This window comes from Delftia sp. DS1230 (assembly GCF_040112715.1).
GTDB lineage: Bacteria > Pseudomonadota > Gammaproteobacteria > Burkholderiales > Burkholderiaceae_C > Comamonas > Comamonas tsuruhatensis.
Window position 1 is genome coordinate 5803041 of the sequence record NZ_CP157763.1, and the last position, 108753, is coordinate 5911793.

The following is a 108753-nucleotide window of genomic DNA, read 5'->3' on the forward strand; positions in this document are numbered from 1 at the left end:
GCAGCTGCACTTCGCTGTGGGTGACCGTGGCCTCGATCTGCACCGTATCGCCTTCGCGCGCATTGCGCAGCGCGGTGATGCGGGTCTCGTCCTCATAGCGCAGCGGCAGGTGCAGCGCCAGGTCGATGTCGCGCACCAGGCCCATTTTCTGCAGCGCCTTCTGCGCGGGACTGGCGGCAGACCTGGCGGCGGGCTGTGCAGGCGAGGCGGCCTTGTCGCCCGAAGTGGCCGAGGCCTTGCCGGCCTTCCTGGCGCCGCCCTTGCCTGCGCCAGCCTTTGCCTTGCCGGCACGCGCGGCCTTGCCACCAGGGGCGTCGCGCCCCAGGTCGGGAAAGGCAGAGGAGACGTTCAGGGGCATGGGCTTTCCTGTTTCAGAACATGCGCGTTGGCTGGCAGCATAGTGTATGAATATACAGGTGTAGGCAACACGCCACGTTCATGCCGGCCGGCCCTGCCCAAAGCACCCTTGACGCCCCGGGTCTCTGGGGAAGCCGCTACCATGCACGCTGACGTTACGTAGTGTTACCCCGCCACCGAATGCCATGTTGAAGCGTATCAATGTCCAGCATGTCACTCTGGGCATGTTCCTGCACGAGTTCTGCGGCTCCTGGATGGAGCATCCCTTTTGGCGAACCCGTTTCCTGCTTCGCTCCGAGGCCGATCTCCAGCGTCTGCGCGCCACCTCCATCCAGGAGGTCTGGATCGATGTGCGCAAAGGCCTGGACGTGGGCGTGCAGGTGCCCTGCCTGCGCTTCGACCCGCAGGACGAGCTTCGCCACCAGATCCCCGACAACGCCCGCCCTGCGTCCGAGCAGAGCACGGCCCCCATCTCCACCGCCACCGAGCTGCGCCGCGCGGCCCAGACCTGCGCCCAGGCCAGGCAATTGCTGAGCCGCCTGTTCAGCGATGCGCGGCTGGGCCGGCCCGTGGACGCCTCGGCCGCCGGACAGCTGGTGGACGATGTGACGGCCTCCGTGGCACGCAATCCCCATGCGCTGATCGGTCTGGCCCGCCTGAAGACCGCCGACGACTACACCTACATGCACAGTCTGGCCGTGTGCGCGCTGATGGTGGCCCTGGCCAAGCGCATGGGCCTGGACGACCACAGCCTGCGCAAGGCCGGCATGGCCGGCCTCATGCACGATCTGGGCAAGACCGCCATTCCGGTGACCGTGCTCAACAAGCCCGGCCCGCTGGACGACGCCGAATGGGCGCTGATGCGCGCCCATCCACGCCACGGCGAGCAGCTGCTGCGCCCGCTGGGCCTGGACGACGAGGTCATCGATGCCTGCCTGCACCACCATGAAAAGGTGGACGGCAGCGGCTACCCCGACGGGCTGCAGCAGGGCGACATCGGCCTGCTGGCGCGCATGACGGCGATCTGCGACGTCTACGATGCCATCACCTCGGACCGGCCCTACAAGAAGGGCTGGCCGCCTTCGGAGGCGCTGCGTCGCATGGCCGAGTGGAGTCCGCGCCATTTCGACAAGCGGCTGTTCGAGCAGTTCGTGCAGACCGTGGGCATCTACCCGCTGGGCTCGCTGGTGCGCCTGCATTCGCAGCGTCTGGCGGTGGTGGTCGATGCCTCGCCGGCCAGCCTGCTGGCGCCGCGCGTCAAGGTCTTCTATTCGCTGCGCCAGTCCTGCCGCATCACGCCGGAGATCGAGGACCTGTCCGAAAGCCAGGGCAACGACCGCATCATCGCGCGCGAAGACCCTGCGGACTGGGACTTCCCCGATCTGGAATCGCTGTGGCTGGAGTTCGAGCGCCAGCCTCAGGCCGCCATGGCCAGGTGATCGCCGGCAATTCCGGGGATGACCCCAGGGTTTGCGACAATTGCCAGCTTCCGTTCAACGAACTTGGAACGGGCCATGTCCGGCCCTCAAGCACTGCATGTCCTCCCTGTCCCGTGTGTTCTCGCTCAGCGATTTCGACTTCGAGCTTCCCGAGAAGCTGATTGCCCAGCATCCTGCCGCCCAGCGCAGTGCCTCGCGCCTGCTCGACGGCCGCGACGATGCCAACCCGCCCGCCGACCGCATCTTCCACGAGCTGCCCGATCTGCTGCAGCCCGGCGACCTGCTGGTGTTCAACGACACGCGCGTGATCAAGGCGCGCATCTTCGGCGAGAAGGCCAGCGGCGGCCGGCTGGAGCTGCTGGTCGAGCGCGTGCTCGAAGGCAACGACGTCGTGGCCCACATGCGCGTCAGCAAGAAGCCCCTGCCCGGCTCGCGCATCCACCTGTGCGGCGGCAAGAACGGTGGCGGCTTCGACGCCGTGCTGCGTGGCCGCTGGCCCGACGAGAACGGCCCGCTGTTCCACCTGAGCTTTGAAGGCCCGCGCGGCGAGACGCCCCATGAGCTGATGGAGCGCTTCGGCCATCTGCCGCTGCCGCCCTACATCGAGCGCCACCAGGAAACCGGCAACGACCCCGATGCCGCCGAAGACAGCGAGCGCTACCAGACCGTCTTCGCGGCCCGCCCCGGCGCCGTGGCCGCGCCCACGGCCGCACTGCACTTCGACGACGCCGTGCTGGCCCGCCTGGCCGAGCGCGGCATCGAACGCGCCAGCGTCACGCTGCACGTGGGCGCCGGCACCTTCCAGCCCGTGAAGACCGAGAACCTGGCCGACCACCAGATGCACAGCGAGTGGTACGAAATCCCGCTGGCCACCCTGGCCGCGCTGGAACGCTGCCGCCAGCGCGGCGGCCGCATCATCGCCGTGGGCACGACCACGGTGCGCACGCTGGAGTCCTGGGCCCAGACGGGCAACTTCTCAGGCGATACGCGCATCTTCATCACACCGGGCTTCGAGTACCAGGTGGTCGATCTGCTGATCACCAACTTCCACCTGCCCAAGAGCACGCTGATGATGCTGGTCAGCGCCTTCGCCGGCTACGAGCAGGTGATGGCGCTGTACCGCCATGCGATCGCGCAGGAGTACCGCTTCTTCAGCTATGGCGACTCCATGCTGTTGAAGAAGAAAAGCACCCCCTGAGCGGCCGGCTTAGGCCCTTGCTTGGTGTCCCTCGCCTCAGGCCGCGCCAAGCCCGAAACGCCGCATGTTCAGCCAAAGTAATGGCAGAGCCTGCGGCCCTTGACCTCGTGCACGCTGACGGGGATGCCGTAGAGGCTGCTGAGGACCTCGTCCTGCACGACCTCGGCCGGCGTGCCCGCCACGGCCAGGCGGCCGTCCTTGAGCGCGATGATGTGGTCGGCGTAGCAGGAGGCGAAGTTGATGTCGTGCAGCACCATGACCACGGTCTTGCCGCGTTCGGTGACGGCGCGGCGCAGCAGGCCCATCATGCTGACGGCATGGGCCATGTCCAGGTTGTTCAGCGGCTCGTCCAGCAGGATGAAAGGCGTGTCCTGGCACAGCACCATGGCGATGTAGGCGCGCTGGCGCTGGCCGCCTGACAACTCGTCGAGAAAGCGCTCGGCCAGCGGCGTGAGCTGCAGGTACTCCAGCGCCTCGTCCACATGGCGCACATCCTCGGGGCCCAGCCGGCCCTTGCTGTGCGGAAAGCGGCCGAAGCCCACCAGGTCGCGCACCGTCAGGCGCAGCGTGCTCTGGTTGTCCTGGCGCAGGATGGCCATGATGCGCGCCAGCGCCTCGGTGGGCGTGGTGGCCACGTCGCGGCCAGCCACCAACACCTGGCCTTCCGTGATCGGCATGAGGCGGCTGACCAGGGACAGCAGCGTGGATTTGCCGGCCCCGTTGGGGCCGATGATGGCCGTCAGCGCCCGCTCGGGCACGTTGAAGTTGAGCTCCTGCAGCACGGTCGTGCCGCCATGGCGCTTGAGCAGATCACGCACCTCGATCATTGGGTCCCCTTGCGCATGAGCAGCACGATGAAGACGATTCCACCCAGGAACTCCACCACGATGCTCAGCACGGTATTGAATTGAAAAAGCTGCTCCAGCAGCACCTGGCCGCCCATGAGCAGCACGCAGCCCCAGAGCACGGCCGCAGGCAGCACCCAGGCATGGCGGCGCGTGCCCATGGCGTGATACGCCATGTTGCTGACCAGCAGACCGAAGAAGATGACAGGCCCGACCAGGGCCGTGGACACGGCCACCATGCAGGCCACCACGGCCAGCAGCCGCAGCACGCGGCCATCGTAGTCCAGGCCCAGGCCGATGGCGGCATCGCGCCCCAGCGAGATCACGTCCAGCACGTGGCGCTGGCGCCAGATCCAGGCGCTGCCCAGCGCGATCAGCAGCAGCGACGGCACCAGCAGCTGCAGGTTCACCGCGTTGAAGTTGGCGAACATGCGGTCCTGCAGCGCCGTGAACTCATTGGGATCGAGCACGCGCATGGCCAGCCCGGCCAGGCTGCGAAAGAAGATGCCGCCCACCATGCCCACCAGCAGCATCAGGTGCAGGCTGCTGGCATGGCCCACGAACAGCCAGCGCATCAGCAGCACGCTGAAGCCCACCATCAGCACGATGTTGAGCGCATAGCGCCCGACCTCGCCCATGGCGGACACGCCTGCCGCGCCCAGCATCAGCACCATGGACGCCTGCACGAACAGGTACAGCGCATCCAGCCCCATCACCGAAGGCGTGAGGATGGTGTTGTGCGACACGGTCTGGAACACCACGGTGGACAGGCCGATGGCACAGGCCACCAGCGCCATGGTCAGCACCTTGGCGCCCCGGTGCTCCAGCACGAAGGCCCAGTCGGTCCTGACGCCCACGGTCATGAAGGCCAGCAGGCACAGCAGCGCCAGCCCTCCCAGCAGCGCCAGGCGTCGGCCCCGGCCCCAACTGCGCGCAGCCGGATCGGCGCAAGCAACGGATTGCGGCAGGCTGCTCATGCACGGTCCTTGCGGCGGCGCAGGATGAGCGCCAGGAACAAGGCACTGCCCAGCACGCCCAGCACGGTGCCCACGGGGATTTCATAGGGCGCGATCAGCATGCGCCCGACCAGATCGCACAGCAGGGTCAGGCCCGCGCCGATCAGCGCCACCCACAGCACGCTGCGGCGGACGTTGTCACCCAGGACCAGGCGCACCACGTTGGGCACGATCAGTCCCACAAAGGGAAGGCTGCCGGCCGTGACCACCACGGCCGAAGTGGCCACGGCCACCACCACCAGCCCCTGCCAGACCAGGCGCCGGTAGTTCAGGCCCAGGTTGGTGGCAAAGCTCTCGCCCAGGCCGGCGACGGTGAAGCGGTCGGCCGCCAGGCAGGCCAGGGCGGTGACACCCAGCGACAGCCACAGCAACTCGTAGCGGCCCTGGACCACCAGCGAGAAATCGCCGTTGGACCAGGACTTGAGCGCCTGCATCATGTCGAACTGCAGCGCCAGAAAGCTGGCGGCTGCCTCCAGCACGCCGGCCAGCACCAGGCCGACCAGGGGCACCATCCACGACGAGCGCAGCCGGATGCGCGAGAGCACGGCCAGGAACAGCGCCGTGCCCAGCAGTGCCGCCACGGCCGAAATTCCCATCTTGGCCATCACCGGCCAGTGCGGCACCCAGAGGAACGCAGCCAGCATGCCCAGGCTGGCCGACTCCACCGTGCCCACGGTGGAAGGCTCCACGAAATGGTTGCGCGCCAGCATCTGCATGAGCAGTCCGCAGACCGCCATGGATGCGCCGGCCAGCACCAGGGCCAGGGTGCGCGGCACGCGGCTGTAGACCAGCACCTGGCTGGCCAGGTCGTCCTCGCTGCGCGACCACAGCACGCTCCAGTGCATGTCGCCCGCGCCCACCATCAGGCTGGCCAGCGACAGCGCCAGCAGCAGGCCCAGCGCGAAAAGCCAGGCAAGGGCCTGGCGAGAGGGGCGTGACATGGGCACGGCGTGCGCGGTGGCGACAGGCGGGCTCAACGCTTTGGCGTCATGTGCGGGCAAAGGCATCCGACAGCTGCTGGATATTGGCCTTCAGCGCGCCCGGCCCGGCGTTGGACAGGGTGTACCAGTTGGCTGCGTTCAGATAGACCACCTGCTTGCCGCGCCAGGCCTTGGTGGCGCGCACCAGCGGGTTGTCCAGCAGTTGCTGGGCGGTCTTGCCATCCTGGCCGATGGCCACGTCGCGGTCGATGACGAACAGCCAGTCGGGATTGGTCTTGAGCAGGAACTCGAAGGAGACCACCTGCCCATGGCGCGCCACCGTCAGGTTGTCGATGGCCGGCTTCACGCCGAACACATCGTGCAGCATGCCGAAGCGCGAGCCCGGACCGTAGGCGCTGAGCTTGCCGCCCGAGGTCAGCAGCACCAGCCCCTTGCCCGCGTTCTGCGCCTTGCCATGCAGCGCGGCGATGGCCTGCTCCACGGCCCGGACCTCGGCCTCGGCCTTGTCCTGCAGGCCGTAGACGGCGCCCAGCGTGCGGATGTTGCGGTAGATATCGGCCATCTGGTGCTCGTCGCTGACGCTCAGGTCCAGCACGGGGGCGAAGCGCGACAGCTCCTTGTACTTGGCCTCGGAGCGGCCGCCCACGATGATGAGGTCGGGCGACAGCGCCTTGACGGCCTCGTAGTCGGGCTCGAACAGGCTGCCGATGCGTGCGTATTTCGCATCGGCATAGCGGGCCAGCAGCGGCGGCATCTTGAACTCGGGCACGCCACGCACCTCGCCGCCCAGCGCCTGCAGCGTGTCCAGCGCCGCCAGCTCGAACACCAGCACGCGCACGGGCTTGAAGGGCACCTGGATCTCGCCCTTGGCGTGCGGCACGGTCACGGTCTTGCCGACCGCTGCCGTCTGCGCATGGGCCATGGACAGTGCCAGAGGCAGCGTGACCAGCATGCCCGCGCCCTGGCCCATCGTCGCCAGGATGTGGCGCCGGGAATGATTTGCATTCAATGTGTTCATTCTTTCAATGATTGCTGTATCGCCAGGAAGTTCAAACATTGGCCTTGGCGGCCTCAGGGAAGTGCGGGCGTGCTGTCCGGCATGCGCTCGCAGGCCGGCAGGCCCTGGGCAAAGCGCCCGGGGTTGAGCAGGGCCACCAGGCCGCAGGCCAGCGATCCCTGCCATTGCAGGTAGTCATGGCTGGTTTCATGCTCGGCCTGCGTGACCTCGTAGCCCTTGGCGCGCAGCACGTCGGCCAGGTGGCGGTTGGTTTCCAGGATGCCGTCCTGCCCGCCGCGTGCACGCTCGTAGCGGCCTGCATCCAGATAGAAACGCACGGGCTGGCGCGGCTCCTGGGCATAGCGGCGCTGCACCCAGCCCGGCACCTCGCCGGCCGGCGACCACCAGAACGATCCCGACATGCTCAGCACGTTGCCGAACCAGCGCGCATTGACCAGGCCCGCATAGGCAGAGGCCAGGCCGCCGAAGCTGGAGCCGCCAATCACCGTGCGCGCCGCAGGCTGGCCCAGGCCCTGCTCCTCCACCCAGGGCATCAGCTCCTCATCCAGAAAGCGCGCGAAGGCGGTGTTGGGCGGCAATTCCCTGCCGCGTGCCTGCGGGCTGGCGTTGTCCACCAGCACCACGGCCGTGGGCGGGATCAGGCCATCGGCCATGAGGTTGTCGATGAGGGTGGGCGTGGACACCTGCTTTGCATAGGCATTGCCGTCGAAAAGCACCAGCAGCGCCTCGGGCGCCTGGCTGCCCGCCGGGCGGTAGGTCCAGACATCGCGGCTGTTGCCCAGCACGCGGCTGGACAGGCGGTGCTGCACCAGCGCCCCCTGGGCCACGCCCGCGCGCGGCACCACCCAGGGCTGGGGCGGCGCCTTGGGCAGCTCCAGCACGGAGGCGCCCTGGAAGACATCGATGAAGCCGCCCTCGGGCGGCTGCGGGAAGGTCTTGGGATTGAGCGGATCGCGCTGCGCCGTGGCCAGCAGGGCGCGGCGCTGCTCCATGGCCGAGCCTTCGATCAGCGGCACATCGGGCGCCAGCCGGTAGCTGAGCCTGGCGTTGTCCGCCATGCGGAAGCTGGCCCACCAGACATCGCTGCCGGGCAGATGCTGCAGCGGATCATGGTTGCCGGCCGGGCTGCCGAACAGGCGCACGCCCTGCATGCCCGCACGCGGCTGGCCGCGCCATAGGAAGGTGACCAGGGAGTGCCCCTCGGACAGGGGCTCGACCATGGGTGTTCCTTCCTCCTGCACGCGCCGCCAGAAGGCGTCGGCAGCCACACCAGCCCCCGCGCCGCGCTGGATTGCCTGCGCCAGAGCCCTCAGCCGCGGGCTTTGCAGTGCCGGAGGCTCGGAGGTGGCCGAGGCCTTGTTGCCGGCAGGCGCCAGGCTGGAGGTCAGCCGCAGCGCGAAGCGCCCCGCTTCTTGCGCCTCACCGCCGGAACGGGGGTCAGCCAGGGCCACACGCCTGGCCACCAGCCGCTGCCGTCCGGCTCCCTCCGTGACCCACATCAGCGACTGCGCGCCGCCATCGGCCCGCGCCAAGCGACGCAGGTGCCGGCCCTGGACATCCTCCAGGTCCAGGGCCACGCCCTGCCCCTCGAATTCACCCTGGACCACATGGCCGGCGGGCAGATCGACGCGCCAGGACTCGCGCCCACCGGCAGCCAGGACCCCTGTGGCCGCCTGGCCCGGCGCCAGCGTGCCCGGCCGTGCGGCCAGGGCCTGCCGCGATGCGGCTGCCGTCATGTCTTCACCGGCATGGACGGCTGCGCCCAGCAGGCACAGCAGCGAGGCGGCCACGCACAGGCCTTGTCGTGCAGCTTGCGCCATGGCGTCAGAAGTCCACCGTGGCCGAGACACGCACCGTGCGCGGGCCGCCCGTGGTGGCGAAGTTGTCATTGAAACTGCCGGCCCAGTAGGACTTGTCGAACAGGTTCTCCACCGTGGCGCGGAAGGTGACGGGTTTGGCCGCGATGCGGGTGGCATAGCGCGCGCCCACGTCCACGCGGGTCCAGCTGGGCATCTTCAGCGTGTTGGCCGAATTCACCCATTGCGCGCCCGTGTGGATCAGGCGGCCGGTGAGCGTGGCGCCCGGCAGCGCGGGCACATCCCACTCGCCGCCCAGGTTGGCCGTCCAGCGCGGCACGCCGTAGACGCCGTAGCCGTCGCGCGCGCCGCCCTGGGTCTTGCTCTGGATGGCCTGCGTATAGGCCAGGCCGCCCAGCACGCGCGTGCCGCGCAACGGCTCGCCGAACACATTCCACTCCAGGCCCCGGTTGCGCTGCTCGCCATCCATCAGCAGGCGGTTGGTCGCGGTCTCCACCACGGACGAAGGCCGCTCGATCTGAAACAGCGAGACCGTCTGCGTGAAATCACCCGTGCGCCACTTGGCGCCGATCTCGAACTGCTTGGTCTTGTAGGGCGCGAACACTTCGCCGGCATTGGCGTAGGTGGCGCCGACGATGGAGCCCGCGCTCAGGCCCTGCACATGGTTGGCGTACAGCGAGACCGTATCGCCCCAGGGCTTGACCACCAGGCCCAGCGCGGGCGAGATGGCATGTTCGTCATAGCGCGCCATCTTCTGGTTCACGCGCTGCAGGCGCGCGCCCACGGTGAGCTGTACGGTGTCGCCACCCCAGCTCAGCGTGTCGGCCAGGGCCAGGCTGCTGAGCACGTCGTCGCGCTCCTGCTTGATGGCGCCGTAGGGGCCGGCCAGCGTGATGGGCGCAGGGTCGTAGATGTTGGTGATGTAGCTGGCGCTGGTGGCCACGGCCGCGCGGCCGCCCTTCTGGTTCATCCAGTTCACGGAGGCGACCAGCAGATGGTTCACGCTGCCCGTGCGCAGGCGCCCGCGCACGCCGAACTCGGCCGCCATGCTGTCGGTGTAGCCGTACTGGTTGTAGGTCTGGCCCACGGCCGAGCCGTCGCCCTGGGCGCGCAGCACCACGCGCGTGCCGTTGAGCATGCCGTCATAGGAATGCTTGCCGCTGCCCACCGAGCCGAACAGCGTCCAGTCCGCCCCCAGGTCCACCGAGCCGCGCAGCATCAGCGCATCGCTTTGCTGCTGGGCACGTATGCCCGGGAAGAGATTGGTCTTGGCGTCGGGCGCTGCAATCACCTGCTTGAGGTTCTGCATGCTGACCATCATCGGGCTGCCGTCACGGATGGTGGAGCGGTAGCTGTAGGCATCCAGGCCCAGCGTGAAACCGTCGCCCTGGTAGTCGAGCGCCAGTGCGCCCAGGCCATGGCGGCGGTTCTGGCCGTCGATCTCGGTATCGCCGCCCGAGGTGCTGCCGTTGATGCGTATGCCCAGGCGGCGTTCCGGGCCGAAGCGGCGCGACACATCTGCCTGCAGGCCCAGCTGCGAGGAGCTGCTGAGCATGGTGGTCACGCGCGTGAGGTCCCGGGCCAGCGGACGCTTGGTCACCAGGTTGATGGTGCCGCCCACGGCGCCGCCCGGCGTCATGCCGCTCAGCAGTCCACCCGGGCCCTTGAGCACTTCCACACGCTCGATCATCTCGGTGGGCACATGGCCATCGGGCGCCAGGCCGTACAGGCCGTTGAAGCCCAGTTCCGAGGCATTCACACCCAGGCCGCGGATGGTGAAGTTCTCGTAGGCGTGGCCGGTGTTGGTGGTGAAGCGCACGGAGGGGTCGTTTTCCAGCACCGACATCAGCGTGGTCGCGTGCTGGTCGACAATGCCTTCGGCCGTGTAGGAGGTGATGTTGAACGGCGTATCCATCACATCGCGCTGGCCCAGCACGCCCAGGCCCGCGCCCTTGGCCACCTGGCCGCCCGGCGCCACGGTGGGCAGTGCCTGGGGATCGGTGGTGCTGCGCACCGTGATCTCGCCCAGTTCGGCGTCGGCCGCCCAGGAGGCGGCGGGCAAAGCGGCAGCGGCAACCATGGCGCAGACACGGGCGATGGTGCCCAGGCCGTGGAACGGTGAAACGGGGGCGAAGGGGCTGACAGCGCCTGCGCGCGGCAGGCCGGTGCGGGAACGAGAGGACATCCGGGAGGGCTTTCAAGGCGGAAGAAAATGCGCCGCATCCAGGCCCGCAGCCCGTCGGGACACAGGCCGGATACGGCATCTGCCCGAATTATAGAAAATGAGAATTATTCTTATTTGAGAAAACAACGACAACGCACCGCGCGCAAACATGGGCGCACGGTCCGCAAACAATCCCGGGGAAAACAGTGGGGCCCAGGCAACAGGCCGCCGGCAACAGGCAGCCGGACGCCACGACGGCGCAGACCGCTAGAAGGTGTCGCCGCGTTCCATGGCGCGGCGGTGGCGCTGCACGAATTCCTGGTAGGTGTCGATGCCGCGCAGCTGCAAGATGGCATTGCGCACGGCCGCCTCCACCAGCACGGCGATGTTGCGGCCCGCCACCACCTGGATCACCACCTTGCGCACGGGCACGCCGAGCACGTCCTGCGTCAGCGGCTCGGCTGGCAGCCGCTCGTATTCGCGCTCCATGGTTTCCTTGCGCACCAGGTGCACGATGAGCTTGAGACGCATCTTGCGGCGCACGGCCGTCTCGCCAAAGATGGCGCGGATATCGAGCAGGCCGATGCCGCGCACCTCCAGCAGGTTCTGCAGCAGCTCGGGGCACTTGCCTTCGATCGTGGTCTGGTTGATGCGGTACAGGTCCACGGCATCGTCGGCCACCAGGCCGTTGCCGCGCGTCACCAGCTCCAGCCCCAGCTCGCTCTTGCCCAGGCCCGACTCGCCCGTGATCAGCACGCCCATGCCCAGGATGTCCATGAACACGCCATGCATGGTCGTGCGGTCGGCGAAATGCTTGGCCAGGTAGGCACGCAGCACATCGATCACGAAGGCCGACTGCTCGCGCGTGGCGAACATGGGAATGTGGGCACGCTCGCACATGGACAGCAGCGCCTCGGGCGCCGTCTGGCCATCGGCCAGCACCAGCACGGGCGGCTCCAGCGTGACGATGCGTGCCACGCGGCGCTGGCAGTCCTGCGGCGTGGCGTTGGTCAGATAGGCGATCTCACGCTCGCCCAGCACCTGCAGCCGGTAGGGATGGATGTAGTTCAGGTAGCCGACGAGATCGGCGCCCGAGCGCGCCGAGCGCACGGCCATCTCGTCGAAGCGGCGCTCCGAGGCCCCCAGGCCCGCCACCCACTCCCAGCGCAGGCTGGAGCGGAACTCCTCGAAAAGGACGTCGGCGCTGATGGCACTGGGTCTCATGGCAAGGCCCGTGAAAAGGGGAAGAGAAAGTCTAGACCAGCGGAGCGGCGGAAGACTGCCAGCCGGCAATCATTCCATGCAGCCGGGCCGCATCGCCGCAGGACTTCAGCCGCTCGCGCAGCTGGCTGTCGCTGAGCAGTTCGGCGATTTCAGAAAGGATTTCCAGATGCTTTTGCGTCGCCGCTTCGGGCACCAGCAAAAAGATCAGCAGGCCCACGGGCTGCTCATCGGGCGCATCGAAGCCAATGGGATGGTCCAGCTGGAACACGGCTGCCATCGGAGCGGTCAGCCCCTTGATGCGACCGTGGGGAATGGCCACGCCATGGCCCAGCCCCGTCGAGCCCAGGCGTTCACGCGCGAAGAGGCTGTCGGTGATGAGTGCGCGGGACAGGCCATGCAGGCTCTCGAATAGCAGACCTGCTTCTTCGAAAGCGCGCTTTTTGCTGGTGACGTCGACGCTCACGAGCACTTGAGCGGCGGGCAGGATGGAGGCAAGACGGTTCATGGTTCGGGAAACAATTATGCACCGCAGTGCCGGAAACCGTGGGGAAACCCTGACCCCCATCAAAAACCGCCCCGAAGGGCGGTGGTCGTGCGTGGCACATCAGCCACAAAAACGCAGGTATTGTAAGCGCCCGCACAGGGCCGGCGCCTTACCTGTCACCCGACTGACGCCAGGGTCAGTCCAGCATCATCGAGCCGCTTGGCCGTGCCGTAGCGGCTGCCCTGCTGGCGGGTCTTGTAGCGCACCACGAGGCGGTCCAGCTTGTCAGCCAGCGCGTCGACGGCGGCATAAAGGTCGAAGTGAGAGGTTTCGACAAAGAGATCCTGGCCCTTGACGCGCAGCGTGCAACCGGCACGTTGGCGCTTTTCCTTCTCCTTCTGGTTATGAACGGTCAGCAAGACCTTGACATCCACCACCTGGTCAAAGTGTCGAAGAATGCGTTCGAGCTTGGCCATGACGTAACTGCGCAGCGAGGGAGTGACCTCCAGGTGATGCCCACTAATCGTCAGATTCATATCTAAACACTCCTTGCTCTGGATGGAAACAGCCCGGTCCACCGGGGGACGATCCGCCGGGACAGGTGCTTGCAGGCCGGAATGCGCATTCGTTTGCTTGCGAATCCACTATGCGCCCGGGTCGGGTCAAAAGCAACGCCGCAAGCCGATAGCGCAGGACGGTGCAGGGCCTTGGAGGCGGGTTTTGCGCGCCATGCGATTGGGCGCACAATCGGCGGGTTTGCCAGGCTGCGCCCCTGGGGTGGGGGTGGCCACAGGCCGTCCGTCACCGTGAGGCGCCGTTGGGTAGAATCGCGCTCCTGCGCGTGCCGCTTGCAGCCCTCCGGCCCCTGCAGCCTCTTTGCCAGATTGCCCCTTGCCTCACATGACCACCCAGTCCCGTCCCTCCGCCCTGCACACTTCCAACATTGCCTCGCTGCCGCTGCTCGCGCGCGGCAAGGTGCGCGACAACTATGCCGTGGGCGATGACCGCATCCTGATGGTGGCCTCGGACCGCCTCTCGGCCTTTGACGTGATCATGGGCGAGCCCATCCCCGGCAAGGGCGAGCTGCTGACGCAGATGGCGCTGTTCTGGTTCGACAAGCTCGGCCACATCTGCCCCAACCACCTGACCGGCGAAGCGCCCGAATCCGTGGTCACGCCCGCCGAAGTGCCCCAGGTCACGGGCCGTTCCATGCTGGTCAAGCGCCTCAAGCCCGTGCTGATCGAGGCCGTGGTGCGCGGCTACCTGGCCGGCAGCGGCTGGAAGGAATACCAGGAATCGCGCTCGGTCTGCGGCGTTCCCCTGCCCGAAGGCCTGACCAACGCCGCCAAGCTGCCCGAGCCCATCTACACGCCGGCCGCCAAGGCCGAGATGGGCGACCATGACGAGAACATCACCTACGAGCGCACGGTGGAGATGGTCGGCGAGAAGCTGGCCTCCCAGATCCGCGATACAGCCATCCGCATCTACAAGGAAGCCGCCGCCATCGCCCTCGAAAAGGGCATGATCATTGCCGACACCAAGTTCGAATTCGGCCTGGACGAAAACGGCGAACTGGTGCTGATGGACGAGGTGCTCACGCCCGACAGCTCGCGCTACTGGCCCGTGGAAGGCTATGCCCAGGCGCTGGCCAAGGGCGAGAACCCGCCCAGCTACGACAAGCAGTTCGTGCGCGACTGGCTGGAGCAGGCCCAGGTCAACGGCAAGCCCTGGGACAAGAGCGCCCCGGCGCCCCGCCTGCCCCAGGAGGTGACCGAGAAGACGGCCGCCAAGTACCGCGAAGCGCTGCAGCGCCTGACGGCCTGAGCTGCAGCCTGCCTGTCCCCGCAAAAGAGAGCTTCGGCTCTCTTTTTCATTGCGCGGGCCCGTTTCTGCAGCCGGTCACGTTGGCGTCACCGACACTGCCACAATGCTCGTTCCCTCTGACTTTTTTCGAAGGAGCAAGCACATGGCCGGCAAGAAGATTCTGATGATCTGCGGAGACTACTGCGAGGACTACGAAACCATGGTCCCGTTCCAGGCCCTGCAGGCCGTGGGACACACGGTGCACGCGGTCTGCCCCGACAAGAAGGCGGGGGACCACATCAAGACGGCCATCCATGATTTCGAGGGCGCCCAGACCTACAGCGAAAAGCCCGGCCACAACTTCACGCTCAACGCCAGCTTCGCCGACATCAAGCCCGAGCAGTACGACGCCCTGGTGATCCCCGGCGGACGCGGCCCCGAATACCTGCGCAACTACGATGCTGTGCGCGCCGCCGTGCGCCACTTCTTCGACAACAACAAGCCCGTGGCCGCCGTCTGCCATGGCGCCCAGCTGCTGGCCGGCGCCGGCGTGCTCAAGGGGCGCACCTGCTCGGCCTACCCGGCCTGCCGTGCCGAGGTCGAACTGGCCGGCGGCACCTACGCCGACATCGGCGTGGACCAGGCGCACACCGAAGGCAACCTGGTCAGCGCCCCCGCCTGGCCGGCCCATCCGGCCTGGATCGCACAGTTCCTGTCCCTGCTGGGCACGCGCATCAGCCACGGCTGAGCACGCAGCCGCCGTTGGCGCCGGGCGGATCAGCCGCCCCAGCGCACCAGCACGATGCCGCCGAACACCAGGGCCGAGGCCAGCATGCGCACGCGGCCCGGGCGCTCGCGCATCAGCCAGGCGGCAATCCAGCCTGCAAACAGCACGCTGCTTTCACGCAGTGCAGACACCAGCCCCATGGGCGCCTGCGACAGCGCCCAGGTCGCCATCCAGCTGGCGCTCAGCTGCATGGCGGCGGCCAGGGCGCACAGGCGCCAGGTGCGTGCATCGGCGCGCAGCACGGAAGGACCGCGCCGCCAGGCAACGATCAGCACCGTGGCCAGGCCATCGCCCAGCGTGAGCAGGGCCGCATAGAGCAGCGCGGAACCGGATGCGCGCGCACCCAGCCCGTCGATGACCGTGTAGCAGGCAATCATGGCGCCCGTGGCCAGCGCATAGCCGCTGCCGCCATAACCGCTGGCCGCACCGCTGCGCAACGACAGCGCCAGCACGCCCAGCGACAGGCACAGCACGCCGGCCAGCCCGGTCGCGCCCGGCCACTCACCGGCCAGCAGCGCCGCGCCCAGCGTCACGAACAGCGGCGCACTGCCGCGTGCCACCGGGTAGACCACGCCGAACTCGCCATGCTGGTAGGCGCGCGGCAGCACGAAGTGGTAGACGGTGTGCACGGCCACCGAGGCCGCCAGCCACCACCACACCGATGCATCCCACAGCGCCGCCGCACGCCAGTCCAGCCAGGGCAGCACCAGCAGCGACCACAGGCTGGCCAGCCCCGTGGTCAGCGCCATGGCGACCATCTTGTCGCCGCCCAGCTTGATGGCGCTGTTCCATCCCGCATTCATCAGCGCGGCCCCCAGGGCCGCGGCCAGCACCGCGTTGCTCAATTCCATTCCATGGCCTCGCTCCTGATACGGGACGGGATGATGGATTCGCACCCAGATTAGATAAAGTCGAATCTTCGGAACCTTATCTTCAGGAAACCTGATGCGACGCCTGAACCTCGACCAGCTCCAGACCCTGGTGGCCGTGGCCGACCTGGGTACCCTGGCCGCCGCGGCCCAGGCCCTGCACCTGTCGCCGCCTGCCGTCAGCCTGCACATCCAGGAGCTGGAAGCGCGCCTGGACACACCGCTGCTGGTGCGCGGCAAGCGCCAGGCGCAGCTGACGCCCGCAGGCGCTTTGCTGGCCGAAGGCGGACGCCGCCTGCTGGCCGATAGCGAGGCCCTGCTGCGCCAGGTGCGCAAGCGTGCCGAGGGCTTTGGCGCCAGCGTGCGCATAGGCGCCTCGGCCGGCGTCAGCCCCCTGCTTTTGCCCGAACTGCTGCAATGGCTGGCCGAGCACGCGCCCGGCGTGGAACTGCGCCTGGAAGTCGCGAGTTCCGCCCAGGCCATGCAGCGCCTGGCGACTGGCCACCTGGACCTGGCCCTGGTCGGGCTGCCCCAGCCCGTGCCTTCAGGCCTGGAAATGCGGGCCTGGCGCAACGACCCCATGGAGCTGTTCGCGCCGCCGCAGATGCCGCTGCCCGACCAGATCACGCCCGAATGGCTCAACGCCCAGCCCTGGATAGGCTTTGCCGCCGGCACCCAGATGCACCGCCTGCTGTCGCAATGGTTTGCACAGGCCGGCCTGCTGCCCCAGCCGCGCATGGAGATGAGTTATCCCGAAGGCATACGCGCCCTGGTCGCCGCAGGCCACGGTCCCACCGTCCTGCCACGCGAGGAGCCCATGGACGCCGTCAGCCGCACCCTTCAGCAGCGCGGGCTGAGTCCCGCCCTGACACGCCCGCTGGGCCTGGCCTGCCGCAGCGCCTCGCAGCAAGACCCGGCCGTGCAGGCCGTGGTGCGCGGGTTGATGCGATTTGCCGACACTCTTTGATCGCGGCAGCCCAGCCCTCGAAATCCCATAGTCGGGGCCTATGACATCGGACAAAATGCCTCCCCACATCATTGAGAGGGAGTGCAATGCTAGTTGGAATCGATCTGGGCACCACCAATAGCCTGATCAGCATTTATCGCGATGGCAAGACCGAACTCATACCCAATTCGCTGGGCCATTTCCTGACTCCGTCGGCCATCAGCATTTCGGACGATGGTGCCATTCTGGTGGGCCTGGCGGCCCGGGAACGTGTTACCACGCATCCCCAACAATCGGCCATGGCGTTCAAACGCTGGATGGGCACGGACCACACGGTTGTGCTGGGGCCCAAGCGTCTGCGCGCCGAGGAGTTGAGCGCGCTGGTCATTGGCGCACTGGTGGCGGATGCGCAAGCCTATCTGGGCGAACCCGTGACCGAGGCAGTCATTACCGTGCCGGCCTATTTCAACGATGTGCAGCGCAAAGCCACGCAGGCGGCTGGCCAATTGGCAGGTATCAAGGTGGAACGGCTGCTCAACGAGCCCACGGCAGCCGGCCTCGCCTATGGCCTGCAGGAAAGGCCGGATCACTCGACCTTTCTGGTGTTCGATCTGGGCGGCGGCACCTTTGACGTTTCCGTGCTCGAGTACTTCGAAGGCGTGGTGGAAGTGCGCGCCAGCGCCGGGGACACGCGCCTGGGCGGCGAGGACTTCGCGCAGGTATTGGTGGATTGGTTCATTGAGCAGACGCCTGCCCTGCGCAGCGTTCCGCGGGAGACCCTGTCTTCGGACGGGGGGCTCTGGCATGCCGCTGAACAGGCCAAACGCGACCTCAGCGAGAGCGAGTCGACTGAAATGCGGTTTACCTACCAGGAGACGCCGCATGCATTGACGCTCAGCCGTGCCGACTATGAAAACCGCTGCGCAGACCTGCTGCAGCGACTGCGCAGGCCGCTGGAACGCGCCATGCTAGATGCGCAATTGGACATCGCCAATCTGGACGAAGTGGTACTGGTCGGGGGCGCCAGCCGCATGCCCATGGTCCGCCAGTTGGTCACGCGCCTGTTCGGCCGACTGCCGCTGCGCACCATCCATCCCGATGAAACGATTGCGCACGGCGCAGCCATTCAGGCCGGCCTCAAATCACGCAATGCCGCACTCAGCGAAATCGTGTTGACCGATGTGATGCCTTACTCGCTGGGAGTCGTGAGTTCGGAAAATATCGATGGACGGCATTACAGCGACCGCTTTTCCCCATCATCGAACGCAATACGCCGGTGCCGGTATCGCGTGCCCAGACCTACAGCACCGTTCAGGATGGACAGACGCGCATCGTCATCGACGTGCGCCAGGGCGAGTCACCCATTGGCACAGAGAACCTGAAACTCGGCGATCTGGAGGTCGAGATACCGGCGAAGGGACGCGGCGAGATCAGCATCAATATCCGCTTCACCTATGACGTCAATGGTCTGCTCGAAGTGGAAGGGCATATTCCGGCAACCGGCCAGACCACCAGCACGCTGATCAAGCGCAGCGATCATGTCCTGAGCGACGAGCAGATCCAGGAGGCCCTGCTCAAGCTGCGCGCACTCAAGATCCATCCGCGCGACAAACAGGAAAACGCTTATCTGGTCGCCCGGGCCAAGCGGCTGTACGAAGACAGGCTGGGCCCTGCGCGACAGGACATAGGTCACGCGCTGGCGCGTTTCGAAGCCATTCTCGACAGCCAGGACGAGCAGCAGATCCGCCAGTGGCGCGGCGAGTTCAGGAAGTACCTGGACAGCATCGACAAGGGCTTCGTGCTATGAGCTTCTGGCAAGTACTGGGCATTGAAGCCACGACCGACCTGCCGGCCATCAAGAAGGCCTACGCATCCAGGCTCAAGCACACGCGGCCCGATGACGATGCGGCCGCCTATCAATCACTGCGCGAGGCCTATGACCTGGCCCTGCAGCACGCCAGGCGACCGGCCACGGGCGATACGCAGATGCCGAGCATGGCTGCAGTTGAGCAGGTATCCAGTGCCAGGTCTGCGCAGCAGGAACAAGAGCCTGCACCGCTGTCGGAGCCGGTCCCGGGCCCCGGGACTCAACCTCTGCTCGGCAACACGGACGCAGCAGAACCCCAGGCACAGGAAGCCGCCTTCATCCCGCCCAGGGATCTGGCGCACGAAACGCTCAACTACCTCAAACAGGCAGGGCCTGATGCACTGCTGAACGGCTGGCCCAATCTGCGGCGGGAGCTGGACAAGCTGCCCCTGTCACAGCGTCCTGACGCCTGCAACTGGTTTGCGCAGTTGGTGATCGAGGTGCCCGAGCTTCCGCCGGCATTTGCGCGCGCCCTGTCGGAGTATTTCGCCTGGGAGACGGATTTCCGCGCCTGGCAATGGATGGGGCATGCCCGCGCCACCGCCTTGCGGGAGCAACTGGACCAACTGGAATCCCGTTTCTACCCCGATCCTGCCTTCAGGCAGTACTACGGCCAAATCGCGCTGTTCGGGCAACTGGTGCAGCAGCTTGCAAAGTGGCGCATCTACCTGCTGGCGATGCTCGCCCCCAGCCGGCTTGCCCGCCTGTGGAACGAACTCAGCCCGGGGCAGCGCTATGCGCTCGGCGTCCCGAAGCCGCCGCTGCATTCACTTGCCGACCACGCCATGGAAATGGGCTGCGCCTTCCGGACTGCCCTGGTGGTCTTTCTCTCGTCCGTGCTGATGTCCTGGAGCGAATATGCCCATGAGCCCTGGTGGGTCCGACTCATGGCGGTGCTCCTCATCGGGTATGGCACGTTCGTGATGGCCGGCTACGCCTACCGCGGGGTGCTGCACGTCAAGCACGCCCAGCACGCGGCACTGTGGAAGGGGCGACTCAGCCGCAACAGGATGCTGGCGATGGTCTGGACTGCCGTGGCGCTCATGGTGACGGCGACGGCCATTTTCGGCATATGGGAGGCCCGCATGTGGCCCGTGCTCTTCACCTCGGTGGACAGCACGCCGCTGCTCTTCGTGGCCGTGATGCTGGTGCTGGTTGCCTACTGGCTGGCGCTGCTGCCCGCCAGCCCGGCTGGCAAGGCCTTGCCGCCTCTGCTGCTGTGGTGCGCCCTGGCCGTGCAGGCCCTGCCATGGTTCAAGGGCACGCCCTGGACCGGAGCCCTGGTCGGCGCAACCTGGTTTCTGGTCTGTGCCATCGCGTACACGCTGCACGGTGACCGCATGGAGCAGGCATGGCATGGATTCAGGCAGTCGGTCGTTCTGCGCAAGCAGCAGCGGCGCAGTTCGAGCCTGCAGGAAATACTCGTACTCTCGCTGGCATTGCTGCGCCGCACAATCGCACTGCCCTACCGGCTGATGGTGCTGGGCTCGGAACAATCCCCCCATTTCTTGGCTGCTGTACTTTGCATGTCGATGGTGGCCATCGTCCCCGAATATCGTGCGTGGCAGATCCCTCTGACGGCCTGTGCCATGGCCGCTGTATCCCTGTTCAGCAGTCTCTGCTTCGACAACGCAGCGACCGCCCTGATACCCGACCAGCCGAAGTCCGCCTGGCGCGGCTGCCTCGGCTTGGCGATGCTGGGCCTGTGGCTGATCTGGGCCGGGATGTACTGGCGCGATCCCGCTGCGATCCACGCACTCCTTGGCGGTGCGCCGCACAAGGAGGCCGCGGGGTCACCTTTCCTGGACGCCATCGTCTTTTATCTGGTGCCGCTGCTGCCCGTGTTTCTCAACCAGGGCTGGTTCCAGTTCCAGAGGATCAAGCCTGCGAACACCTGAATCGCAGGCTCAGGCGGGCAGCAGCCCGTCTCCTGCCAGCCCAGCCTCCTGCAGCACCCACGCACGCAGGGCCTCGATGGCCGGCTGGCCCTGGCTGCGCCGGGGGTAGAGCAGGTGGTAGGCATAGGCCGGGCCCAGGCCCACGGCGATGTCGAACAGGCGCACCAGGCGGCCACGGGCCAGGTCTTCGGCCACCAGGTCCTGCTCGACCAGGCCCACGGCGCCGCCGTCCAGCACGGCCTGCACGACATGGCTGGAGTCGGTGAAGGCGATGCAGCGGCCTGCGTCCAGGCCCTCCACGCCGGCCGCCGCCATCCACATCGGCCAGTTCGGCCAGACCTGGCCGTCCACCATGCAGTCCACGTGGCACAGCGTGTGGCCCAGCAGGTCGGCGGGGCTGGCCAGCGGCGGGCCGGACTGCAGCAGGGCCGGGCTGCAGACGGGGATGACCCTGGCGTCGAACAGGCGCACCGCCAGGGTGTGCGGATCACGGCCGGTGCCGAAGCGGATGGCGGCGTCGATGTCATCGGCGTCGAAGTCGCGCACCTCGTCGCTGATGTCAAAGCTCAGTTCGATCTGCGGATGCGCGGCGCGAAAGCGCGGCAGCCGGGGCAGCAGCCACTGCGTGGCAAAGCGCGCGCCCAGCGACAGGCGCAGCCGCGTCTCGCCCCGGGCCAGCTGGCGCGCCCGGCCGGTGGCGCGCCGCAGCAGGCCCAGCGCCTCGGCCGTGGCCTCCAGCAGCACGCTGCCTGCGGGCGTGAGCTGCATGCTGCGGCTGTTGCGCGTGAAGAGGACGAGGCCCAGTTGCTCCTCCATCTCCTTGATCTGGTGGCTGACCGCCGCCGGGGTCAGCCCCAGTTCGTCGGCCGCACGCGTGAAGTTCAGGTGGCGCCCTGCGGCCTCGAAGCTGCGCAGGGCGCGTGTGCCCGGTGGAAGCTGGCGCATGGATCTTCAAATCTTTCTTGATGGAGCATCGAATACTACTTGCTTCCTCTTTTGGAACCGCCATCGAACAATCAAGAAAACTTGTTGATGGATGAATCCATGGAAACCGCCTCTTTCTTCACCAGCCTTATCGATGGGCAGCCCGTTACGGCGGCCGAACTCGCCGCCCTGGCCTTTGCAGGCCATGCCCATTTCACGGCCATGCAGGTGCGCGGCGGCAGGCTGCGCGGGCTGGACCTGCATCTGCAGCGCTTGCGCCAGGCCTCGCTGGAGCTGTACGGCCAGGCCTTGTCCGATGACCATGTCCAGGCACAGCTGAGGGCGGCGCTTGCCGGTGGTCCGCAGGATGTGTCGCTGACCGCCACGGTGTACTCGCCTGCCGGTGAATTCACGGCCGCCGATGCGCGGCCGCGCATGCTGGTGCGGACCTCGGCACCCGCCTCGGGCCCTGCCGGGCCCTTGAGCCTGGCGCTGTTCGAGCATGAACGCATGCTGCCCCACCTCAAGCATGTGGGCGAGATGGCGAAGACGCATCTGCTGCGTCGCGCCGTAGCCCAGGGCTTTGACGATGCCGCCTTTGCCGATCGCCACGGCCGTATTGGCGAGGCCACCATCTGGAACCTGGCCTTCTGGGATGGAGATGCCGTGGTCTGGCCACGCGCCCAGGTGCTGCCGGGCACGACCGAGTCCATGCTGCGCCGCCAGCTGCAGCGCATGGGCGTGGCGCAGCGCGAGGCCGTTCTGACCCTGGCCGACCTGCCCGACATGGCCGGCGCCGTGGTGATGAATTCATGGTCCCCCGGCATTGCGGTCAGGCGCCTGGCGGATGTGCATCTGCCGGATGCGCCCGGCTTCGTGCAGTTGCTGCACCGCGCGCATGCGGCCGAGGAGCCGGTTGCACCCTGAGCCCTCGCCATGAAAAAAGGGAGCCGCAAGGCTCCCCGTCTCTTCACCGGCGTGCGGCCGGACTCAGTTCAGCGCCATGCTGAGCTTGCGGCGGTAGCCGTTGACCAGCTGCGTGGCCTCGTCCTGCTCGGCCGCGCCCTTGCCCAGCAGCTCGATGCCGCCGCTGCTCTTGCCGGGGATGGCGTCCTGCTTCTTGGGCTTCGGGGGTGTGAGCAGTTCCAGGATGCCCACATAGAGCTTGCGCGCGGCCTGGCCGTTCCATTCCTTGTCGCGCATGATGATTTCCAGCAGCTCGTCCATGCTGGCTGCCCACTGGCCTTCGGCGGCCAGGGCCTGGGCCTTGCCGAAGCGGGTGTCGAAGTCGCGCTTGTTCTGTGCGATGACGGCATCGAACTGGGCAAACTCCCAGTTGCCGCGATCGTCGTTGTGCACGAAGAGCATGCACTGCAGCCATTGGTTGAGCGCCTCAAAGCGCGTGGGCTGGGGAATGCGCTTGAGCGGCTCGGTCAGCAGGGCGCCGGCCTCTTCGTAGCCGCCCGTGGCGATCAGAAGGCGCACGTAGTCGAAGCGCGCATCGTCGTTGGCTGGGTCGGCGGCCAGCGCATCGGCCAGCTTTTGCAGGGCGGCCTGCGTGTCGCCGGCTTCCAGCAGCTGGTGGGCCTCGTCGGCTTCGGCCTCGGCCGCCAGCTCGCCTTCGGAGGGCAGGTGCTTGTCCAGGAACTCGCGCAGCTTGCCTTCGGGCTGGGCGCCCATGAAGCCGTCCACGGGCCGGCCGCCCATCATCAGGATGCAGGTCGGGATGGAGCGGATGCCGAACATGCCGGCCAGCTGCTGCTCCTGGTCGGAATCGATCTTGACCAGCTTGAAGCGGCCTTCGTAGGCCACTTCCAGCTTTTCCAGGATGGGGCCCAGCGTCTTGCACGGGCCGCACCAGGGCGCCCAGAAGTCGACGAGCACCGGCACCTGCATGGAGGCGGCGACGACTTCGGCTTCGAAATTCTCAATGGTGACATCAATCATGTGATCAGACCCTGTGGCAAGGCGCGCGGCCAGGGCGCGCGAACTGTGGCGGTTCGGAGTTCGGCGGCCGGATGCCTCCGATGCGGACCGTGTGATTCTCCAGCAATTCCATGGCGTGGGCGCCATGGACGGCAACCACCCCAGTTGGGAGCCGGCTGCGTGCATTTCAAGCCGCCCGACCGGGGACGAGGCGCGGCAGCGCTGGGCTATATTGGCGCGCTGAGCCGCCATTGCGGCCTGCCATCAACACAATGAGGGAGGGCTCGCCTTGATCAAGGTTTCGCAGCTGGTGTTCGAGTACCCGGGCCACCGCGCGCTGGACGGCGTCAGCGTCCATATCGCCGCAGGCACCGTCACGGCCCTGGTAGGGCCCAACGGCGCCGGAAAATCCACGCTGATGCGCTGCATCGCCGGGCTGGACCAGCCGCTGTCGGGCCAGGTAGAGGTGCATGGCATTGCCGTGCAGGAGCAGCCCCGCGAAGTGCACCGGCACCTGGGCTATCTGTCGGATTTCTTCGGCCTCTATGACCGCCTGAGCGTGCGGCGCTGCCTGCAGTACGCAGCCCTGTCCATGGGCGTGCCCCCGTCCGAGGCGCCGCAGCGCGTGGCGCACGTGGCCGGGCAGCTGGGCCTGGCCGACCTGCTGGAGCGCCTGCCCACCGAGCTGTCTCGCGGCCAGCGCCAGCGCGTGGCCATCGGCCAGGCCATCGTCCACCAGCCGCGCGTGCTGCTGCTGGACGAGCCGGCCAGCGGCCTGGATCCCGAGGCACGCGCCAGCCTGTCCCGGCTGATGCGTGCGCTGCAGGCCCAGGGCATGACCCTGATCGTCTCCAGCCACATCCTCAGCGAGCTGGACGAGTACTGTACCCACATCCTGAGCCTGCGCGGCGGCCGCGTGGAAAGCCACGAGGCCCTGCACGGCGGCATCAAGGCACCTGCCGCCGGCGGCGATGCGCCGCTGGCACTGTACGCACTGGAGCTGGCGCCGCCCCCGGGTGCCTCGGCCGGGTCGCTGGCACGGCAGCTGCATCTGGTCCTTCCCGACACCCCTGTGCCGCCGCCCGATGACCAGGGCCTGGTGCATCTGCAGCTGTGGCTGCCCACCCTGCCGCGCGAGCGCGCCGATCTGCTGGCCCGCCTGGTCGGTACCGGCCTGCCCGTGGCCAGCCTGGCCCCGGTGCGCGAGCGCCTGCAGGACCGCTATGCGCGCGGCCTGCAGAACGCAGCAACCCCCACCCCTGCGGAACAGCCATGACGCACAACCCCGAATTCCAGCGCCAGCTCTGGCTCAACTGGCGGCCGTCCCAGCTGGGCTGGAGCCTGCTGCTCACCGCCTTGCTGCTGGCCACGCCAATGGCCCTGGTCCAGCCCGACCGCCGCCTGCACACGCTGCTGATCGCCGCCCTGGTCGGCATGTGGATCGCCGCGGCCGGCCTGGGCAGCGTGCTGGCCGGACGCGGCCTCAACGAGGAAGCGCGCCAGCACACCTGGGACTGGCAGCGCCTGTCAGCCCTCACGCCCTGGCAGATGGCCTGGGGCAAGCTGCTGGGCGCCCCGCTGCCGGCCTGGCTGTACATGCTGTGGTGCGCGCTGGCCGTGCTGGCCACCTCGGCAGGCCAGCCGGGCGGGCTGGCCTGGGGCGTGCACGCCGTGCTGCAGGCCGCGCTGTGGGGCCTGGCCCTGCAGGCCTGGAGCATGCACTCCGTGCTCATGGGCTGGGGTCCGAAGGAGCAGCCTGCGCGCCGCATCCGCTTCGTGCTGGTGCCGCTGCTGTTCGTGATGGTGCTGCCCGGCCCCATCCTGGGCCGGTTGACCGAGCAGCTGGGCCGCGAGGAAGGCCGCCCTGTGCTGTGGTGGTCCTTACCGCTGCACGGGCGCGGCGCCATCTACCTGTTCGGCGCCATCGCGCTGGGGCTGGGCCTGCTGGCCCTGTGGCGGCTGCTGTGCACGCGGCTGGATGTGCGCACCCTGCCCTGGGCCTGGCCGCTGGGCCTGTGCGTGGCGGGCCTGGCCTTTGGCGGCATGCACCTCGATGCAATGCAGTTGCAGGGCCCCGGCCCGGCCTCTTTCTTCGCTTGGACCACCGGGCTGGCGCTGGCGGGCACGGCCTATGTCTGCCTGCACGGCATGGACGAGGGCCTGCGCAGCTGGCGACAGGTGCAGTGGTGCGTGTTGCAGGGGCGCTGGCGTGGCGCGCTCGAGGCCCTGCCGCTGTGGCCTGTGAGCTGGCTGCTGGCCGTGCTGGCCTGTGCGCTGTGGCTGCTGTGGCCCGCAGGCGGCCAGCCCATCCTGCCCGGCACAGCCCAGTTGGCGGCACTGGCAACGGCGCAGTTGCTGCGTGATGCCGCGCTGGCCACGGGCTTTTCCATGCTGGCCGGGCGCATCAAGTCGCCGCTGGCCGCGTTCGCCGTCACCTGGCTGCTGGTCAACATCGTGCTGCCGCTGCTGGCCTTTGGCCTGGCCGGGGCCGATGCCGCCATGCTAGCCCAGCCGCTGGCAGCCGGCCTGACCAAGCCCGTCACCAGCGGCATGTGGCTGTCGCTGGCCGTGCAGGTGGCGATGGCCCTGGCCTGGCTGGCCCATGTGTTTCGCCAGCGTGTGCTGGGTTTTGCGCGCGAGCAGCACACGGCTGTGCGGTGATTTGCAGGGGGATGCGGGCCGATCCGGACTAAAAAAGTAAAATCGCGGGTTCCACTAGGCCGGGCCGCAGGCGCCCTCACGACATGAACTCCATCCAGATCGGTGTGGTCATGGGCTCCAGCAGCGACTGGGAGACCATGCAGCACGCAGTTGCCATTCTTCAGCAATTTGGCATCGCCCATGAAGCCCAGGTCGTCTCGGCCCACCGCATGCCCGACGACATGTTCGCCTATGCCGAGGCCGCCGCCGGCCGGGGCCTGAAGGCCATCATCGCGGGCGCCGGCGGCGCCGCACACCTGCCCGGCATGATCGCCGCCAAGACCGTGGTGCCCGTGCTCGGCGTGCCGGTGGCCAGCCGCCACCTGCAGGGCGTGGACTCGCTGCACTCCATCGTGCAGATGCCCAAGGGCGTGCCCGTGGCCACCTTTGCCATCGGCGCGGCCGGCGCGGCCAATGCGGCCCTGTTCGCCGTGGCCCTGCTGGCCAATGAGGACCCGGCCCTGCGGGCGAAGCTCGAAGCCTTCCGCGCCGAGCAGACCGCCGCCGCGCGTGCCATGACGCTTCCCTCGGTGGCCGCATGAGCGCCGCTGAAGTGATCCTGCCCGGCGCGACCCTGGGCGTTCTGGGCGGCGGCCAGCTCGGCCGCATGTTCGTGCAGTCGGCCCAGGCCATGGGCTATTTCACGGCCGTACTCGACGCCGACCCGACCAGCCCCGCGGGCCTGGTCAGCCACCACCACATACGCACCGCCTACGAGGACCCGCAGGGCCTGGCCGAACTGGCGCGCCTGGCGGCCGCCGTCACCACCGAATTCGAGAACGTGCCCGCCGCGGCGCTGAACCTGCTGGCCGCCCAGCGGCCGGTCTCGCCGGCCGGCTCCTCCGTGGCCATTGCCCAGGACCGCGCCCAGGAGAAGGCCCACTTCGTGCGCTGCGGCGTGCCCTGCGCGCCCTACGCGGTGATCGAGACGCCCGCCCAGTTGGCCGCCGTGCACGCCAGCCTGCTGCCCGGCATCCTCAAGACCGCGCGCATGGGCTACGACGGCAAGGGCCAGGTGCGCGTGAAGAACGCCGCCGAGCTGGCCACCGCCTGGGAGCAACTGGGCCGCGTGGCCTGCGTGCTGGAAAAAATGCTGCCGCTGGCCCATGAATGCTCGGTCATCGTGGCGCGCGGCCGTGACGGCTCCATGGTCAACCTGCCCGTGCAGCGCAACCTGCACCGCGAGGGCATCCTCTCCGTCACCGAGGTCTACGAAGGCAACCTGCCACAGGCCCAGGTCGAGCAGGCGCTGGCCGCCGCACGTTCCGTGGCCGACGGCCTGGACTACGTGGGCGTGCTCTGCGTCGAATTCTTCGTGCTGCAGGACGGCATGCTCGTGGTCAACGAGATCGCGCCGCGCCCGCACAACAGCGGCCACTACAGCCAGAACGCCTGCGATGTCTCGCAGTTCGAGCTGCAGGTGCGCTGCATGGCCGGCCTGCCGCTGACGCAGCCGCGCCAGCACAGCCCGTCCATCATGCTGAACCTGCTGGGCGACCTGTGGTTCAAGGACGGCGAACAGGCCAAGGCGCCGGCCTGGGACCAGGTCCTGGCCCTGCCCGGCTGCCACCTGCACCTGTACGGCAAGCACGACGCCAAGCGCGGCCGCAAGATGGGCCACCTGAACGTCACCGGCCCCACGCCCGAGGCCGTGCGCTCCACCGCCCTGCAGGCCGCTGCCATCCTGGGTATAGAGCCGTTCTGAAGGCCCGCGCGATGATTCTTGATGGAACGCTGGCGGCCTCTGTCCAGGCCGCCGCACAGGCGCTGCAGCGCGGCGAACTGCTGGGCCTGCCCACGGAAACCGTCTACGGCCTCGCGGCCGACGCCGACAACGACGCGGCCGTCGCGCAGATCTTCACCGCCAAAGGCAGGCCGCCCAACCATCCGCTCATCGTGCATGTGGCCGACAGCGGCGCCATCACGCGCTACGCACGCGAAGTGCCGCTGTTCGCGCAGCAGTTGATCGACGCCTTCTGGCCCGGCCCGCTGACCCTCATCCTGCCGCGCCTGCCCCAAGCCGCCCGGGCCTCGACCGGCGGCCAGGACAGCGTGGGCCTGCGCTGCCCCTCCCATCCCGTCGCCCATGCCGTGCTGGCCGCCTGCCAGCAGCTGCAGCCGCCCGTCTGGGGCGTGTCGGCGCCCAGCGCCAACAAGTTCGGCCGCGTCAGCCCCACCACGGCGGCCCATGTGGCCGGCGAGTTCGGCGACACGCTGCTGGTGCTGGACGGCGGCGCCTGCGAAGTGGGGATTGAATCGACCATCGTGGACTGCACGCGCGGCGTGCCCGTGCTGCTGCGCCCCGGCGCCATCACGCGCGACGATATCGAGCGCGCCTGCGGCCAGCGCCCCCTGTCCAAGGACGAGCTGCTGGAGAACACGCCACGCGCCTCCGGCACCCTGCTGGCCCACTACGCGCCCAACGCCAAGGTCCGGCTCATGGATGCAAGGCAGCTGCAGGCCGGGCTGGACGTGCTGGGCGCCGACGCCCGGAACCTGGCCGTCTACCACCGCGCACCGCTGCGCACCGCCTCGCGCGCCGTCACGCTGCGCGCCATGCCCGCCGACGCCGCCGCCACCGCGCGCGAGCTGTTCGGCGCCCTGCGCGACTTCGACGAGATCGGCGCCCAGCTAATCTGGATCGAGACCCCGCCCGACACGCCGGACTGGGAAGGCGTGCGCGACCGGCTGCTGCGCGCGGCGGCGGCCGGCTGACACCCACACCCTCTTCTAAGGCTTGCGGGACGGCTCGTACGCCAGCTCCATCCGGTAGGCCAGCGCCAGGAACAGCGACTGCGCCAGGGTCAGCGTGCTGGTCAGGGAGCGAAAGCCGAAGGTGGCTGCGTCCTGGGCCAGCAGGGTGACGGTGGCGCGGGATGCCAGGGGGCTGAGCTGGCTGTCGGTCAGCGCCAGCAGGCGCGCGCCGCGTGCCAGGGCCGCGTCCACCACCTCCAGCGTTTCGGGCGCATAGGGCTCGAAGGAGACGGCCAGCATCACGTCGCCGGGCGACAGCGCGCGCAGCTCGCCCTTTTGCATGGCGCCCAGGCCGTGCAGCCAGTGCACGGGCTTTTCGGTGTGCTGCAGCGCATAGGCCAGGTAGGCGCCCACGGGGAAGGCCCGGCGCGAGGCGGCCAGCCACAGTGAGGGGGCATCCAGCATGAGGTCCACCGCCGCCTCGAACTGCTCCGGCGGCAGGCCGCGCTGCAGGGCCTGCAGGCTTTCGATGCTGCCTTCGATGACCTCGTGCGCCAGGCGCGCGCCGCTGCGCGGTTCGTTGCCCGAGGCGATCAGGCCCCGGATGCGGTCCTGGTAGTCATGCTGGGCCGAGAGCTGGCGCGCCGCATCGGCGCGGAACAGCGCCTGCAGTTCCGAGTAGCCCGAGAACCCGAAATGCTTGGCAAAGCGCACCACGGCAGAAGGCTGCACACCGCACTGTTCGGCCGTGGCCTGGATTCCGTCGAAGGCCAGGCGGTCGCCCTGCATCTCCACATGCCGGCCTATGGCCTTGAGCTGGCGGCTCAGCGCCTCGAAGCCCTGGCGCAGCACGTCCAGGAAGGCAGCGCGGTCGGCGTAGGGGCCACAGGCCGCAGTGGCGCCCGCATCGGCTGATATTTTTCTATTTTTCATATTTGTGGAAAATATTTTCTATTTCGATCTATGATCGCACGAACGCAACGATTATGGGGAGGCCCGCACGCCCCGGGCCCCTCGCAACGCACGGGCCTATGACCATGAGCATGCTGAACTTTCCCTCCGACCGTCCGCTGGACGTGGCCTGCCTGGGCCGTCTGGCCGTGGACCTTTACGCGCAGCAGATAGGCTGCAGCCTGGAGGAGGCCGGCAGCTTTGCCAAGTACCTGGGCGGCTCCTCCGGCAACATGGCTTTCGGCACGGCGCGCCTGGGGCTGCGCTCGGCCATGATTTCGCGCGTGGGCAATGAGCACAACGGCCGCTTCCTGGTCGAGACGCTGCAGCGCGAGGGCTGCGACACCAGCCAGGTGCAGGTCGATGCCCGGCGCCTGACCGGCATGGTGCTGCTGGGCATCAAGGACCAGGAGACCTTCCCCCTGCTGTTCGCCCGCGAGGACTGCGCCGACATGGCGCTGGACGCCGCAGCCATCAGCGAGGAATTCCTGGCCCGCTGCCGCTGCCTGGCCATCACGGGCACCCACCTGAGCGCGCCCGGCGTGCTGGCAGCCAGCCGCAGGGCGCTGGAGATCGCGGGCCGCCACGGACTGGTGCGCGTGCTGGACATCGACTACCGGCCCGTGCTGTGGGGCCTGACCGGACGGGGCGACGGCGAGACACGCTATGTCGCCAGCGCCGAGGTCAGCCGCAGGCTGCAGGCCGAGCTGGGCCCGTTCGAACTCATCATCGGCACCGAGGAGGAATGGCTGATCGCCGGTGGCGTGGAGGGTGACCTGATCGCCAGCCTGCGCCGCGTGCGCGCGTGCAGCCGCGCCGTCTTCGTGGTCAAGCGCGGGCCGCTGGGCTGCTCGCTGATCGAGGGCGAGGTGCCCGATGCGATCGCCGATGCGCCCACGGTGCCGGGCGAACGCGTGGAAGTGCTCAATGTGCTGGGCGCGGGCGATGCCTTTGCCTCCGGCCTTCTGTCGGGGCTGCTGCGCGGCAAGAGCCTGGAGGCATCTGCGGCGATTGCCAACGCCTGCGGCGCCATCGTGGTCTCGCGCCATGGCTGCGCACCGGCCATGCCCACGCAGGCCGAGCTGGCGCACTGGTTCTCGGGCCACCGCCATCCGCGTCCCGACCAGGACCCCGAGCTGTCCCACCTGCACCGCGTCAGCCGCGCGCGGCCGCAGTGGCCCGCGCTGTGCGTGCTGGCCTATGACCACCGCAGCCAGTTCGACGATCTGGCGCGCGAGGCCGGCGCAGCGCCCGCGCGGCTGCGCCCGCTCAAGCGGCTGATCAACGAGGTGGTCGCCCAGGTCGAGCGCGACCCGGGCAATGCGGGCCGCATGGGCGTGCTGATCGACGGCCGGCACGACCTGGGCGAGGCCGCGCTGCACGACGCCACGGGACGCGGCTGGTGGATAGGCCGGCCCATCGAGCGGCCGGGCTCGCGCCCGCTGCGCTTCGACGGCACGGACTCGCTGGCTTCCGAGCTGCTGCACTGGCCGCAAAGCCATACCGTCAAATGCCTGGTCTTCTACCACCCCGACGACACGCCCGCACTGCGCGCCGAGCAGGATGCCTGGCTGCAGCAGGTCTGGACCGCCACGCGCGCCAGCGGCCATGAGCTGCTGCTGGAAGTGATCCCGCCAAAGGACACGCTGGCGCCCGACGACCGGGGCGAGGCCGTGCTGCGCGCCATACGCCATTTCTACGACCTGGGCCTCAGGCCCGAATGGTGGAAGGTCGGCATCATGGCGCGCGAGAACTGGGAGGCGCTGGACGCCCTGGTAAACGAACGCGATCCCTGGTGCCGGGGCGCCGTGATCCTGGGCCTGTCCCAGCCCGTGGAGCAACTGGTGCAGGGCTTTGCCCAGGCGCGGGCGCCCGTGGTCAAGGGTTTCATGATCGGCCGCAGCGTCTGGGCCGGCCCGGCCCTGCAGTGGCTGCGCAACGAGCTGGACGATGCCGGCCTGCGCGATGCCGTCGCCGCCAACTTCCGTGCGCTGATCGCCGGCTGGGATGCCAGCCGCGTGGAAACCTCCCAGGACATCACCGAAGGAGCTGCAGCATGAGCCTGCTCGTCAAGGCCGCGCCCGGCCGCATCGTCACCGACATCACGCCGGCCAGTGCGGGCTGGAAGCACATCCACTTCAAGGCCCTGAGGCTGCAGGCAGGCGAGCAGGAGGAGTTGTCCACGGGACCGCTTGAATACTGCATCACCGTGCTCACCGGCCAGGTGGATGTGCAGGTCGGCAGCCAGGCGTTCAGCGCCCTGGGCAGCCGCGCCAGCGTGTTCGAGGAGAGTGCGCCCACGGCCGTGTACGTGCCGCCCGGCCAAAGCCTGCGCATCACGGCGCGCAGCCCAGCCGACGTTGCCTTGAGCGCCGCACCCGCCACGGGCCGCCACGCCACGCGCGTGATCGCGCCCGAAAGCATGCGCCGCAGCGTGCGAGGCCAGGGCAGCAACACGCGCCATGTCTGCGACATCCTGCCCGAGACCGAGGCGGCCGAGTCCCTGCTGGTGGTCGAGGTCATCACGCCGGCGGGCAACTCGTCCAGCTACCCGCCGCACAAGCACGACAGCGCCGACCCCGCCGCGCCGGACGCCGAGACCGTGCTGGAGGAAACCTACTTCCACCTGCTCAACCCCAGCCAGGGCTTTGCCTTCCAGCGCGTCTACACCGATGACCGCAGCATCGACGAAGCCATGGCGGTGGAGCATCGCGACACCGTGATGGTGCCGCGCGGCTACCACCCCTGCGTGGCCCCGCACGGCTACGACCTCTACTACCTCAACACCATGGCCGGGCCCGAGCGGCGCTGGGCCTTCCGCAACGACCCCGCGCATGAATGGATGCTGCGGCCGCGCTGACGCACGGCGCAACAGACACCCATAAAAACCACCGGAGACAAAAAATGCTGTTCAACCCAATGGTCCTGCACCGCCAGGCCTGGCTTTCCTGCGCCCTGCTGACGCTGGGCATGGGCACCGCCCAGGCGCAATCCACCCCAGCCCCCTCCTCCCAGGGTGCGCCAGCCTGGCCCACCCAGCCCGTCAAATGGGTGGTGCCCTATGCACCGGGCGGCACCACCGACGTGATCGCGCGCCAGCTGGCCGTGCAGATGGGCAAGGACCTGGGCCAGCCCGTGGTCGTGGACAACCGTCCCGGCGCGGCCAGCATCATCGGCGCCACGCTGATCGCACGCGCCCCGGCCGATGGCTACACGCTGGGCACGGCCGACTCGGGCACGCTGGCCTTCAACCCCGCCATGTATGCGCGCCTGAGCTATGACGCGGGCAAGGACTTCAGCTACATCGGCGGCCTGGGCCGCATGCCGCTGGTGCTGGCCGTGCATCCGTCCTTCCCCGCGAAGAACGTGCAGGAATTCCTGGCCATGGCGCGCAAGGAGCCGGGCGGCATCTCCTCGGCCTCGTCGGGGCCGGGCTCGCCGCTGCACGTGGCGCTGGAGCTGTTCAAGCAGCGCACGGGCACCCAGATCCTGCACGTGGCCTACAAGGGCTCGGCCCCGGCGCTGCAGGACCTCATGGCCGGCCAGATCCAGTCCATGTTCGTGGACCTGCCGCCCAGCATCTCGGCCATCCGCGCGGGCAAGCTGCGCGTGCTGGCCGTGGCCACGCCCCAGCGCCTGCCCATCCTGCCCGACGTACCCACCATGGCCGAGGCCGGCGTGCCCGGTTTCGAAGCCTATGCCTGGCAGGGTTTCGTCGGCCCCGCCCACCTGAGCCCTGCACTCACCGAGCGCCTGAACAGGAGCCTGGCCACAGCCCTGCGCCACCCCGAGACGCGTGCCAAGCTCGAAGAGATCGGCATACAGCCCATGGAGATGACGCCGCAGCAGTTCGCAGGCTTCGTGCGCTCGGAACAGGCGCTGTGGAGCGGCGTGATCAAGGCGGCCCAGATCAAAATGGATTGAAGCGCAGCAGCGACAAAAGACACTTAGAACAGATTCCGGAGACAACATGACCACCGCATCCCGCCGCCATTTCATCCACTCACTCGGTGCCCTGGCCGCAGCGCCCGTCCTGCCCGCCATGGCACAAGCGCCTGCCGGCGCCTGGCCCCAGCGCCCCATCGAACTCATCGTGCCCTTCGCTGCAGGCGGCGGCACCGACGTGCTGGCACGCGCGCTGGCCGAGGTGGCGCGCAAGCACCTGCCGCAGGACCTGATCGTGCTCAACCGCGCAGGCGCCAGCGGCGCCGTGGGCTGGACCGAGCTGGCCAATGCCCGGCCGGACGGCTACAAGATCGGCATCATCACCGTCGAGCTGACCATGATCCCGCACATGGGGCTGACCAAGATCAGCTCCGACGCCCTGCTGCCCGTGGCCCGCCTGAATGCCGACCCCGCCACCATCGCCGTGCGTGCCGACTCGCCCTATCGCAGCATCGAGGAACTGATCGCCGCCGCGCGCAAGGACGAGGCAGCGGTGCGCATCGGCAATGCCGGCCCGGGCTCGCTGGGCCACCTGGCCGCCGCCGCGCTGCAGGACAAGGCGGGCGTGAAGTTCAACCACGCGCCCTACCGCGGCGCCAACCCCGCCGTGCTCGACCTGCTGGGCGGCCACATCGAGGCCGTGGCCGTCACGCCCGTGGAGGTGGCCACCTATGTGGCGGCCGGCAAGATCCGCCCGCTGGCCATCATGGCCGAGCAGCGCATACAGGCCGGCTGGGAAGCCGTTCCCACGCTCAAGGAGCGCGGCATCGACCTGCTCATCGGCGGCTGGCGCGGTCTGGCCGTGCCCCGCAACACGCCCGACGCCGTGGTCCAGACCCTGCGCAAGGCCATGGCCCAGACCCTCAAGGACCCCGTCCTGCGGGAAACCATGGCCAAGCAGAACATGGGCGAGGGCTACCTGGACCAGCCCGAATTCAAGGCCGTGATCGACCGCGACAACGCGGTGTTCAAGCAGTTGGTGGACAAGCTGGGGATCAAGGCCTGAGGGCTCGCCCTCAGCGGATGAACCCCGCCGCAAACGACTCCCGCAGAAAGTCCACGAACACCGCCACCGCGCGCGGGACGTGGCTGGCGTAGGGGCGGATGGCGAACAGCTGTTCGCCGAAGGCGTCGACGGGCCGCCAGCCGGGCAGGACTTCGCTCAGGTGGCCGGAGGCCAGGCCCGATTGCGCGCTGAAGTCCGGAACCAGGGCGATGCCCAGGCCGGCCAGTGCCGCGTCGCGCAGGATTTCGCTGTTGTTGGCGGCAAAGCCGCCGGTCACGGGAACGACGACGCGCACGCCGTCCACGCTGGCGTCGCGGGGAACGAAGCTCCAGGCCGGGGCACCCTGGGTGCGCGGATAGTGCAGGCAGTGGTGCGCGGCCAGGTCCTGCGGCGTGGACGGGGTGCCGTGCGCGGCCAGGTAGTCCGCGCTGGCCACGAGCAGCGAGCGCGTGGGCGCCAGCGCCCAGGCCACATGGGTTTCGGGCGGCGCCGTGACGTGGCGTATGGCCAGATCAAACCCTTCCAGCGCCAGCGAGCGTATCTGGTCCGACAGGTCCAGCTCCAGCCGGATCTGCGGATGTGCGCGCAGGAAGGCCGGCAGGCGCGGCATGAGTTGCTGGCGCGAAAAGGCCAGCGGCGCCGTCACGCGCAGCAGGCCGCGCGGTGCGGCAGCCAGGTCGCGCACGCCGGAGAAGCTGTGGGCAATGTGCTCGAAGGCGCCGCGCGTGTCGTCCACCAGGCGCTGGCCCGCTTCGGTCAGGCGCACGCTGCGCGTGGTGCGGGTGACCAGGGCGATGCCGGCCGCGCGCTCCAGCTCTGCCACGCGCTGGCTCATGGCCGCCTTGCTCACGCCCAAACGCGCGGCGGCCGAGGTGAAGCTGCCCTGCTGCTCCAGTACGACCAGCCAGTGCAGGTGGCTCCACAAGGCCTCGGCCTTGGCATCGGGTTTTTCATTTGCCATGCATGGATTGTTCAGCAAATTGAACAATCAATTCAAGCGCAGCGCCTAGGCAGGCAGAAAGCGCACTTCTAGACTGCCTGGCATGAACACCGCAAACACCTCCTTCGCTTCCATCGTCCACTACGTCAACGGCCAGCGCACGGCAGGTGCCAGCGACCGCGGGCAAGACGTGACCAACCCGGCCACCGGCCAGGTCACGGGCCGCGTGGCCCTGGCCTCGCGCGCCGATGTCGATGCCGCCGTGGCGGCGGCCAAGGCGGCCTTCCCGAAGTGGGCCGATACGCCGCCCATCCGCCGTGCACGCGTGCTGCTGCGCTTCCTGGAGTTGCTCAACCAGCACAAGGACGAGCTGGCCCATGCGATCACGGCCGAGCACGGCAAGGTCTTCACCGATGCGCAGGGCGAAGTCAGCCGCGGCATCGACATCGTGGAATTCGCCTGCGGCATTCCGCAGCTGCTCAAGGGCGATTTCACCGACCAGGTCTCCACCGGCATCGACAACTGGACGCTGCGCCAGCCCCTGGGCGTGGTCACGGGCATCACGCCCTTCAATTTCCCGGTGATGGTGCCGATGTGGATGTTCCCGGTGGCCATTGCGGCGGGAAATACCTTCGTGCTCAAGCCCAGCCCCATCGATCCCACGCCGTCGCTGCTGATCGCCGACCTGCTCAAGCAGGCGGGCTTGCCTGACGGCGTGTTCAACGTGGTGCAGGGCGACAAGGAGGCGGTGGACGCGCTGATCGAGCATCCCGACGTGAAGGCCGTGAGCTTCGTGGGCTCCACGCCCATTGCCAACTACATCTACGAGACGGGCGCGCGCCACGGCAAGCGCGTGCAGGCCCTGGGCGGCGCCAAGAACCACATGGTGGTCATGCCCGATGCCGATATCGAGCAGGCCGTGGACGCGCTGATCGGCGCCGGCTACGGCTCGGCCGGCGAGCGCTGCATGGCCATCAGCGTGGCCGTGCTCGTGGGCGACGTGGCCGACCAGCTGCTGCCGCGCCTGATCGAGCGCACCAAGGCGCTGAAGGTGCTGGACGGCGAGGACCTGGCCGCGGAAATGGGCCCCATCGTGACCCGCGCCGCGCACGAGCGCATCAGCGGCTACATCGACCTGGGCGTCAAGGAAGGCGCGCAGTTGCTGGTCGATGGTCGGGGCTTCGACGGCAAGGCGGCCGGCGCCGCCACGGGCACCGACACCTCGGGCGGCTTCTGGCTGGGCGGCACGCTGTTCGACCATGTCACGCCCGACATGCGCATCTACAAGGAAGAGATCTTCGGCCCCGTGCTGGCCGTGGTGCGCGCCAAGGACTTCGCCGAGGCTGTGCAGCTGGTCAACGACCATGAGTTCGGCAACGGCGTGGCCTGCTTCACGCGCGACGGCAATGTGGCGCGCGAGTTCGGCCGCCGCATCGAGGTCGGCATGGTCGGCATCAACGTGCCGATTCCCGTTCCCATGGCCTGGCACGGCTTCGGCGGCTGGAAGCGCAGCCTGTTCGGCGACATGCACGCCTATGGCGAGGAAGGCGTGCGCTTCTATACACGCCAAAAGAGCATCATGCAGCGCTGGCCCGAGAGCACGCCCAAGGGTGCGGAATTCGTGATGCCCACGGCCAAGTAGGCGCAGTCCCCCTCCATGAAAAAACCAGCCCGCGGGCTGGTTTTTCTTTGGGGACTGCGACCTGTCAGAAGCGGTATCCGATGCCGATGGCGTAGACGTTCGGATTGAGCTTGAGCGACACGCTCTGGCCCGAGGACAGGTGCGCCGTGGTCTTCAGGAAGCTCTTGTAGTAGGCCACGTCCAGGAACCAGCGCTCGTTGAAGTTGTAGACGAAGCCGATCTGGGGCGTCAGGCCCCATTTGCTGTCCACCGAGGCCGTGGTCGGGTTGGCCAGCGTGCCGCCGGTCAGGCCGTTGAGGGAGGCCGTGGTGCGCTCGCCGAAGAACTTGGCATAGGTCACGCCCAGGCCCAGGTAGGGGCGGAAGGCGGAGTTGGCCTCGCCGAAGCGGTACTGCGCGAACACGGTGGCGGGCAGCACCTTGGTGCGGCCCAGCTTGCCCGTGCCGGAGATGGCGCCATTGCCCACGAAGTCATGCTTGAACGGCAGGCCCATGGGCACGTCGATGGCCCAGTTGTTGGTGACCATGTAGGTCACGCCGCCCGTGAGCTGGCTGTTGGCCTTCACGTCCACGCGGGTGTCGGGGAAGCTGGGTGTGCTCAGCCAGCCGCTGCTGGTCTGGGGATCGATGCGCGTGGCGCCCAGGCGCACGCTCCAGGTGCCGGCGGACTGGGCGGTGGCGGCCATGCAGGCCGTGGCCATGGCCACGGCGGCGGTGATGCGCAGGAATGTCTTCATGGATGTGTCTCCTCGTGCTGCATGACTGCGATCACAGCCAGCCGGCACGGGCCAGGGTGCGGGAGGCCAGCTGGCTCATCTGCTGATGGCCATAGGGCGTGGGGTGGAAGCTGTCGGCAAAGGCATAGCTCTTCCACCAGTTGGCGCTGGTCTCGCCCACGGGAATGGAGGCGGACAGCGCGGCCTCGGTGCAGGTCGGGAAGCTGTAGGTGGGCAGGCCGTCGGCGCCCACGCCGGTGGCAGGGCAGGCCGCCTTTTTCACGTTGGTGTAGGCGTACTGGGCGGGGTCGGCCATCTGCTGGCGGAACTCGCTGTAGAAATCGATGATGGCCACGCGGCTCTCGCCCGCGAAGCCGGTGGCAACCTGCTGGTTGAAGGCCTTGACCCAGCCGTCGAACACGGTCTCCAGCTGGGCGGCGGCGGCCGAGCCCTGCTGCTGGGCCACCGATTGCAGTACCAGCTGGAAGCGCGGCGTCAGCGTGATGGCCGGCACGTTGAGGATGGCCACGCGCGTGGCGCCCTTGCCCAGCACATTCGCCTGGATGGTGGACACATAGCCCTTGGCCAGGTTCTGCATGTACAGGCCGCCGGCCTGGGCCATGCCGGCCTGGCCCTGCTGCAGCAGCGCACCCAGCGTGGCCGCGTCGATCTTGGTGGACAGCAGCGCCTTGAAGTTGGCGCCCTGGTCCCTGGAAGCGGCCAGGAAGGCGCCGATCACGTCGGCCGCGTCATTGGCGCCGCCGTCGATCACGGCCAGGTCATCGGCCGTGAAGCCCGCCGCGCCGGCCAGCAGGATCTGCTGCGTGATGGAGATGGGCGCCGTGGGCGCGCTGGTGTAGTTGATGCGGCCGCCGCCCACGGCGTAGTTGTTGCACGAGGTGTTGGGCGTGAAGGCCGTGCCGTTGAAGCGCGGGCACAGGGAGATGTTGTACAGGCCCGCCACGCGCTCGGCCCAGACCTGGTTGGAGCCGGCGCCTGTCAGCGTGGCGTTCTGCACGGTGAACTTGTAGCCGAAGGTGCCGCTGTCGGAGAGGCTGTCGCCCATCACCTTGACGGAGGTGATCTTGGCACGGGGGGTGGTGTCGGCGCCGCTGCCGCCACCGCAAGCGGCCAGCAGGCCGGCCGTGGCCAGGGAGGCCGCGAGGATTCGATAACGATTTGCCAAGGTGTGATCTCCGTGAAGTGTTGTGAATAGCACGACCGTGCTTTTTTTGGTGATTGCCATCGTAGCGACAGTCGCACCTTGGCGACACCGGGCAAGTACCGATAGGAATCGCGGGCCGACCGGGCATTTCGCACGCGGGCGAATAGACGATAAATACCGGTCTGGCGCCCGCAGGCAGGACAAGGCCCTTGCCGGGCAGGAGGCGGAAACACAACGGAAAGGGCCTGCAAAAGCAGGCCCTGGAACAGGAGCGCAGGCGGCGTATCAGCGGTCGTGCGCCGTCCAGTCCACCAGCGCATCCCAGGCCGCGCGCGCGGCGGCCGCATTGGCGTGGTTGGCCATGGCCACCAGCACGTATCGGCGGCCGCTGGCACCATCCACATAGCCGGCCAGGGCCGAGGCATCGCGCAGCGTGCCGGTCTTCAGGTGTGCCATGCCCTGGACGCGGCTGAGGCTGCGGCGCAGCGTGCCATCGACGCCGACGATGGGCATGGAGGCCACGAACTCCGGCATCACGGGCGAGGCCCAGGCCTGCTGCAGCATGCGGCCCAGGCCGGAGGCCGTGATGCGCGCCTCGCGGCTCAGGCCCGCGCCGTTGTCGGCCACGGGCTGCTCGGCCGCACCCCAGCGCGCCTGCCACCACTGGCCCAGCGCCTGGCGCGAGGCCTCGAAGCTGGCCACGCCGGTGCGCTGCATGCCCATGGTCAGGAACACCTGCTGGGCCATGACGTTGTTGCTGTATTTGTTGATGTCCCGCACCACCTCGGCCAGCGAAGGCGATTCGCTCTGGAAGGCCAGCTGCAGGCCGGCCGGCACGCGGCCGTCGCGCACGGTGCCCGTGAGCTTGCCGCCCAGCTCGCGCCACATGCCCTCGATGGCGCGCGCCGCGAAGGCCTCGGGCTGGGCCGGCGCCAGCGACCAGCTCTTGTCGCCGCAGCTGGCCGGGAACGTGCCGGCAAAGGCGATGCGCAACGGGTCGGCCATGTCCAGTTGCAGCCGGGCGCGCCAGTCGCCGCACTCGCTGCCTGCCGGTGCCAGCGGCACGGTTTCCTGTTGCTGGACTCCGGCCAGCGGCGGATCGTATTGCAGCCGCGCCACGCCCGCCGCGGCGTCGGGCACAAAGCCGACCGTCACGGCCTTGTAGTTGACCAGCAGGGCGTCGGGCGCCACGTTGTAGGGGCGCCAGGGCTCGTTGTCGAAGGTGGCGGGATCGTGGGCGGGGACGGAGAACGCGCTGCGGTCCAGCACGATGTCGCCCACGATGACCTTGATGCCCATGCCCTGCAGGCGGCGCAGCATCAGCCACAGCCGCTCCATCACGAGCTTGGGATCGCCCTGGCCCTGGATGTACAGCGGCCCGCGCAGCACGCCGTCCTGCACCGGCCCGCCCAGGAAGACGGGCGTGCGCCAGACATGGGCAGGACCCAGCTGGTCCAGCGCCGCATAGGTGGTGACCAGCTTCATCACCGAGGCCGGGTTCATGGCCACATGGCTTTGCCAGTCCAGGCGCGGAGCGGCCCGGCCATCGACCTCCACCACCAGGGCGGAGACCGCCTCGCGCGGCAGCTTGGCGCGCGCCAGGGCGGCTTCCACGGGAGGCGGCAGCCGGCTTTCGCGCGCAGTCTTGGTGGAAAGGGCCGCCGGTGACGTGGGCGCATCGGCCTGGGCAATGGCCATGCCGGGCAGGGCAGCCGCCGCCAGCAGCGCGGCTGCCAGGCCCCGGTGTGAACGCGGCGTTCCGAGTGAGAAGGCGGAGGAAATCGAGGAAATAAGGAAAGAAGACAGCGAAAGATGCAACATGGCCGGCAAGTCTACGCCGGTCATTGCGGCCATGCCGCGCGCGGGCCGGGCGGGGCACCGATAATCCAGGGCTTGCTGCGGCACCGCCGCCTGCCCCACGCCATGAATCTTCTTGCCCTAGACACCAGTACCGACACCCTCTCCATCGCCGTGCAGCGCGGCGATGCCGTCTGGGAACACAGCGGCCCCGGCGGCCCGCAGACCTCGACCGAGCTGATCCCCGCCATCCTGGCCCTCATGGCCCAGGCCGGACTGGAGTTCGCCGAGCTGCGGGCCATCGTCTTCGGCCGGGGTCCGGGCTCGTTCACGGGCCTGCGCACGGCGTGCTCCGTGGCCCAGGGCCTGGCCTTTGCCGCCCGCGTGCCCGTGCTGCCCATGGACAGCCTGCTGGCCGTGGCCGAGCAGGCGCGCATGCAATACGGCTGCACCGACCTCATCGCCGTGATCGATGCGCGCATGAACGAGGTCTACCACGCCGCCTACCACTGGGCCGATGGCCGCTGGAACGACATCGGCGAGCAAAGCGGCGACTTCGGCCTGTGCGCGCCCGAGGCCCTGCAGCTGCCGCCCGGCACCGTGGTGGCCGGCAACGCCCTGGCCGCCTATGGCGAGCGCCTGGCGCCCCAGGCCAGCCATGTGGCTGCGCTGCCCACGGCCGCCGCCATGCTGCGCCTGGCCCCTGCGATGCTGGCGTCCGACCGCGCCCTGCCGGCCGACCAGGCCCTGCCGCGCTACATCCGCGATAAAGTCGCGCAGACCACGGCCGAGCGCGAGGCTGCCAAGGCGGCAGCCGCGCTTGCTTCACCCGTGCAGACCACAGAGACCCCTCCTGCCCAGGCATGAGCACGCACACGCCACAGCCCTCGCGGCCGCTGCCGCCCCTGACCGACGCCTTGGCGTCGGAGCGGGACAGCGTGCGCTTCGAGCCGCTGAACGTGCTGTGGCTGGACACGCTGCTGCCCGTGGAGCAGCAGGCCTATTCCCATCCCTGGACGCGCGGCAACTTCATCGACGCCATGGCGGCCGGCTATGAAACCCAGCTGCTGGTGGATGCCCAGGGCGGGCTGGTCGGCTACTTCGTCGCCATGATCGTGCTCGACGAGGTGCACCTGCTCAACATCACCGTGGCCCCGGCGCGCCAGCGCCAGGGCTGGGCCCGCATCCTGCTGGACGCCCTGGCCCTGTGGTCGCGCCAGCGCCAGGCCCAATGGATCTGGCTGGAAGTGCGCGAGAGCAATGTCCGCGCACGCAGCATCTACGCCGCGCATGGCTACCAGGAGGTGGGCCTGCGCAAGAACTACTACCCCATGCACGACGGCCCGCGCGAGCATGCCGTGCTCATGAGCCTCAAGCTATGGCCCTGAATCTAGACACCCGCCAGCGGGCCATGCTGCATGCCATGGGCATCACTGTCTGGCTGCCCGAACCCGAGACCGCGCCCGCCGTGCTGTCCGAGGCCCTGGCTGCGCCCGCCGATGCGCCTGCAGCGGCGCCCCTGGCGGATCCGCCGGTGGCCCGCCCCGTGCCGCCGCCCGTGCAGGAGGCGCCCCTCCCGGCGCCTGATGCACCGGTGTCTGCTGCATCGTCGCCTGTCGCCGCGCCAACGCCCGCACGCGTCCAGGTGCCTGTTCAGGCGCCGGTCCAGGCGCCACCGCCTCCCGCACCCGTGCACGCCTCTCCCGCACCCGTCACCCCCGAGCGCGAACACCCGCCGCGCCGCTACGTGCAGCAGCCCGTGGCCGGCGCACCGGGCCTGGGCTGGCGGCTGGGCCCCGTGCGTCCCGTGTATGCGGCAACGCCGCCGGCCGGTGATGGCGGCGAAGGCGGCTGGCTGATCCTGCTGGAGCCGCCGGCCAACTCCCTGCCGCTGCCGCCCGCCCGGCGCCCCGGCCCCGACTGCGCGCGCACCGCGCTGGAAGGCGATGCTGCCCGGCTGCTGGACAACATGCTGCGCGCGCTGAACCTGCAGGACCATCCACGCCTGTACAGCGCCGCCCTGCACCGCGTGCAGCCTCCGGCCGAAGGCCAGGAGGCGCCCGAGGTCCCGGCGCTGCAACCGTCGCTGGAGGCACTGCTGCGCGATCTGCGCCCGGCCTGCGTGCTGGTGCTGGGCCTGGCCACGGCGCGCGCCGTGCTGGGGCGCCAGGAGGCCCTGGGCCGCCTGCGCGCCGAGCCGCACCGCATCGCCGGTGTGCCGGCCGTGGTCAGCTACGACCCCAACTATCTGCTGCGCGCCCCCCAGGCCAAGGCCGGCGCCTGGGCCGACCTGTGCCATGCCCAGGCTTTTGTGACAGGCCGCCAGATGCCCCCTGGAGCCGCTTCCGAATAGCGCGGCCGGCCCGCATGCTGCAGCGCAACGCTGCATAATCCGATGCTTTGCATCTTGGAGAAAGCTCCGTGGAAACCTACCCCAGTTGGTAGCTTTCAACTCCCGGTTGGCCTGTGGGGTTGAAAGCACCCCCGATACCCCGCACGCCTGAGAAGAACACCTGGAGTGAGCCTATGCTCAACATCTTTACGCTGGCCAATGGCCGCCTGGTTCAAGAAGAGATCGAGTCGCTGGAGGAGCTGTCCCGCTTCAAGCCGATCTGGGTGGACCTGGAGTCGCCCACGGTCGAGGAAAAGCGCTGGATCAAGCAGCACTACGAGTTGTCCATCCCCGAAGATGCGATGGACGACGACATCGAGGAATCGGCCCGCTTCTACGAAGAAGACAACGGCGAGCTGCACATCCGCAGCGACTTCCTGATCGACGATGACGAGGACCCCCGCTCCGTGCGTGTGGCCTTCATCGTCAACGAGCACAACAAGAACCTGCGCAGCTGCGGCGTGCTGTTCTCCATCCATGACGAGGACGTGCCGGTCTTCCGGCTGCTGCGCATGCGCGCGCGCCGCGCGCCGGGCCTGATCGACGAGGCCAAGGACGTGCTGCTCAAGCTGTTCGACGCCGACGCCGAGTACTCGGCCGATACGCTCGAAGGCATCTACGACGACCTGGAGAAGGCCAGCAAGATGGTGCTGTCCGGCGACGTGACCGACGATGTGGCCCGCGAAGTGCTGGGCGCCATCGCGCGCCAGGAAGACCTGAACGGCCGCATCCGCCGCAACGTCATGGACACGCGCCGCGCCGTCAGCTTCATGATGCGTTCCAAGATGCTCAATGCCGAGCAGTTCGAGGAAGCGCGCCAGATCCTGCGCGACATCGAATCGCTGGACAGCCACACGGCCTTCCTCTTCGACAAGATCAACTTCCTGATGGATGCCACCGTCGGCTTCATCAACATCAACCAGAACAAGATCATCAAGATCTTCTCGGTGGCCAGCGTGGCCCTGCTGCCGCCCACGCTGATCGCCAGCGTCTACGGCATGAACTTCCGCTTCATGCCCGAGCTGGAGTGGGAGTTCGGCTACGTCTACGTCATCGCGCTCATGGTGCTCAGCGCCGTCGGGCCCATGCTGTATTTCCGCAAGCGCGGCTGGCTGAAGTAGCGGCAGCCGGCCCCCTCGGGCCGGGCTTTCTTCAGGCCAGCGCCACGGCCTCGATTTCCACCTTCAACCCGAAATGCAGCGCCCCCGTGGGCACCACGGCGCGCGCGGGCCGGTGTGCGCCGGCCCAGTCCGCGTAGATGCGGTCGAAGGCCGGCCAGTGCGCCATGTCGTCCAGGTACACGCGCACCTGCAGCAGCCGCGGCACGCCGCTGCCGGCCAGCTCCAGCGCCGCTGCCAGGTTGGCCAGCGCCTGCCGGGCCTGGTCCTCGAAGCTGGCGTCCACCAGGCGCGTGCCGTCGGGCCGTATGGGCAGCTGCCCTGACACGAAGACCAGCCCCTGGCCCGTGGCCGTGTGGCTGTAGTGGCCGCCCGGCGCAGGCAGGTTCGGCGATGCATGGCGCAGATCGATCCCGTTTTCACCAGCCATGGAGCCGCTCCCAGGTTTGCACCGAGCCATCTACCGCCAGCGCCTGGTAGGCCGGGAACTGCGCGCCCGTGGCGCAGGCATGGTTGGGCAGGATGCGCAGCCGCGTGCCCAGGGGAAAGCGGGCGGCGATGTCGGCCTCTATCGCGCCATCAGCGCGCGCCAGGATGCCGTGCTCCTGGTTGGCGCCGGTCAGCACGAAGCCCGGCATCACCTCGCCATGCAGGTCGCAGACCTGGCCGTAGCCGAAGTCCTGCCGCTGTTTCGCCGTGCCCCGGTCGCGGCTCATGGCCATCCAGCCTGCGTCCACGATGGCCCAACCCTTGTCGGCCTGGTGGCCGATCACGGTGGCCAGCACCGACAGCGCCACGTCCTCGGCCGTGCACACGCCGATGTTGCGCATCACCAGGTCGAAGAACACATAGACGCCTGCGCGCACCTCGGTCACGCCGTCCAGCCGGCATGCCGCCAGCGCGGTGGGCGTGGAGCCCACGCTGACCACGGGGCACGGCAGGCCGGCCGCGCGCAGGGCTTCGGCGGCCTGCACGCAGCCGGCGCGCTCGCGCTCGGCCAGCGCCTGCAGCGCCTCGGGCGTGTCCAGCTCGTAGCTGGAGCCGGCATGCGTGAGCACACCACCCAGGCGCATGCCGCCGTCGTGCAGCGTGCGGCCAATGGCCAGCAGCAGCGGCGCATCTTCGGCGCCCACGCCGGAGCGGTGGCCGTCGGTGTCGATCTCTATCCATACCTCGAAGGCCTCGCCCTGTTCGCGGCCGAACGCGGCAATGGCCTGGGCCGCCGCCACGCTGTCCACGATGAGCTTGAGATCGCAGCCGCGCCGGCGCAGTTGCAGGGCCTGCGGCAGGCGGTGCGGCGCCATGCTGACTGCATAGAGGATGTCGGTGGTGCCAGCGGCAAAGAACTGCTCGGCCTCCTTCAGGGTGGAGACCGTGATGCCCGAGGCCCCGGCCGCGCGCTGCGCGGCGGCCACGGGCACGCTCTTGCTGGTCTTCACATGGGGGCGCAGGCGCACGCCCTGCGCGTCCATGCGCTGCTGCATGCGGTGGATGTTGCGCTGCATGCGTGCGAGGTCGATCACGGCAGCGGGCGTGTCCAGGGTCAGAAGTGTGTCTTGCATGGTGTTTCTCTCTCCATCGTCAATCCAGGTATTGGCCTTTGGCCTTGAGGGCAGGCACGTCGTTGCGCAGTCCCTGTTCGATCAAGGCGGAGACCGTGGCCGGCACGGCCTGCTCGGGCGACGGCAGCTCCACCCCCAGCGCGGCCATCTGTGCGCGCAGGCCCGCATCGCCCATGGCGTGCTGCAGCGACCGCGTCAGCCGCGCGAGCACCGCCGGCGGCGTGCCGCGTGGTGCGAAGATCGCGTTCCATGAGCGCGCCTGCAGGGGGTGGCCGGCCTCGGCGCTGGCCGCCGTGCCCGGCAGCTGAGCCAGGCGCTGTGTTCCCAGCACCGCAATCGCCTTGATGCGGCCGCCCGCGATCTGCGGCAGCGCCGTCGTCGTCTGGTCGCACATGAAATCGGTCTGTCCGCCAATGAGATCGTTCATGGCAGGCGCGATCCCGCGATAGGGAACATGGATGGGGCTTTGGCCCAGCGCCGACAGCAGCAGCACGCACCCATAGTGCGATATCGAGCCCACGCCGGCGCTGCCATAGGAGGCTGCGGCCTGGTTGCGCTTGAGCCAGTCGGCGAACTGGCGCAGGTCGGAGGCCGGCAGATTGGCACGCGCCAGCAGCAGCATGGGCGCCGCGCCCGCAGGTCCCACAGGGGCGAAGTCGGCCACGGGGTCATAGGGCAGCTTGCGGTACAAGGCCACATTGACCACATGCGTGCCTATGCCGCCAAAGGACAGGGTGTAGCCGTCGGCGGCGGCCTTGCGCGCCTGGTTCAGGCCGATGGTTCCATTGGCGCCACCCAGGTTCTCGATCACCAGGGGTTGGCCCAGATGCTCCCCCATCTTCTGAGCCACGGCACGGGCCAGCGCATCGCTGGGGCCTCCCGGGGGAAACGGCACGACCAGCGTGACCGGCCTGGCCGGAAAGGCAGCGCCGGCCTGCGCCAGGGCTCCCTGGCTCCACGCCATGGCACAGACGATGGACAGGACCGGGAATGCGGACACAAGGGACAACGGCAGGGCTGGACGCAGCTGCATGGCAGGCTCCTCACAAGGGTGGACAGGAAAGGACGGCGGGCACAGCACCGGCTGCACCCTCGGGGTTCAACCCTGCTGCAGGGAAAAGTCCCTGAGCCAGCGCAGTGCCGGCGCCAGCGTGGGTGCTTCGGCCTCGGCCTGCGGCGCGCCCGTGGGCCGCGACAGGCCCACGCGGTTGTGCCAGAAGGTACGCAGGCCCACGGCCGAGGTGCCGAACAGGTCATAGCCCGATCCGGCCACGAAGGCGGCCTGGCCCGCAGGCAGCCCCAGCCGGTCCAGCGCCAGCTGGTAGGGCCGGGGGTCGGGCTTGTAGAAGCCTGCTGCTTCCGAGGTCACCACCACATCCCAATCCACGCCCAGCAGCGCGGCGGCACGTTGACCCAGGCGCTCGGAGCAATTGGTCACCACGGCCAGGCGGCAGTGCGGGCGCAGGGCGGCCAGCAGCTCGCGTGCGCCATCCCAGGGCTGCAACTGCTCCCATTGCGCCTCCAGCCTGTCGGCCACCGCCTCGGGCAGGCCCCGGTTGCGGGCCGCCGTGCGCACCAGGTCCTCATAGGGCTGGTAGGCGCCGCAGCCATAGGTCAGGCGCAGGTATTCGGCGCGCCAGTCGCGCCCGGCAGCCTCGCTGCCGGCGGCCGCATTCCAGACGGTCCAGGAGTCCAGCAAGGCGGTCAGCAGGTCGAAGAGCACGGCCCGGGGCCATGCGGCAGAGGTGGGGTATGGGGTGTTCATGACTTGGCACTGTACGGACCAAGACCATGGTCGTGGTTAAATCCGCCGTCATCAATCGTTAAGGCAAATTGAATGATTGCCATCGAAGACCTGCAGCTTGCCGCCGCCTTGCTACGCGAAAGCTCGCTGAGCGCGGCGGCCCGTGCGCTTGACGTGACACCGCCTGCACTGTCCATGCGCCTGCGCCGACTGGAGGCCGAACTGGGCCTGTCCCTGGCCAACCGCAGCGCGCGGCGCCTGGCGCTGACACCCGAGGGCGAGCGCTTTGCCCGCGAGGCCGTGCGGCTGCTGGGCCAGATCGAGGAGTTGCGCGACTCGCTGCACGGCGATGCCCGCCAGCTGGGCGGCACGCTGCGCTTGGCCGCGCCCTTCGGCTACGGGCGCAGCCGGCTGGCCCCGGCCCTGGTGCCCTTCACGCGCCAGCACCCGCAACTGAAACTGCAGCTGGACCTGCGCGAAACGCCTTTCCCCGACCGCCACGATGCCGATGCCGTGGTCCACATCGGCACGGTGCGCGACTCCTCCTGGGTGGCGCGCGAGCTGGCTGCCAACGACCGCTGGCTGTGCGCCAGCCCCGACTACCTGCGCCGCCATGGCACGCCCGCCACGCCGCGCGAGCTGTTGGAGCACGCCTGCATCTGCATCCGCGAGAACGAGGAGGATGTGACGCTGTGGCACCTGCGCCCCGCCGCCAGCCGGCGTGCCGTGGACGGCCAGACCCTGCGTGTGACGCCGTCCTATGTGACCAACGATGGCGGCGTGGCCCGCCACTGGGCCGAACAGGGCCTGGGCCTGGTGCTGCGTTCGCAATGGGACATGGCACCGGCCATTGCCGAGGGCCGGCTGGTGCGCGTGCTGCCCGACTGGCATTTCGGCAGCGCGCCCGTCACCCTGCTGGTGCCCACGCGCAAGGGACGCACGGCGCGCGTGCAGGCCCTGGTGACGTTTCTGGAGCAGTGCGCCGCAGCGGGCGCGCTGTAGTGCAGGTCAGGCCGTGCGCGCGGACGTATCCCGGGCATCGCTGGCACCGTGGGTGCCCTGGCCGCGCTCGCGCAGCCACAGCACCAGGCCGCAGACCATGACCACCAGCTGCGTGCCCACCAGCAGGCCGAAGCCGGCAACGAAACCGCCGCCGGCCGAATGCGATGTCCAGCCGATGACGGCCCCCATGAGCGCGGGCATGAAGCCCGCCACCAGGGTCGCCGTGCCGTTGACGACGCCGTAGGCGCTGGCCACATGCTCGGGCCGCGCGCAGTACTGCACGGTGCTGGGGATGGCCGGGCTCATCAGGCCCCAGCAGAAGTTGGCGGCGATCAGGCAGTAGGCCGCCGCGTAGCGGTCTTCCATGTGGATGGCCAGCCAGATGGCCAGCGCCAGGCCCAGGCTGCCGCCGACGAAGATCAGCGGCACCTGGCGGCGCGGCAGGCGGTCGATGACGATGCCGCCGACCAGCACGGCCAATACCGTGGCGTACTGCGGCAGCGAGGCCAGCCAGCCCATCTCGCGCAGCGAAAAGCCGCGCGACTCCAGGTAGGCCGGCAGCCAGTTGCTGCTGCCCCAGAGGTAGGAGAAGAAGGCCGCCGACAGCACGGCCACCAGCACCAGGTAGCGCGTGTGCATGGCGCCGCGCACGATCTGGCCGACCTGGCCCACCGCCTCGCCCAGCGAGCGCGGGCGCGGCATGCCGGTGTCCACGCGGGGCATGCGGATGAAGGCCAGCACCAGCGGAATGCCGATGGCCACATTGATCAGGCCCAGCACGTGGAACGAGGTCTGCCAGTCATGGCCGGCCACCAGGTAGCCGATCAGCGGATAGCCCACCGCCAGCCCCAGTCCCGTGCCCATGTTCACGAAGGAGTTGGGCAGGCCGTTCTCGTGGCTCTGGAAATGCGCCTTGATGTAGCTGCCCGCCAGCGAGTACAGCGGCCCTTCGGAGATGCCCAGCAGGATGCGCGAGGCCAGCAGCAGGCCATAGCTGTTCATGGCCGGGGACAGAAAGGACACGGCGCCCCACAGCAGCAGGCCGACCACCAGGCTTCGGCGCACGCCGAAGAGCGCCGCGCAAAACGGCGTCAACACGAAGGAAGAAACGCCGTAGCCCACCATGAAGGCCGTGGCCAGCAGGCCCTGGCGCGTGCGGTCGTCGTGCGTCAGCCCGATGTGGTCCAGAAATCCCTGGTCGAGGATGAGGATCGAAAGGTTGATCCGGTCCACATAGGAGATGGCGACGATGATGAAGAGGCTGATCACCCCCCACCAGCGGGCCGCACGCATATCTTTCATGGCAAGTCTCTATCGCCCGATGGGCTGTATCAGAAGAAGTGGCGCACGCCCACCTCGAAGCCGGAGGAGCGGCCGCCCAGCGTGGTGCCCGGGGCCGACAGGCCCTGCACGCCGATGGACTTGGCCGCGCCGTCCTTGTTCTTGAGGAAGGCCACCGTGCCGTAGACCTGGGTGCGCTTGGACAGGTTGTGCCCGTAGCCCACGCTGATCTTGTTCCAGTCGGCATTGCTGCCGTCGGTGTTGTAGTGGCCGTAGGAGGCCTTGAACTCGCCCATGCCCACGGGCGCGGTCACGCCCAGCTGCAGGGCGGTGACCTTGAGGGCGCCGCGCTTTTCGCTGGCCCACAGCAGCATGGGCTTGGCCACGCCGAAGTCCCAGCTCAGGCCCACGTTGCTGGCCGTGAGGTTGGTCGCATCGCTGTCGCCATAGAACTTGCCCGTGGCCAGCGCGCCGTTGAAGGGGCCCTGGCGGTAGCCGAAGCGCAGGCCGCGGTAGTCGCCCTGGTTCTTGTTGGGCGCGCTGCGCGCCTGCTCGCCCATGGCCACCTGCACCTGGCCGTAGAAGCCGCCCAGGTTCTGCGGCAGGAAGTAGCTGACCGCGTTGCTGATCTGGATGGGCGCGCCGCCCGTGGCCGTGCCCGTGCCGGGAATGCCCAGCATGGTGAAGCCCATGGTGCCGCCCACGCCGTTGGTGAGGAAGGGGTCGAAGATCAGCGTGCTCAGGAAGGTGGCCGAGTCATCGCGGCCCAGGCGCACTTCGCCGAAGTCGCCCGACAGGCTCACGGTGGAGCGGCGGTTGAAGCTCAGGCCGCCACCGCTGGCCTTGCCCGAGCCGCTGTCCACGTCCATGCCCGCCTCCAGCCAGAAGCCAGCGCGCAGGCCGCCGCCCAGCTCTTCCGTGCCGCGAAAGCCGAGGCGGCTGATGTTGGCGCCGCCCGTGGACAGGCCGGTCTTGGACGGGCCGGAGCCGTTCAGGTGCGTGACGCCGACATCGACGACGCCGAAGATCTCGACCTTGGACTGCGCCGAAGCGGCACCGGGCAAGGACGCCAGGCAGGCTAGCGCCACGCCCAGCATGGGCGTATGGATGGTTTTCATGGGGTTGTCTCCTCTGGGGTGGTGGCTTGGGGGGCTTGGGGGTGGTGGGTTGTTGCCGTGCAGGTCTGATTGCCTGCTCAGATATCGAGCACTAAACGTTCGCTCTTGCAGCCGGAAACGCAGACCATCATCACTTTGTTGCTGGCCTTTTCCTTGGGGCTGAGCACCGAGTCGCGGTGGTCCGGAATGCCTTCGAGCACGCGCGTCTCGCAGGAGCCGCAGACACCTTCGCAGCAGCTGTGGTCCATCTGGATGCCGGCATCCAGCAGGGTGTCGAGCAGCGACTTCTCGGGCGTGATCTCGATGAAGCGGCCGCTGCGCTTGAGTTCCACCGTGTAGTTGCTGCGCGCATCGTCGGCGGCCTTGACCTCCACGGGCGTGAAGCGCTCGACGTGGGCGTTGGCGTGGCCCAGCTCGGCGCAGAACTTCTCGAAGGCGTCCAGCATGGGCGTGGGGCCGCAGGCGTAGTGGTGCGTGCCCGCGTCGGGCTGGCGTTGGGCCAGCAGCGCGCGCAGGTCGGGCGGGCCGCCGGCCTCGCTGTCGAAGTGCAGGTGCAGCGGCATGCCCAGCGCCTGCAGCTCTTCCAGGAAGGCCGCGCCCTTGCGCTCGCGGGCGAAGTACAGCATCTCGAACGAGCGGCCCTGGCCCTTGAGGCGGCGTGCCATGCACAGCAGCGGCGTGATGCCGATGCCGCCGGCCACCAGCACGGTGTGCGCGGCGCTTTCGTCCAGCGCGAAATGGTTGCGCGGCTCGGAGATGGTGATGGGCATGCCCACGCGCAGCGACTCGTGCACGCAGCGCGAGCCGCCGCGGCTGGCGCGGTCGCGCAGCACGCCGACCACGTAGCGGTGGCGCTCCTCGCTGGGGTTGCTCAGCGAGTAGCTGCGCACCAGGCCGTTGGGCAGGTGCAGATCGATGTGCGAGCCCGGCGTGAAGGCGGGAAGCTCCCCGCCCGCCACGGGCCGCAGGTCCACGCTGATGGTGTCCTGGGCCTCGAAGCGCAGCGTGTGCACGAAGGCCTGGAGGTTGGTGCTCATGATGCGGCGCCTTCGTCGATCTGCTCCTGGGCCAGGCGGCGCAGGTGGCGGCGCAGGCGCACCAGGCCGATGTCGTGCTGGTAGAGGTTCTCGCGCTCGTTGGCGTCCAGCTCCATCTGCTCCATCATGATCCGGTCCTGCTCCAGCACGGCCCAGTGGCGCGCCTCCAGGCGGTTGCGGTACAGGAAGCGCCAGGTGTCGCGCATCCAGCCCTGCACCTTGCGGCAGCGCCAGAAGAACACGGCGCACAGGTCGGCGCTGATGGGCGTGACGCAGGCCACGATGGCGAAGTTGCCGCCGGGGCCGCCGGTCTTGGGATAGGGGATCTCCAGGCGCATCCAGTGCACGCCCGTGCTGCCCCACTCGGTCCAGTCGAAGTTCACGCCGCGCTGGCCCACCTTCTCGAAGACGAAGCCGTCATCGGTCTCGCGCACCTGGAACGTGGCCTTGCTGTCACCCTCGGCCATGGAGTGCGACTGCTTGTGCAGGAAGGTGCCGTGCATGGGGTCCATGACGTTGTCCAGCGCATAGCGGTAGTCGCTGCGCCACTCGGCATAGCACAGGAAGTTGGAGTACTCGGGCGAGGTCAGCTCCTCGGGCAGCGTGAACTCGGGCGCCTCGTCAACGGCCTTGTCGCTGTTGTAGAGAAAGATGGCGCCATGCGCCTCGCGCGCATGGAAGGCCAGCGCCGCGCGCGAGCCTTCGAGCTTGCAGCCGGGGCTGCCGGGCACCTTGGTCACGGTGCCGTCGCAGCGCACTTCCACGCCGTGGTAGGGGCAGGCCAGGCGGTCGCCCAGGATCACGCCCTGCGACAGCGGCGCGCCGCGGTGCGGGCAATGGTCTTCCAGCGCGTGGACCTGGCCGGCGGCATCGCGCCACAGCGCGATCTTGCGGCCGAAGCGGCGCACGGACACGGGCTGGGTCTTCACGAAGTCCGAGGGGCAGACCGCGTACCAGAGGTTCTTCAGGCCTTTGTTGAGCAGGCCGTCCACCGGATCGATGGTGATGGTTTGTACGTTCATGGGGCTCTCCAGTCCTGCTCGGTATCAATAGCCCAGCCGCGCCATCAGCGCCTGGAAGCTGTCTTCGGTCCAGGCCTCGCCGTTCTCGCCGGAGGGGCCGCTGCGGTTGAGGTAGGCCACCAGTTCGGGCAGGGTCTGCACGCCTTCGCCGAAGGCGCGTTCGATGGAATCGCCCAGCAGGTCTTCCATCAGGGTGGGGGCACGTTCGCGCGCCTGGTGCGGCTCGAGATAGCGATCAGCGGCCATGGTTCTCTCCTTCGAAAACTGTCTTGTGTGGGGGGTGCTCAATCAGCCCTGATATCCAGGTCTTTGATGAGCTTGCCGAAGCGATTGAAATCGGCGGCATTCGTCTTTTCCAGGCGCGCGGGCTCGCCGCCTGCGGGCAGCGCGCCGAAGGTGGCCATCTTGGAGACCACGTCGGGCATCTTCAGGATCTCGTTGAGGTGCGTGTTCAGCAGCTTCACGGTCTCGGGCGACATGCCCTTGGGGCCGAACAGGCCCTGCCATGCGGACACTTCCACATCCTTGACGCCCAGCTCGGCCAGGGTGGGCACATTGGGGGCCAGCGCGCTGCGCTGGCTGTCGGCCACGGCCAGGGCGGTGACCTTGCCGCCGACGTAGGGCGCGATCGGGCCCCAGGTCATGAAGGTCGTGGGCACATGGCCGCCGATCAGGTCGTTGACTGCAGGTGCCACGCCCTTGTAGGGAATGTGGGCGATGCGCGTGCCGGCGGCGCGGTTGAACATCTCGCCCAGGATGTGCATGGGCGAGCCGCTGCCGGGGCTGGCGTAGGTCAGGCCGTCGCGCTTGCCCTGGGCGATCAGGGTCTTCATGTCCTTGATGCCCGAGGCCTGGTTGGTGGCCACGAACATGGGCTGCACGCTGGTCTGCACGATGGGCGTGAAGCCGTGCAGCACGTCGTAGCTGGAGCCCGAGGCCGTCTTGAGCACGAACTGCGCGATGGCGAAGGTATTGGGCGCCAGCAGCAGCGTGTAGCCGTCCGGCGAGGCCTTGGCCACATGCACGCTGCCGATGGTGCCGCTGGCGCCGGGGCGGTTGTCCACCAGCACGGGCTGGCCCAGGCGCGTGGACAGCTTCTCGGCATACAGGCGCGCCATGGCATCGGTGTCGCCACCGGCCGGATAGGCCACGATGATGGTGATGGGCTTGGCCGGATAGGCCTGGGCCATCGCGGTGCCGGACAGCGTGGCTGCAGCCAGGAATGCAGCGGCAAGAGAAACCTGGCGACGTGTCTTGTTCATGGTGGGGGCCGTGGGGTGGTTGGGTTGTGGGGGTAGGCCGTCAGGCGCGGTCTCAATGCCGCTTGTCGGTGATGAATTTCCCGTCGCTGGTACCCACGCCCTTTTGGCGCCGGGTGTTGCCGTCGATGCCGCCATCGATGGCCCATTCGGCAAACACCGTGGGGCCGGGCTCGAACTCGCGGGGCTGCCAGTCGGCGGTGAGCTGGTCCTCGTCGGCGTAGTACTCGACCAGGGCGCCGGCCGGATTGCGGAAGTACCAGAAATAGGCCGAGGACACGGGATGGCGGCCCGGGCCCAGCTGGGTGTCCCAGCCGCAGCGCGAGATGTGCATGCCGCCGCCGAAGACCTCGTGGATGTCGCGCACCGTGAAGGCCACGTGGTTCAGGCCAGCGTCCTTGGCGGGGCGCTGCAGCAGGAAGATGTCGTGGTGGCCGCCGTCGGGTGCGCAGCGCAGGAAGGCACCGCGCTCGGGGTAGCGGTCCGAGGCTGCGAAGCCGAAGTTGTCCACGTAGAAGCGCTCGCAGGCCTGCACGTCCTTGACGAAGAACACCACATGGCCGACCTCGATGGGCTGGGCGCGTTCGTAGGCCGGGCTGGCCTGGTTGACGCGGTCCTTGCGGTTCCAGGTGTTGTAGGCGGCGCCTTGCACATCCACATCACGCTTTTGCGTGACCTGCAGGCGCACGGACAGGCCATTGGGGTCGGTGCAGCCTATGCGCCCCTGGCCCTGTGTGAAGCCCGGCAGCGCGGCAATGCGGCTGGCGTACAGCGCAAGGTCCGCCTCGCTTTCCACACCCCAGACCACTTCGCGCAGCGTGGGGCCGGCCTCGATGGCGGGCGGCAGATCGGGATGGTCCACGGCGGCCACGATCACGCGGCAGCCGTTGAGGGTCTCGAACACCAGCCGGTCGTCCGCTTCCTGCACCAGCGCCAGGCCCCAGTCCAGGAAGAAGCGGCGGCAGGTGGCCAGGTCGTCCGCGCCGTAGGTGATTTCGTCTATGCCCAGTACGCTCATGTCGATTCCCTTTCAGTTCGCCCAGGCCAAAGGCTGGTCGTTCAAGCCCCAGTACATGCTCTTCTGCTCCATGTACTGCTGTATGCCCAGCCGTCCCTTCTCGCGGCCTAGGCCGCTGTCGCGCCAGCCGCCGAAGGGCGTGGAGATGGAGAACTGCTTGTAGGTGTTGATCCAGACCGTGCCGGCCTGCACGGCGCGGCCAATGCGCCAGGCGCTCTTGTAGTCGCGCGTCCAGATGCCGGCGGCCAGCGCGTAGACGCTGTCGTTGGCCTGGGCGAGCAGGTCGTCCTCGTTGTCGAAGGGCATGGCCACGAGCACGGGGCCGAAGATTTCCTGCTGGCAGATCTGCCAGTCGTTCTTCACGCCGTCGATGATGGTGGGGCGGTAGTAGTAGCCGCGCTCGAACTGCGCGCCCTCGGGCCGCTGGCCGCCCGTGAGCAGCCGGCCGCCCTCGGACAGACCCAGGGCCACATAGCTCTCTATGGATTCGCGGTGCTTGGCGGTGATCAGCGGCCCCATCTGCGTACGCTCGTCGGCCGGGTCGCCCACCTGCAGCGCGGCGGCCTTGGCCGTCAGGCGCTGCATGAATTCGGCATGCAGGCTGCGCGCCACGAACAGGCGCGAGCCCGCGATGCACGACTCGCCCGAGGAGCTGAAGATGCCGTAGAGCACGCCGTTGACGGCATGATCGATGTCGGCATCGGCCAGCACCATGGTGGCCGACTTGCCGCCCAGCTCCAGCGAGACCGGCATCATCTTGTCTGCCGCGATGTGGGCGATGTGCTTGCCCGTGGACGTGCCGCCCGTGAACGACACGCGCTTGACCAGCGGATGCTTGGTGATGGCGTCGCCGATCACCGAGCCCCGGCCCGGCAGCACGCTGACCAGGCCCTTGGGCACGCCGGCCTCTTCGCAGATCTTCGCCAGCTCCAGCGCCAGCAGCGGCGTGGCCTCGGCGGGCTTGACGACCACGGCGTTGCCGGCGGCCAGCGCCGGAGCGAGCTTTTGCGCCTCGCTGGCGATCGGCGAGTTCCACGGCGTGATGGCCGCCACCACGCCCATGGGCTCGTACACGCTCATGGTCATGAAGTCGCCGCGCGAGGGCGTGATGGTTTCCTCCATGGTCTCGCAGGCCGCTGCAAAGAACTGGAAGGTGGCGGCGGCGCTGGCCACCAGCATGCGTGTTTCCTTGATGGGCTTGCCGTTGTCCAGGCGCTGCAGCTGGGCCAGGGGCTCGGCGCGCTCGCGGATCAGCTGGGCCACGCGGTGCAGCACGGCCGCGCGCTCATGGGGCTTTTTCTGGGCCCAGCCGCTGGTGCGGAAGGCGTGGTCGGCCTTCTGGATGGCCTCCTCCACATCCTCCAGGCTGGGCGCGCGCAGGCGGCCCACCACTTCGCCGGTGGCGGGATAGAGCGTGGTGGATTCGCCACCGCCGCCCAGGCGCCATTCGCCGGCGATATTGATGGGGAGCAGTTCCAGGTTCGACATGGTGAGCCTCTCTCGTTCGTTCGAATCCAGCCGCCTCAGGCGGCCTTGGACGCCGTGCTGGTGGCCGGGATCTGGTCCAGCTTGTTCACGGGCGGGCCAGAGAACGTGGCCTTGAAATTGCCGATGGCACGCATGTCGATCTCCAGCAGGAAGGGGCCCTTCTTCGTCCAGGCCGACTGCAGCACCGCCGGCAGCTCTTTGAGGTCTTGCACGCGGGCATGGGGCAGCTGGATGGAGGCGCACAGCTGCGCGTAGTCGGGCGTGTGCAGCTCCACATAGCAGCGGCGGCCGCCGTAGGAGGCGTCCTGGATGTTCTGGATCACGCCGTAGCGCTGGTCGTTCATCAGCACGATCAGGGTGTCGCACTCTTCCTGTACCAGCGTGGCCAGCTCGCCCAGGTTCAGGATGAAGCCGCCATCGCCCGCCAGGCCCAGCGTCTTGCGGCCCGAGCCGCTGACCGCCGCGCCCACGGCCGCGCCGATGGCCATGGGCATGCCCATGCCGATGCCGCCGCCCGTGGCGTGCACACCCGCGTTGGGCTCGAAAAAGCGCAGCTCGCGGTTGCCCCAGGTGCTGTTGGAGACGGTCACGTCGCGCACCCAGTTGAAGTTGCGGCCCACGGCCTTTTGCAGCTCCTGCACCAGCACGCTGTACGGGCCCAGGCCGTCGCGCATGGTGGCCACGGCCTCGTCGTGCACCTGGCGCAGGTCGGCCAGCAGCTCGGGGTCGGCCTTGTAGCCGCGCGCCTCCAGCCGGTCGGCCAGGCCCGTCAGCGCCAGGGCCGAGTCGCCACAGACAAAGCCGTCATCGGCATAGCAGCGGCCCTGCTGGGCGGCGTCCACATCGATGCGCAGCAGCGGGCGCGGCAGCTTCAATTCGTACTTCAGCGTCTCGTTGCTGCGCAGGCGCGTGCCCACGGCCAGCATGGCGTCGCAGCGCTGGTAGAAGGCCTCCACGGGCTTTTGGATGTTGTAGGCGCCCAGCGAGGCCGGATCGTCCTCGGCCACGATGCCGCGGCCCTGGCCCGTGCTGACGATGCCGAAGCCCAGCGCCTTCAGGCGCTGCACGGCAGCGACTGCGTGGCGTGCGCCGCCACCCAGCCACAGCAGCGGGCGGCGTGCCTTGGCCAGCGTGTCGGCCAGCGCATCCAGCGATGCCTCGCTGGGGGCCAGCACGGCCACCGGCAGCGGCGACAGGTCGGCCGGCATGTCGATCACGGTCTGCTGGATGTCGATGGGAATCTCAACGCTCACCGGACCGGTCGGCGCGGTCATGGCGGCCTGCACGGCGGCCTTCAGGGTGGACAGGCAGGTCTCGGCGCTGCGCACGCGGAACGCCGCCTTGGACACGGCGCCCAGCATGGTCAGCTGGTCGGGCGCCTCGTGGATGTACGACAGCTTCTGGTCCAGGTACTGCGTCTCGATCTGGCCCGTGATGTGCAGCAGCGGCGTGCCGGCCGTATAGGCCTCCACCAGGCTGCCGGCGATGTTGCCTGCGGCCGGGCCGGTGCTGGTGATGCACACGCCCAGGCTGGAGGTGGAACGCGCGCAGGCATCGGCCATGTTGCCGGCGCCGGCCTCGCCGCGCGCCATCACGAAGCGGACCCTGCCGCGCGCATGCATCGCGTCCAGGATGGGCATGTTGTGGATGGAGATCACCCCGAACGCGGCCTGCACGCCGCAGTGTTCGAGGAACTGGGCCACAACGGCGCCGACGGTGATTTTGGATGCGGAAGAAGTCATGTTCTGCTTTGAATCGGGTGAAGGGGCTGAAGCACTACGCTTGCCGTGCAAGACCACCGGAGACGTCGATGTGGCTGCCGGTCGTGTAGGAGGACAGGGGCGTGGCGAGATAGAAGATGGCGCGCGCGGCCTCGTCGGGCGAGCCCAGGCGGCCCAGCGGAATGGACTTCTTGCGGGCGAGGTCGGCGCTCCAGGCGTTCCAGTCCTGGCTGCGGTCCTCGCGCGCCTCGAAGCGGCGGCGCCACTGGCCGGACTCGATCAGGCCGACCAGGATGCCGTTGACGCGCACGCCCTTGGGCGCGAACTCGGTGGCCATGGAGCGCACCAGGTTCTTGAGGCCGGCGCGCGCGGCCGAGGTGGCCACCATGTGCGGCTCGGGCTGCGAGGCCAGCAGCGAATTGACGCAGACGATGGCCGGCTCAGCCGTGCGCTCGAGCTGCGGCAAAAAGGCGCGCGTGGGATGCAGCACCGAGAAGAACTTCAGGTGCAGCTCCTCGGTCCAGGCCGCATCGTCGGTGCTGGCAAACGTCGAGACCCGGCCCTGGCCCGCGTTGTTCACGAGGATGGAGGCCGGACCCAGCGCAGCCTCGCTGTCGCGCGCGAACTGCTGCACCTGGGCGGCGTCGAGCACGTCGCAGGCCTGGGCGAACAGGCGGGCCTCGGGATGGCGTCCGCGCAGTTGCTGCACGGCCTGCTCCAGGCGTTCGGCGCTGCGCCCGCACAGGGCGACACGCGCGCCCTGCGACAGCAGCAGATCGACCGTGGCCAGGCCAATGCCCGAAGAGCCGCCGGTGACGACGGCCGTGGTGTCCTTGAGTTGGGAATCAAACATGGCCGCCTCCTGCGCGCCGGGAATTGAGGGAAAGCAGCTGTGCCGTCTGCGTTTGCGGGCGGTAGTTCAGCAGCTCGGACAGCTCGGCCGCCGCGTCGCAGACGCCGGCGATCAGGGTCTCGGCACGGCCCTCCTCCACATGGGGCGCGGGGACCGTCGTGCCCAGCGCCGCCACCACGCGGCCGCTGTGGTCGCGCACGGGGGCGGCGATGGTGCAGATGGAGCTTTCGTAGAAGCCTTCGCTGAACACATGGCCGCGCTCGCGGTCGGCCTCGACCAGGTTGAACAGGTCCAGCACCGTGCGCGGCGTCTTGGGCGTGTGCGCTTCCAGGTGCTCCTCGGGATAGAGCGCGCGCAGCTCGGGCAGGGACAGGTCGGCCAGCAGCACGCGGCCCAGGGCCGTGGCATGGGCGGGCAGGCGCGTGCCCACACGCACCGAACTGGTCAGCGGCGTGGGTGGCGTGACCTTGGCCACATAGACGATGGAGCGGCCATCACGCACCACGATGTTGCAGGGATAGCGGATCTCGCCGCACAGCCGTGCGATCACGGGCTGGCCCAGCTCGGTCAGGTCCATGGACGACAGGAACTCGAAGCCCAGGCGCAGCACGGACAGGCCCAGCCGGTAGTCATTGCTGCCCTTGGCACGCTGCAGAAAGCCCATGGCCTCCAGCGTGTTGAGCATGCGGAACACCGTGGCGCGCGGCAGCTGCAGGCGGCGGGCCAGCTCGGGCGCGCCCAGCGTGGCATTGCCGCGCCCGAACTCCTGCAGCAGGCGCAGGCCGCGCTCCAGCGCGGGCACCATGTACTTGTCGGTGCCGTTGTCCGCGCTTTCGGCGCTCTCGGCATTCCCGGAAGAGGGGGTGTCGGTCATGGCGAAACCCCTTCAATTCATGACGAAGCCGCCGTTGACGGGCAGCACCTGCCCCGTCACGAAGCGCGCGCCATCGGACAGCGCATAGGCCACGGCGCCCGACACATCCTCGGGCCGCTGCTCGCGCTGCAGCGCGCGCTGGTCGATGTACAGGCGGTGGCGGTGCTCGGGCACGTATTCCGTGGCCTCCACCAGCACCAGGCCCGGCGCCACGGCGTTGATGGTGATGCCGTCGGCGCCCAGCTCGCGCGCCATGGAACGCGTCATGGCCATCACAGCGCCCTTGCTGGCCACATAGGCCATCAGGTTGGGGGCGCCCCACATCGCGGTGTCGGACGCCAGGTTCACGATGGCACCCCGGCCGCTGTCGCGCAGCGCGGCGCGGCAGGCCCGCGTCATCAGCCACACGCCGCGCACGTTCACGTTCATCACCTGGTCCCACTTGTCCAGATCGATGTCGTCCATGCCCTTGCCGCCCGAATCGGTCACGGCCGCGTTGTTCACCAGGCCGTCCAGCCCGCCCAGCGCCTGCACGGCCTGCTGCGCGCAGCGCTCTATCGACTCCGGATTGCCGGCATCCAGCCCGAAGCCATGGGCCTCGAAGCCCTGCGCACGCAGCCGGGCCACGGACTCGGCCAGCAGCTCCTCGCGCAGATCGGCCATGGCGACACGCGCGCCCTGCTCGCAAAAGGCCTTGGCGAACGCAAAGCCCAGGCCGCGCGCCGAGCCTGTGACGAGGATGCGGCGGCCGGCAAGCTGGCCTGTGGAGGGCGTGGTGTTCATGGCGTACCTCAATCGAAGGGGGTTTGTGTCTGTTTCAAATTTGAAATGACACTTTTTTCTTGAAACAAGCGTGAGTTTAGGACTGATGGTTCGGGGTGGGATTGGGGAAAACACGGAGACGTGTGGGAAATGGATGACAGAGGTGTGTCTGGGTGTGTTTTGGATGGGGGCGTTTTTATGGCTTGCGAGGACATGCCCGCCCTGCGGGCGCGTTCATACGGGGAGTGGGGTGCGGGCCGTCGCTTCGCTCGGCCTGGGGTTTGAGGCGGGGTTGTGGAATGCCTCTATGATTTCGGTGGCCCCCTGTTCCGGGGCTGGTGCTTGAAAACACCATCAACACACAGCGGCAGAGCCTCCCCGAAAGTGAGGCCTCGTCACGTCTGAACACTTGGACAGTGGGCATCGCACCCGCACGTCCACACGGTTTTGGATGGGATGGGGCTACCCGCAAGGCTGCCCGCACGTCTGTGTGCGTGTTTTCAACATCCCATCCACCCTTTCTGCGCTTGAAAACGCAGGTCGGGTGTTTCCGTCTCGCACAGGAGTACGAAAACATGAACGATCAGCGCACCGCTCTTCCCACACGCGCCAGCTTCGAGCAACTGGCTCGCACCATCACCGAAACCAATGGATGGGTACAGGAAGGCTGCAACGAAATACGGGCCCTGGCCCAACTTGCATTGGCCAGCCTCCATGCCCCAGAAGACTTGCGACGTCCGCAAGCCATGGCTCACGCACTGCGCGCCATCCGCGATGGCGCTGAGTCACTGGCCGACTATGTGCAAGGCGAAGCCAGAAGCGTAGGTTGCGACCCCACTCAAAGCCCATAGCCGCGAGGGCGGCCACATCCGGCCGAGCGCAGCGAAGGGGTCGCGGGCATTCGGGTTGCCGTCTTTGACCTGACCTTTATTGGCGCATCAAGATGGGCCATCGGCTGCCAGGCCAGGAACCAGGCATCGAAACCAAGCAATCGCAGTGGCAGGAATTCCCCTCGCGTCCAGCGTCAAGGCTTTGGCCTCCGATGACACACGGGCTACACGGTCATCAGTAACGACACGCAGCAAAATAGTACTTTTTTAGATACACTTTTCCGATGGAAGAGCCCATTCTTTCCGTTGTCTTCTACCGATCCGATGCCGGCAAGGAGCCTGTGCGTGACTGGCTTCGTGAACTTACGGTGGAAGACCGCAAAGCCATCGGCGCCGATATCAAGACCGTCCAATACAACTGGCCTCTGGGCATGCCGGTAGTACGCAAGATGGAGCCAGGACTGTGGGAGGTGCGGTGCAGCATTGCCGATGGCATCGCACGTGTCCTATTCACGGCCCAGAATGGAAAAATGGTTCTGCTGCATGGCTTCATCAAGAAGTCGGCCAAGACCCCCGCGCCGGATCTGACAACTGCCAGAAACCGGCTCAAGAAGCTGAGGAATACCCCATGAACAAACATCTAGGCAGCAATTTCGATGACTTCCTCGAAGAAGAAGGCCTGCTTGAGGAGGCCACAGCTATCGCAGTGAAGCGGGTGATTTCCTCGCAATTCGCACAGGCGATGAAAGCCCAGAAAGTCAGCAAGACCGAGATGGCGACACGCATGCGCACCAGCCGCATGGTGGTGAACCGCCTGCTGGACGAAAACGACACCGGCGTCACCCTGGCCACGTTGGCCCGCGCCAGCGTGGCGCTTGGCACGGCTTTGCACTTTGAACTGGACGATGCGACGGTTCTCCAGGCATCAGCGGCATAAAAGCACGACCGCTCAGCGCTGCGCCGACAGCCGCCGCAAAAACCCATCCACCACCCGCAACGCATACCGACTCGCCACCACCCTCACAAACTCCGCAAAGTCCACATGCGCACTGTCATCCGCCCGATCGGAAACAGTCCGCATGGCCGCAAACGGCACGCCATAGTCCAGGCAGGCCTGCGCCACCGCAGCGCCTTCCATCTCCACCGCCAGCACCTCATGCCCTGCAGCACGCAGGCCCTGCGCCAAGGCGCAAGAAGCGCCCGCCGTGCCCACGAACTGGTCACCGCTGGCAATCAGCCCCTGGTGCGCGCGCGGCGCCGTGGTGGCGTGGGCGGCGCGCAGGTCTTCGCCCGCCTCGGCCACGCAGGCCTGGGCGGCGGCCAGCAGCGCGGCGGTCATTTCAGGGTCGCAGGGCAGGCGCGTGCGTCCGTAGCCGGGCATTTCCCAGCGCGGGAAGATGGGCGAGGCGTCCAGGTCGTGCTGCAGGTATTCGTCGGCCACGACGACATCGCCCACGCGCACGCCTTCGCCCAGGCCGCCGGCGACGCCGGTGAAGGCGATGCGGCGCACGCCGAAGCGCTCGATCAGTGCCGTGGCCGTGGTGGCGGCCGCCACCTTGCCTATGCCCGACAGCGCGCAGACCACGTCGTGCCCATGCAGCCGCCCGCGCCAGAACATGCGGCCGGCGTGGGCCGTGCCCTGGGCGTCGGACAGGGCATGGACCAGGCCTTCCTGTTCCTGCGGCAGGGCACTGAGGATGGCGATGGTCATGGTGGCTTCTCTTTCAACGGCACAGGGAAAAAGCAAAGGCGGCCCGGGGGCCGCCTGCGGGGCGAAAGCGCCCATTGTGCCGCGAGCCTGTGCCCGGCGCGGCTCAGATGGCGATGGCCGTGGCCTGGTTGAGCACGGCGCGCACCACGCTGTAGACGGTGAGGGCCGAGGTCTTGGGGTTGGCCGCCAGCGGCTTGCCGCGCATGGTCAATTCCATGGATCCGAAGGCGCCGCGTGCGGCCACATGGTGCACGTTCTCGTCCACGCCCGGGTCGGCGTACAGGCGCACCGTGGTGCGGTCCAGGCCCATGCCGGCCAGCGACAGGGTGGCGGCCACGTTGGCGTTCTTGGGGTAGAGCTGGGCGGCCTCGCGCGCGCTGCCTTCGAAGATGCAGAAGGCTTCCTTGAGGCTGGCAAGGTCGCAGCGCTGTTCTGCGGGCGTGCCGGTCCAGGCCAGGGGCGGCTTGCGGCCGGTGTAGACCACTTCATCCAGGCCGCCGATGCGCGCAGCGGCCAGCGCATCCACGCCGCCGATGGCACCCGACAGCAATTGCACCTGGGTGCCTCCGGCCTCGGCCGCCGCCTGCACGGCCTCGGCCATGCCCGGGGCGCTGAGTGCGCCGATGGAGGCCACGACGGCAGGAATGCCGCGCCGCAGGGCGGGCAGCACATGTTCCTCGATGGCGGCATGGCCCGCGCACTCCACGATGAGGTCGGGCCGGTCTTCGGCCGCCAGCGAAGGCACGGCACGCGCCTGGGGCGCATGCAGGACCAGGGTGGCGCGCACGGCGTCGGTCACTTCCGGCACAAGCACCCAGCCCACCTGCACGGCGGCATGTCCCTTGAGCAGTTCGAGCACGCTGGCGCCAATCGCACCGCAGCCAATCACAGCAATCTTCATCGTCATATCTTTCTGGGAAGGAATGCGCTGGCGGCCGGTGTGCCCACCATCCGTTCAGCGCAGAAAACCGGGATGCTGGGTGCGCAGGTGGCCGGCCAGCTCATCGGCGGCGGCACGTACCTGCTCCACCCAGTCGGCCATGCGGCCGGGAGCGATTTCGGTGAAGGCCACGGCCATGCCCAGGCCCGCCACGATGCGCCCCTGCGCATCGCGCACGGGCGCGGCGATGCTGGAGACGCCGGGCTCGTAGAAGCCCTCGCCCATGGCGTAGCCGCGTTCATGGTCCTGCTGCAGCAACTGCAGCAACTGTTCCACGCTGCGCGGCGTGCTTTCCGAGAACTGGGGCAGTTCGCTGCCGCCGAACAGGGCGCGCAGCTGGTCCGCGTCCATGTCCTGCAGCAGTGCCCGGCCCAGCACGGTGGCATGGGCCGGCAGCCGCGAGCCCACGCGCACGGCGCCCTGGAAGGCGCCGGCCGGCGCGATGCGCGCCACGTAGACCACGGAGGTGCCGTCCAGCAGCGCCAGGTTGGTGGTGAAGCCCAGCCGGTCGCACAGCGACTGCAGCACGGGCTCGGCCAGCTGGGCCAGCGGCTGGGTGGACAGGTAGTCGTAGCCCAGGCGCAGCACGGCCAGGCCCAGCCGGTATTCGGTGCCCGAGCGTTGCAGATACCCCATGTTCTCCAGCGTCGTCAGCATCCGGAACACCGTGGAACGCGGCAGCGCCAGGGTGCGCGCCAGGTCGGGCGCGCTCCACACGGGCTGCGAAGGCGTGAAGCAGGCCAGCAGGCGCAGGCCGCGCTCCAGCGCGGGAACGGTGTAGCGGTCGTTGTCGGTGGAGAGGGTTTCGGAGGTATCGCTCATCGCAATTCGGGCAGGTAGGCCATCAGGTCAGCAGGGTGGCCAGCCTCTGTGCGACATCCGCAGGTTGTTCGACGACAGAGGCATGGCCGGCTGCCGCAAGCGTAACGTACCGCGCCCCCAGTCTTGCGGCCCAGGCCGCGCAGGCAGCCGGCGGCGTGACCACGTCGTGCTCTCCCACCCAGACCTCGACCGGCATAGCAAGGCGCCCCGCCGCCTGCCCCAGGTCGCTGCCGCACAGCAGCTCCACGGCCTGGGCGTAGCCTGCGGCATGCAGGCGCGCCGTGTTCCAGCGCACCCATTGGCGCACGGGCTCGGGCGCGGCGGGCGAGACCAGGCGCTGGTCGATGGCGGCAGCCAGGCCTTCGATGCCTTTTTCCTGCAGGGCCGCAAGACGGCCCTGGCGTACCTTGGCCTGCTGCTCGCCCATGCCGGGTGCGCCATAGCCGCCAGCGGGGCTGATCAGCACCAGTTGCTGCACGCGCCCGGCACCGGCCTGCACCGCCCAGGGCGTGCCCATGAGCGCACCCAGCGAGTGGCCCACCAGCAGGCAGCGGCGCACGCCCAGCGCCTGCAGCGACTGCTCCAGCACGCGGGCGTAGTCGGCGCCCGTGGGCGCGGCGGGTGTCAGCGGCGTGGAGCGGCCATAGCCGGGCGCGTCCCAGGCCAGCACACGCGTGCGCGGCGCCAGCGCCAGGGCCACGTCCATCCAGGACGCGGCGCCCGAGCTGATGCCGTGCAGCATCACCACGGCAAAGTCCGAGGCCGTGTCGCCGGCCTCGCGCCAGGCGACCTGGGCGCCACCGGGCAGGGCGATGAGATGTTCGGGGAACTGCGCCTGAAGGCGCTGCTCCATGCGTTGCAGCGTCTGCGCGGTCATGGCGGGCCCGCTACTCAACGTTTGATTTTTGCCAGAGGGTGCTCGGGCGGGTATGTGGGCGTGATGGGCTTCTTGGCGCCCAGCATCACGCACATCAGCGCGTCTTCGTCGCCGATGTTGATTTCCTCGCGGTACACGCCGGGCGGCACGGAGACCACGTCGCGGTCGGTCAGGATGGTCTCGAAGCGCTGGCCGTCCTTCTCCAGCACGAGCTTGAGCTTGCCGCGGATCAGGAAGAAGACTTCCTCCACATCGGTGTGCAGGTGCGAGGGGCCTTCATTGCCGGCCGGGATGACCATGGTGGAGAAGGTGAAGTGCTCGGCCGGGATGGTGTTGCTGTCCGCAGCCACGCCCGTGCCGCCCGTGCCGATGTAGCGCATCTGGCCACGGCGGTACTTGGGATCGAAGTCGGCCTGGAACTTCAGCGCGTCGAAGTCGTACTTGCGCGTGGAAAACCGCGCCACGCGCGATTCCATCCATTGTTCGAAGCTGGAGCCTTCGGGCTGGTCCCAGGTGCGGGGCGTGTTCTGAGCGGATTCGGACATGTGTCTCTCCATCAACGTCGGTGGATCATGGCGGGGAAGGCGCCATTTGTTTTATCCATGAATCACAGTTCATGGGGTAAAACAATTATAGGAAGATTGATCGCACGCAACAAGGGCCACATGCGCAGCGGCATGTGGCCCCTTTGCTGCCCCGTCTGTTAGGGAACAGCGATGCGGGTGCAACAGCGATGGCCGTGCCTCAGGCAGCCATGCTGCGCCGCCCAGGCCGAAAGCCCGCATGGCTGGCCGGCCAGACCACGGACAGGCAGGCCAGCGCCAACACCGCCAGCGCCCAGGGCAAGGCGCGGGCACCCAGCCAGCCCAGCAGCAGTCCACCCGCCACGCCGCCGCTCGCCACGGCCAGGTTGAAGACCGTCACCAGCATGGACTGGGCCAAGTCGGCGCCCTCGCCCGCCGCATCGGCCAGCGCGGTCTGCAGCAGCGTGTGTGCGCCGCCAAAGCTCAGGCCCCAGGCCGCAACCCCGATCAGAACGGCCACGGCCGACTGCCCGGCCAGGCCCAGCACCAGCGCAGACACGGCGAACAAGGCCAGGCTCAGCACGGTGAGCGCGCGCAGCCAGCGGTCCACCAGCAGGCCCGTGAGCCAGATGCCGGCAATGGCCGCAAGGCCGAACAGCAGCAGCACCCCATCCACCCTTTGCCCCAGACCCGCCGAAGCCAGGAAGGGCGCGATGAAGGTGTAGAGCATGTTGTGGGCCAGCATCCAGCCGAACAGCGCCAGCAGCACGGGGCGCACGCCGGGCACGAGCAGGATGCGCGCCACGGGCTGGCGTTGGTGCGCCGTCTGCCCGGCGTAATCCGGCACACCCAGCCGCACCCAGGCCAGCAGCAGCAGGCATAGCGCCGACAGCGCCCAGAACACGCCACGCCAGTCGAACAGGCTGCCCAGCCAGGCGCCCAGCGGCACGCCGGCCGCCAGGGCCAACGGCTGGCCCACGCCCGCCACGGCCAATGCGCGCCCCTGCAGATGCGGCGGCACCATGCGCCGCGCATAGCCGGCCACCAGCCCCCAGATCACGCCGGCAGCCATGCCTGCGGCAAAGCGGGCGACCAGGGTCAGGCCGTAGTGGCCGGACAGCGCGGTGAGGCTGTTGAACAGCAGCAGCCCGCCCACCGCCGCCATGAACAGCGGCCGGCGCCTGAGCCCGCGCGTGGCGGCCACGACGGGAATGGCGGCCAGTACCGAACCCAGCGCGTACAACGTGACCATCTGGCCGGCCATGGCTTCGGACACTGCCAGTCCCGTGCCGATCTGGGGCAGCAGGCCGGCCGGCAGGGCCTCGGTCATGATGGCCAGAAAGCCTGCCATCGCCAGGGCCAGCAGCCTGCCCAGCGGCAGGCCTGTGTCGAAGGAGGTGTCCATGGGCGAATTCATTGCCTTGTCCTCGCTGCGCATCTCAGGCATGGGAGGCTGGATGGGATGCCAGGTGGGATGCCGCCATGTCCTTGTCGCCATGCCCGGCGGCCAGCGCGCGTTCGAAGCGGCGCAGCCCGGCCTGGGCGCCATCCAGCAGCAGGCCTGCGCCAGCGGCGGCATCGGCTACCAGCTGCGCGTCCTTGACGGCATTGGCCACGGTGAAGCTGGCGTCGTAGCGGCCTGACAGCATGGCAGCGGCCTTGGCCTGGAAGAAGCCGCTGTCCATGGGCCCGCCCGTGACGGCATCGACCACCAGGGACGGTTCTATGTCCAGCCCCTTGGCCAGCGCCAGGCTTTCGGCCAGGCCATGCGTGAGTGCGAAGGCCCAGTGGTTGAGCGCCAGCTTGAGCCGGCTGGCGGCGCCTGCCTGCTGCGCAATCCACAGGCTGCGTTTGCCGATGGCATCGAACACTGGCTGCACCTGGCCGCGCTGCGCCAGCGGGCCTGCGGCCAGGATGACCAGCTGGCCCTGCTCGGCCGGCTGGCGCGTGCCCTGCACGGGGCAGTCGTAGAACACCAGGCCATGCCGATCGGCGAATTGCGCCAGCGGCGCGATGGCGTCCACACCCACCGTGCTCAGTTGCAGCCACAGTGTGCCCGGCTGCAATGCGGGCGCTGCGGCCTGCATGGCCTGCAGCACGGCCGGCCCGTCCTTGAGCACAGTGACGACGATGCGGGCGCCACGCACGGCGTCGGCCGCGTCGCCACAGGCCTGAACGCCGTCGGCCGCAAGGGCCTGGGCCTTGGCGGCCGTCCGGTTCCAGGCCCGGACGGTGAAGCCCTTGCGTTGCAGGTTGCGCGCGACGGGCGCACCGATCAGGCCCGTGCCGAGCACCGCAATGGTGGTTTGAAGGTTTGAATGCATGGGAACTCCAGGGTGATGAGAGAGTGAAACAGACAAGGAAAACTGAAATCCGGATTACTGGAACGATCATTCCAATTCAAGGAAAATAAAAACCCGCAACGGCACGACATGCGCGCGGCGGGTGGCGGGTGGCCGGCTATTGCGCCTGCAGCGCCATGTCGACCACGTCGACCACATCCATCAGGCACTGGCGGCGCTGCGGCGCGCTGCTGCCCTTGCCCAGCACGCGCAGGCCCTGCACGGTGTTCAGGACGAAGCGCGCCAGGGCGCGCGGCTTTTTGCTGTCGGTGATATCGCCTTCCTGCTGGCCGCGCAGGATGAGCTTTTCCAGCGCCTTTTGCAGGCGCTGGAAGTTGCCGGCCACCCTCTCGGCCACGGCCTCGTCATGGCCGGCCAGCTCCAGCGCGGCATTGGCGACCAGGCAGCCCCGGCGCCCGGCATCGCTCAATTCGTCCTGCACGATGCGCAGCAGCAGCTGCCGCACCAGGTCCCGGGCGCGTCCCGGGCCGGACAGCAGTTCCACGTTGGAGGTGGTCACGGCCTCATAGCGGCGCAGCGCATGCTGGAACAGCCCCTGCTTGTTCTCGAAGGTGCCGTACAGGCTGCTGCGCGACAGGCCCGTGCCGTCCACCAGGTCCTGCACCGAGGTGGCCGCGTAGCCGCGCTGCCAGAACACCTGCATGGCGGCGTCTGCGATGTCATCGGGGTCGAAGTCCTTGGTGCGCATGGTGGCTCATTGAATTGGAACGATCATTCCATTCAATGTAGGCGGCCGTTTAGCGGCTGTCAAGATTGCGCCAAAGGGCCTTCACTCGCAGGGAATTTCCAGCCCGACCTTCACGCGGTCCAGCGCCACGATGGTCTTGAACCATTTGACGTTGGGGTTCTCGGCGAACAGGCGCCGCGCCAGCGCCTCGTACTCCTGCATGGTGGCCACGGTGAGCACGAGCACGAAGTCCACCTCGCCCGTGACGTAGTAGCACTGCTGGACCTCGGGCACGGCGAAGTGCGATTTCATGGCGTTGAGCGCATCGATGCTGGTGCGCTCGGTCATGACCTCCACGATGATGGTGATGGGCCGGCCCACGCGCGTGGGGTCCACGGTGGCGGCCTGGCCGGTGATCACGCCTTCGGCCTGCATGCGCTTGAGGCGGCGCTGCACGGCGGCCGTGGACAGGTTGACCTGCTCGGCCAGCAGGCGCAGCGGCACCGTGCTGTCGCGCTGGACGATGGCCAGGATGGCGCGGTCGAAGCCGTCCAGATCGGCCAGGTGTGCAGGGTGGGCGGTGTGCTTGGTCATGGGAAGCGAGGACTTTTGGAGGGTGAGAAATTTTCTCGCAAACACCCTCAATTCAGAGACCAAAAAACAGGTGCCGCGAAATAGTATTTCGTCGTTTTCCGCATCCAACGCATGCGGACCTGCCTGCCGAGAAAGCCCATCCCATGGCCACCCTGCTCCACCTGTCTCCCGTGTTTCTTGTGATGTCCATGCTCATGGTTTTGCGCCGCCCGCCTGTGCAGGCGGCCATGGCCGGGGCGGCGCTGGTCGCCCTGCTGTGGCTGGTCGATGCCTGGATGGCGAAGGGCACCGCCGCTTCCGGCGCCGCCCTGGCCGCAGCGCGCGACACGGGCGTGCTGTTCCTGAGCACGGCCTTCGTGATCGTGCCGGGCCTGGGCTTTGTGATCCTCATCGAACGCATGGGCGTGAACCAGGCGCTGAGCCAGTGGGTGCGCTCGCTGGGCCTGGGGCCGGCCGATCAGGTGGTGTTCATCGTGCTGGGCCTGGCGCCGCTGCTGGAGGCGATGACGGGCTTTGGCGTGTCGCTGATCGCCACCGTGCCGCTGCTGCTGAGCCTGTTCGAGCGGCGCGCCGCACTGCGCATGGCGCTGGCGGGCATGGCCATCATGCCCTGGGGCACGCTGGGCCTGGCCACGGTGATCGGAGCCTCGCTGGCCCATGTGGATGCGGCCGCGCTGGCCGCTGTGTCCTCGCTGACCAGCGCGCCGGTGTTCCTGGTGCTGGGCGCCCTGTCCCTGCACCTGGCAGGCGAGCGCGGTGCGCGGGCCTGGCTGCTGCTGGGCGGCTTTGGCCTGCTGTTCGTGGGCGTGCTGCATGGCATCAGCCGCTGGCTGGGCCCCGAGGTGGCGGGCGTGGGCGCGGGCTTTGCGGTGGCGCTGGGCATGCTGGTGCGCGCGCTGCTGCTGCGCGGCACGGCCCAGGCGGCACCCGGCTGGCCGCGCCAGGCCTGGCCGTATCTGGCGCTCGCCCTTGCCATCGTGCTGCTCAAGCTGCTGGCCCTGGCCACGCAGTGGGACCAGCGCTGGATCGTGCAGGGCGCTCAGGTGGCCTGGAAGCCTCTGGCCTCCCCGGGCGTGGCGCTGACCCTGGTGCTGGCCCTGCTGCTGGCGCGCGGGGCCGGCCGTGGCGTTGCCCTGGCTGGTGCACTGGCCGCCCGCGCCAAGCGCCCGCTGCTGACCATCTTCTTCTTCCTGGCGATGTCCCAGATGATGGTCAAGGCCGGTTTCCTGTCCGGCCTGGCGCAGATGCTGGCCGAGCTGGCGCCTGCGGCCCTGGCGCCCATCGTGGCCGCCTTCGGTGCGCTGGCCGGCTACATGACGGGCTCCAACGTGGGCGGCAACGCGATCTTCATGCCCGCCATCGCCCTGCTGCCCGAGTCCTCGCGCCTGCTGCTGGCCGCCGTGCACAACAGCGCCGCCGGGCATGCGGCCCTGGGCTCGCTGTCCATCGTCATGCTGGTGCTGGGCCTGGCACGGACCACCGCGCAGGAAGAAGGCGAGCTGGTGCGCTTCGGCTTTGCGCTGGCCTGCCTCAATGCGGCGGCCGTGGCGCTGGCGGCGCTGGCGGCGTTGGTCATGGCGGGTCCGGGCGTGTTCTGAAGACGTGCTCCTTTCCAATGAAAAGAGGCGCCGCAGCGCCTCTTTGCAAACACGGCAAGCCGCCCGCGCTACTTGCTGTCGCGCAGCTCCCGGCGCAGGATCTTGCCGACCGGGGTCTTGGGCAGTTCGGTGCGGAACTCGATCACGCGCGGCCGCTTGTAGCCCGTGAGGTTGTCGTGGCAGAAGTCGCGCACGGCCTGTTCGGTGAGGCTGTCGTCCCTGCGCACGATGACCAGCTTGACGGCCTCGCCGGTCTTCTCGTCGGGCACGCCGACCACGGCGCATTCGAGCACGCCGGGGCAGTTGGAGACCACGTCTTCCACTTCATTGGGATAGACGTTGAAGCCGCTGACCAGGACCATGTCCTTCTTGCGGTCCACGATCTTGAAGTAGCCGCGCTCGTCCATGGTGCCGATGTCGCCGGTGCGAAAGTAGCCGTCGGCGGTGAAGACCTTGGCGGTTTCGTCGGGGCGCTGCCAGTAGGCGGCCATGACCTGCGGTCCCTTGATGGCGACCTCGCCGCGCTCGCCGATGGTGGTCACGTCGTTTCCTTCGTCATCGACGAGCTTCATCCAGGTGCTGGGCAGGGGCACGCCGATGGTGCCCGAGAACTCGGTGGAGGTGACGGGGTTGCAGCTGACCGAGGGACTGGTCTCCGACAGGCCGTAGCCCTCGCAGATGGGACAGCCGGTCTTTTGCAGCCACAGCTGGGCCACGGCGCTTTGCACCGCCATGCCGCCGCCGACCGAGACCTTCAGGTGCGACCAGTCCACGGTGTTGAAGTCCGGGTGGTTGGCCAGGCCGTTGAACAGCGTGCTCACGGCCGGGAAGCTGTGAAAGCGCTGCGTGGACAGTTCCTTGAGCGTGGCCTTGAGGTCGCGCGGATTGGGAATCAGGATGGTTTTGCCGCCCGTGCGCATGGACAGCATCATGTTCACCGTGAAGGCGAAGATGTGGTACAGCGGCAGCGCGCAGATGCTGGTGGGCTGCTCGCCGGCCGGCACCTTGCCCATGGCGGGCTGGTTCCAGGCCTCGGACTGCAGCACGTTGGCGATGATGTTGCTGTGCAGCAGCACCGCGCCCTTGCTCACGCCCGTGGTGCCGCCCGTGTACTGCAGCAGGGCCATGTCGGAGGCCTGCAGCTGCGGCGCCTGGAAGGGCGAGCGCATGCCCTTGGCCAGCGCGTCGTTGAAGCGCACGGCCCCCGGCAGCGAGAACGGCGGCACCAGCTTCTTGACCTTGCGCACCACGTAATTGACGATGGCGCCCTTGAGCATGCCCAGCTGGTCGCCCATGGTGCACAGCACCATGTGCTGCACGGGCGTGGCGGCCTTGCAGGCCTGCAGCGTATGGGCGAAGTTCTCGATGATGACGATGGCCTTGGCGCCCGAGTCCTTGAGCTGGTGCTCCAGTTCGCGCGCCGTGTACAGCGGGTTTACGTTGACGACCACGAAACCGGCGCGCAGCACGGCGGCCACGGCCACGGGGTACTGGGGCACGTTGGGCATCATCAGCGCCACGCGGTCGCCGCGGGCCAGGCCCAGGCTCTGCAGATAGGCAGCGAAGGCGCGGCTTTGCGCATCGACCTGTGAGTAGGTCAGCTCCTTGCCCATGAAGGAATAGGCCACACGGTCCGCGTAGCGGCTGAAGGCCTCCTCCATCAGGGCCACCAGCGAAGGGTATTGGGAGGGATCGATGTCGGCGGGCACACCTGCCGGATAGGCACCCAGCCATGGGCGGTCACTCATGCTGCTTGTCTCCTGGTTGTCTCGACTAATCGTGCATTCTCATAAAAAGCACGGTCGTTCGATACTGTGATAACCCTAGTACTACCCCTAGGGTCCGCATTGCGTTGCTCCAGGTCAAAGCTCGCCGGGCCGCCCAGGCCCTCCGTCACGACCGCGGTTCAATCCCAGGCCGGAGCCAGGCCGTCTGGGCTGACCTGGCGGTCGCCGCGCTCCAGCGCGGCGATGCGCTGCATGTCTTCGGCGCCCAGCACCAGCTGGCAGCTGTCCAGGTTGGCCTGCAGGTGGGCGCGCCGGGTGGACGAGGGGATGACGGCATAGCCCATGGCCATGGCCCAGGCCAGCGCCACCTGGGCGGGCGTGGCGCCGCGGGCGGCGGCGATGTCGGCCAGCACGGGATCGGCCAGCAGCCTGCCGTAGCCCAGCGTCATGTACGAGGTGGTGTGGATACCCTGCTGTCGCGCAAAGTCGGTGACGGCGCGGTTTTGCAGATAGGGGCTGAGCTCGATCTGGTTGGTGGCGATGTTCGTGGCGCCCACGGCGGCGATGGACTGCTGCAGCAGCGCGATGTTGAAGTTGGACACGCCGATGTGGCGCGTCAGCCCCTGCTCCCTGGCGCGCATGAGGGCGCCCAGGCTGTCCTCCAGCGGCACGCTGCGCGAAGGCCAGTGGATCAGCGTCAGCTCCACATGGTCGGTGCGCAGGGCTTCAAGGCTGCGCTCCAGGCTGGGGATCAGCGCGTCGGCGGACAGGTTCTCGGTCCAGATCTTGGTGGTGAGGAAGAGCTGATCGCGCGGCACGGCGCTGGCGGCGATGGCGGCCCCCACATCGGCCTCGTTGCCGTAGATCTGGGCGGTGTCGATGGCGCGGTAGCCCACTTCCAGGGCCTGGCCCACGGAGTGGCGCACCACCTCATCCTTGAGGCGGAAGGTGCCCAGGCCGAAGGCGGGCACCACGGAAGCGAGAGAGGCAGTCGATGTCATGCAGGTCTTTCAAAAAAGCAAACAAGGCGCGGAACAACGCCTCGAAGACTGCAGTCTGGCGCGTTCACGCTTGCAGATAAAGCCTGGTATCAGCAGAAAATATTTGACGCTACAGCAACAATTGCGCCAAGCTGGCATCCCATGAAAACCACCCTGGACGAGTTGCAGGCCTTTCGCGCCGTGATCGACTGCGGCAGCATCACGGCGGCGGCCGAGCAGTTGGGACAGACCACCTCGGGCATCAGCCGCAGCCTGTCGCGCCTGGAGAAAAAGCTGGCCACCACCTTGGTGCGGCGCACCACGCGCAGCCTGGAGCTGACCGAGGAAGGCGCGCGCTTCCTGGCCCGCACGCGCGAGGTGCTGCAGGCCCTGGACGCGGCCGAGGAGGAACTGGCCGCGCGCCGTGAGGCGCCGGCCGGGCTGCTGCGCGTCAACGCGGCCTCGCCCTTCATGCTGCATGCCATCGTGCCGCTGGTGGGTGAGTTCCGCGCGCTCTATCCGCTGATCACGCTGGAGCTGAACACCGATGACCTGCACATCGACCTGCTGGCCCAGCGCACCGACATCGCCATCCGCATCGGCGAGCTGCGCGACTCCACGCTGCATGCGCGGCTGCTGTGCCACAGCCTGCTGCGCGTGCTGGCCAGCCCCGCCTACCTGCAGGCCCATGGCCCCGTGGCGAGCGTGGCCGTGCTGGCGCGCCACCAGCGCATCGGCAACAGCCAGGTGCCGGGCCTGAACCACTGGCCGCTGCGCACGCCCGAGGGCGGCGACCGCTGGGATGCCGCGCCCCAGCTCACGGCCTCCAGCGGCGAGACCATGCGCCAGCTGGCCCTGGCCGGCCAGGGCGTGGTCTGCCTGGCCGATTTCATGACCGTGCGCGATCGCGCCCAGGGCGAGCTGGTGCAGGTGCTGGCGCGCGAGACCGTGCAGCAGCGCCAGCCCATCCACGCCGTCTACTACCGCAACACGGCGCTGGCCGCGCGCATCACGGCCTTCCTGGACTTTCTCGCGCAGCGCATGGCGCAGTCCTGAGGGCCCTGTGACGACGTCCGCCTGAACGGCTTGATCGGCCCGTTCGGCTTGTGCATGCAGGGCGCATGCATATGCGTTTTGCTTCGTTGCCGCAGGGCTGGCGGTTTTACAGAATCCGGGATTCGCCGCAGCAGGCATGGGCCGGCTGAGGCCGGAGACCGTCTTGCCCCACCTGATCGAAAGCTTTGCCGACATGGCGCCCTTCGTGGCCCTGCGGCGCGACCTGCATGCCCACCCTGAGCTGGGCTTCGAGGAACACCGCACCTCGGCCATCGTGGCCGAACGCCTGGCCGCCTGGGGCGTGGAGGTGCACACCGGCCTGGCCGGCACGGGCGTGGTGGGCGTGGTGCACGGCAGGCATACGTACGCACGCCACGGCACGCGCACCATCGGCCTGCGCGCCGACCTGGATGCGCTGCCGCTGCAGGAAGAAAACCGGTTCGCCCACCGCTCGCAGCACGCAGGCCGCATGCATGCCTGCGGCCATGACGGCCACACCACCATGCTGCTGGCCGCGGCCTGGCATCTGGCACGCACGCGCGACTTCGCGGGCACGGTGCACCTGATCTTTCAGCCCGCCGAAGAGATGGGCAAGGCCGGCGCACGCAGGATGATCGACGAAGGCCTGTTCGAGCGCTTCCCCTGCGATGCGGTCTTCGCACTGCACAACTTCGCGCTGGACCGCGTGGGCAGCTTCGCGCTCAACCCGGGCGCGCTCATGGCCTCCAGCAACACCTTCCGCATCGTGCTGCATGGGCAGGGCACGCATGCCTCGCTGCCGCACACGGGCACCGATCCGGTGGCCGCCACCATTGATCTGGCCCAGCAGCTGCAGACCCTGGTCGCGCGCCATGTGGATTCGCGCGAACGCGCACTGCTGGCGGTCACGCAGATCCAGGGCTCGGACGCGCCCAACGTGATTCCCGACAGCGCCTGGGTGGGCGGCACGGTGCGCACCTTCTCCGTGGCGGCGCTGGACATCCTCGAAGCCGCCCTGCGCCGCCAGGCCGAGCACACGGCCTTGGCCCATGGCTGCAGGGCCGAGATCCATTTCCGGCGCGCCTCGCCGCCCCTGGTCAACCACGCGGCAGAGGCCGCCTTCGCCGCCGCCGTGATGCGCGAGATCGCGGGCGACGACGCCGTGGACACGCAGTTCCCCGGCGTGCTGGCCGCCGAGGACTTCGCCCACATGCTGCAGGCGCGGCCCGGCTGCTACGCCTTCATCGGCAACGGCCAGGGCGATCACCGACTGCCCGGCCATGGCGACGGCCCCTGCCTGATCCACAACCGCTCCTACGACTTCAACGACGACATCCTTGCCATCGGCGCCAGCTACTTCGTGCGGCTGGTGGAGCGGTGGCTTGCCGTCACCCAGGAAAATTCCCCATGAAAACCTCTCATCCTTCTCCCGTCACCCGCCGCGTTCTGCTGGCAGCAGCCCTGGCCCTGGGACTGGCACCGGCCGTGCATGCCGAACGCGTGATCCGCATCGTCGTGCCCTTCGGCGCAGGCGCCACGCAGGACACGGTGGCACGCACCTTCAGCAATGAACTGGGCCAGGCCCTGGGCGCCACCGTGGTGGTGGAAAACCGGGCGGGCGCGGGTGGCAGCGTGGGCACGGCCCAGGTGGCCAAGTCCGCGCCGGACGGCAACACCCTGGTGCTGGCTGCGGCCAGCCACAACCTGGCCGGCCATCTGTACGCGAAGCTGCCTTATGACCCGCTCAAGGACTTCGTGGGCGTGTCCTTCCTGGGCCGCACGGGCTATGTGGTGGGCGTGCCGGCCGCCTCGGGCGTGCAGACCCTGGGCGAGCTGCTGCAGCGCGCCAGGACCCAGCCCGGCCAGCTCAACTATGCGTCGGCCGGCAATGGCAGCGCCTCGCACCTGGCCTCGGCCTCGCTGGCCGCACAGGCGGGCATCAAGCTGCAGCACATCCCCATGAAATCCACGGGCGACGCCACCACCGAGCTGCTGGCCGGCCGCGTGCAGCTGGTCACGGGCGCCACCATCGGCATGCTGGCCTTCCAGAAGGATCCGCGCGTGAAGCTGCTGGCCTACTCGGGCCAGCAACGCTCGCGCTTCCTGCCTGACCTGCCCACGGTGGCCGAGTCCGGCGTGCCCGGCTATGCCTTCGACTCCTGGCTGGGCCTGCTGGCACCGGCCGGCACGCCGCCCGCCGAAGTGGAGCGCATCAACGCCGCCGTGCGCAAGGTGCTGGCCGAGCCCGTGGTCCAAGAGCGCCTGGCCCGCGTGGGCGTGGAAGCGGCCACCCTGCCGGCCGCCGAATTCCAGCGCCTGCTCAAGGACGACTGGGAAGCGTCCGGGCGCATCGTCAAGGCGGCCGACGTGCGCATCGAATAGTCACCCAGGCCAATAGTCACCCAGGCCGTCACAGCAGCTTGGTGCCCAGCGGCACCTCGCGGTCGGGCACGCACAGCGCGACCTCGCCGTTCTCGTTGTGGAATCCCGTGACCAGGCATTCCGAGCGCATGGGACCGATCTGCTTGCTGGGAAAGTTCAGCACGGCCACCACCTGGCGGCCTATCAGTTCCTCGGGCCGGTACAGCGCCGTGATCTGGGCGCTGGACTTGCGCAGGCCCAGTTCGGGGCCGAAATCGACCTGCAGCACATAGGCCGGGCGGCGCGCCTCCTTGAACACCTGGGCGTCCACGATGCGGCCCACGCGCAGCTCCACCTTGAGGAAGTCGTCAAAGCCAATGGTCTCGTGCAATGCGGATGAAGTAGTCATGCGGCCATGATGCCGCGCCGCCGGTGCCGGCTTTGTCGAGCAACGCTTGCAGTGCGGGACAGTGGCGGGCTCACGAACGCGCGCAGGCATGCGCAAGCCGTGCCATCGCTTCCTGCTGCGGCAAATGCGTGAGGGCCTTCGCCGCCGGCAGATGCACAGAGCAGAAATAGGCCAGTCCCTGCGGATGGGACAGCATGCCGGCCTGCTCGGCGCAATGGTCGGCAAAGCACAGCCAGGCTCCGTGCAGCGGGCCGGGTTCCTGCGTCGGGTCCTTGTTGCAGACGCTGCAAAGGGCGGGTTGCATGGCGGTCGAATCACGGAAGATGAACAGGCCGCCAGTGTCGCAGCTTCCATGAAAAAGGCCGGCATCGCGTCCGATGCCGGCCTGGTGCGAGGCCCTTCGACAGGCCCCGCAGGGGTTCGCGCCAGGATTACTTGGCGGCGACCACGCGCACCATTTCCAGGCACTTGTTGGAGTAGCCCCACTCGTTGTCGTACCAGGACACGACCTTCACGAAGGTCTTGTCCAGGGCGATGCCGGCTTCGGCATCGAACACCGAGGTGCAGGACTCGCCGCGGAAGTCCGTGGCCACGACCTTGTCTTCGGTGTAGCCCAGCACGCCCTTGAGCGCGCCTTGCGACTGGGCCTTCATTTCGGCGCAGATCTCTTCGTAGCTGGCTTCGCTGTTCAGCTCCACCGTCAGGTCCACCACCGACACGTCGGAGGTGGGCACGCGGAAGGACATGCCGGTCAGCTTCTTGTTGAGCTCGGGAATCACCACGCCCACGGCCTTGGCTGCGCCCGTGCTGGAGGGAATGATGTTTTCCAGGATGCCGCGGCCGCCGCGCCAGTCCTTGTTGCTGGGGCCGTCCACGGTCTTTTGGGTGGCGGTGGCAGCGTGCACGGTGGTCATCAGGCCGCGCTTGATGCCCCACTTGTCGTTGAGCACCTTGGCCACGGGAGCCAGGCAGTTGGTGGTGCAGGAGGCGTTGGAGATCACGTCCTGGCCAGCGTAGGTCTTGCAGTTCACGCCGAAGACGAACATCGGGGTGCTGTCCTTGGAAGGCGCGGACATGATGACCTTCTTGGCGCCGGCAGCCAGGTGCTTGCGTGCGGTCTCGTCGGTCAGGAACAGGCCGGTGGCCTCGATCACGATGTCGGCGCCTACTTCGTTCCACTTCAGGTTGGCGGGGTCGCGCTCCTGCGTCAGGCGGATGGTCTTGCCGTTGACGATCAGGTTGGAGCCCTCCACCGAGACCTCACCCTTGAAGCGGCCGTGCACGCTGTCGTACTTGAGCATGTAGGCCAGGTAGTCGGGCTCGAGCAGGTCGTTGATGCCCACGACTTCGATGTCGCTGAAGTTCTGCACGGCAGCGCGGAACACCATGCGGCCGATGCGGCCGAAGCCGTTGATACCGATCTTGATCGTCATATTTGCCTCTTGGATTGACGGATTGCGAAAAACGGAAAAACTGAAACGGTGAGGGCCAGGCCGGGCCTGGCGGGCGGCAAAAAGGGGCCACAGGCCCCTTCTCGCAGCTTTACTTGCCGGCGCGCTGCAGCGCAGCCTGCACGGTGTCGGCCACGTTCTCGGCCGTGAAGCCGAAGTGCTTGAACAGCACGGGCGCGGGGGCCGATTCGCCGTAGGTGTCGATGCCGACGACAGCGGCGCAGCCGTACTTCCACCAGAAGTCGGTCACGCCCATTTCCACGGCGATGCGCGGCAGGTTGGCCGGCAGCACCTGGCTCTTGTACTTGGCGTCCTGCTTGTCGAAGGTGGTGGTGCTGGGCATGGAGACCACGCGCACGGCGACCTTGCGCTCGGCCAGCAGCTTCTGGGCTGCCAGGGCCAGTTGCACTTCGGAGCCGGTGGCGATGATGACTGCCTGGGCCTTCTTGTTCAGGCCGACGGCCTTGGGCTCGGACAGCACGTAGGCGCCGCAGGCGATGTCGTCCAGCGCGTCTTCGGTCTTGGCTGCGTAGGCCAGGTTCTGGCGCGACAGCAGCAGGGCCGTGGGCTTGTTCTTCTGGCTCAGGGCCACGGTCCAGGCGACGGCGGTTTCCGTGGTGTCGGCAGGGCGCCAGACATCCAGGCCCGGGATCAGGCGCAGAGAGGCGGCGTGCTCGATGGACTGGTGGGTGGGGCCGTCTTCGCCCAGGCCGATGGAGTCGTGCGTGAAGACGTGGACCACGCGCTGCTTCATCAGCGCGGCCATGCGGATGGCGTTGCGGCTGTAGTCGCTGAAGGTCAGGAAGGTGCCTGCGTAGGGGATGTAGCCGCCATGCAGGGCGATGCCGTTCATGATGGCGGCCATGCCGAACTCGCGCACACCGTAGTTGATGTGGCGGCCGATCTTGCCGTCTTCGGTCAGGACCACGGCACCCTTGTCGTCCACGCGCAGCGAAGGCGTGCTCTTGGTGTTGGTCAGGTTGGAGCCGGTCAGGTCGGCCGAGCCGCCCAGCAGTTCGGGCAGGGCTGCGGTCAGGCCTTCCAGGGCCAGCTGGCTGGCCTTGCGGCTGGCCACGGTGGCGCCTGCGTCGTGCGCGTCGGAGGCGATCTGCGCGGCGATCTCGCCGAAGTTGGCGGGCAGGTCACCGGCCATGCGGCGCTTGAATTCGGCAGCCAGTTCGGGGAAGGCCTTGGCATAGGCGGCGAACTTCTTGTTCCAGGCCGCTTCGGCCTTGGCGCCGGCGGCCTTGGCATCCCAGTCGCCGTAGACGCTGGCGGGGATGTCGAAGGGGCCGTGCTCCCAGCCCAGGGCCGCGCGGGTCAGTGCGATTTCCTCGGCGCCCAGGGGCTCGCCGTGGGCCTTGGCCGTGTCCTGGCGGTTGGGCGAGCCCTTGCCGATGCTGGTCTTGCAGCAGATCAGCGTGGGCTTGTCGCTGCTCTTCTTGGCGGCGGCGATGGCGGCATCGATGGCCTGCACGTTGTGGCCGTCCACGTCGCGCACCACGTTCCAGCCATAGGCTTCGAAGCGGGCGGGCGTGTTGTCGATGAACCAGGGGGCGACCTTGCCGTCGATGGAGATGCCGTTGTCGTCGTACAGCGCCACCAGCTTGCCCAGCTTCCAGGCGCCGGCCAGGGCCGCGGCCTCGTGGCTGATGCCTTCCATCAGGCAGCCGTCACCCAGGAACACGTAGGTGTGGTGGTCGACGATGGCGTGGCCTGCGCGGTTGAACTCGGCGGCCAGCAGCTTTTCGGCCAGCGCGAAGCCCACGGCATTGGTGATGCCCTGGCCCAGCGGGCCGGTGGTGGTTTCCACGCCGGGGGTGATGCCCACTTCGGGGTGGCCGGCCGTCTTGCTGTGCAGCTGGCGGAAGTTCTTGAGCTCGTCGATCGGCAGCGCGTAGCCCGTGAGGTGCAGCAGCGCGTAGATCAGCATGGAGCCGTGGCCGTTGGACAGGATGAAGCGGTCACGGTCAGCCCATTGCGGGTTGACGGGGTTGTGCTTGAGGTGACGGCTCCACAGTGCCACGGCCATGTCGGCCATGCCCATGGGGGCGCCGGGGTGGCCGGAGTTGGCTTGTTGAACGGCATCCATTGCGAGTGCGCGGATCGCATTCGCCATTTGTTGAGTGTTGGCCATCAGGGCGCTCCGTGAAGGAGGGGGTAATCAGAGTAAGCCGGCTATTTTAAAGGACGCGGGTTTTCGGCTCCCGCGCGCGGGGCAATGGCCGCTGGCAATGGTCTACAGTTGCGCTCCATGACCGCCTCGCCCATCCAGCCGTTCCCCGCCGCCAAGGCGCTTTTCCTCACCGAGCAGCCACCGGCCATGCTGCTGGCCGCAGGCCGTGGCGAGCGCATGCGGCCGCTGACCGACACCTGCCCCAAGCCGCTGCTGCAGGTGCAGGGCCAGCCACTGCTGCAGCACCACCTGCAGGCCCTTGCGCAGGCCGGCGTGCGCCGCGCCGTGGTCAACACGGGCTGGCTGGGCGAGCAGATTCCCGCGCGCTTCGGGGCGCGCTTCGCGCCCGACACAGGTGGCGAGCCGCTGCATCTGGCCTATTCCCCCGAGCCCGAGCAGGCGCTGGAGACCGCAGGAGGCATTGCGCGCGCGCTGCCGCTTCTGGACACGGTGTTCTGGCTGGCGGCCGGCGATGTCTACGCGCCCGACTTCGATTTCCCGTTCGAGGCGGCCCGCGAATTTGCCGCCAGCGGACGGCTGGCCCATCTGTGGCTGGTGCCCAACCCCGAGCACCATCGGCGTGGCGACTTCGGCGTGGACGAACTGGGCCTGGCCTGCGACTGGCCCGAGGGCGATGCCCGCCCGCGCCAGACCTACGGCACCATTGCGCTGCTGCGCGCCGAGCTGTTTGCCGCGCCCTGGTGCGACATCCCGCCCGGCAACCCCGACGGTTGGCGCGTGCCGCTGGTGGCGCTGCTGCGCCGGGCGATGGCCGCCGGCCAGGTGAGCGCCAGCCTGTATACCGGGCGCTGGACCGACGTGGGCACACCCGAGCGGCTGCAGCGGCTCAACACGCCAGCCGCCTGAGACGTCGGACTGACACGCCGGCCTGGCACGTTGGCCTGGGGCGCCCGCTGGTGACTTCGGCGCCCGGGCAGGCGAAGGCGCTCCGTGTTAGCGTCGCCGGTTCGGCGCAGCGGCGCGCCAGAAAGCGTTTCGATGAGTGTGATCCAGTATGTGATGTTCCTGGCCCTGGTGGGCCTGGCCACGTTTTGCCAGAACCTGACGGGCTTTGCCTTCGGGCTGATCTTCGTGGGCGTGGCCGGTGCCACGCACCTGATGGGCATTGGCGATGCGGCCAACGTGGCCTGCCTGCTGTCCGTGGTCAACGGCGTGGCCTACCTGCGCGCCCACCGCCAGGTGCCGCAGTGGTCCCTGCTCAAGCCCATGCTGATCAGCAGCGTCATCGGCGTGATCGGCGGCGTGCTGCTGCTGCAGTGGCTCAGCGGCAATGCGCTGAGCGGGCTGCGCATGCTGCTGGGCCTGGCCATCGTGGCCTGCGCGCTGTTGCTGTTGCTGCAAAAGCAGGTCAACGCGCAGGTGTCGGGGCCGGTGTCGCTGTGGGTGGCCGGTGTGGCCTCGGGGCTGCTGGGCGGGCTGTTTGCCACGCCAGGCCCGCCCATGGTCTACCACCTGTACCGCCAGCCGCTGGACCGCCTGGTGGTGCGCCAGTGCCTGTTTGCCATGTTCCTTACCTGCGCGCTGCTGCGCCTGGTGATGGTGGCCTGGGAGGGCGAGATCACCGCCAGCGTGCTGCTGGCCGCAGTCCTGGCCTTTCCCGTGGTGACGGTGGTGACCTGGCTGCACATGCGCCATCCGCCCGCCCTGCCCAAGCGGCTGGTCGAATGGATGGTCTGCCTGCTGCTGGTGCTGTCGGGCACCAGCCTGCTGGTGTCGGGCTGGAACGCCAGCCACCCCCAGCCCGTGGTGCCCGATGACGAGATGGCCATGGCCGTGCCCCAGCGGTCCCAGGCTGCGGCCCCCGCGCCGCGCTGACAACAAAAAAGCCCGCCGGGCGGACCGGCGGGCTTTTTTGAAGGGGAAGGAACCGATCAGTTCACGACCTGCTGCAGCGATCCGGCAGCGTACTTGGCGGCCATCTGCTCCAGCGTGTAGCCCTTGATCTTGGCACCCTGGCCTTCGCAGCCGAACTCGATGTAGCGGGCCTTGCAGATCTGCTTGGCGGCTTCGCGGGCGGGCTTGAGCCATTCGCGGGCATCGAACTTCTCGGGGTTCTCGGCCAGGAACTTGCGCACGGCGCCGGTCATCGCCAGGCGGATGTCGGTGTCGATGTTGATCTTGCGCACGCCGTGCTTGATGGCTTCCTGGATTTCCTCGACGGGCACGCCGTAGGTTTCCTTCATGGCGCCGCCGTACTGGCGGATGATTTCCAGCAGTTCCTGGGGCACGGAGGAGGAGCCGTGCATGACCAGGTGGGTGTTGGGCAGGCGCGCGTGGATTTCCTTGACGCGCTGGATGGACAGGATGTCGCCCGTGGGCTTGCGCGTGAACTTGTAGGCGCCGTGGCTGGTGCCGATGGCAATGGCCAGCGCGTCCAGCTGCGTGGCCTTGACGAACTGGGCCGCTTCCTCGGGGTCGGTCAGCAGGGCCGAGTGGTCGAGCACGCCTTCGGCACCCACGCCGTCTTCCTCGCCGGCCATGCCGGTTTCCAGCGAGCCCAGGCAGCCGAGTTCACCTTCGACGGTGGCGCCCAGCTTGTGGGCCATTTCCACGACCTTGCGGGTCACGTCCACGTTGTATTCGAAGGAGGAAGGCGTCTTGCCGTCTTCCATCAGCGAGCCGTCCATCATCACCGAGCCGAAGCCCAGGTTCAGCGCGCCCTGGCAGATGGCGGGCGAGGTGCCGTGGTCCTGGTGCATGACCAGGGGGATGTGGGGATACTGCTCGGCGGCGGCCTGGATCAGGTGCTTGATGAAGGGCTCGCCGGCGTACTTGCGGGCGCCTGCGCTGGCCTGCAGGATGACGGGCGCGCCCACTTCGTCGGCGGCCGACATCACGGCTTGCACCTGCTCCAGGTTGTTGACGTTGAAGGCGGGAAGACCGTAGCCGTTTTCGGCAGCGTGGTCCAGCAGTTCGCGCATCGAAACGAGAGGCATGTGTAGGGTCCGTATCAAGTTGTTGAGAGGGGGATGCCCCTGCCGCAAGGCGGCCGCCGCTGCGTCATGGGTTCGCTGCGGGGCTGCGGCCGGGGGATCGCGGCAGTAACCGCTTGGTAACTGGCGATTTTAACCAGCTGCCGCCAACCCTGTCCCGGGCATTCCCATGCGGTAGCAGGTCGTGAAGCCTTCGGGCGGCGCGGCCTCGCCAAAGCTTCCCTGGTGGGCGCGCAGCACGCGCGCCACGATCTCGTGGCCCAGGTGCAGGCTGTCCACGGGCGCTGCCGCGCGCTCTGCGCCGTCACGGCGGCCGTCGCTACGGCGGCCGTCATCGCAGACCTGCAGCCAGACCTCGCCATCCGGCCCCTGCCCGGCCTGCACCTCGATCTGCGTGCCGTGCGGTGTGTGCTTGAGGGCGTTTTCCACCAGGTTGCGCAGCGCCAGCTCCAGCAGCACGGCATTGCCCATCACGCCCAGTGCCTCAGGCGCCTGCACGGACAGGCTGCAGCCGCGCTGCCAGGCCGCCTGCGCATGGGCGGCCACCACCTGACGGGCCAGCGCGGCCAGGTCCACGGGCACGGGCGGGTCGGCCAGCATGGCGCGTCCTGCGCGCGCCAGTGCCAGCAGTTGGCTGAGCACATGGCCGGCGTGCAGCGCGTCCTGGCCTATGCGCGCCAGCGCGGCGCGCTGGGCCGGGGCATCCATGGCGCCGGCCGGCGCATCGCCCAGGGCACGCGCCTGCAAGGCGATGGAGGCCAGCGGCGTGCGCAGTTCATGGGCCACTTCGTTGGCCAGGCTGCGCTCGCGCTCCAGCGCCTCCTGCTGGCGGTCCAGCAAGGTGTTGATGGAGTTCACCACGGGCATGAATTCCCGCAGCGCGTGGCGGTGCGAAACGCGCTCGGCCTGGGCCAGGTCCAGGCGCTCGACCTCGCGCGAGAGTTCGTTGAGCGGCCGCATGCCGCGTCGAATGGCCAGCCCCAGCGCCAGCGCGACCACAGGCAAAAGCCACAGGCCCGGCTCGATCATCTGGCCCGCGATGTCGTCGGCCAGTTCGTCGCGCTCCTGCAGCTCGATCATCACGCTGACCTTGCGTGCATGGTCGCGGCTCCATTGGGTGAAGCTGCGCCAGGCCCGATGCTCGGGACCCAGGCGCAGGGTGGCAAAGCCCTGCTCGGTGTCGAAGGCGGGCTCGGGCGCATCGCCCGTGCGCGAGATCAGCCGCCCCGCGCCATCCCACAGGGCCACGCTCAGCGACTGCTGGTAGTCGTGGGCCATCAGGCCGGGGGGCTCATGCACGGGCGTGGCTGCTCCCTGGCCTACGGCGCCTGCGACTTCCAGGTTGAGCACCAGCGCAGCGACGCCGGCCAGGTGGCCGTCGGTGAGCTCGTCGGCCTCGTGCACGCCGGTCTGGTAGCCCAGCGCCACGAAGCTGGCCCAGACCACGACCAGCGCGCCCAGCATCCAGGCCATCAGATGCCAGATCAGCGAGGGGCGGCGCTGCTGCGCGGTGCTCATGGGTTCTCCGCAGGAAGAAAGTAGCCCACGCCGCGCATGGTGACGATGCTGGCATTGCCCAGTTTCTTGCGCAGGTGGTGGATATGGACCTCGACGGCATTGCTTTCCACGGCCGTGCCCCAGCTGTAGAGATGTTCCTCGATCTGCTGGCGCGAGAGCACGCGCCCGCGCGCCTGCAGCAGCACCCAGAGCACGGAGAACTCGCGCGGCGACATTTCCACCAGCTTTCCGTCGCGGCGCACGGTGCGCGCGGCCGGGTCGACCTCCAGCTCGCCATGGCGGATCACGGGTGCCGCCTGGCCTCCTGCGCGGCGCAGCATGGCGCGCAGCCGCGCCTCCAGCTCGTCGATGTCGAAGGGCTTGACCAGGTAATCGTCGGCACCCAGGTCCAGCCCGGCGATGCGCTCGCGCACCTGGTCGCGCGCGGTGAGGATGAGCACGGGCGTGTTGGGGTCCGGCAGGGCGTGGCTGTCGCCACCCGGGCGGCGCGGGCTCCGCAGGCGGCGCAGGATTTCGCTGCCATCGCCGTCGGGCAGGCCCAGGTCCAGCAGCACGGCGTCGAAGCGCTCCATCTCCAGCGCATGCCAGGCATCGGCCACGGTGGAGCAGACGTCGACCGCATAGCGGCGCTGTTGCAGATTGGCCTGCAGGCCTGCGGCAATGCCCGCATTGTCTTCGACGACCAGTATTCGCATGCGCGCATTGTGCAATGGCCGCTGCCGGCTGCGGCGCCAGACGATGGCCGCACGCCGGGGCATGCGTTAAGACGGGTTTAAGCCGCGCTTCTCATGCTGCCGGCCATGCCGACACCTGAACCCCGAGATTTTTCCGCCGCCCCTGCGCAGGGCCCCTCCTTCAAAAGCACCCTGCTGTGGACCCTGGCGGCCCTGGCCGTGGTCCTGGCCTGGGATGCCAGCGCCCTGGACCTGGCCATGGCCCGCTGGTTTGGCGACGCCGATGGCTTTGCGCTGCGTTCGGACTGGTTCTTCGTGAACATCGCCCACGAAAGCGCACGCCGCCTGGCCTGGCTGGTGGTGCTGGGCCTGACGCTGTGCGTCTGGCGGCCCATCGGCCCGCTGCGCCTGCTGCCTCACGGGCGGCGCGTGCAGCTGGTGGCGGGCATCTTGCTGTCGCTGGCCCTGATCTCGCTGCTCAAGTACACCAGCGCGACCAGCTGCCCCTGGGACCTGGCCGAGTTCGGCGGCGTGGCGCGCCATGTCTCGCACTGGTCGCTGGGCCTGGCCGACGGCGGGCCGGGCCGCTGCTTTCCCGCAGGCCATGCCTCTGCAGGCTTCGCCTTTCTGGCCGGCTATTTCGCGCTGCGCCGCCATGCACCCCGCGCAGCCTGGATCTGGCTGGCCGTCTCGCTGGCCGCAGGCCTGTCGATGGGCCTGGCCCAGCAGATGCGCGGCGCCCATTTCATGAGCCACACGCTGTGGACCGGCTGGCTGTGCTGGACGGCGGGCTGGCTCTTCGACCTGGCGGTCACGCGTGCGCTGCGCACCCGGGACAGCGCGCCCGACTCCCTGTGGCCCGCCGCCAGCCTTCCGCCTTCCGCACCCTGATCGAGCATTGCAATGCTGCCCCTGGACCCCGCCCTGTTCACGCTGCTGAACGCCAACGCGCAAACGCCCGCCATCTCGATCGAGGCGGCGCGCGCCATCTCGTCCTGGCTTCCCTCGCTGTGCGCCCTTCCCGTGATGGCCGGGCTGCTGCGCGGCTCGCCCGCCCTGCGCCGCACCCTGGTGCTGGCCCTGCTGTCCATGCTGGCCGCCTGGGCCGTGGCGCGGCTGATCCGCTGGGGCTTCCCGGCGCCGCGTCCTGCCCAGCTGGGCATGGGCGTGCAATGGGTGGAACACGCGCTGCGGTCCAGCTTCCCGAGCATGCACGCCACGGGCGCCTTTGCCCTGGCCCAGGCGCTGACCCTGGGCTGCACGCGCCACCGCCGTTGGGTCATGGTGTCCGCCTGGTCGCTGGCCCTGGGCATGGGCTGGAGCCGCGTGCACCTGGGCGTGCACTTCCCGTCCGATGTGGTCGGCGGTGCCATCGTGGGCATCTGCAGCGCCACCCTGGTCTGGCATGCTGCGCTGTGGCGCCGCCTTCCCGTCATGCCCAACCTGCTGCCCTACAACGCACGAACCCACTCAGGCAGGCCCCGATAGACCATGGCGAAGGCATAGCGCACCGCACATAAAACTGGCGCTCCCCAGAACGAGGGACACCGAGCAAGGGCCGACCCGCCGCGAGGGTGTCGTCCCCCCCGCGTAGCGAGAGGGGGAAGGCGCGAAGCGCCTCAGGGGGTTAGTTCACACGACATATCTTCAGCATGTTCGTGCCACCGGGCTGGCCCATGGGCTCGCCGCAGGTGATGGCGTAGACATCGCCGCTTTGCACGATGTTGCGCGCGCGCAGATGGCCTTCGGCCTGGTCCAGCGCGGTGTCGCGGTCGGCGCTGGTGTCCATGAGCAGGGGGCGCACATTGCGGTACATGGCCATCTTGCGCTGCGTGGAGATCTTGGGCGTGAGCGCGTAGATGGGGATGTGGATGCGGTGGCGGCTCATCCACAGCGCGGTGGAGCCGCTGTCCGTCATGGCGACGATGGCCTTGGCGCCCAGGTGGTGGGCCGTGAACAGCGCGCCGATGGCGATCGACTGGTCGATGCGCGAGAACTGGCGGCCGGTGAACTCGGCATCGCTGTCCGGGTCTTCGGCCGCTTCCGCGGCGGCGCAGATCTTGGCCATTTCCTGCACGGTCTCCAGCGGGTACCTGCCGGCGGCGGTCTCGGCGCTGAGCATGACGGCGTCTGTGCCGTCCAGCACGGCGTTGGCCACGTCGCTGACCTCGGCGCGCGTGGGCACGGGGTTGGTGATCATGCTTTCCATCATCTGCGTGGCGGTGATCACGAACTTGTCCATGTCGCGCGCCATGCGGATCATCTTCTTTTGCAGCGCGGGCACGGCCGCGTTGCCCACTTCCACGGCCAGGTCGCCGCGCGCCACCATGATGCCGTCGGAGACATGCAGGATCTCTTCCAGGCGCGGAATGGCCTCGGCGCGCTCGATCTTGGCGATCAGGCCGGGCTTGTGGCCGTACTGGGCCGCAGCCACGTTGCACAGCTGGCGCGCCATTTCCATGTCGGTGGCGTTCTTGGGAAAGCTCACGGCCACGTAGTCGGCCTGGAAGCTCATGGCGGTCTTGATGTCCTCCATGTCCTTGGCCGTCAGCGCCGGGGCCGTCAGGCCGCCGCCCTGCTTGTTGATGCCCTTGTTGTTGGACAGTTCGCCGCCGAGCTTGACGGTGGTGTGCACCTCGTCGCCGCGCACATGGTCCACGGTGAGCACGATCAGGCCGTCGTTGAGCAGCAGCACGTCGCCGGGCTTCACGTCGCGCGGCAGTTCCTTGTAGTCCAGGCCCACGCCGTTGATGTCGCCGGGCTCGGTGCGCGATGCGTCGAGCACGAAGCGCGCGCCGGGCTCCAGCATGACCTTGCCTTCGGCGAACTTGCCGACGCGGATCTTGGGGCCCTGCAGGTCGGCCATGATGGCCACCTCGCGGCCTGCGCGCTGGGCCGCCTCGCGCACCATGGTGGCGCGGTCGATGTGGTCCTGCGCCTTGCCGTGGCTGAAATTCAGGCGCACCACGTTGACGCCTTCGCGCACCATCTGTTCCAGCAGTTGCGGGTCGCTGGAAGCGGGGCCCAGGGTGGCGACGATCTTGGTGGCACGGCTCACTTGCATGGAATGTCTCTCGCTCAGGGTTTGTAATCGGGTTTCAATTCTCACACGAATGCGGTTACATGAAGGCAACATTCCGGCATGCGGTGCGGGCCTGAAGACCCCGCGTCCTGAGCCTGCGCAAGGGGGCGGCCGGATGCCGTTGCCATCGCCGAACACTGCGGTGCACTGCCTTTGCCGCTATTGCTTTTGATGCTGCACGGCAGCATTCCCGGCAAAGGCGCTGTGCCATGCCGGCCTCCTGTGAAAGCAGTTTTGCCCGCCGCGTTCGCAATGCCTGCTGCACCGCACCGCAGGACACCACAGAATCAGACTGGTCCACATTGACGCGGCCCGCCCCTGCTTCCTAGCATCGCCTTCATATTCCTGTGGTCCACCCGGCCCGCAGGCCGCAGCCAGAACATACGGTTCCCCTTGGTTTCGCATGCTCAGCCAGTCCATCCACAGCTTTGCCATGCCACCAGGAAATCCACCATGCTTGACCGCAGACGCTTTGTTCTGACCACCCTGGCCTCCCCGGCGCTGACCGCCTGCGGCGCGGGTGGCGATGTTGCCGCCAACCGCTATGTCCAGACTCCCCTGCTCGCCAGCCATGCGCGCTACGGCGCGCGCTTCACGCAGCCCGGCTTCGTCAACGGCTGGGGCATCGCCATCCGCCCGGCCGGCGCGGGAGGCCATTTCTGGATTGGCGGCGGGGGCACGTCCTGGCAGTTCATCGGTGACGTGGCTCGCTCGGCCGATCCCGGGATGCGCGCCCTGCACCAGGACGGCCTGCGCGAAGTGGCCGTTCCGCGCTCCGATGCCCTGACCGGCGATGACAGTGCCGGCAAAGTCACCGGCGTGGTCTACAACGGTGCGCCCCTGGACTCGCAGCTGCTGCGGGTCCGGCAGCAGCCTGCCGCCGGACGCCTGCTCGAGGGCTCGGCCCGCTTCGTCTTCGTGACCGACAGCGGCAGCGTCAGCGCCTGGACGGAGCGCGATGCGCAGACAGGCGCCATCGTCCGGGTGGACGGCCCTGCGGTGGAAATATTCAATGGCGCCGACCAGGGCATGGCTTTCTTCGGGGCCGCCATCCACACGGGCCGATGGGACCGCGTGTGGATGGCCGACTTCGGCGCCCGGCCCCAGATCCGCACGCTGGACGCGCAGTGGCAACTGGTGCCCACCCAGGGCTTCGCCAACCCGTTCGCATCAGGCGCGGCAGGCGAGGCCCGGCCCGGTGATCCGGTGCCCTTCAACATCCAGGTCGTCAACGACGGCCGCCGCGACCGCGTGTTCGTGCTCTATGCGATCAGCCAGCCCGACCCGGACGATCCCCTGGCGTTCCATGCCGGCGAGGAGGATGCGCTGGACGCAGCCGCAGAAGCGGCCAGCGGCAACCGGCCTGCGCGCGGCAGGCTGGCCGAGTTCGACCTCGACGGCCGCCTGCTGCGCATGTATGAGGACGATGGACGCCTGAATGCGCCCTGGGGCGTGGCCATCGCTCCTGACGGCTTCGGCGCACTGGCGGGGCACCTGCTGGTCGGCAACTTCGGGGGAGCAGGCCGCATCTGTGCCTTCGACCTGTCCACGGGCCGCTATGTGGACGATCTGCGCGACGCGCAGGACCGCCCCGTGGCCATCCCCGGCCTGTGGGCCCTGCAGTTCGGCAACGGCGTGGCCCTGGGCGACAGCGACGCGCTCTACTTCGCCGCCGGCCCCGAGGACGAAACCGAGGGCCTGTTCGGCTCGCTGAGGCTTCTGTGACGCTTCATCCTGGCGGTGTCAGTGCGCAGACGCCAGGCCTCACACCAGCCCGTGCGAGAGCAGGTAGGTGATGGCATGGGCCACCATGGCCGCCTCCAGGCCATAGCGCCAGAACAGGAAGCCGCCCACGGCGCCGTGGACGACCTCGAACAGCAGCAACTGCAGCACCAGCGCGTCCGACAGGCCGCCCCAGGTGCTCCAGGCCAGGGCCAGCTGCAGCATGCCCCACAGCAGGGCCGACAGCATGACGGACCACCAGCCCAGCGTCCATCCCGGGCGGCGGTCTGTGCGCCCGCTCAGCCGCCACAGCAGCCACATCACCAGCGTCATGCCGCCCAGCCGCATCACCAGCTCGGCCGTGATGCCCGCGTACAGCATCTTGGCGCCCAGCGGCATGGCGTAGACGGGGTCGATCAGGGTCAGGTCGTCGGGCCAGGCCAGGGCCAGGGTCACCAGCCAGGCCGCGCCGACCACGCCCCCGGCCAGCCCCGGCAGCGTGAGATAGCGCACGGCGCGCTGGGGCGAACGCCCGGCCACCCAGGTGGTCAGCAGCGGTGCGGACAGGCCCAGCCGCGGCCCCAGCCACACGCCCACGCCCACGGGCAGGGCCAGCAGCGCGGCCATCACGCCGATGCCGGTGAGCGGCGTGGCCAGCGGCTCCACGGGCAGGCCCAGCATGCGCATCCAGTCGGGCAGCACGAACCAGGCCATGGCCGCCACGCCGGGCAGCCCCAGCAGCCAGAGCACCGTGAAGATGCGCCAGCTCAGCCGGGGCAGTGCGGGTGCGGCATAGGCCGATGGGGCGGGCATGAGAGTGGACACGGGGCCGGTGGTGGGCAGGCTGGCGTTGTCAGTCACGCATCAAGGCTTCTATCTCGTCGGGCTCCACGGGCACGCCGCGCGTGATCAGCTCGCAGCCGGTCTCGGTGACGATGGCATCGTCCTCGATGCGGATGCCGATGTTGTGGAACTGCTCGGGCACGCCGGCCGCAGGGCGCACGTAGATGCCCGGCTCGATGGTGGTGCACATTCCCGGACGCAGGATGCGGCTGGGGCGGTTGGTGATGGTCTCGCCCGACAGCGGGTCCTTGCGCTCGTGCGACTGGCCCAGCTCCGAAGGCTCCACATAGCTGCCGCAGTCATGCACGTCCATGCCCAGCCAGTGGCCGGTGCGGTGCATGTAGAACTGGAAGAAGGCGCGCTGCTCGATCACGTCCTGGGCATTGCCATAGACCTTTTTGTCCAGCAGGCCCAGATCCAGCATGCCCTGCGCCAGCACGGCCACGGTGGCGTCGTGCGGATCGTTGAAGCGCGCGCCGGCCCGCGTGGCCGCCACGGCAGCCTTCTGGCTTTCCAGCACCAGCTCGTAGAGCGCGCGCTGCGGGCCGGTGAAGCGGCCATCGGCGGGGAAGGTGCGCGTGATGTCGCTGGCGTAGCCGTCGAGCTCGCAGCCGGCGTCGATCAGCACCAGTTCGCCCGCGCGCACGGGGGCCTTGTCGGCCTGGTAGTGCAGCACGCAGGCATTGGCGCCGGCGGCCACGATGGAGCCGTAGGCCACGTACTGCGAGCCCTGCTGGCGGAATTCATGCAGCAGCTCGGCATCCAGGTGGTATTCACGCACTTCCTGGCCTGCGCGCAGCATGCGCGCCGAGCGCTGCATGGCGCGGATATGGGCCTGGGCACTGATGGCGGCGGCGCGGCGCATGATGTCCTGTTCATGCGCGTCCTTGACCAGGCGCATCTCGTCCAGCAGCGTGCACAGGTCGCCCTGCTCGGCCGGGCACAGCGCGCCGAAGCGCACGCGCGCGCGCACCTGGCCCAGCCAGCCTTCCACGCGCACGGCCAGGCCTTCATGCGTGGCGAACGGATACCAGAGGCGGCCCCGGTTCTCCAGCAGGCGGGGCAGGCGCGTATCGATTTCGGCGCTGGAGAACGCCTGGCTCACGCCCAGCGTGGCCACGGCGGCCTCGGGGCCCAGGCGGATGCCGTCCCAGATTTCGCGCTCCAGGTCCTTGGGCTGGCAGAACAGCACGCTGGTGCCGTCGGCGGCCAGTACCAGGCAGGCATTGGGCTCGGCAAAGCCGGTCAGGTAATAGAAATAGCTGTCGTGGCGGTACAGATAGCCGGTGTCCCGGTTGCGCTGGCGCTCGGGAGCGGTGGGAATGATGGCGATGCCGCCGGCGCCCAACTGGGCGGCCAAGCGTGCGCGGCGTTGGGCATAAACAGATGTCATACAGCTATCGTACTGCCGTCCGGGGTTCTCCACAGTCCCCGGAACAGGGGAAGGAGGGGGGCAGCCGGCCGGCGTCAGGTGGACTTCAGCGCAGACACCGTCACTGCCCCAGGGCGCGCCGATTCCAGGGCGCCTTCATCAGCATGCGCGCCAGTCCGCAAAAGCCGGTGGCACCCGCCACGATCAGACCGCAGCCCACGAAGGCCGAAAGCAGGTGCCACCACGGTGAAACCGTGGCACCGAGCACGGCGCCCAGCAGAGCCAGCCCGCCCGCACCCAGTTGCACCTGGCGCTGCAGCTCCAGCGGCTGGCGGCTGTCGTGCAGCACGGGCAGGCCTTCGGCCTTCCAGGCGTCCAGGCCGCCGTCGAGCACATGGCCGGCACAGCCGGGCGGCAAGGCAGCCGCCAGGGCCTGGGCGTTGAGCCGCGTGCGGTTGCCGGAGCGGCAGTGAAAGACCACGGCGGCAGGCGCATCGCCCCAGGCCTGGGCGCCCAGGCGCTCCATGGGCATGCTGCGGGCGCCTGCCATGCGTTCGCGCGCATGTTCGTCGGGCGCGCGGATGTCGATGAGCCAGGCGCCTTGCGCCTGCAACTGGCGGGCGGCCTGGGCCGAGATGAGGGGAAGGGACATGGGACGACTCCTGGGGTGGGGGTTTTCAGGGACAGAAGATGCTCTTGAGTGCCGCCACCAGCTTTTGCGCATCGGGATCGGCGATGCGGTAGTACAGGGTCTGCGACTCGCGGCGGTAGGCGACCAGGCCCTCATCGCGCATGCGCGCCAGATGCTGGGACAGGGCCGACTGGCTCAGCGGGATGCGCTCCAGCAGCCCGCCCACCGACAGCTCGCCATGCTCGATCAGCAGGCACAGCACCAGCAGGCGCCTCTCGTTGCCCACGGCGCGCAGCAGGGCGGCGGCGCGCGCCGCACCCTGCTGCAGGAAAGCCTGTTCGGAGGAGAGGATGGGTTGGTTCATGATTAAGAAAAATCTAATTTAGCAAATTCTAATATACTTGCCGGCAGGCTGCACTGGAGCCATCGACAAAGGAGTGCTTTCATGACCTCGCCGCTGCGCATCGCGCCATTCTTCGACGAAGCCACCCATACCGTGACCTACCTGGTCTGGGATGCGAACACGGGCGAGGCCGCCGCCATCGACCCCGTGCTCGACTACGACCATGCCAGCGGCCAGGCCCACACCGGCTCGGCCGATGCCGTGCTGGCCGCCGCGCAGGCCCAGGGCCTGCGCCTGCGCTGGATCCTGGAAACCCATGCGCATGCCGACCACCTCAGCGCGGCCCCGTACCTGCGCGAGCGCACGGGCGCCCCGATCGCCGTGGGCGAGCACATCCGCGAGGTGCAGCGCATCTTCCGCCCCGTCTTCAACCTGCCCGCGCCCGCCGGGGAGCCGCCTTTCGACCGACTGCTGGCAGACGGCGACAGCCTGCCCCTGGGCGGGCTGCGCATCGAGGTGCTGCACACGCCCGGCCATACGCCCGCCTGCGTGTCCTACCGCATCGAGGATGCGGTCTTCGTGGGCGATACGCTGTTCATGCCCGACTACGGCACGGCGCGCGCCGACTTTCCGGGCGGCGATGCGCGCACGCTGTTCCGCTCCATCCAGCGCCTGCTGGCCCTGCCGCCCGCAACACGCCTGTTCATGTGCCATGACTACAAGGCGCCGGGCCGCGACCGCCACGCCTGGGAAACCACCGTGGCCGACCAACGTGCCGGCAACGTGCATGTGCACGCGGGCGTGGACGAGGCCAGCTTCGTGGCCATGCGCAACCGGCGCGACGCCACGCTGTCGGCGCCCGCCCTGCTGCTGCCCGCCATCCAGGTCAACATGCACGCAGGCCATTGGCCCGAGGCCGAGGCCAACGGCGTGCACTACCTCAAAATTCCGCTGCGCATGAAGCATCGGCCCCAGGCAGCGGACGCGAAGCAGGCGTAGAGTCGTCCGTTGGCTCCGCCACCCCTCTTGCGACACCCCCAGGACAAAGGACCTTCCATGATCCACAGCGCCCATGCCACCAGCACGGACACCCCCTATCGCGTCACGCTCGCAGACCCCCAAGGACACCGCTGGCACGTGGACGAGCCCGCGGACAAGGGCGGCGGCGACACGGCGCCCAACCCGCTGCAACTGCTGCTGTCGGCCCTGGGCGCCTGCACCACGGTCACGCTGCAGATGTACGCGGCGCGCAAGCAGTGGAAGCTGGAGCAGGTGGACGTGCAACTGCGCCTGAACCCCGAAGGCACGCCCGCCAGCGGCAACCTGATCGAACGCCAGATCACGCTGCAAGGCGAGCTGGACGACGAGCAGCGCCAGCGCCTGCTGCAGGTGGCCGAGGCCTGCCCCGTGCACAAGCTGCTGGCCGGCGAGGTGCACATCCAGACCGCGCTGCAGCTGCCGGCCTGAGCGCGGGCCGGGCCACCATGCAAAAAGCCCTGCAGCTGTCAGGCCGCAGGGCTTTTGGGAGTGGATGGGGACATGGCCGGCGTCAGGCTTGGCTGACCTCGATCTCCGCGGTATCGACATAGAGCTCGAACTCGCGCTTGGCCAGCGACACGGTGATCGGCTGCTCGTCCTGGGTCCAGGACAGCACATAGCTTCCGATGGCCGTGGCCACCTGCACACGGGTGCCACGCGGAATGTCTTCCAGTTGGCCATCGCCTACCCGATGCTGCACATTGCCGGTGACCGTGGCTTCAAATTTCTCGGGGAATCGCTGGACTTCCACGGCGCTCTGGACCGCCTCTTCAGCGGCTTCGGCGTGCGTCTGTACGGATGTATTCATGGCGTTTTCTCCTGTAAGAGTGAGGCCGGCGCCCGCCAAAAGGACGGGCGCCGGGCCGTTCCTCGAATGTAAACAATGTTCCTGAGAATGCGCTGTCAGCGAACAGGCCCAATATCTGCGATCCTGGTTTGCCTGCTGCGCCGAGCTGCACGACACTGGTGGCCTCCCCCACGAACCAGGCCGATCCGCCCATGTCCGACACGTCCCCACCCAACTCCCAGCCCCAGCACCTTCCCACCCGCACCGCCGACGTGGGCGGCATTCCCATCCAGCGCGCCATTCCGCAGCGCGCCCTGCGCAAGGTCGGTGCCTGGTGCTTTCTCGACCACGCCGGCCCCGCCGATCCCGCGCCGCCCGGCATGCAGGTCGGCCCGCATCCCCATATCGGCCTGCAGACCTTCACCTGGATGATCCGCGGCGAAGTGCTGCACCGCGACAGCCTGGGCAACACCCAGATCATCCGGCCCGGACAGGTCAATCTGATGACGGCAGGCCACGGCATCGCCCATTCCGAGGAAAGCCAGACGCCCTCGCACATCCACGCCGCCCAGCTGTGGATTGCGCTGCCCGAATCGCACCGCAACGGTCCGCCCCGCTTCCAGCACTACCCCGAGCTGCCCAGGACCACGGTGGGGGACTTCACGGCCACGGTGCTGGCCGGCGAGGCGCTGGGCCTGACGTCGCCCGCCGAGGTGCACACGCCCCTGATGAGCGTGGACCTGCATGCGGACAGCGCACGCAGCGCCAATGCCGTCGCCACGTTGCCGCTGCGCGCCGATTTCGAGCATGCCGTGCTCAGCCTGGAAGGCGACGTGCGCGTGAATTGCCAGCCGCTGCCGGTAGAGGAATTGCTCTACCTGCCCCTGGGCACGCCCTCGGTCGCCATCGAAGCGGCGCCCGGCAGCCGCCTGCTGGTCATTGGCGGCGAGCCCATGGATGAAGCCATCTTGCTGTGGTGGAACTTCGTGGCGCGCACGGGAGAGGAAATCGCCGAGGCCCGCGCGCAGTGGGAGGCCGAGACCCGGCAGCCCGCCACTGCGGCGCGCCGCTTCGGACCGCCGCTGGCTTCGCCCCTGGCGCCGCTGCATGCGCCTTCGCTGGACGGCGTGGTGCTGCGCGCCTCGCGCTGAAACGCGCCGTACCGCAGCCTTCGCGGCGATCGCCGCCCCAGCAAAAAGGCGCCCCGAAAGGGGCGCCTTGCCGTTGATGTTGCGGGAGTTTCGAGGGTCAGGCCGGGCTGGCCGCATCCACCTCGGTGCCATCTTCCACGCCGCGCACGCTCTCGCGGCCATGCTTGTCCTTGAGCTTGCCCAGATCGGTTTCCACCGCCCGCTTCAGCTTATCGATGGCGGCATTGAAGGCGTCCTTGACCTTCTCGGCCTCGGCGTTCACGGCGATCGGCGGGCGTCCATTGGCCCGGGTCTCCAGAACGCAGCGCTTGCCGGGAGCCCCCGAGGTCTTGAGCGCATCGACACCCGTGAGGAACACCTCCACGCGCACCACATAGTCCTTCAATCTCGCCAGCTTGGCGTTGATTTCTTCCTGCGCCCATTGCGCCAAGGACTCGCCACCCTGGATCGAATCGTCGGCATGAACCTGAACTTGCATGCATATCCTCCTAGTCGCCAAAAGCCGCACCACCGGCGCGGCGGGGTTGTCGGGGCCATTGATGAACTGGCGAAACCATCGTAACGCCATGCGGGCTGCCTGCACAGCAAGTCGCACCCTGCGTCGTCAGGTTTTTCGCACTGCAGCATCCGCAGTCCCCACCCTGCCTACAGGCTACACCCAGAGGGGCGACGCCGGGTTCAGCGCGCTGAAGAAGCTTGAGATGCCTCAAGACAACTCTTGCATTCACCTACACCTATTTGCGGTGATGGCCCTGCGCCGGTCGCGGGCGTTCAACCCCTTCCTACAGGGCGCAGGCACGATTGGGCTTACAACGTGACCATCAGGACTTTCCCCTTGCCCACCACCCCATGAGCCCACTTGCCTCACGCCGCCTCAAGATCGGCCTTTCGGCCTGTTTCTCCCATGCGGACCCGCAGCGTCCGCTTTTCACGGGCAAGACGCTGCAGTACGTGGAGCAATCGATAGCGCACTGGATCATGTCGGCCGGCGCCATGGTGGTGATGGTGCCCTGCCCCACAGGCGAGACCGCACGCGGCGACGTGACGCTGGAGCACTATGCCGAGTGGCTGGATGGGGTGGTCATGCATGGCGGCGCCGACGTCTGGCCCGGCAGCTATGGCGAGGAACCCATGCGCCCCGAATGGCTGGGCGACCGCGTGCGCGACCTCTACGACCTGGCCGTGGTTGAGGCGTTTTCCCAGGCCGGCAAGCCCATCTTCGGCGTCTGCCGCGGTCTGCAGCTGATCAACGTGGCCTTCGGCGGAACGCTGTACCAGGACATCGAGACCCAGGTGCCCGGCTCGCAGCTGCACCGCAATCCCACGGAGTACGACCGCCACTACCACGACATCGCCATCGTGCCCGGCAGCCGGCTGGAGGCGCTGTATCCCACGCTGGACCGCGCACGCGTCAACAGCATCCACCACCAGGGCATCAAGGACGTGGCGCCAGAGTTCGATGTCGAAGCCTGGAGCCTGCCCGACCGCATCCCCGAGGCCATCTTCCGCAAGCCCGGCACGCTCAAGAGCTACATCGCGGCCACGCAGTGGCACCCCGAATTCCAGTTCCGCAACCCGGACACCAGCACGCTGGATGACAGCGTGCTGCTGCGCGACTTCCTGGCCGCCTGCTCACGCGCCCGCGTGAGCCCGGCCGTGAGCCACAGCCCCTTCCAGATCCGCAACCGCGCCGCGCGCCTGCTGCGCCGCGCCTTGCTTCGCAGGCATTGACGGCCCGGCGCCGCCAAGCGCCTGCGCCACCACCTGCTGCAACTGCCCGCGCAGCCACGCATGGGCGGGATCGGCCTGGTGGCGCGCGTGCCAGATCATGAACATGGGCAGCGGCGGGCAGTCCACGGGCACCGCAACGCTGGCCAGCGATGACAGGGCCGTGCGGCCCAGCAGCGATGGCGCCGTCGCCAGCAGCGGCGTGCCGCGCACGAAGGCGGCCAGCGCCGCAAAGCCCGGCACGCGCACGGCAAAGCGGCGCTCCAGCCCGCGCGCCTGCAGTTGCAGGTCCAGGTCCAGCGCCTGGCGGTCGGCATAGGCCACGGTGGCGTGGTCGGCCTGCAGATAGTCGGCCAGGCTGGCCGGCGGCTGTCGCACGGCGCTGTCATAGAAGACGGCGTACTCATCGCTGAACAGGCGCTTTTGCACGATGTCCGTGGCATCGGGCGGGCGCGGGCTGATGGCCAGCAGGCAGGCGTCCGAGCGCAGCAGTTCGGCATCGGGCGCGCCGCTGTCGATCACGCGCAGCACCGTCCGGGGCGCGGCTGAGCGCAGGCGCCGGACCAGCGCGGGCAGCAGCAGCTCGCGCTGCAGGTCGTTGGCGGCAATGGTGATCTCGGCACGCCAGTGCGCGGGGTCAAAGCTGGGCCCCCGGCCGAACTGCTGCATCTGCCTCAGCAGCTCGCGCGCAGGGTCCTGCAGCGCCAGTGCATGGGCCGTGGGCGCAATGCCCCGCCCCTGCCGCACGAACAATCGGTCGCCCGTGATGGCGCGCAGCTTGTCCAGCAGATGGCTGACGGCCGATTGCGTCACGCCCAGGCGCTGCGCCGCCGCCGTGACGCTGCCGGTCTCCAGCACGGCCAGCAGCAGTTGCAGCAGCCTGCCATCGAGCTGCGATCCATCGATTTGTCTCATGCATTCCATGATTGGCCGCCGCTTTATCTTTGGCAACGCGAGCCGGACACTGCCGCTGATCCAACGCAAATACCGGAGACAAAACATGGCCGATCAGCCGCAGATTCCCGGCACCACCCTGTTCGACGGCAGGCAGGCCCGCAAGGGCTATGCGCTCAACAGCATGTGCTTTTCCTTCAACGAGCTGGCCAACCGCCAGGCCTTCCTGGCCGACGAAGAGGCCTATATGCGCAGCTACGGACTGAACCAGGAGCAGGCCGATGCCGTGCGCACCCGCAACGTGCTGCAGATGATCGCGGCCGGCGGCAACGCCTACTACCTGGCCAAGCTGGCCGGCATCTTCCACCTGGACATGCAGGACATAGGCGCCCAGCAGACCGGCATGACCAAGGCCGAATTCCAGGCCCTGCTGCGCTCGCACGCCTGAGCCCCGCCGCAGACCACACGCAAGGCACAGTACAGGAGACACCCACCATGGCACATCTCATCGGCGGCCTCGGCACCTCGCACATTCCCGCCATCGGCAACGCCATCCACAAGGGCCTGCAGAACGAGCCGTACTGGAAGCCCTTCTTCGACGGCTTCCCGCCCATCCGCGAATGGCTGGCCGCCCAGCGCCCCGACGTGGTGGTGGTGTTCTACAACGACCACGGCCTGAACTTCTTCCTCGACAAGATGCCCACCTTCGCCGTGGGCGCGGCCGAGCGCTACTGCAACGCCGACGAAGGCTGGGGCATTCCCACGCTGGCACCGCTGCGCGGCCACGCGGAGCTGTCATGGCACCTGATCGATTCCCTGGTGGGCGAGGACTTCGATGTGGTCAGCTGCCAGGAGATGCTGGTGGACCATGCCTGCACGCTGCCGCTCAAGCTGTTCTGGCCCGAGGGCGACTGCCCGGTGGCCGTCGTGCCGGTGTGCATCAATACCGTGCAGTTCCCGCTGCCCTCGGCCCGCCGCTGCTATGCGCTGGGCCAGGCCGTGGGCCGGGCCATCGCGCGCTGGAACAGCGACCAGCGCGTGGCCGTCATTGCCTCAGGGGGCCTGTCGCACCAGCTCGATGGCGAGCGCGCGGGCTTCATCAACAAGGCCTTCGACCTGCAGTTCCTTGAAAGCATGGCCACCAATCCCGAATGGGCCACGCAGTTCAGCGTGCATGAACTGGTGGAAAAGACCGGCACCCAGGGCGTGGAACTGCTGATGTGGCTGGCCATGCGCGGCGCCCTGTCAAGCGCAGCGCCCGGCGTGCGCCGCGTGCACGGCAACTACCACATACCGATCTCCAACACCGCCACGGCGCTGCTGGCGCTGGAGGCGGGCTAGTCGGAAAACACAAAGGCCGCCGGGCATGCCAGGCGGCCTTTGTGCTTTGCGGGGCCGTGCGGACCGGGCGTATCCCGGCCCTGCCTCTCAATGGTGGTGGCCGTGGCCGCCGTGCACGTGGCGGTGCTCGATTTCCTCGGGCTTGGCCGCGCGCACTTCGGTGACCTTGCAGGCAAAGTGCAGCGCCATGCCGGCCAGCGGGTGGTTGCCGTCCAGCAGCACCACGGGACCCTTGATCTTGACCACGTGGTAGATCTGGGGCTGGCCCTGGTCATCCGTGCCGCGCAGCTGGCCGCCGACCTTCACGCCGGGCGGGAACTCGCCCTTGGGAATGGTGCGCGTCAGGCTCTCGTCGCGCGCGCCGAAGGCGTCTTCCACGGCCAGGTCCACGGTCAGCGTGTCGCCCACGGCCTTGCCGTCCAGGGCGGCTTCCACCTTGGCGAAGATGTTGTCGTAGCCGCCGTGCAGATAGGCCACGTCGCCCTTGTCGAGCAGCTTGCCCAGCTTGTCGGTGATCTTGTAGTTGATGGTGACGGCGGTGTCTTTGGTGATGTTCATGGCAAAGGCCTTGGAAAACCGCAGCGCAGAAGGCGCGCCGCGCAAAGCTGCCATTGTCGGCGACCTGGGGCATTCCAGCGTCGCGGCCGTGGGTTCACCGGCCGCCCAACCTCAAGCCAGGCACTCGCGCGCGCATTCGAGCAGGCTGCGCGCCCAGCGCGCGCGGGCCGAGGTGTTGAGCCACAGCAGGCCCACCTTGCGCGCATCGGCGGGGCGGGAGCCGGCGCCGTCCGCTGCGGCGCCGTGCTCGGGCAGCGCCAGCACGCGCACGTCGCGGCCCTGGGAGAGCACGGGGCCGATGTCGGGCACCAGGCCCACGCCCAGCCCCTGGTCCACCATCATGGCCACCGCCAGCACCGAGTTCAGCTCCATGCGCTCCAGCGGCGCAATGCCCTGGGAGCGCAGATAGCGGTCGGCCAGCCGGCCACCGGCCAGGGAGCGGTCGTAGCGCACCAGGGGCCGGGTGCGCAGCAGGGCCAGCGGGTCCTGCTGCGCATCCCGGGCGCGGCACAGCACGACCAATGGCTCCTGGCGCAGCTCGGCCCAGCACACGGTCTTGGGCAGGTCGAACGAGGGTTGCAGGCAGATCAGCACGTCCAGCTCGGACTGGACCAGGGCCGTGTACAGCTCGGGCGTGAGGCCGGCGCGCACGCTGATGCGCACCTCGGCGTGGCGCGCCACGAAGGCCCGCATCACGGCGGGCACAAAGCCGTGCAGCGCCGTGTTCACGGTGCCCAGCCGCAGCTCGCCGCCGTCTGTATCCGAGGCCACCCATTCGCGCAGGCCCTCGAAGTCCTGCAGCAGCTGGCGGCCGCGCTCGAACAGCCGCTCGCCCGCCTCGGTGGCGCGCACGCTGCGGCCATGGCGCACCAGCAGCGGCGCACCCAGCTCGCCTTCCAGTACGCGCATCTGCTGGGCAATGGCCGAGGGGCTCAGATCCAGCTGGCGAGCGGCCTCGGACATGGAGCCGGTGTCCACCACTCTCAAGAAATTGTGTATGTATCTCACGTCCATTTCACACATTTTCTTGAATCACAACGCAGATGCAACTGCTGTTTTCCCAGGCTGCGCTGCACCACACTGCGTGACAACGACTATTTCAGGAGACAGACGCATGGATTCCCGGCCCACCGCTCAAACCGCTCAAGCCTCTCAGACCTCTTTGCCGCGCCGGATGTGGCTGTCCACCGCCGCCGCCGCACTGGCCGCCTGTGCGCTGCCGGCCTGGGCCCAAAAGCGCGGCAGCCGACTGGTGGTGCCGTTTGCGCCGGGCGGCGGCAACGATGTGTTCGCGCGGCAGATGGCGCATGGCCTCAACGAGTCCTTCGGCTACGGGATGATCGTGGAGAACAAGGCCGGCGCGGGCGGCAACCTGGGCACGGAAGCCGTGGTGCGTGCGGCCGGCGACGGCAGCACCTGGCTGCTGGGCCATACGGGCACGGTGTCCATCAATCCCTCGCTGTACCCGGGCCTCAAGTTCAATGCGGCCACCGATCTGCAGCCGGTGGCCATGTTCGCCTCGTCGGCCCTGCTGCTGGTGGTGCCGGCTTCCTCGCCCGTGCGCAGCGTGGCCGACCTGGCCGAGCAGATGCGCAAGCGCAGCGGCGAGATGAACTACGCCTCCAGCGGCTCGGGCACGGGCGGCCACCTGACGGGCGAGATGTTCGCCCACGCGCTGGGCGCCAAGGCCATCCACGTGCCGTACAAGGGCACGGCCCCGTCGCTGACCGACCTGGTGGGCGGCAATGTGGACTTCAGCTTTGGCGTGATTCCCGCGGCCATGGCCCTGGTGAAGGCCGGCAAGCTGCGCGCCCTGGCCGTGACTGGCGCCAAACGCCAGCCCCAGCTGCCCGACGTGTCCACGGTGGCCGAGTCCGGCGTGCGTGCGCTGGCCGACTTCGAGAGCTCGCTGACCTACGGCATCCTCGCGCCCAGGGGCACGCCTGCCGAGACGGTGCGCGCGCTGGGGCGCGACGTCCTCAAGGTGGCGTCTGCCGAATCCTTCCAGTCGCGCCTGGGCATCGAGGGCGCCGTGCCGCTGCTGGGCGATGGCGCGCAGTACGCGGCCCGCATCCAGGTGGAGAGCGCCAAGTGGGCCGCCGTGATCAAGGCCTCGGGCGCCACGGCCTGAGACCGGCAAGGACAGCATGTCATTGGTGAAGGACTATCTGGGCCCGGCCGACAGCGGCCACTGGTTTGCAGACGCGCGCTGGCTGGACGCGCTACTGCGCTTCGAGAGCGCGCTGGCCCAGGCCCAGGCCGACTGCGGCCTGGTGCCCCGCCCGGCCGCCGAGGCCATTGCGCGCGCCTGCGCGCAGGCGCCGCTCACGTGCGAAGGCGTGGTGGAGCAGGCACGCGCCAGCGGCGCGCTGGGCCTGGCTGTGGTGCGGCCGCTGCAGCAGTGGCTGCAGGCCCACGCCCCGGAAGGCCTGCCCTGGCTGCACTGGGGTGCGACCACGCAGGACGCCGTGGACACGGCGCAGGCCCTGCTCACGCAGCAGGCCCTGCAGGCGCTGCTGGCCGAGCTGGACGCGCTGCAGTCCGCACTGCAGGCCCTGGCCCGCACGCACGCGGCCACGCCCATGCTGGCGCGCAGCCTGCTGCAGCCCGCGCAGATCACCAGCTTCGGATTCAAGTGCGCGCAGTCGGCTGCCGCCGTGCAGCGCAGCATCGAACAGTTTGAAAGGCTTGCCACCGCTGCGCTGTGCGTGCAATTGGGTGGCGCCGTGGGCAATGGCGCCGTGCTGGGAAGCTACCGTGCCGAGGTGGAGCAGGCACTGGCCCGGCGCCTGGGCCTGTCGGCCTGCGGCCGCAGCTGGCATACGCAGCGCGACGACTGGATGCGCCTGGCCATGGAAGCGGCTGTGTGCGGCGGCAGCCTGGCCAAGCTGGCCCGGGACTGGTCGCTGATGGCGCAGTACGAGGTGGGCGAGATCGCCGAGGCGCCGCGCGGCAGCACCTCCAGCGCCATGCCGCACAAGCGCAATCCCGTGCACCTGATGCAAGCAGTGGCACAGGCCCAGGCCATCCCCCAGCTCGCGGCCCTGCTGCTGGGCTGCATGGCCCAGGCCCATGAGCGCGCGCTGGGCGAGTGGCAGGCCGAGGTCGCGCACTGGCCCGACCTGTGGCGCCATGTGCATGGCGCCGCCGCCGCATTGCGCCAGGCCGCGCAGTCGCTGCAGGTGCATCCGCAGCGCATGCTGGGCCATGTGCGGGGCCTGCACGGACTGGTGTTTTCAGAGGCCTGCGTGCACGCCATGGCGCCCTGGACGGGCAAGCCCGAGGCCCTGGCCGCCGTGGAGCTGCTGGCCCCGCAGGCGCTGGAGCAGGGGCGCGAGCTGCGCCTGCTGCTGGCCGAATGGGCCGCGCCCCGGCTGGACGCAGCAGCTCTGCAAGCGCTGCAAGATGCGCTGGCCCGGGCCTGCGACCCGGCACGCGCCGTGCAGGCATCGCATGATGCATGCCTGACGCTGCTGGCAGCGCCGCAGACCCACGCCAATGCCCATGCCCATTCCCATGCTTGACACAGGACCCCCCGCCATGACCGAATCTTCCGCCGACGCCCTGCAGCGCGGCCTTGCCAACCGCCGCCGCGTGCTGGGCGATGAATGGGTGGACCAATCCGTGGCGCGCGCCAACGAACTGAATGTGGAGTTCCAGCGCATGATCACGGCCTATGCCTGGGACGGCATCTGGAGCCGCCCCGGCCTGGAGCGCCGCACGCGCCGCATCATGGTGCTGGCCATCACGGCCTCCATGGGCCGCTGGGAAGAGTTCGAGCTGCACATCCGCACAGGGCTGCTGGCCGACCCGGCCGATGCCGAGGCCGCGCCGCTGGACCTGGACACCATCCGCGAAGTGCTGCTGCAGACCGCCGTCTATGCCGGCGTGCCCGCAGGCAACACCGGCATGGCCATCACGCTGAAGATCCTCAAGGAGCTGGGGCGCACGCCCGCGCCGGCCAGCTTTCATCCACCCTCAGACACGGCCTGACGCAACCTGACCGGACTCAGGCAGCCGGCGGCTGTTCCTCGGCCGCAGCGCCCGGGTAGCGCGCAAAGCGCCGGTTCTCTGCGCCATGCACCGGGTCCTGCTCGGCCCAGGGCCATCCGCCGAACTGGGTGCGCCGGTAGTCCTGCATGGCCTGCATGATTTCCTGCTGCGTGTTCATCACGAAGGGGCCGTACTGCGCCACGCTCTCGCCAATGGGGCGGCCCTGCAGCACCAGGCATTCCACGGCATCGGCGCCGCTGTTGTGCAGCTCCCAGTCCTGCGTGGCATCCACATGCAGGGCCGCATGCTGGGCCAGCGCCGTGGGCCCGACCTGCAGTGCCTGGCCCGCAAAGAAATACAGCATGCGTTGCGTGTCCACGCCGGCTGCGCGCGGCAGCGTCCAGCGTGCGCCGGGCTCCAGGCGCAGCGTCCAGATGGCCACGTCGCCCTCGGGTTGCGAGGCCCAGGATTCGGGCGGCGGCGGCAGGGCGGCCGCCGTGCCGGGCAGGCTGCCTGCCACCACGGTGACCACGGTCCTGCGGCCTGCGGCATCCGCATGCTCCAGGCGGGGGATGCGCTCGTTCCAGAACATGGTGAAGTGCGGCTCCACCATCTTGGAGCGCGCAGGCAGGTTCAGCCAGATCTGGAACAGCTCCAGCGGATTGGGCGCGTCGCTGTTGAGCAGCGGGAACATCTCCGAATGCTGGATTCCCTTGCCGGCCGTCAGCCACTGCACGTCGCCGCCGCCAAAGCGCGCGGCCGCGCCCAGCGAATCGGAATGGTCGATCAGGCCCTTGCGCACCAGGGTCACGGTCTCGAAGCCGCGGTGCGGATGGCCGGGAAAGCCCGGCACGCCATCGCCGTGGTACATGGAAAAGCCGTCCTTGCGGCTGAAGTCGCTGCCCATCTGGCGGCCTTCCAGGTCCACGGCCTGCACGCCCAGTCGGCCATCGCTGGGCGGATAGGCATCGTCATGGTGGGCACAGAACAGGAAGGGGTCCATGGTGGGCCACAGCGGGCCCAGCGGCTGGCTTTGGAGGACGGGGGTGGTGGCTGCGGTCATCGTGGCTCCTGTGAGGCTGCGCCCGCAAGAAAAAAGGGGGCGCTGCATTCTCGGACAGATGCGGCCCCCGCGCCGGTTTTGAAAGCCACCATGGCTGGGACAGTGCGGCCCAGGAATGCAACGCCCGCCGGGTCAGTTGCGCGGCGGCGTCACCAGGCCCTTTTGCACGGCCGGGCGCGCCACGAAGGCGGCCAGCACGCGCTGCAGCTCGGGAAAGCGCTCCCAGCCCAGCAGTTCGGCCGCGTTGTAGCCCTGCTCCACCACCATGTTGCGCACCCAGGGCCACAGGGCGATGTCGGCAATGGTGAATTGCTCACCCATCACCCAGGCGCGGCCTGCGAGGCGGCGCTCCAGCACACCCAGCAGGCGCACGGACTCGTTCACGTAGCGGTCGCGCGGGCGCTTGTCCTCGAAGTCCTTGCCCGCGAATTTGTGGAAGAACCCCAGCTGGCCGAACATGGGGCCGACGCCACCCATCTGGAACATCAGCCACTGCAGCGTTTCATAGCGCGCGGCCGGGTCGGCGGGCAGCAGCGGGCTGCCGGACTTCTCGGCCAGGTAGACCAGGATGGCGCCCGACTCGAACAGCGCCAGCGGCTTCCCGCCCGGACCCTGCGGGTCCAGGATGGCCGGGATCTTGTTGTTGGGAAAGGTGTCCACGAACTCG

107 protein-coding genes and 1 pseudogene (2 of these 108 running past the window's edge) are annotated in these 108753 nt (G+C 68.6%); 44 read left to right on the forward strand and 64 right to left on the reverse strand.

What is annotated here, in order from left to right; translation table 11 throughout:
- Nucleotides 1-358: the 5' end (the start) of an ATP-dependent DNA helicase RecG gene (gene recG, locus AAN986_RS26120; RefSeq protein ID WP_047217906.1), read on the reverse strand. Its footprint begins 1907 nt before the window's first position; only the first 358 of its 2265 coding nucleotides appear in the window; the start codon lies at nt 356-358; the stop codon falls past the left edge of the window.
- 184 nt (nt 359-542) lie between these two features.
- On the opposite strand from recG, the gene AAN986_RS26125 reads away from it, so the two are divergent.
- Together AAN986_RS26125 and queA are read left to right on the forward strand one after the other, a co-directional pair.
- Nucleotides 543-1796 carry an HD-GYP domain-containing protein gene (locus tag AAN986_RS26125; protein ID WP_016449151.1) on the forward strand — a complete coding sequence of 418 codons (1254 nt, stop codon included), beginning with the start codon at nt 543-545 and terminating at the stop codon, nt 1794-1796.
- A 97-nt stretch (nt 1797-1893) separates the two neighbouring features.
- Nucleotides 1894-2994 (forward strand): tRNA preQ1(34) S-adenosylmethionine ribosyltransferase-isomerase QueA, encoded by a 1101-nt coding sequence (gene queA / locus AAN986_RS26130; protein ID WP_016449150.1) that lies wholly within the window; start codon nt 1894-1896, stop codon nt 2992-2994.
- 68 nt (nt 2995-3062) lie between these two features.
- Here the strand turns inward: queA and AAN986_RS26135 are convergent, their stop codons facing one another.
- The 9 genes from AAN986_RS26135 to raiA form a co-directional block, all read right to left on the reverse strand.
- Nucleotides 3063-3821 (reverse strand): ATP-binding cassette domain-containing protein, encoded by a 759-nt coding sequence (locus tag AAN986_RS26135; RefSeq protein ID WP_016449149.1) that lies wholly within the window; start codon nt 3819-3821, stop codon nt 3063-3065.
- Entirely contained in the window at nt 3818-4816 is a 999-nt protein-coding gene (locus tag AAN986_RS26140) for an iron chelate uptake ABC transporter family permease subunit (RefSeq protein WP_047217905.1), read from the reverse strand. The genes AAN986_RS26135 and AAN986_RS26140 overlap by 4 nt, the downstream gene beginning before the upstream one ends.
- Complete coding sequence (locus tag AAN986_RS26145; RefSeq protein ID WP_047217935.1) at nt 4813-5796, reverse strand: iron chelate uptake ABC transporter family permease subunit; 984 nt, start codon at nt 5794-5796, stop codon at nt 4813-4815. The genes AAN986_RS26140 and AAN986_RS26145 overlap by 4 nt, the downstream gene beginning before the upstream one ends.
- Nucleotides 5797-5842: 46 nt before the next feature.
- Entirely contained in the window at nt 5843-6814 is a 972-nt protein-coding gene (locus AAN986_RS26150; RefSeq protein WP_349335530.1) for a siderophore ABC transporter substrate-binding protein, read from the reverse strand.
- 53 nt (nt 6815-6867) lie between these two features.
- A complete protein-coding gene (gene fes, locus AAN986_RS26155; protein WP_047217903.1) occupies nt 6868-8634 on the reverse strand; it encodes an enterochelin esterase in 1767 nt (588 codons plus the stop codon).
- Between the two features lie 4 nt (nt 8635-8638).
- Nucleotides 8639-10816 (reverse strand): TonB-dependent siderophore receptor, encoded by a 2178-nt coding sequence (locus AAN986_RS26160; protein ID WP_047217902.1) that lies wholly within the window; start codon nt 10814-10816, stop codon nt 8639-8641.
- Between the two features lie 246 nt (nt 10817-11062).
- Nucleotides 11063-12019 (reverse strand): HPr(Ser) kinase/phosphatase, encoded by a 957-nt coding sequence (gene hprK, locus AAN986_RS26165; protein WP_016449143.1) that lies wholly within the window; start codon nt 12017-12019, stop codon nt 11063-11065.
- Nucleotides 12020-12050: 31 nt separating this feature from the next.
- Complete coding sequence (locus AAN986_RS26170) at nt 12051-12524, reverse strand: PTS sugar transporter subunit IIA (RefSeq protein WP_016452020.1); 474 nt, start codon at nt 12522-12524, stop codon at nt 12051-12053.
- A gap of 155 nt (nt 12525-12679) precedes the next feature.
- Complete coding sequence (raiA, locus tag AAN986_RS26175; protein WP_016449141.1) at nt 12680-13039, reverse strand: ribosome-associated translation inhibitor RaiA; 360 nt, start codon at nt 13037-13039, stop codon at nt 12680-12682.
- A 364-nt stretch (nt 13040-13403) separates the two neighbouring features.
- Here raiA and AAN986_RS26180 point away from each other — a divergent pair, with 364 nt between their 5' ends.
- Together AAN986_RS26180 and AAN986_RS26185 are read left to right on the forward strand one after the other, a co-directional pair.
- Complete coding sequence (locus AAN986_RS26180; RefSeq protein ID WP_016449140.1) at nt 13404-14327, forward strand: phosphoribosylaminoimidazolesuccinocarboxamide synthase; 924 nt, start codon at nt 13404-13406, stop codon at nt 14325-14327.
- 142 nt (nt 14328-14469) lie between these two features.
- Nucleotides 14470-15054, forward strand: a complete 585-nt coding sequence (locus tag AAN986_RS26185; protein ID WP_016449139.1) for a DJ-1/PfpI family protein — start codon at nt 14470-14472, stop codon at nt 15052-15054.
- 29 nt (nt 15055-15083) lie between these two features.
- Here AAN986_RS26185 and AAN986_RS26190 read toward each other — a convergent pair whose 3' ends face one another.
- Nucleotides 15084-15944, reverse strand: a complete 861-nt coding sequence (locus AAN986_RS26190; RefSeq protein WP_043789144.1) for a DMT family transporter — start codon at nt 15942-15944, stop codon at nt 15084-15086.
- A gap of 94 nt (nt 15945-16038) precedes the next feature.
- On the opposite strand from AAN986_RS26190, the gene AAN986_RS26195 reads away from it, so the two are divergent.
- The 3 genes and pseudogenes from AAN986_RS26195 to AAN986_RS26205 all read left to right on the forward strand — a co-directional run bounded on the left by AAN986_RS26195 (nt 16039) and on the right by AAN986_RS26205 (nt 20673).
- Nucleotides 16039-16929: a LysR family transcriptional regulator gene (locus AAN986_RS26195; protein ID WP_047217901.1), complete on the forward strand. Its 891-nt coding sequence runs from the start codon at nt 16039-16041 to the stop codon at nt 16927-16929.
- Nucleotides 16930-17015: 86 nt separating this feature from the next.
- Nucleotides 17016-18715 (forward strand): annotated as a pseudogene (locus AAN986_RS26200) (molecular chaperone HscC).
- The gene (locus AAN986_RS26205; protein ID WP_047217900.1) at nt 18712-20673 is read left to right on the forward strand and encodes a J domain-containing protein; all 1962 of its coding nucleotides are present in this window, start codon (nt 18712-18714) and stop codon (nt 20671-20673) included. The pseudogene AAN986_RS26200 and the gene AAN986_RS26205 overlap by 4 nt, the downstream one beginning before the upstream one ends.
- Nucleotides 20674-20682: 9 nt before the next feature.
- On the opposite strand, the gene AAN986_RS26210 is transcribed toward AAN986_RS26205, so the two are convergent.
- The gene (locus AAN986_RS26210) at nt 20683-21618 is read right to left on the reverse strand and encodes a LysR substrate-binding domain-containing protein (protein WP_047217899.1); all 936 of its coding nucleotides are present in this window, start codon (nt 21616-21618) and stop codon (nt 20683-20685) included.
- Nucleotides 21619-21717: 99 nt separating this feature from the next.
- On the opposite strand from AAN986_RS26210, the gene AAN986_RS26215 reads away from it, so the two are divergent.
- The gene (locus AAN986_RS26215; RefSeq protein WP_047217934.1) at nt 21718-22524 is read left to right on the forward strand and encodes an aminotransferase class IV family protein; all 807 of its coding nucleotides are present in this window, start codon (nt 21718-21720) and stop codon (nt 22522-22524) included.
- 63 nt (nt 22525-22587) lie between these two features.
- On the opposite strand, the gene trxA is transcribed toward AAN986_RS26215, so the two are convergent.
- A complete protein-coding gene (gene trxA, locus AAN986_RS26220; protein ID WP_016449132.1) occupies nt 22588-23544 on the reverse strand; it encodes a thioredoxin in 957 nt (318 codons plus the stop codon).
- Nucleotides 23545-23812: 268 nt separating this feature from the next.
- Between trxA and AAN986_RS26225 the strand changes: the two genes are divergently transcribed.
- The 5 genes from AAN986_RS26225 to AAN986_RS26245 all read left to right on the forward strand — a co-directional run bounded on the left by AAN986_RS26225 (nt 23813) and on the right by AAN986_RS26245 (nt 28938).
- The gene (locus AAN986_RS26225; protein WP_047217898.1) at nt 23813-24799 is read left to right on the forward strand and encodes an ABC transporter ATP-binding protein; all 987 of its coding nucleotides are present in this window, start codon (nt 23813-23815) and stop codon (nt 24797-24799) included.
- Nucleotides 24796-26184, forward strand: coding sequence for a hypothetical protein (locus tag AAN986_RS26230; RefSeq protein WP_047217897.1), 1389 nt, complete (start codon nt 24796-24798; stop codon nt 26182-26184). Before AAN986_RS26225 ends, AAN986_RS26230 begins: the two co-directional genes overlap by 4 nt.
- Nucleotides 26185-26267: 83 nt before the next feature.
- Nucleotides 26268-26765, forward strand: coding sequence for a 5-(carboxyamino)imidazole ribonucleotide mutase (gene purE, locus AAN986_RS26235; RefSeq protein ID WP_016449129.1), 498 nt, complete (start codon nt 26268-26270; stop codon nt 26763-26765).
- On the forward strand, nt 26762-27928 hold the full coding sequence (locus tag AAN986_RS26240) for a 5-(carboxyamino)imidazole ribonucleotide synthase (protein WP_047217896.1): 1167 nt from the start codon (nt 26762-26764) through the stop codon (nt 27926-27928). Before purE ends, AAN986_RS26240 begins: the two co-directional genes overlap by 4 nt.
- A gap of 11 nt (nt 27929-27939) precedes the next feature.
- Nucleotides 27940-28938 carry an L-threonylcarbamoyladenylate synthase gene (locus tag AAN986_RS26245; protein ID WP_016449127.1) on the forward strand — a complete coding sequence of 333 codons (999 nt, stop codon included), beginning with the start codon at nt 27940-27942 and terminating at the stop codon, nt 28936-28938.
- Nucleotides 28939-28953: 15 nt separating this feature from the next.
- On the opposite strand, the gene AAN986_RS26250 is transcribed toward AAN986_RS26245, so the two are convergent.
- Nucleotides 28954-29850: a MurR/RpiR family transcriptional regulator gene (locus tag AAN986_RS26250; RefSeq protein ID WP_047217895.1), complete on the reverse strand. Its 897-nt coding sequence runs from the start codon at nt 29848-29850 to the stop codon at nt 28954-28956.
- 104 nt (nt 29851-29954) lie between these two features.
- Here AAN986_RS26250 and iolC point away from each other — a divergent pair, with 104 nt between their 5' ends.
- From iolC to AAN986_RS26270, 4 genes are read left to right on the forward strand one after another with little or no spacing between them, the layout of a single operon-like run.
- The gene (gene iolC / locus AAN986_RS26255; RefSeq protein WP_047217933.1) at nt 29955-31928 is read left to right on the forward strand and encodes a 5-dehydro-2-deoxygluconokinase; all 1974 of its coding nucleotides are present in this window, start codon (nt 29955-29957) and stop codon (nt 31926-31928) included.
- On the forward strand, nt 31925-32728 hold the full coding sequence (iolB, locus tag AAN986_RS26260) for a 5-deoxy-glucuronate isomerase (RefSeq protein WP_017404006.1): 804 nt from the start codon (nt 31925-31927) through the stop codon (nt 32726-32728). The genes iolC and iolB overlap by 4 nt, the downstream gene beginning before the upstream one ends.
- A gap of 44 nt (nt 32729-32772) precedes the next feature.
- A complete protein-coding gene (locus AAN986_RS26265; protein ID WP_026062026.1) occupies nt 32773-33792 on the forward strand; it encodes a tripartite tricarboxylate transporter substrate binding protein in 1020 nt (339 codons plus the stop codon).
- A 46-nt stretch (nt 33793-33838) separates the two neighbouring features.
- Nucleotides 33839-34819, forward strand: a complete 981-nt coding sequence (locus tag AAN986_RS26270) for a tripartite tricarboxylate transporter substrate binding protein (RefSeq protein ID WP_047217894.1) — start codon at nt 33839-33841, stop codon at nt 34817-34819.
- A gap of 10 nt (nt 34820-34829) precedes the next feature.
- Here AAN986_RS26270 and AAN986_RS26275 read toward each other — a convergent pair whose 3' ends face one another.
- The gene (locus AAN986_RS26275) at nt 34830-35780 is read right to left on the reverse strand and encodes a LysR family transcriptional regulator (RefSeq protein WP_047217893.1); all 951 of its coding nucleotides are present in this window, start codon (nt 35778-35780) and stop codon (nt 34830-34832) included.
- Between the two features lie 82 nt (nt 35781-35862).
- Here AAN986_RS26275 and AAN986_RS26280 point away from each other — a divergent pair, with 82 nt between their 5' ends.
- A complete protein-coding gene (locus tag AAN986_RS26280; protein WP_047217892.1) occupies nt 35863-37401 on the forward strand; it encodes a CoA-acylating methylmalonate-semialdehyde dehydrogenase in 1539 nt (512 codons plus the stop codon).
- A gap of 64 nt (nt 37402-37465) precedes the next feature.
- On the opposite strand, the gene AAN986_RS26285 is transcribed toward AAN986_RS26280, so the two are convergent.
- The 3 genes from AAN986_RS26285 to dacB all read right to left on the reverse strand — a co-directional run bounded on the left by AAN986_RS26285 (nt 37466) and on the right by dacB (nt 41135).
- Nucleotides 37466-38137, reverse strand: a complete 672-nt coding sequence (locus AAN986_RS26285; protein WP_016449118.1) for an OmpW family outer membrane protein — start codon at nt 38135-38137, stop codon at nt 37466-37468.
- 31 nt (nt 38138-38168) lie between these two features.
- Nucleotides 38169-39302 (reverse strand): SGNH/GDSL hydrolase family protein, encoded by a 1134-nt coding sequence (locus AAN986_RS26290; RefSeq protein ID WP_047217891.1) that lies wholly within the window; start codon nt 39300-39302, stop codon nt 38169-38171.
- Between the two features lie 264 nt (nt 39303-39566).
- A complete protein-coding gene (dacB, locus tag AAN986_RS26295; RefSeq protein ID WP_047217890.1) occupies nt 39567-41135 on the reverse strand; it encodes a D-alanyl-D-alanine carboxypeptidase/D-alanyl-D-alanine-endopeptidase in 1569 nt (522 codons plus the stop codon).
- Nucleotides 41136-41204: 69 nt separating this feature from the next.
- Here dacB and tsaB point away from each other — a divergent pair, with 69 nt between their 5' ends.
- From tsaB to corA, 4 genes are all read left to right on the forward strand, one after another.
- Nucleotides 41205-41945 (forward strand): tRNA (adenosine(37)-N6)-threonylcarbamoyltransferase complex dimerization subunit type 1 TsaB, encoded by a 741-nt coding sequence (gene tsaB, locus AAN986_RS26300; protein ID WP_047217932.1) that lies wholly within the window; start codon nt 41205-41207, stop codon nt 41943-41945.
- Nucleotides 41942-42466: a ribosomal protein S18-alanine N-acetyltransferase gene (gene rimI / locus AAN986_RS26305; RefSeq protein ID WP_016449114.1), complete on the forward strand. Its 525-nt coding sequence runs from the start codon at nt 41942-41944 to the stop codon at nt 42464-42466. The genes tsaB and rimI overlap by 4 nt, the downstream gene beginning before the upstream one ends.
- On the forward strand, nt 42457-43431 hold the full coding sequence (locus AAN986_RS26310; RefSeq protein WP_047217889.1) for a uracil-DNA glycosylase family protein: 975 nt from the start codon (nt 42457-42459) through the stop codon (nt 43429-43431). The genes rimI and AAN986_RS26310 overlap by 10 nt, the downstream gene beginning before the upstream one ends.
- A gap of 173 nt (nt 43432-43604) precedes the next feature.
- Entirely contained in the window at nt 43605-44591 is a 987-nt protein-coding gene (corA, locus tag AAN986_RS26315) for a magnesium/cobalt transporter CorA (protein ID WP_016449112.1), read from the forward strand.
- A gap of 31 nt (nt 44592-44622) precedes the next feature.
- Here corA and AAN986_RS26320 read toward each other — a convergent pair whose 3' ends face one another.
- The 4 genes from AAN986_RS26320 to AAN986_RS26335 all read right to left on the reverse strand — a co-directional run bounded on the left by AAN986_RS26320 (nt 44623) and on the right by AAN986_RS26335 (nt 47915).
- Nucleotides 44623-45018, reverse strand: a complete 396-nt coding sequence (locus AAN986_RS26320) for a RidA family protein (RefSeq protein ID WP_016452039.1) — start codon at nt 45016-45018, stop codon at nt 44623-44625.
- Nucleotides 45008-46150: a DSD1 family PLP-dependent enzyme gene (locus tag AAN986_RS26325; protein ID WP_047217888.1), complete on the reverse strand. Its 1143-nt coding sequence runs from the start codon at nt 46148-46150 to the stop codon at nt 45008-45010. The genes AAN986_RS26320 and AAN986_RS26325 overlap by 11 nt, the downstream gene beginning before the upstream one ends.
- Nucleotides 46151-46169: 19 nt before the next feature.
- On the reverse strand, nt 46170-47183 hold the full coding sequence (locus AAN986_RS26330; RefSeq protein ID WP_349335531.1) for a tripartite tricarboxylate transporter substrate binding protein BugD: 1014 nt from the start codon (nt 47181-47183) through the stop codon (nt 46170-46172).
- A 66-nt stretch (nt 47184-47249) separates the two neighbouring features.
- On the reverse strand, nt 47250-47915 hold the full coding sequence (locus AAN986_RS26335) for an HAD-IA family hydrolase (RefSeq protein WP_349335532.1): 666 nt from the start codon (nt 47913-47915) through the stop codon (nt 47250-47252).
- Between the two features lie 72 nt (nt 47916-47987).
- Between AAN986_RS26335 and AAN986_RS26340 the strand changes: the two genes are divergently transcribed.
- Nucleotides 47988-48896, forward strand: coding sequence for a LysR family transcriptional regulator (locus tag AAN986_RS26340; RefSeq protein ID WP_034363435.1), 909 nt, complete (start codon nt 47988-47990; stop codon nt 48894-48896).
- Nucleotides 48897-48902: 6 nt separating this feature from the next.
- On the opposite strand, the gene AAN986_RS26345 is transcribed toward AAN986_RS26340, so the two are convergent.
- From AAN986_RS26345 to AAN986_RS26400, 12 genes are all read right to left on the reverse strand, one after another.
- On the reverse strand, nt 48903-50198 hold the full coding sequence (locus tag AAN986_RS26345; RefSeq protein ID WP_016449106.1) for an MFS transporter: 1296 nt from the start codon (nt 50196-50198) through the stop codon (nt 48903-48905).
- A 29-nt stretch (nt 50199-50227) separates the two neighbouring features.
- The gene (locus AAN986_RS26350) at nt 50228-51295 is read right to left on the reverse strand and encodes a porin (RefSeq protein WP_013804504.1); all 1068 of its coding nucleotides are present in this window, start codon (nt 51293-51295) and stop codon (nt 50228-50230) included.
- Nucleotides 51296-51372: 77 nt separating this feature from the next.
- Nucleotides 51373-52332 (reverse strand): PDR/VanB family oxidoreductase, encoded by a 960-nt coding sequence (locus AAN986_RS26355; RefSeq protein WP_012202897.1) that lies wholly within the window; start codon nt 52330-52332, stop codon nt 51373-51375.
- A complete protein-coding gene (locus AAN986_RS26360) occupies nt 52329-53354 on the reverse strand; it encodes an aromatic ring-hydroxylating dioxygenase subunit alpha (protein ID WP_016449104.1) in 1026 nt (341 codons plus the stop codon). Before AAN986_RS26360 ends, AAN986_RS26355 begins: the two co-directional genes overlap by 4 nt.
- A 24-nt stretch (nt 53355-53378) precedes the next feature.
- The gene (locus AAN986_RS26365) at nt 53379-53600 is read right to left on the reverse strand and encodes a recombinase-like helix-turn-helix domain-containing protein (protein WP_016452043.1); all 222 of its coding nucleotides are present in this window, start codon (nt 53598-53600) and stop codon (nt 53379-53381) included.
- Between the two features lie 38 nt (nt 53601-53638).
- Nucleotides 53639-54616: a tripartite tricarboxylate transporter substrate binding protein gene (locus AAN986_RS26370; RefSeq protein WP_047217886.1), complete on the reverse strand. Its 978-nt coding sequence runs from the start codon at nt 54614-54616 to the stop codon at nt 53639-53641.
- A 52-nt stretch (nt 54617-54668) separates the two neighbouring features.
- Complete coding sequence (locus tag AAN986_RS26375; RefSeq protein ID WP_047217885.1) at nt 54669-55631, reverse strand: VOC family protein; 963 nt, start codon at nt 55629-55631, stop codon at nt 54669-54671.
- 12 nt (nt 55632-55643) lie between these two features.
- Entirely contained in the window at nt 55644-57119 is a 1476-nt protein-coding gene (locus tag AAN986_RS26380) for an aldehyde dehydrogenase (protein WP_047217884.1), read from the reverse strand.
- Nucleotides 57120-57154: 35 nt separating this feature from the next.
- The gene (locus AAN986_RS26385) at nt 57155-58861 is read right to left on the reverse strand and encodes a thiamine pyrophosphate-binding protein (RefSeq protein WP_047217883.1); all 1707 of its coding nucleotides are present in this window, start codon (nt 58859-58861) and stop codon (nt 57155-57157) included.
- A gap of 34 nt (nt 58862-58895) precedes the next feature.
- Entirely contained in the window at nt 58896-59693 is a 798-nt protein-coding gene (locus AAN986_RS26390) for an SDR family oxidoreductase (protein WP_047217882.1), read from the reverse strand.
- A complete protein-coding gene (locus AAN986_RS26395) occupies nt 59686-60567 on the reverse strand; it encodes an IclR family transcriptional regulator (RefSeq protein WP_047217881.1) in 882 nt (293 codons plus the stop codon). The genes AAN986_RS26390 and AAN986_RS26395 overlap by 8 nt, the downstream gene beginning before the upstream one ends.
- 12 nt (nt 60568-60579) lie before the next feature.
- Nucleotides 60580-61350: an SDR family oxidoreductase gene (locus tag AAN986_RS26400; RefSeq protein ID WP_012202888.1), complete on the reverse strand. Its 771-nt coding sequence runs from the start codon at nt 61348-61350 to the stop codon at nt 60580-60582.
- Between the two features lie 554 nt (nt 61351-61904).
- Between AAN986_RS26400 and AAN986_RS26405 the strand changes: the two genes are divergently transcribed.
- From AAN986_RS26405 to AAN986_RS26415, 3 genes are all read left to right on the forward strand, one after another.
- Complete coding sequence (locus AAN986_RS26405) at nt 61905-62180, forward strand: hypothetical protein (RefSeq protein ID WP_046989307.1); 276 nt, start codon at nt 61905-61907, stop codon at nt 62178-62180.
- Between the two features lie 263 nt (nt 62181-62443).
- Nucleotides 62444-62791 (forward strand): type II toxin-antitoxin system RelE/ParE family toxin, encoded by a 348-nt coding sequence (locus tag AAN986_RS26410; protein WP_013804511.1) that lies wholly within the window; start codon nt 62444-62446, stop codon nt 62789-62791.
- Nucleotides 62788-63096, forward strand: coding sequence for an XRE family transcriptional regulator (locus AAN986_RS26415; protein WP_016449816.1), 309 nt, complete (start codon nt 62788-62790; stop codon nt 63094-63096). The genes AAN986_RS26410 and AAN986_RS26415 overlap by 4 nt, the downstream gene beginning before the upstream one ends.
- A 12-nt stretch (nt 63097-63108) precedes the next feature.
- Here AAN986_RS26415 and AAN986_RS26420 read toward each other — a convergent pair whose 3' ends face one another.
- The 9 genes from AAN986_RS26420 to AAN986_RS26460 form a co-directional block, all read right to left on the reverse strand.
- Nucleotides 63109-63870, reverse strand: coding sequence for a 5'-methylthioadenosine/adenosylhomocysteine nucleosidase (locus AAN986_RS26420; RefSeq protein ID WP_016452051.1), 762 nt, complete (start codon nt 63868-63870; stop codon nt 63109-63111).
- A gap of 103 nt (nt 63871-63973) precedes the next feature.
- Nucleotides 63974-64771: an aspartate dehydrogenase gene (locus AAN986_RS26425; protein WP_047217880.1), complete on the reverse strand. Its 798-nt coding sequence runs from the start codon at nt 64769-64771 to the stop codon at nt 63974-63976.
- Nucleotides 64772-64825: 54 nt separating this feature from the next.
- Nucleotides 64826-65632, reverse strand: a complete 807-nt coding sequence (locus AAN986_RS26430; protein ID WP_047217879.1) for an IclR family transcriptional regulator — start codon at nt 65630-65632, stop codon at nt 64826-64828.
- A gap of 22 nt (nt 65633-65654) precedes the next feature.
- Nucleotides 65655-66509 (reverse strand): alpha/beta fold hydrolase, encoded by an 855-nt coding sequence (locus tag AAN986_RS26435; RefSeq protein ID WP_047217878.1) that lies wholly within the window; start codon nt 66507-66509, stop codon nt 65655-65657.
- A 14-nt stretch (nt 66510-66523) separates the two neighbouring features.
- Entirely contained in the window at nt 66524-67054 is a 531-nt protein-coding gene (locus AAN986_RS26440) for a cupin domain-containing protein (RefSeq protein WP_016449821.1), read from the reverse strand.
- A 199-nt stretch (nt 67055-67253) separates the two neighbouring features.
- Nucleotides 67254-68450 carry an MFS transporter gene (locus tag AAN986_RS26445; RefSeq protein ID WP_047217931.1) on the reverse strand — a complete coding sequence of 399 codons (1197 nt, stop codon included), beginning with the start codon at nt 68448-68450 and terminating at the stop codon, nt 67254-67256.
- A 22-nt stretch (nt 68451-68472) separates the two neighbouring features.
- On the reverse strand, nt 68473-69357 hold the full coding sequence (locus AAN986_RS26450; protein ID WP_047217877.1) for an NAD(P)-dependent oxidoreductase: 885 nt from the start codon (nt 69355-69357) through the stop codon (nt 68473-68475).
- Between the two features lie 136 nt (nt 69358-69493).
- Nucleotides 69494-70084, reverse strand: coding sequence for a TetR/AcrR family transcriptional regulator (locus tag AAN986_RS26455; protein ID WP_013804518.1), 591 nt, complete (start codon nt 70082-70084; stop codon nt 69494-69496).
- 81 nt (nt 70085-70165) lie between these two features.
- The gene (locus AAN986_RS26460) at nt 70166-70657 is read right to left on the reverse strand and encodes an Lrp/AsnC family transcriptional regulator (protein ID WP_016449824.1); all 492 of its coding nucleotides are present in this window, start codon (nt 70655-70657) and stop codon (nt 70166-70168) included.
- A gap of 143 nt (nt 70658-70800) precedes the next feature.
- On the opposite strand from AAN986_RS26460, the gene AAN986_RS26465 reads away from it, so the two are divergent.
- Nucleotides 70801-72255, forward strand: a complete 1455-nt coding sequence (locus AAN986_RS26465; RefSeq protein WP_047217876.1) for an L-lactate permease — start codon at nt 70801-70803, stop codon at nt 72253-72255.
- Between the two features lie 68 nt (nt 72256-72323).
- Here AAN986_RS26465 and AAN986_RS26470 read toward each other — a convergent pair whose 3' ends face one another.
- Both AAN986_RS26470 and dkgB read right to left on the reverse strand, forming a co-directional pair.
- Nucleotides 72324-74003: a long-chain-fatty-acid--CoA ligase gene (locus AAN986_RS26470; protein ID WP_047217875.1), complete on the reverse strand. Its 1680-nt coding sequence runs from the start codon at nt 74001-74003 to the stop codon at nt 72324-72326.
- 158 nt (nt 74004-74161) lie between these two features.
- Nucleotides 74162-74983 carry a 2,5-didehydrogluconate reductase DkgB gene (gene dkgB / locus AAN986_RS26475; protein WP_047217874.1) on the reverse strand — a complete coding sequence of 274 codons (822 nt, stop codon included), beginning with the start codon at nt 74981-74983 and terminating at the stop codon, nt 74162-74164.
- A 141-nt stretch (nt 74984-75124) separates the two neighbouring features.
- On the opposite strand from dkgB, the gene AAN986_RS26480 reads away from it, so the two are divergent.
- From AAN986_RS26480 to AAN986_RS26490, 3 genes are all read left to right on the forward strand, one after another.
- On the forward strand, nt 75125-76018 hold the full coding sequence (locus tag AAN986_RS26480) for a LysR family transcriptional regulator (RefSeq protein ID WP_047217873.1): 894 nt from the start codon (nt 75125-75127) through the stop codon (nt 76016-76018).
- 136 nt (nt 76019-76154) lie between these two features.
- Complete coding sequence (locus AAN986_RS26485; protein ID WP_082138059.1) at nt 76155-77408, forward strand: M20 aminoacylase family protein; 1254 nt, start codon at nt 76155-76157, stop codon at nt 77406-77408.
- A complete protein-coding gene (locus tag AAN986_RS26490) occupies nt 77405-78379 on the forward strand; it encodes a tripartite tricarboxylate transporter substrate binding protein (protein WP_047217872.1) in 975 nt (324 codons plus the stop codon). The genes AAN986_RS26485 and AAN986_RS26490 overlap by 4 nt, the downstream gene beginning before the upstream one ends.
- Before the next feature lie 28 nt (nt 78380-78407).
- On the opposite strand, the gene AAN986_RS26495 is transcribed toward AAN986_RS26490, so the two are convergent.
- The 4 genes from AAN986_RS26495 to tkt form a co-directional block, all read right to left on the reverse strand.
- A complete protein-coding gene (locus AAN986_RS26495; protein WP_026062619.1) occupies nt 78408-78767 on the reverse strand; it encodes a tRNA-binding protein in 360 nt (119 codons plus the stop codon).
- A 70-nt stretch (nt 78768-78837) separates the two neighbouring features.
- Nucleotides 78838-79071: a hypothetical protein gene (locus AAN986_RS26500; RefSeq protein WP_047217871.1), complete on the reverse strand. Its 234-nt coding sequence runs from the start codon at nt 79069-79071 to the stop codon at nt 78838-78840.
- A 127-nt stretch (nt 79072-79198) separates the two neighbouring features.
- Nucleotides 79199-80200: a type I glyceraldehyde-3-phosphate dehydrogenase gene (gene gap / locus AAN986_RS26505; protein WP_012202871.1), complete on the reverse strand. Its 1002-nt coding sequence runs from the start codon at nt 80198-80200 to the stop codon at nt 79199-79201.
- A gap of 109 nt (nt 80201-80309) precedes the next feature.
- Nucleotides 80310-82355: a transketolase gene (gene tkt, locus AAN986_RS26510; protein ID WP_016449833.1), complete on the reverse strand. Its 2046-nt coding sequence runs from the start codon at nt 82353-82355 to the stop codon at nt 80310-80312.
- Between the two features lie 117 nt (nt 82356-82472).
- Here tkt and AAN986_RS26515 point away from each other — a divergent pair, with 117 nt between their 5' ends.
- Complete coding sequence (locus AAN986_RS26515; RefSeq protein ID WP_017406322.1) at nt 82473-83261, forward strand: nucleotidyltransferase family protein; 789 nt, start codon at nt 82473-82475, stop codon at nt 83259-83261.
- Nucleotides 83262-83393: 132 nt separating this feature from the next.
- Nucleotides 83394-84230 (forward strand): sulfite exporter TauE/SafE family protein, encoded by an 837-nt coding sequence (locus AAN986_RS26520; protein ID WP_047217870.1) that lies wholly within the window; start codon nt 83394-83396, stop codon nt 84228-84230.
- 56 nt (nt 84231-84286) lie between these two features.
- On the opposite strand, the gene fba is transcribed toward AAN986_RS26520, so the two are convergent.
- The 3 genes from fba to AAN986_RS26535 form a co-directional block, all read right to left on the reverse strand.
- On the reverse strand, nt 84287-85351 hold the full coding sequence (gene fba, locus AAN986_RS26525; protein ID WP_013804528.1) for a class II fructose-bisphosphate aldolase: 1065 nt from the start codon (nt 85349-85351) through the stop codon (nt 84287-84289).
- Nucleotides 85352-85480: 129 nt separating this feature from the next.
- Complete coding sequence (locus tag AAN986_RS26530; RefSeq protein WP_016449836.1) at nt 85481-86866, reverse strand: two-component sensor histidine kinase; 1386 nt, start codon at nt 86864-86866, stop codon at nt 85481-85483.
- Nucleotides 86863-87561, reverse strand: coding sequence for a response regulator transcription factor (locus AAN986_RS26535; RefSeq protein WP_026062623.1), 699 nt, complete (start codon nt 87559-87561; stop codon nt 86863-86865). Before AAN986_RS26535 ends, AAN986_RS26530 begins: the two co-directional genes overlap by 4 nt.
- A 93-nt stretch (nt 87562-87654) precedes the next feature.
- Between AAN986_RS26535 and AAN986_RS26540 the strand changes: the two genes are divergently transcribed.
- Entirely contained in the window at nt 87655-88431 is a 777-nt protein-coding gene (locus AAN986_RS26540) for a phosphatase PAP2 family protein (protein ID WP_047217869.1), read from the forward strand.
- A 12-nt stretch (nt 88432-88443) separates the two neighbouring features.
- A complete protein-coding gene (locus AAN986_RS26545) occupies nt 88444-89028 on the forward strand; it encodes a phosphatase PAP2 family protein (RefSeq protein ID WP_047217868.1) in 585 nt (194 codons plus the stop codon).
- A gap of 139 nt (nt 89029-89167) precedes the next feature.
- Here AAN986_RS26545 and pyk read toward each other — a convergent pair whose 3' ends face one another.
- The gene (gene pyk, locus AAN986_RS26550; protein ID WP_016449840.1) at nt 89168-90604 is read right to left on the reverse strand and encodes a pyruvate kinase; all 1437 of its coding nucleotides are present in this window, start codon (nt 90602-90604) and stop codon (nt 89168-89170) included.
- Nucleotides 90605-91075: 471 nt separating this feature from the next.
- Between pyk and AAN986_RS26555 the strand changes: the two genes are divergently transcribed.
- Entirely contained in the window at nt 91076-92347 is a 1272-nt protein-coding gene (locus AAN986_RS26555; RefSeq protein ID WP_047217867.1) for a TIGR03118 family protein, read from the forward strand.
- A 39-nt stretch (nt 92348-92386) separates the two neighbouring features.
- On the opposite strand, the gene AAN986_RS26560 is transcribed toward AAN986_RS26555, so the two are convergent.
- From AAN986_RS26560 to AAN986_RS26575, 4 genes are all read right to left on the reverse strand, one after another.
- Nucleotides 92387-93205 (reverse strand): hypothetical protein, encoded by an 819-nt coding sequence (locus AAN986_RS26560; protein WP_047217866.1) that lies wholly within the window; start codon nt 93203-93205, stop codon nt 92387-92389.
- Complete coding sequence (locus tag AAN986_RS26565; RefSeq protein ID WP_047217865.1) at nt 93198-94580, reverse strand: aminopeptidase P N-terminal domain-containing protein; 1383 nt, start codon at nt 94578-94580, stop codon at nt 93198-93200. Before AAN986_RS26565 ends, AAN986_RS26560 begins: the two co-directional genes overlap by 8 nt.
- A 100-nt stretch (nt 94581-94680) precedes the next feature.
- A complete protein-coding gene (locus tag AAN986_RS26570) occupies nt 94681-95211 on the reverse strand; it encodes a rhodanese family protein (RefSeq protein WP_017404647.1) in 531 nt (176 codons plus the stop codon).
- A gap of 25 nt (nt 95212-95236) precedes the next feature.
- Nucleotides 95237-95554: a metalloregulator ArsR/SmtB family transcription factor gene (locus AAN986_RS26575; RefSeq protein WP_047217864.1), complete on the reverse strand. Its 318-nt coding sequence runs from the start codon at nt 95552-95554 to the stop codon at nt 95237-95239.
- An 81-nt stretch (nt 95555-95635) separates the two neighbouring features.
- Here AAN986_RS26575 and AAN986_RS26580 point away from each other — a divergent pair, with 81 nt between their 5' ends.
- Nucleotides 95636-96532: an MBL fold metallo-hydrolase gene (locus AAN986_RS26580; protein ID WP_017404645.1), complete on the forward strand. Its 897-nt coding sequence runs from the start codon at nt 95636-95638 to the stop codon at nt 96530-96532.
- Between the two features lie 57 nt (nt 96533-96589).
- Nucleotides 96590-97000 carry an OsmC family protein gene (locus tag AAN986_RS26585; RefSeq protein ID WP_047217863.1) on the forward strand — a complete coding sequence of 137 codons (411 nt, stop codon included), beginning with the start codon at nt 96590-96592 and terminating at the stop codon, nt 96998-97000.
- Nucleotides 97001-97082: 82 nt separating this feature from the next.
- Here AAN986_RS26585 and AAN986_RS26590 read toward each other — a convergent pair whose 3' ends face one another.
- On the reverse strand, nt 97083-97379 hold the full coding sequence (locus AAN986_RS26590; protein ID WP_047217862.1) for a hypothetical protein: 297 nt from the start codon (nt 97377-97379) through the stop codon (nt 97083-97085).
- Between the two features lie 191 nt (nt 97380-97570).
- On the opposite strand from AAN986_RS26590, the gene AAN986_RS26595 reads away from it, so the two are divergent.
- On the forward strand, nt 97571-98509 hold the full coding sequence (locus AAN986_RS26595) for a pirin family protein (RefSeq protein WP_047217929.1): 939 nt from the start codon (nt 97571-97573) through the stop codon (nt 98507-98509).
- Nucleotides 98510-98606: 97 nt separating this feature from the next.
- Here AAN986_RS26595 and AAN986_RS26600 read toward each other — a convergent pair whose 3' ends face one another.
- Nucleotides 98607-98987, reverse strand: a complete 381-nt coding sequence (locus AAN986_RS26600) for an HPF/RaiA family ribosome-associated protein (protein WP_016449850.1) — start codon at nt 98985-98987, stop codon at nt 98607-98609.
- A gap of 371 nt (nt 98988-99358) precedes the next feature.
- On the opposite strand from AAN986_RS26600, the gene AAN986_RS26605 reads away from it, so the two are divergent.
- Entirely contained in the window at nt 99359-100240 is an 882-nt protein-coding gene (locus AAN986_RS26605) for a type 1 glutamine amidotransferase (RefSeq protein WP_012202849.1), read from the forward strand.
- Here AAN986_RS26605 and AAN986_RS26610 read toward each other — a convergent pair.
- Entirely contained in the window at nt 100142-101161 is a 1020-nt protein-coding gene (locus AAN986_RS26610) for a LysR family transcriptional regulator (protein ID WP_047217859.1), read from the reverse strand. The two genes, AAN986_RS26605 and AAN986_RS26610, sit on opposite strands and share 99 nt — an antisense overlap.
- Before the next feature lie 76 nt (nt 101162-101237).
- On the opposite strand from AAN986_RS26610, the gene AAN986_RS26615 reads away from it, so the two are divergent.
- Both AAN986_RS26615 and AAN986_RS26620 read left to right on the forward strand, forming a co-directional pair.
- Nucleotides 101238-101579 carry a protocatechuate 4,5-dioxygenase subunit alpha gene (locus AAN986_RS26615; RefSeq protein ID WP_047217858.1) on the forward strand — a complete coding sequence of 114 codons (342 nt, stop codon included), beginning with the start codon at nt 101238-101240 and terminating at the stop codon, nt 101577-101579.
- A 47-nt stretch (nt 101580-101626) separates the two neighbouring features.
- Nucleotides 101627-102472 (forward strand): class III extradiol dioxygenase family protein, encoded by an 846-nt coding sequence (locus AAN986_RS26620; protein WP_047217857.1) that lies wholly within the window; start codon nt 101627-101629, stop codon nt 102470-102472.
- Between the two features lie 87 nt (nt 102473-102559).
- Here AAN986_RS26620 and AAN986_RS26625 read toward each other — a convergent pair whose 3' ends face one another.
- Entirely contained in the window at nt 102560-103030 is a 471-nt protein-coding gene (locus tag AAN986_RS26625; protein ID WP_034399899.1) for a peptidylprolyl isomerase, read from the reverse strand.
- A 111-nt stretch (nt 103031-103141) separates the two neighbouring features.
- The gene (locus AAN986_RS26630) at nt 103142-104044 is read right to left on the reverse strand and encodes a LysR family transcriptional regulator (protein WP_047217856.1); all 903 of its coding nucleotides are present in this window, start codon (nt 104042-104044) and stop codon (nt 103142-103144) included.
- Nucleotides 104045-104144: 100 nt separating this feature from the next.
- Between AAN986_RS26630 and AAN986_RS26635 the strand changes: the two genes are divergently transcribed.
- The 3 genes from AAN986_RS26635 to AAN986_RS26645 are packed head-to-tail and all read left to right on the forward strand — an operon-like array spanning nt 104145 to nt 107023.
- Nucleotides 104145-105161 (forward strand): tripartite tricarboxylate transporter substrate binding protein, encoded by a 1017-nt coding sequence (locus AAN986_RS26635; protein WP_047217855.1) that lies wholly within the window; start codon nt 104145-104147, stop codon nt 105159-105161.
- Between the two features lie 16 nt (nt 105162-105177).
- Nucleotides 105178-106554: a lyase family protein gene (locus tag AAN986_RS26640; RefSeq protein WP_047217854.1), complete on the forward strand. Its 1377-nt coding sequence runs from the start codon at nt 105178-105180 to the stop codon at nt 106552-106554.
- A gap of 16 nt (nt 106555-106570) precedes the next feature.
- Nucleotides 106571-107023 (forward strand): carboxymuconolactone decarboxylase family protein, encoded by a 453-nt coding sequence (locus AAN986_RS26645; RefSeq protein ID WP_016449858.1) that lies wholly within the window; start codon nt 106571-106573, stop codon nt 107021-107023.
- Between the two features lie 16 nt (nt 107024-107039).
- Here AAN986_RS26645 and AAN986_RS26650 read toward each other — a convergent pair whose 3' ends face one another.
- Together AAN986_RS26650 and AAN986_RS26655 are read right to left on the reverse strand one after the other, a co-directional pair.
- On the reverse strand, nt 107040-108086 hold the full coding sequence (locus AAN986_RS26650) for a pirin family protein (protein ID WP_047217853.1): 1047 nt from the start codon (nt 108084-108086) through the stop codon (nt 107040-107042).
- 132 nt (nt 108087-108218) lie between these two features.
- On the reverse strand, nt 108219-108753 hold the 3' portion of the coding sequence (locus tag AAN986_RS26655; protein ID WP_013804547.1) for a glutathione S-transferase C-terminal domain-containing protein. The gene runs 188 nt beyond the window's last position; only the last 535 of its 723 coding nucleotides appear in the window; its start codon lies off the right edge, out of view — the gene reads right to left on this strand; it ends in the stop codon at nt 108219-108221.

What these genes read in the sequence shown, in the direction of transcription:
- AAN986_RS26125 (WP_016449151.1), top strand. Translation starts at nt 543, where the DNA reads ATGTTGAAGCGTATCAATGTCCAGCATGTCACTCTGGGCATGTTCCTG.
- queA (WP_016449150.1), top strand. Translation starts at nt 1,894, where the DNA reads ATGTCCTCCCTGTCCCGTGTGTTCTCGCTCAGCGATTTCGACTTCGAG.
- AAN986_RS26135 (WP_016449149.1), bottom strand. Translation starts at nt 3,821, where the DNA reads ATGATCGAGGTGCGTGATCTGCTCAAGCGCCATGGCGGCACGACCGTG.
- AAN986_RS26140 (WP_047217905.1), bottom strand. Translation starts at nt 4,816, where the DNA reads ATGAGCAGCCTGCCGCAATCCGTTGCTTGCGCCGATCCGGCTGCGCGC.
- AAN986_RS26145 (WP_047217935.1), bottom strand. Translation starts at nt 5,796, where the DNA reads ATGTCACGCCCCTCTCGCCAGGCCCTTGCCTGGCTTTTCGCGCTGGGC.
- AAN986_RS26150 (WP_349335530.1), bottom strand. Translation starts at nt 6,814, where the DNA reads ATGAACACATTGAATGCAAATCATTCCCGGCGCCACATCCTGGCGACG.
- fes (WP_047217903.1), bottom strand. Translation starts at nt 8,634, where the DNA reads ATGGCGCAAGCTGCACGACAAGGCCTGTGCGTGGCCGCCTCGCTGCTG.
- AAN986_RS26160 (WP_047217902.1), bottom strand. Translation starts at nt 10,816, where the DNA reads ATGTCCTCTCGTTCCCGCACCGGCCTGCCGCGCGCAGGCGCTGTCAGC.
- hprK (WP_016449143.1), bottom strand. Translation starts at nt 12,019, where the DNA reads ATGAGACCCAGTGCCATCAGCGCCGACGTCCTTTTCGAGGAGTTCCGC.
- AAN986_RS26170 (WP_016452020.1), bottom strand. Translation starts at nt 12,524, where the DNA reads ATGAACCGTCTTGCCTCCATCCTGCCCGCCGCTCAAGTGCTCGTGAGC.
- raiA (WP_016449141.1), bottom strand. Translation starts at nt 13,039, where the DNA reads ATGAATCTGACGATTAGTGGGCATCACCTGGAGGTCACTCCCTCGCTG.
- AAN986_RS26180 (WP_016449140.1), top strand. Translation starts at nt 13,404, where the DNA reads ATGACCACCCAGTCCCGTCCCTCCGCCCTGCACACTTCCAACATTGCC.
- AAN986_RS26185 (WP_016449139.1), top strand. Translation starts at nt 14,470, where the DNA reads ATGGCCGGCAAGAAGATTCTGATGATCTGCGGAGACTACTGCGAGGAC.
- AAN986_RS26190 (WP_043789144.1), bottom strand. Translation starts at nt 15,944, where the DNA reads ATGGAATTGAGCAACGCGGTGCTGGCCGCGGCCCTGGGGGCCGCGCTG.
- AAN986_RS26195 (WP_047217901.1), top strand. Translation starts at nt 16,039, where the DNA reads ATGCGACGCCTGAACCTCGACCAGCTCCAGACCCTGGTGGCCGTGGCC.
- AAN986_RS26205 (WP_047217900.1), top strand. Translation starts at nt 18,712, where the DNA reads ATGAGCTTCTGGCAAGTACTGGGCATTGAAGCCACGACCGACCTGCCG.
- AAN986_RS26210 (WP_047217899.1), bottom strand. Translation starts at nt 21,618, where the DNA reads ATGCGCCAGCTTCCACCGGGCACACGCGCCCTGCGCAGCTTCGAGGCC.
- AAN986_RS26215 (WP_047217934.1), top strand. Translation starts at nt 21,718, where the DNA reads ATGGAAACCGCCTCTTTCTTCACCAGCCTTATCGATGGGCAGCCCGTT.
- trxA (WP_016449132.1), bottom strand. Translation starts at nt 23,544, where the DNA reads ATGATTGATGTCACCATTGAGAATTTCGAAGCCGAAGTCGTCGCCGCC.
- AAN986_RS26230 (WP_047217897.1), top strand. Translation starts at nt 24,796, where the DNA reads ATGACGCACAACCCCGAATTCCAGCGCCAGCTCTGGCTCAACTGGCGG.
- purE (WP_016449129.1), top strand. Translation starts at nt 26,268, where the DNA reads ATGAACTCCATCCAGATCGGTGTGGTCATGGGCTCCAGCAGCGACTGG.
- AAN986_RS26240 (WP_047217896.1), top strand. Translation starts at nt 26,762, where the DNA reads ATGAGCGCCGCTGAAGTGATCCTGCCCGGCGCGACCCTGGGCGTTCTG.
- AAN986_RS26245 (WP_016449127.1), top strand. Translation starts at nt 27,940, where the DNA reads ATGATTCTTGATGGAACGCTGGCGGCCTCTGTCCAGGCCGCCGCACAG.
- AAN986_RS26250 (WP_047217895.1), bottom strand. Translation starts at nt 29,850, where the DNA reads ATGAAAAATAGAAAAATATCAGCCGATGCGGGCGCCACTGCGGCCTGT.
- iolC (WP_047217933.1), top strand. Translation starts at nt 29,955, where the DNA reads ATGAGCATGCTGAACTTTCCCTCCGACCGTCCGCTGGACGTGGCCTGC.
- iolB (WP_017404006.1), top strand. Translation starts at nt 31,925, where the DNA reads ATGAGCCTGCTCGTCAAGGCCGCGCCCGGCCGCATCGTCACCGACATC.
- AAN986_RS26265 (WP_026062026.1), top strand. Translation starts at nt 32,773, where the DNA reads ATGCTGTTCAACCCAATGGTCCTGCACCGCCAGGCCTGGCTTTCCTGC.
- AAN986_RS26270 (WP_047217894.1), top strand. Translation starts at nt 33,839, where the DNA reads ATGACCACCGCATCCCGCCGCCATTTCATCCACTCACTCGGTGCCCTG.
- AAN986_RS26275 (WP_047217893.1), bottom strand. Translation starts at nt 35,780, where the DNA reads ATGGCAAATGAAAAACCCGATGCCAAGGCCGAGGCCTTGTGGAGCCAC.
- AAN986_RS26280 (WP_047217892.1), top strand. Translation starts at nt 35,863, where the DNA reads ATGAACACCGCAAACACCTCCTTCGCTTCCATCGTCCACTACGTCAAC.
- AAN986_RS26285 (WP_016449118.1), bottom strand. Translation starts at nt 38,137, where the DNA reads ATGAAGACATTCCTGCGCATCACCGCCGCCGTGGCCATGGCCACGGCC.
- dacB (WP_047217890.1), bottom strand. Translation starts at nt 41,135, where the DNA reads ATGGCCGCAATGACCGGCGTAGACTTGCCGGCCATGTTGCATCTTTCG.
- tsaB (WP_047217932.1), top strand. Translation starts at nt 41,205, where the DNA reads ATGAATCTTCTTGCCCTAGACACCAGTACCGACACCCTCTCCATCGCC.
- rimI (WP_016449114.1), top strand. Translation starts at nt 41,942, where the DNA reads ATGAGCACGCACACGCCACAGCCCTCGCGGCCGCTGCCGCCCCTGACC.
- AAN986_RS26310 (WP_047217889.1), top strand. Translation starts at nt 42,457, where the DNA reads ATGGCCCTGAATCTAGACACCCGCCAGCGGGCCATGCTGCATGCCATG.
- corA (WP_016449112.1), top strand. Translation starts at nt 43,605, where the DNA reads ATGCTCAACATCTTTACGCTGGCCAATGGCCGCCTGGTTCAAGAAGAG.
- AAN986_RS26320 (WP_016452039.1), bottom strand. Translation starts at nt 45,018, where the DNA reads ATGGCTGGTGAAAACGGGATCGATCTGCGCCATGCATCGCCGAACCTG.
- AAN986_RS26325 (WP_047217888.1), bottom strand. Translation starts at nt 46,150, where the DNA reads ATGCAAGACACACTTCTGACCCTGGACACGCCCGCTGCCGTGATCGAC.
- AAN986_RS26330 (WP_349335531.1), bottom strand. Translation starts at nt 47,183, where the DNA reads ATGCAGCTGCGTCCAGCCCTGCCGTTGTCCCTTGTGTCCGCATTCCCG.
- AAN986_RS26335 (WP_349335532.1), bottom strand. Translation starts at nt 47,915, where the DNA reads ATGAACACCCCATACCCCACCTCTGCCGCATGGCCCCGGGCCGTGCTC.
- AAN986_RS26340 (WP_034363435.1), top strand. Translation starts at nt 47,988, where the DNA reads ATGATTGCCATCGAAGACCTGCAGCTTGCCGCCGCCTTGCTACGCGAA.
- AAN986_RS26345 (WP_016449106.1), bottom strand. Translation starts at nt 50,198, where the DNA reads ATGAAAGATATGCGTGCGGCCCGCTGGTGGGGGGTGATCAGCCTCTTC.
- AAN986_RS26350 (WP_013804504.1), bottom strand. Translation starts at nt 51,295, where the DNA reads ATGAAAACCATCCATACGCCCATGCTGGGCGTGGCGCTAGCCTGCCTG.
- AAN986_RS26355 (WP_012202897.1), bottom strand. Translation starts at nt 52,332, where the DNA reads ATGAGCACCAACCTCCAGGCCTTCGTGCACACGCTGCGCTTCGAGGCC.
- AAN986_RS26360 (WP_016449104.1), bottom strand. Translation starts at nt 53,354, where the DNA reads ATGAACGTACAAACCATCACCATCGATCCGGTGGACGGCCTGCTCAAC.
- AAN986_RS26365 (WP_016452043.1), bottom strand. Translation starts at nt 53,600, where the DNA reads ATGGCCGCTGATCGCTATCTCGAGCCGCACCAGGCGCGCGAACGTGCC.
- AAN986_RS26370 (WP_047217886.1), bottom strand. Translation starts at nt 54,616, where the DNA reads ATGAACAAGACACGTCGCCAGGTTTCTCTTGCCGCTGCATTCCTGGCT.
- AAN986_RS26375 (WP_047217885.1), bottom strand. Translation starts at nt 55,631, where the DNA reads ATGAGCGTACTGGGCATAGACGAAATCACCTACGGCGCGGACGACCTG.
- AAN986_RS26380 (WP_047217884.1), bottom strand. Translation starts at nt 57,119, where the DNA reads ATGTCGAACCTGGAACTGCTCCCCATCAATATCGCCGGCGAATGGCGC.
- AAN986_RS26385 (WP_047217883.1), bottom strand. Translation starts at nt 58,861, where the DNA reads ATGACTTCTTCCGCATCCAAAATCACCGTCGGCGCCGTTGTGGCCCAG.
- AAN986_RS26390 (WP_047217882.1), bottom strand. Translation starts at nt 59,693, where the DNA reads ATGTTTGATTCCCAACTCAAGGACACCACGGCCGTCGTCACCGGCGGC.
- AAN986_RS26395 (WP_047217881.1), bottom strand. Translation starts at nt 60,567, where the DNA reads ATGACCGACACCCCCTCTTCCGGGAATGCCGAGAGCGCCGAAAGCGCG.
- AAN986_RS26400 (WP_012202888.1), bottom strand. Translation starts at nt 61,350, where the DNA reads ATGAACACCACGCCCTCCACAGGCCAGCTTGCCGGCCGCCGCATCCTC.
- AAN986_RS26405 (WP_046989307.1), top strand. Translation starts at nt 61,905, where the DNA reads ATGAACGATCAGCGCACCGCTCTTCCCACACGCGCCAGCTTCGAGCAA.
- AAN986_RS26410 (WP_013804511.1), top strand. Translation starts at nt 62,444, where the DNA reads ATGGAAGAGCCCATTCTTTCCGTTGTCTTCTACCGATCCGATGCCGGC.
- AAN986_RS26415 (WP_016449816.1), top strand. Translation starts at nt 62,788, where the DNA reads ATGAACAAACATCTAGGCAGCAATTTCGATGACTTCCTCGAAGAAGAA.
- AAN986_RS26420 (WP_016452051.1), bottom strand. Translation starts at nt 63,870, where the DNA reads ATGACCATCGCCATCCTCAGTGCCCTGCCGCAGGAACAGGAAGGCCTG.
- AAN986_RS26425 (WP_047217880.1), bottom strand. Translation starts at nt 64,771, where the DNA reads ATGAAGATTGCTGTGATTGGCTGCGGTGCGATTGGCGCCAGCGTGCTC.
- AAN986_RS26430 (WP_047217879.1), bottom strand. Translation starts at nt 65,632, where the DNA reads ATGAGCGATACCTCCGAAACCCTCTCCACCGACAACGACCGCTACACC.
- AAN986_RS26435 (WP_047217878.1), bottom strand. Translation starts at nt 66,509, where the DNA reads ATGACCGCGCAGACGCTGCAACGCATGGAGCAGCGCCTTCAGGCGCAG.
- AAN986_RS26440 (WP_016449821.1), bottom strand. Translation starts at nt 67,054, where the DNA reads ATGTCCGAATCCGCTCAGAACACGCCCCGCACCTGGGACCAGCCCGAA.
- AAN986_RS26445 (WP_047217931.1), bottom strand. Translation starts at nt 68,450, where the DNA reads ATGAATTCGCCCATGGACACCTCCTTCGACACAGGCCTGCCGCTGGGC.
- AAN986_RS26450 (WP_047217877.1), bottom strand. Translation starts at nt 69,357, where the DNA reads ATGCATTCAAACCTTCAAACCACCATTGCGGTGCTCGGCACGGGCCTG.
- AAN986_RS26455 (WP_013804518.1), bottom strand. Translation starts at nt 70,084, where the DNA reads ATGCGCACCAAGGACTTCGACCCCGATGACATCGCAGACGCCGCCATG.
- AAN986_RS26460 (WP_016449824.1), bottom strand. Translation starts at nt 70,657, where the DNA reads ATGACCAAGCACACCGCCCACCCTGCACACCTGGCCGATCTGGACGGC.
- AAN986_RS26465 (WP_047217876.1), top strand. Translation starts at nt 70,801, where the DNA reads ATGGCCACCCTGCTCCACCTGTCTCCCGTGTTTCTTGTGATGTCCATG.
- AAN986_RS26470 (WP_047217875.1), bottom strand. Translation starts at nt 74,003, where the DNA reads ATGAGTGACCGCCCATGGCTGGGTGCCTATCCGGCAGGTGTGCCCGCC.
- dkgB (WP_047217874.1), bottom strand. Translation starts at nt 74,983, where the DNA reads ATGACATCGACTGCCTCTCTCGCTTCCGTGGTGCCCGCCTTCGGCCTG.
- AAN986_RS26480 (WP_047217873.1), top strand. Translation starts at nt 75,125, where the DNA reads ATGAAAACCACCCTGGACGAGTTGCAGGCCTTTCGCGCCGTGATCGAC.
- AAN986_RS26485 (WP_082138059.1), top strand. Translation starts at nt 76,155, where the DNA reads ATGGGCCGGCTGAGGCCGGAGACCGTCTTGCCCCACCTGATCGAAAGC.
- AAN986_RS26490 (WP_047217872.1), top strand. Translation starts at nt 77,405, where the DNA reads ATGAAAACCTCTCATCCTTCTCCCGTCACCCGCCGCGTTCTGCTGGCA.
- AAN986_RS26495 (WP_026062619.1), bottom strand. Translation starts at nt 78,767, where the DNA reads ATGACTACTTCATCCGCATTGCACGAGACCATTGGCTTTGACGACTTC.
- AAN986_RS26500 (WP_047217871.1), bottom strand. Translation starts at nt 79,071, where the DNA reads ATGCAACCCGCCCTTTGCAGCGTCTGCAACAAGGACCCGACGCAGGAA.
- gap (WP_012202871.1), bottom strand. Translation starts at nt 80,200, where the DNA reads ATGACGATCAAGATCGGTATCAACGGCTTCGGCCGCATCGGCCGCATG.
- tkt (WP_016449833.1), bottom strand. Translation starts at nt 82,355, where the DNA reads ATGGCCAACACTCAACAAATGGCGAATGCGATCCGCGCACTCGCAATG.
- AAN986_RS26515 (WP_017406322.1), top strand. Translation starts at nt 82,473, where the DNA reads ATGACCGCCTCGCCCATCCAGCCGTTCCCCGCCGCCAAGGCGCTTTTC.
- AAN986_RS26520 (WP_047217870.1), top strand. Translation starts at nt 83,394, where the DNA reads ATGAGTGTGATCCAGTATGTGATGTTCCTGGCCCTGGTGGGCCTGGCC.
- fba (WP_013804528.1), bottom strand. Translation starts at nt 85,351, where the DNA reads ATGCCTCTCGTTTCGATGCGCGAACTGCTGGACCACGCTGCCGAAAAC.
- AAN986_RS26530 (WP_016449836.1), bottom strand. Translation starts at nt 86,866, where the DNA reads ATGAGCACCGCGCAGCAGCGCCGCCCCTCGCTGATCTGGCATCTGATG.
- AAN986_RS26535 (WP_026062623.1), bottom strand. Translation starts at nt 87,561, where the DNA reads ATGCGAATACTGGTCGTCGAAGACAATGCGGGCATTGCCGCAGGCCTG.
- AAN986_RS26540 (WP_047217869.1), top strand. Translation starts at nt 87,655, where the DNA reads ATGCTGCCGGCCATGCCGACACCTGAACCCCGAGATTTTTCCGCCGCC.
- AAN986_RS26545 (WP_047217868.1), top strand. Translation starts at nt 88,444, where the DNA reads ATGCTGCCCCTGGACCCCGCCCTGTTCACGCTGCTGAACGCCAACGCG.
- pyk (WP_016449840.1), bottom strand. Translation starts at nt 90,604, where the DNA reads ATGCAAGTGAGCCGTGCCACCAAGATCGTCGCCACCCTGGGCCCCGCT.
- AAN986_RS26555 (WP_047217867.1), top strand. Translation starts at nt 91,076, where the DNA reads ATGCTTGACCGCAGACGCTTTGTTCTGACCACCCTGGCCTCCCCGGCG.
- AAN986_RS26565 (WP_047217865.1), bottom strand. Translation starts at nt 94,580, where the DNA reads ATGACATCTGTTTATGCCCAACGCCGCGCACGCTTGGCCGCCCAGTTG.
- AAN986_RS26570 (WP_017404647.1), bottom strand. Translation starts at nt 95,211, where the DNA reads ATGTCCCTTCCCCTCATCTCGGCCCAGGCCGCCCGCCAGTTGCAGGCG.
- AAN986_RS26575 (WP_047217864.1), bottom strand. Translation starts at nt 95,554, where the DNA reads ATGAACCAACCCATCCTCTCCTCCGAACAGGCTTTCCTGCAGCAGGGT.
- AAN986_RS26580 (WP_017404645.1), top strand. Translation starts at nt 95,636, where the DNA reads ATGACCTCGCCGCTGCGCATCGCGCCATTCTTCGACGAAGCCACCCAT.
- AAN986_RS26585 (WP_047217863.1), top strand. Translation starts at nt 96,590, where the DNA reads ATGATCCACAGCGCCCATGCCACCAGCACGGACACCCCCTATCGCGTC.
- AAN986_RS26590 (WP_047217862.1), bottom strand. Translation starts at nt 97,379, where the DNA reads ATGAATACATCCGTACAGACGCACGCCGAAGCCGCTGAAGAGGCGGTC.
- AAN986_RS26595 (WP_047217929.1), top strand. Translation starts at nt 97,571, where the DNA reads ATGTCCGACACGTCCCCACCCAACTCCCAGCCCCAGCACCTTCCCACC.
- AAN986_RS26600 (WP_016449850.1), bottom strand. Translation starts at nt 98,987, where the DNA reads ATGCAAGTTCAGGTTCATGCCGACGATTCGATCCAGGGTGGCGAGTCC.
- AAN986_RS26605 (WP_012202849.1), top strand. Translation starts at nt 99,359, where the DNA reads ATGAGCCCACTTGCCTCACGCCGCCTCAAGATCGGCCTTTCGGCCTGT.
- AAN986_RS26610 (WP_047217859.1), bottom strand. Translation starts at nt 101,161, where the DNA reads ATGGAATGCATGAGACAAATCGATGGATCGCAGCTCGATGGCAGGCTG.
- AAN986_RS26615 (WP_047217858.1), top strand. Translation starts at nt 101,238, where the DNA reads ATGGCCGATCAGCCGCAGATTCCCGGCACCACCCTGTTCGACGGCAGG.
- AAN986_RS26620 (WP_047217857.1), top strand. Translation starts at nt 101,627, where the DNA reads ATGGCACATCTCATCGGCGGCCTCGGCACCTCGCACATTCCCGCCATC.
- AAN986_RS26625 (WP_034399899.1), bottom strand. Translation starts at nt 103,030, where the DNA reads ATGAACATCACCAAAGACACCGCCGTCACCATCAACTACAAGATCACC.
- AAN986_RS26630 (WP_047217856.1), bottom strand. Translation starts at nt 104,044, where the DNA reads ATGGACGTGAGATACATACACAATTTCTTGAGAGTGGTGGACACCGGC.
- AAN986_RS26635 (WP_047217855.1), top strand. Translation starts at nt 104,145, where the DNA reads ATGGATTCCCGGCCCACCGCTCAAACCGCTCAAGCCTCTCAGACCTCT.
- AAN986_RS26640 (WP_047217854.1), top strand. Translation starts at nt 105,178, where the DNA reads ATGTCATTGGTGAAGGACTATCTGGGCCCGGCCGACAGCGGCCACTGG.
- AAN986_RS26645 (WP_016449858.1), top strand. Translation starts at nt 106,571, where the DNA reads ATGACCGAATCTTCCGCCGACGCCCTGCAGCGCGGCCTTGCCAACCGC.
- AAN986_RS26650 (WP_047217853.1), bottom strand. Translation starts at nt 108,086, where the DNA reads ATGACCGCAGCCACCACCCCCGTCCTCCAAAGCCAGCCGCTGGGCCCG.